Here is a 111,019-nt window from a genome sequence, read left to right as displayed (position 1 = left end):
CGATCCCGGGTGTACCAGAACTCCCAGGCAAAACACCCCGCCGCCGCCACCAGCCCCAGGTGGAACCAGCCGCCCAGTTCGAAGCGTGAGCCCGCCAGTAGCAGGCAAAGCAGCGCCAGCCCCTGCAAGGTAAGGATGATGATCCGGTCGGCATCGCCAAACAGGATCGCGGTGGATTTGACGCCGATTTTCAGATCGTCATCGCGGTCGGTCATGGCGTAGTAGGTGTCGTAGGCCACGGTCCACAGCAGGTTGGCGATATACAGCAGCCACGCAATGGCCGGCAGGCTGCCGGTCTCGGCGGTAAACGCCATGGGCATGCCCCAGGAAAACGCCGCGCCGAGCACCACTTGCGGGTAATAGGTGTAGCGCTTCATGAAGGGGTAGCTGACGGCCAGAGCCAGGCCGCCCAGGGACAGCCAGATGGTGGCGGCATTGGTCAGGAGCACCAGCAGGAAGCTGATGGCCATCAGCACCGCAAAGAACACCAGGGCCTCTTTGGAGCTGATCTTGCCGCTGGCCAACGGGCGTTGCGCGGTGCGCTTCACGTGGCCGTCGACCTTGCGGTCCGCCCAGTCATTGATCACGCAACCGGCGGCACGGGTCAGGGTCACGCCCAACACAAAAATCACGATATTGCTCAACGATGGCGAGCCCTTGCCGGCAATCCACAGTGCCCACAGGGTGGGCCACAGCAGCAGATAGATGCCGATGGGCTTGTCCATCCGCGTCAGTTGCACAAAGTCCCAGGCCCGTGGGTTCAAGCGGTTCAGGGATTGGAGCAGGCGCTGGTACATCAGCAATCCTCCGCAGATTGCTGCACGGCTTGCCACAGGCTCGGCAGGAACACTTCCGCCACCAACACGCTCAACGCGCCGCGATCAAAGCGCGAGCGCCGCGCCCACAAGCCATTGGCCTGATCGGCCTGCGGCAGCCAGGCGCGTGGGTAGTGGCAGACCTCGATGGCCTGGCGGGTGAAGGCCTGGTCACAAAACAGCAACTCGCCCAGGGAACGACTGCCCAACTCATCCATATGCAAGCCATCGCCCTGCAAGGCACTGCGCGCCGCCACGCTGCGGGCGAACACCCAGGCCTGGCCGTGACCGCGCAAATACACCTCGCGTACCCAGCCAATACTGGCCGCTGGCAGGTCGAGGGCGGCGCATTCGTCGTCTCGCAGGGGCTGCCAGCCTTCGTACAGCGGCGTAACACTGAAACCATCGTTGGACAGGTGCGTCAGGCGGCGGGTCAGCGAGCCTTCATCGAACAGCCAGTCAAGGGCAGGGGGGGCGGGCAGAGGGCGCAGAAGGCTCTGATTCAGCCATTGGCAGGCATCGGGAACGGCAATCGAATGCGGCACGGGGAGTCATTATTGGCAGTTAATGAGGCGCCGAGCTTACCATGGCAGCCTGGATTGTTGCCGGCGTGTGCCGGGACATTGGGTCGAACATGCTTGCATCTGGGCGCCCCGATCAGTACAAAACGCCCTGAGCCGCACGGCAATGCTGGATCTATCGACCGTCGGCCAGTAAGCCTGGACCCTGAGGAAGCAAGTAATGAAGAAGTGGCAATGTGTAGTCTGTGGCCTGATCTATGACGAGAAGGACGGTTGGCCGGATGACGGGATCGCCCCAGGTACCCTGTGGCAGGACGTCCCGGAAGACTGGCTGTGCCCGGACTGCGGCGTCGGCAAAATGGATTTTGAAATGATCGAAATCGGTTGATTCGCTGAATTTAAGAAACGCACTACAAGGAGAATGGAATGAGCGCACCTGTCGTGATCATCGGTACGGGCTTGGCCGGTTACAACCTGGCTCGGGAGTTTCGCAAGCTCGACAGCGAAACCCCGCTGTTGCTGATCACCGCGGATGATGGGCGTTCCTACTCCAAGCCCATGCTCTCCACCGGTTTTGGCAAAAACAAGGATGCCGATGGCCTGAGCATGGCGACCCCTGGCGCCATGGCCGAGCAACTCAAGGCCGAGGTGCGCACCCATACCCGAATCAGTGGGATCGACCCTGGGCATAAGCGCCTGTGGATCGGCGAGGAGGCGGTGGCCTACCGCGACCTGATCCTGGCCTGGGGCGCCCAGACTGTGCAGGTGCCCGTCGAGGGCGATGCCGCTGAATTGATTTTCCCGATCAACGACCTGGAAGACTACGCGCGCTTTCGCCACGCCGCTGCCGGCAAGCGCCGGGTGTTGCTATTGGGTGCGGGCCTGATCGGCTGTGAATTTGCCAACGACCTGATCCTGGGCGGCTACACCATCGACCTGGTGGCACCGTGCGAGCAAGTCATGCCGACCCTGCTGCACCCGGCGGCGGCTGCAGCGGTGCAGGCCGGGTTGGAGGGCCTGGGCGCACGCTTCCACCTGGGTCCGGTGCTTAACCGCCTGCAACGCACGGCTGACGGCCTGGAAGCCCACCTGTCCGATGGCATGGTGATTGACTGTGACCTTGTGGTTTCCGCCATCGGCCTGCGCCCCCGGGTGGACCTGGCGGCTGCGGCCGGCCTGCAAATCAGCCGTGGGATCATGGTCGACCGCCACCTCAAGACCTCCCACGCCAATATCTACGCCCTGGGCGACTGCGCCGAGGTCGATGGCCTGAACCTGTTGTACGTCATGCCCCTGATGAGCTGCGCCCGCGCCCTGGCCCAGACCCTGGCGGGCAACGCCACGGCGGTCAACTACGGGCCGATGCCGGTCACGGTGAAAACCCCGGCGTGCCCACTGGTGGTCTCACCACCGCCACGGGGCACTGAAGGCGTGTGGAGTGTCGAAGGGCAGGGCGGCGACATCAAGGCCTTGTGCCGCGATGCCAGCGGTCGCCTGCTGGGCTATGCGCTTACCGGTACGGCAGTCATGGAAAAACTGGCCCTGAATAAGGAACTTCCGCCTCTGCTGGCGTAAATGCTGGTCGTTCTGTCGGGATAAGCACCTTTTTCCCCCTAGAAAGGTCGCCGCGAGACTGGCGCAGGCACCAATGGCATGCCATCCTCACTCCCGTCTGCCGCAGAGTAGAGCCTGCGGCGCCTTGGCGCTGCTCCAGCAGAGAGCAGCACGGACATAACAACAAAAAACCGTCAAAGAGGCTTCACCTATGCGTAAACCAGAACTCGCAGCCGCCATTGCAGAAAAAGCAGACCTGACCAAAGAACAGGCCAACCGCGTCCTCAACGCCGTTCTTGAAGAAATCACTGGCGCCTTGCACCGCAAGGACAGCGTCACCCTGGTTGGTTTCGGCACCTTCCTGCAGCGCCACCGTGGCGCCCGCACCGGCAAAAACCCGCAAACCGGCGAGCCGGTGAAAATCAAGGCGAGCAACACCGTAGCGTTCAAACCGGGCAAGTCGCTTAAAGACAGCGTCAACCCGTAAGCGCGGCACCGCCTCGAAGGGAGGCGTGGAGGTATGAAAAATGGGCACGCCGACTGGGTCGGGTGCCCATTTTTGTTGGGTCGCGTTCTTGGGCCACGACGGTCGTGTGGGTGGCGCTTGGAGTGACCGAGTGGGCACCGATGCCTTGCCCTGACGTTTGAGCCAAGTTGTTGCTATAAGCGGTAAACGCCAGCCGATCTCCGGCTAACGCGGGAGGTCGGTGGCGTTCCGCGCGCAAATCGTTAAACTGCTGCGGCCACCCAATAATTACACTGAGGCCGTGTGCATGAAATTTCGTTTTCTCCTGTGGGTGCTGGGCCTGATGATGGCCAAAGCCAGCCGCAACAACCCCGCGTTCCAGCAGCAGTTGGGTGACAAAGACCTGGCATTCCAGCTGCAGACCCTCGACGGCAAGGTCGCCCGCCACTTCATCGTCAAAGACCAGCGCATCACCAGTCGCTCGGGTGTACACCCGGAGCCTGCGTTCGCCATCGCCTTCAAAGACGCCGCCTATGGCTTCGCCACGATGCAGGCGAAGAACAAGCAACTGGCGTTTATGACGGGGATTCAGGACAAGTCGATCCAGATCAAGGGCAACCCGGCCCTGGTGATGTGGTTCCAGGGCTTGACCAAGTATTTGAAGCCGAAGAAAAAGAAGGCCTGAAAGACCGAGTTGCATTCATCGCAGGCACCAGCTTTACCCCTGGCTGAACTGCGACGCCAGTTCGCGCAACAACACCTCGGCATCCAACACCTTGCTCACCACGTCCTCAGCCTTGTCGCGGCTCAGACCCAGGCGCTCCAGCAGCTCGTCCGGAATCTCGGCCTCAGGCCCGGAGCCAATCCCCCGCCCGCGCAGCAAACGCACCGCCAGGCATACCAGGTTCGGGTATTCGGCGTATTGGCCGTCATAGCTCGGGTCGTGCTGGAAGCGCAGGGCCGTGGACAGCTCTTGCGGCATATCCCAGTAACGCATCAGCCAGGCGCCGATCTGTTCGCGGCTGATGCCCAGCAAGTGCTGCTCGATATAGCTGTGGCACAGGTGCGGGTTGACCTCCAGGTGCCGGCAGATCAGCGAGAAGTGCGGTGGGAAGACGTGGGCCAGTAACAGGTAACCAAAGTTGTGCAGCAGGCCCGCCAGGTAGGTCAGGCCGGCTTCCGGACGCTGGGCGCGGGGCATGGCGCGGGTCAGGCCTTCAATCACCGCAGCGGTGTAGATCGACTGGTGCCAGTAGGGCGTGGCCTGTTGCGGATGGTCCTTGGGCAGGCTCAGGGTCTTGCCCAGCGCCAGGCCCAGGGCCAGGTTGATCACCAGGTCGAAGCCCAGCACGCGCACAATCGCATCCTCTACCGAGCGGATCTTGCCCGGCGAGGCGTAGTACGGCGATGCCGCCCAGCTCACCACTTGGGCGGCCAGGGCCGGGTCGGTCTCGACCACGCCGGTGATGTCGTCGATGGTCGCGTTCGGGTCAACCCGCAGCTTGATGATCTTCTGCGCGGTGTCGGCCAGCGGCGGAATCTCGATGGTGGCTTCCAGCCTTTGCTGGATGCGGCGGGCGGTAAACGCCTGCATGGCCTGGGAGATTTCGTCGCGGTCATCGTTAGGGCGATCGAAGTTGGGCCGGATGCTGCTCAAGGGCTCGCCGAAGTTGGCGGCGCTGGCTTTGCTCAGCATGCGCTTGAAGTCATCGCTGGCGATTTCCAGCAGCACCGTGGCTTCGCCCGAGTGCACCAGCAGGGTCGGCTCGCGCAGCAGGCATTCTTCATACAGGCATGGCGAGCTGGTCAACGGCGGCAGGCCGGGCAGCAGGCTCAGGCTGTGTTTGCCGAGCATGCGCTCCAGGCGCTCCGGTGCGACGGCGGTGAGGTTGCGCCCGGTCAGTTCGGTAAGGCGATTGAGATCCAGCAACTGGCTCTGGGGGAACAGCACCATCAGGGCGCCCACCGCGTCATCGAGCAGTACCGCTTGAACCTTTCGGGCCGGGTTAAGGCCGGGGTGTTCGGTGACTTCCGTGTAGCTGATGGCGAGTTTCGCGAGCAGGTCCCGAATGACCGAGGGTGCGGTCGGCGGGGCTGTGGCGTGGGCAACTTCTGACATGGCCGGATCCAATTTCCTACATTTGCTTGGAGTATAACCAGCTTGGTTCGGCGGGGGGGTGTCTAACTGCGGTTTGTGATGGTGTCGGCTATCGGCGGTCTGTCAGACCTGGCCGTATTGCTGGCCGTGGCGCAGCCAGCGATCCAGCAGCGGGCTGACGTGGTGCGGCCAGCGTTCCAGCAGGGCCTGGGCGGCGTCGCGCACGGCGGGCAGCAGGTCGGCGTCGCGCATCAGGTCGGCCACTTTAAATTGCAGCAGGCCGGTCTGGCGGGTGCCGAGCATTTCGCCGGGGCCGCGCAGTTCCAGGTCTTTTTCGGCGATCACGAAGCCGTCGTTGGTCTCGCGCATGATCCCCAGGCGCTGGCGGCCAATCTGCGACAGCGGCGGATGGTAGAGCAGCACACAGTGGCTGGCGGCACTGCCCCGGCCGACACGACCGCGTAGCTGGTGCAGTTGCGCCAGGCCCAGGCGCTCGGGGTTTTCGATGATCATCAGGCTGGCGTTGGGCACATCCACGCCGACTTCGATGACTGTGGTGGCGACCAGCAATTGCAGGTTGCCGGCCTTGAACTCGGCCATCACTGCAGCTTTTTCCGCAGGCTTCATGCGCCCGTGGATCAGCCCGACCTTGAGCTCGCCCAGGGCGCTGGTGAGGTCTTCGTAGGTGGTTTCGGCCGCCTGGCAGGTCAGTTCTTCGGACTCTTCGATCAGCGTGCATACCCAATACGCCTGGCGCCCCTCGGCGCAGGCGCCGCGCACGCGCTCGATGACTTCGACGCGGCGGGTGTCGGTGACCAATACGGTGTTGACCGGGGTGCGGCCGGGCGGCAGCTCGTCGAGGATCGAGGTGTCGAGGTCGGCGTAGGCACTCATGGCCAATGTGCGTGGGATCGGGGTGGCCGTCATGATCAACTGGTGCGGATTCATCCGCCCGCCCACGCCCTTTTCGCGCAGGGCCAGGCGTTGCTGCACGCCAAAGCGGTGCTGTTCGTCGATGATCACCAGGGCCAGGTTCTTGAATTTCACTTCGTCCTGGAACAGCGCGTGGGTACCCACCACCATCGGTGCGCCGGCGGCGATCTGTTCCAGGGCGGCCGTGCGGTTCTTGCCCTTGAGCTTGCCCGCCAACCACGCCACTTCCAGGCCCAGGGGTTCGAGCCAGCGCTTGAAGGTGATGAAGTGCTGCTCGGCGAGGATCTCGGTCGGTGCCATCAACGCCACCTGGTAGCCGGCCTCCAGGGCCTGCAGCGCGGCCAGGGCCGCGACCACGGTCTTGCCAGCACCGACATCGCCCTGGATCAGGCGCAGCATTGGTTCTTTCTGACTCAGGTCGTAGGCAATTTCGTTGCCTACCCGCTGCTGCGCGCCGGTCGGCGCAAAGCCGAGGTTGGCCAGGTATTGCGCGGGCAGGCGCGTGGCTTTGGGCATCGCTGGCGCACGCAGGGAGCGCATGCTTTCGCGCAGGCGCTGCTGGGACAGTTGGTGGGTCAGCAACTCTTCAAAGGCCAGGCGATGCTGGGCCCAGTGATGACCCAGGGCCAGCTCATCGACATCGGCATCGGCCGGTGGATGGTGCAGATAGCGAATCGCATCCGCCAGGGGCGCCAACTGGTAGTCACGGGCCAGCTCCTGCGGGAGCCAATCGGGCAGGCTTTGCGGGCCGAGCAGGGTCAGGGTCTGCATGCACAGCTGGCGCAGGCGCTGTTGCGTCAGGCCCTCGGTGAGCGGGTAGATGGGAGTGAGGGTGGTGTCTACCGGCGGCGGTTCGTCGCCGGTAATGGCGCGGTATTCCGGATGGTAGATTTCCAGGCCCGAGGCGCCCGGGCGCGCTTCACCGTAGCAACGCACGCGAGTGCCGCGCTTGAGGCCTTCCTTTTGCGCGTTGCTGAAATGGTAGAAGCGCAGGCTCAGGCCACCGGTGCCGTCCTGCAGGCGCACCACCAGGCTGCGGCGCTTGCCCATCACTACATCGGCACCGCTGACGGTGCCTTCGACCACCGCGTCCTGCCCGGGGCGCAGATGGCCGATGGGCACTACGCGGGTGCGGTCCTGATAGCGCAGGGGCAGGTGAAAGAGCACGTCCTGGAGGTTTTCCAGGCCGACCTTGGCCAGCTTCTCGGCCATGGCTTCACCGACACCCTTGAGTGCCGTCACCGACACCTGCGACAACTCAGTCATACAAGGCTTAGCTCGCAGCGGGCGGCTTGGCCACCGAGCACAGGCGGATCGAGTCGGCGAGGATATCAATCGCTTTCGGGCGCGGGAAACTGGCCCGCCAGGCAATCGCCACGGTGCGGAACGGCACGGGCGGGGTGAGCGGACGCACTTCGATCACGCCGGCTGCATAGTGATGGCTGTCCACGGCCGACAGCGGCAGGATCGAGATGCCCAGGCCAGACGCCACCATATGGCGGATGGTCTCCAGGGAGCTGGATTCCACCGTGGTGTGCTTGGCGCCGTCGTTGCCCTTGGTCAGGGTCGGGCAGGCTTCCAGCACCTGGTCGCGGAAGCAATGGCCTTCACCGAGCAGCAGCAGGCTCTTGTCGTTGAGCAGGCCGGCGTCGATCGTGTCTTTTTGCGTCCACGGGTGGGAGGCGGGCATCAGCACGTAGAACGGCTCGTCATAGAGTGGCAACGTCAGCACGTCGGCTTCGTTGAACGGCAGGGCGATGATGATCGCGTCCAACTCACCGTTGCGCAGTTTGTCGCGCAGTACGTGGGTGAAGTTTTCCTCGATATACAGCGGCATCTGCGGCGCAACGCGATGCAGTTGCGGGATCAGGTGTGGGAACAGGTACGGGCCGACGGTGTAGATCGCGCCGACTTTCAGCGGGGCGGTCAGCTGGTTCTTGCCGGCCTGGGCCAGCTCACGAATGCTTTGGGCCTGCTCCAGTACCTTCTGGGCCTGGGCCACAATGCCTTCGCCTACCGGAGTGAGGCGCACGGCGCTCTTGCTGCGCTCGAAAATCAGCACACCGAGTTCGTCTTCAAGCTTCTTCACACCCACCGACAGCGTCGGCTGGCTGACATGGCAACGTTCGGCGGCATGGCCGAAGTGTTGCTCTTGGGCGAGGGTCACGATGTAGCGTAATTCTGTAAGAGTCATAGCGGGCGTCCATGAGGTTGCGGGCCAAGCATACCGGCTGCAATCGATAGGCGCACGTTATCAGAACTAGATTGGGGATTGAGCGGTTTGTGCGGGGGATTTTGCTTAATGGCGTTGGCGGCTTTGTGTGGGGGTGGGCTTGTTCGCGATGGCGGTGTGTCAGTCATTGTGGATGTTGACTGTTACACCGTCATCGCGGGCAAGCCCGCTCCCACACAAGCCCGCTCCCACAGGGGTTAGCGGCGACGCTTCTCGATGTTGTAGACAAACGGCGCAACGATTTCGATGCTGCCGTTTTTCAACATGTCGGCCGGTGGCTTGGGCAGCGGCTGGGCACGACGGATCATCTCCAGAGTGGCGCGGTCCAGGTCGGCGTTGCCGGAACGGCCCACCAATTCATAAGACAGCACCTTGCCTTCGGCATCCACCACGAACCGCAAGCGGTTCAAGCCTTCCTTGCCACGGGCCTGGGCGCCTGGCGGGTACTTCTTGTATTTCGCCAGGTGACCGAGCAGCGTGCTTTCCCAGGTGGCCTTGGCCGCGACTTGCGCCGGCGAAGGGCCGGGTTGCGGTTGGGCCGACTTTTCCGAAGGCGCGTTGTTCTGAGGGCTTTCGCTCGGCGGGTCCTCGGAAGGTTTTTCCTTGGGCTGCTCGACCTTTTTCTCAGGCTTGGGCGGCTGCGGCTTGGGCTTTGGCTTGACCGGCTTGGGCACGGAAATCGTCGGCTTGGGTGCCTCGGCCAGTTTCGGCAAGGGCAACTCTTCCACCGGCGCCGGCGGTTGCGGCGGCGTCACCACCTTCGGCGGGGCCGGAGGCGGTGGTGCCGGCATCGGCGCCAGGTCGATGACCATGGCCGCCGGTGGCAACTGCACCATATGGGGTGCCGACCATTGGTACGCGAGGATGATCGCGACGGCGTGGACGCCCAGCACGACGGCGAGGCTGGTGCCATAACGCGTCAGTTTGTGGCGCGTCGTGATCATTTTTTGGCTGCCGTCTCAAGTCCGACCAGACCGACCTTGAGGTAGCCGGCCGCCCGCAGGGCATCCATCACGCTCATCAGGTCGCCGTAGTCCACGCCTTTGTCGGCTTGGAAGAAGATCGTCGTGTCTTTCTTGCCCTGGGTCCGCGCGTCGAGCACCGCACCCAGGGTTTCGGATTTGACTTCTTCTTCGCCCAGGAACAGGCGCTGGTCAGCCTTGACGCTGAGGAACACCGGTTTCTCCGGCCGCGGCGCAGGTTTCGCGCTGGAGGCGGGGAGGTCGACCTTGATGTCCACCGTGGCCAAGGGTGCTGCCACCATGAAGATGATCAGCAGCACCAGCATCACGTCGATAAACGGCGTGACGTTGATTTCGTGGTTCTCGACGAGCTCGTCGTCGCCTTGATTCAAATGCAGGCCCATGGCCGATTACCCCACTTTCACCATGTGCGGTTGCGAGCTGCGCTCGGTAGGCAGGTGATCGAGGTCACGGCTGACCAGCAACAGGACTTCTGCCGAAGCATCCGACACCTGGGCCTTGTAGCCGGCGATCGAGCGGGCGAACACGTTGTAGATCACCACCGCCGGAATCGCGGCGACCAGGCCCAGGGCGGTTGCCAGCAGGGCTTCGGCGATGCCTGGGGCAACGACGGCGAGGTTGGTGGTCTGGGTCTTGGCGATGCCGATGAAGCTGTTCATGATGCCCCACACGGTACCGAACAGACCGACGAACGGTGCGGTAGAACCGATGGTTGCCAGCACGCCGGTGCCGTTGCTCATGTTGCGACCGCAGGCCGCTACCAGGCGCTCCAGGCGGAAGCTCACGCGTTCCTTGATGCCTTCCTTTTCGCGGGTGTTGGCCGACAGGCGCATTTCTTCCAGCGCGTCGTGCACCAAGAGATGCGCCAGGGTGCCCTTGATGGCCGCGCTTTCGCTGGCTTCTTTAAGGGTGGTGGCTTTTTTCAGGTTGACGATTTCAGTGCGCAGGCGGCGTTTGGCGCCCAGCAGTTCGAAGCCTTTGGCGATCCAGATGGTCCAGGTGATGATCGAGGCGATAGCCAGGCCGACCATCACGATCTTCACGATGATGTCGGCGTTCTGGTACATGCCCCACGGCGACAGGTCGTGGGCCATGCCCAGGGTGTTGTCTTCTTCCAGGACCACGCCGGTTTCATCTTGTGGGGTAACACCTTCGGCTGCGACCGGGTCGGTGGCCGCAGGTGCGGCAGCCGGTGCGCCGGGAGCGGCGGCGTTTTGCTCAGGTGCTGGGGCTGCAGCCGGGGCTGGTGCAGCGGCGGCAGGCGGGGTGGCCGGTGCCGTGGCATCGGCGAACGCGGCGGTCGGAGCCAGCAGGACGCTGAGCAGCAACGCAGTTATCGCGCGCCAGGCGCGGGACGGGCTGTGAGGCTTGGTTGGCGAAGCGGGGAGGTTATTGCGTGTCATGCTGGCCGGACCTGAGAGGAAAAAATAAGGGATTGCCCTGCCAGGCCGCAAAAGGGCCGAGGACAAATGGGCCGTTATTATTGCAAGTAATTCTTGTTAACAGAAGTAATACAGTAACTTTATTTGTGCTTTTTCTGGCCGCTGGTCACCTGCGAGGGCTAATCTAGACCTTTGAGAACGGAGTTTTGTGATGTCTGCGCCTTCTGTGGTGATTGCCGGTTGTGGTGATGTAGGTAATCGGCTGGCGAGTCAATTGCTGGTCGCGGGATGGGAGGTGCATGGCCTGCGACGCAATGTCTCGCGCCTGCCGGAAGGGGTGATTGGCATTGCCGGCGACCTGTTCAAAAAGGACTGCCCCGACACCTGGCCGATTGGTGGCGTGGACTACCTGGTGTACTGCGCGGCTGCGACCGACCACGATGAAGCGGGCTATCGCAAAGCCTATGTCGAAGGTTTGCAGCATGTGCTGGAGTGGCTCGATGACTATGGTCAGCAGCCCAAGCACCTGCTGTTTGTGTCCAGTAGCAGCGTCTACGGCCAGCAAAATGGTGAATGGGTCGATGAAACCTCGCCCACCCATGCCGTTGGGTACTCCGGGCAGGTGATGCTGGAAGCCGAGCAAGTGGCATTGGACAGCGGTATCCCGGCCACGACTGTACGCTTGACCGGTATCTATGGTCCTGGTCGCGAGTGGTTGTTGAGCCAGGTGCGCCAAGGCTATCGCGTGGCGGTTGAGCCACCTTTATATGGCAACCGCATCCACGTCGATGATGCGGCAGGGCTGCTGGCCTTTTTGCTGCTGCATGTGGAGCAGGGCGGTACGTTGGACAAGGTCTACATTGGTGTCGACAACGCGCCTGCGCCGCTGGCCGAAGTCGTGGATTGGCTGCGCGAGTACCTTGGGGTCACCGAGTGGGCCGAAGACGCCAGCGTGCGGCGTGCGGGCAGCAAGCAGTGCAGCAATGCGCGAGCCAAGGCGCTGGGCTGGACGCCAACCTATCCAAGCTACCGCGAAGGCTACGCCGCTATCCTCAAGGGCTGACCTCTCCTGTGGGAGCCGGGCTTGCCTGCGATGCAGGCAGCTCGGTGTGTCAGTGAAACAGAGGTGATGCTATTGCAGGCAAGCCAGCTCCCACAGTGGTCTTACTGTTTTTCCAGCAGCCACTGGCGCTGCCCAGGGCTCAACTGAGGAATTTCGTCTGGCCTGGAATGATTGATCGCCTGGAAAATTTCCAGCGTGTTGCCGTTGCGCACGAAAATCCAACTATCCCCCGCGTCGCCTTTGCCCAGGTACAGGGTGTCATTGCCGGCGCCTTGAGTGGCGCAGTCCCCGCCCAGGCACAATTCGTATCGGTCATTCTTTCCCAGGCCCGACAGGTTGCCATGCGCATTGAACACTACGGTGCCGCCGGCGCCCTCGCCCTCAAGGATTTTCCACGGGCCACCCATGTAAGCTGAGTTCAGTGCCTGCCGGAATGTACTCCCCCATTGCGCACCCTCCGTGGTCGATGGGTGGGCACGCTGGAACACCTGGCCGGGCAGATCCTTGCGAGGCAGTTGGAGCAGTTGCTGATCCTTTAATTGCAGTTCGTCACGGCCATGGCCGTTGTGATCGACGGTCCATGCGCCAGGTGCTTTTGGCAGGAGTTGGCCTTCATCTACCTCAAAGGCACTGCTGGCATGAGCTTGGCCGGTGCGGGTGTCGACATTCCACTCCAGGTTCCTACCGTTGGCTTGCAGGCTGTTGAGCAGCGGCCGGCCCTGGGCGGCGGCATCGATGGCGGCCTGGTTGATCCAGATCCCGCTGATGGCGACGGGTTGCGATACGTGGGTGCAGCCGCCCAGCAAGGCCAGGCCAATGAGGAGTGGTTTGAACATGGCGTAGTCCGAGGCAAAGCATTGCAGGCTAAAGAAAAAGGAGCCCGTAGGCTCCTTTGTTTCGTATCACTGTTTTTCCAGTAGCCACTGACGCGGCCCGGGGGTGAACGAAGGCACTTCGTCGGCCTGTGATGTATTGATCGCCTGGAAAATCTCCAGTTGCTTGTCGTTGCGACTGAAGATCCACGGGTTGCCCTGGCCGCCTTGTTGCAGCCAGATGCTGTCGTAGCCACCACTCATGGAGGCGCAATCGCCTGCCAGGCACAGTGAATACTGGTCGGCACCCGGCAGGCCGGTAACCTGGCCGTTGGCCTGGAACTGTACGGTCTCGCCCAGGCCGCTGCCGCTGGTGATTTTCCAACTGCCGCCCATGTAGGCCGCGTACAGCGCCCGTTCGAAGTTGGCACCCAGCGGTGCGCCTTCAGGGGCAGGGTCCTTGGGGCGATCAAAGAGCTGTTCGGGCTCGTTGTCGTTGGCCACTTGCAGCAGCTGTTTGCCCTTGCGCTTGAGTTCGGTGGTCGAGCTGCCGTAGAAATCAACGTTCCAGGTGCCGGACTTTTCGCCGGCCAGGGTGCCTTCAGGGCGTTCAAAGCCGTTGAAGTAGCGCGCCTGGTTGGCCCGGGTGTTGACCTCCCATTCGAGGTTCGGGCCGTAGGCTTGCAGGGCTTCACGCAAAGGGCCGCCCTTGGACGCCGCATCGATGGCAACCTGGTTGATCCAGGTACCGCTCACATCCCGGGTGGCAGGACTGCTGGCGCAGCCGCCAAGAAGAAGGGCCAGCAGCGTGGAGGCAACGAGCGCTTTGCGCATTACGAAATCCTTTTAAAACGAAGTCGGCGCAACCCCGTGGGTTGCGCCGAATGTATTACTCGATGACCAGAATCGCGTCCATCTCAACCTGGGAACCCTTGGGCAGGGCGGCAACGCCAATGGCGGCGCGGGCTGGGTAGGGTTGTTCGAAGTACTTGCCCATGATCTCGTTGACCTTGGCGAAGTGGCTGAGGTCGGTGAGGAAGATGTTCAGCTTGACGATGTCCTTGAACGAACCACCTGCTGCTTCAGCTACCGATTTGAGGTTCTCGAAGACTTGTACGGTCTGGGCTTCAAAGCCTTCAACCAGTTCCATGGTCTTTGGGTCCAGTGGGATCTGGCCGGACATGTAGACGGTGTTGCCCGCCTTGATCGCCTGGGAATAAGTACCGATGGCAGCAGGTGCCTTGTCGCTGGTGATAACAGTCTTGGTCATGAATGACTCCTTGTAATGTCCGGGCTATAGGGGGGTGTTATGCGCGCATGCGAGTGATGCGGATAACCCCGGTCAGGGCACGCAGTTTCTTGATCACACGGGCCAAGTGCACGCGGTCGTGCACGCTGACCACCAGTTGGACCACGCTGATGCGACCATCGCGTTCGTCCATGCTGATTTTTTCGATATTACCGTCGGCCGCGTTGACACTGCTGGCCAGCAGGGCGATCAGGCCGCGCTGGTGCTCCAGCTCCACCCGCAGCTCGACGTTGAATTCGCCGGTCACATCCTTGGCCCATGACAGCTGGATGCATTTTTCCGGGTTGTGGCGGATTTCGCTGATATTGCGGCAGTTGTCCAGGTGCACCACCATGCCTTTGCCGGCGGACAGGTGCCCGACAATCGGGTCGCCCGGGATTGGCGTACAGCATTTGGCGTAGCTCAGCACCAGGCCTTCGGTGCCACGAATGGCCAGCGGGCCTTCGGGGCTCGGCAGTTGCTCGCCTTCGCCCAGCAGGCGACGGGCGACGACGTAGGCCATGCGGTTGCCCAGGCCGATATCTTCGAGCAGGTCTTCGATGGTTTCCTGGCGGTACTCGTGGAGGATCGCCTGCACGCGCTCGGCGGGAATCTTCTCCAGGGAGCTGTCGAAACCGTTGAGCACCTTGTTCAGCAGGCGTTCGCCCAGGCTGATGGACTCGGAGCGACGTTGCAGCTTCAGCGCGTGGCGGATATGGGTGCGAGCCTTGCCGGTGACCACGAAGTTGAGCCACGCCGGATTCGGCCGGGCCCCCGGCGCGCTGACGATTTCCACGGTGGAACCGCTTTGCAGCGGTTCCGACAGTGGGGCCAGGCGACGGTTGATCCGGCAGGCAATGCAGCTGTTACCGACGTCGGTGTGAACCGCGTAGGCAAAGTCGACCGCCGTGGAGCCCTTGGGCAGCTCCATGATCCGGCCTTTGGGCGTGAACACGTAGACCTCGTCCGGGAACAGGTCGATCTTCACGCTTTCGATAAATTCCAGGGAGTTGCCGGCACGTTGTTGCATTTCCAGCACGCCCTTGACCCACTGGCGGGCGCGGGCATGGGTGCCTTTGGGCTGCTCGTCGCCGCTGGACTTGTACAGCCAATGGGCGGCGATGCCGTTGTTGGCCATCTCTTCCATTTCCCGGGTGCGGATCTGGATCTCGATCGGCACCCCATGCATACCGAACAGCGTGGTATGCAGCGACTGATAGCCGTTGGCCTTGGGGATCGCGATGTAGTCCTTGAAGCGGCCTGGCAGGGGTTTGTACAAATTATGTACAGCGCCCAGCACGCGGTAGCAGGTATCGACCTTGTCGACGATGATCCGGAACGCATACACGTCCATGATCTCGTTGAAGGCCCGGCGCTTGCCGCGCATCTTCTTGTAGATGCCGTAGATATGCTTCTGCCGCCCGCTGACTTCGCCTTCAATCTCGTCGATTGCCAGGCAATGGCTCAGGGACTCTTCGATCTTGTTGACGATTTCCTTGCGATTGCCCCGGGCGCGCTTGACCGCCTGGTAGATACGCGCTGAGCGCATCGGGTGCATCGCCTTGAAACCAAGGTCTTCGAATTCGATACGAATGGCATGCATGCCCAGCCGGTTGGCGATGGGCGCGTAGATTTCCAGGGTTTCCTTGGCAATGCGCCGGCGTTTCTCGCCGGACAGCACTTCCAGCGTGCGCATGTTGTGCAGCCGGTCGGCCAGTTTGACCAGGATCACCCGGATATCCCGGGCCATGGCCATGGCCATTTTCTGGAAGTTTTCCGCCTGGGCCTCGGCCTTGGTCTCGAAGTTCATCTGGGTCAGCTTGCTGACCCCGTCGACCAGGTCGGCCACGGTTTCGCCAAATTGCGCGCTGAGCGCTTCCTTGGCAATGCCGGTGTCTTCGATCACGTCATGCAGCATCGCGGCCATCAGGCTTTGATGGTCCATGTGCATGTCGGCAAGAATATTGGCCACCGCAAGAGGATGGGTGACATATGCCTCGCCGCTGCGGCGGCGTTGGCCGTCGTGGGCTTGTTCGGCGTAGAAATACGCTCGGCGGACCAGGTTGACCTGGTCGGTACCGAGGTAGGTCGATAAGCGATCGGCGAGGGCGTCTATGCTCGGCAAGGTATTAACTCCTGCCGAAGGCTTTGACCCCGCGCCGTGCTACGTCGACCAGGCATAGGCTTAGACGGCCTCGTTGGACTCGTCCTCGAACGCTGCAAACAGCGGTTCGTCTTCAACGATCTCGGCGTTGGCGATGAACTCGTAGCTCATCACGCCGGCAGCGATTTCGCGCAGGGCCATCACGGTTGGCTTGTCATTTTCCCAATTGAGCAACGGCTCTTTGCCGCCAGTGGCCAATTGACGGGCACGCTTGGTAGAGAGCATGACCAGCTCAAAGCGGTTATCCACGTGTTCTAGGCAGTCTTCAACGGTTACGCGGGCCATGGTATTCCTCGGAGCGAATGCAAGATGCGCGCTGCCCGGTTGGGCGAGCGGACTCAACAGTTTAAAAAATCACCAGCGTTTAGGGAAGCGCTGATTTTCCGCAGGCCCCGGCAAACACGCTACAAGTGCCAATGTAAGGCCCTTGCAGCGGTTTTGGGAAGAGCCATTCAACCGAGCAGTTCGGCCAACAATTTGCCAAAACGCTGCTGCTGGCGTTTTTGCTGGAGCTGATTGGCACGGAAAATCGCCTTCAGGTCGTCCAGGGCGTGGGCAAAATCGTCGTTGATGATCAGGTAGTCGTAGTCCACATAGTGGCTCATTTCACTGACGGCTTCGCGCATGCGCCCAGCGATGATCTCGTCACTGTCCTGGCCGCGATTGGTCAGGCGCTGGTGCAAGGCTTCCAGGGACGGCGGCAGGATAAAGATCGAGCGCGCCTTGGGCATCAATTGGCGCACCTGTTCGGCGCCCTGCCAGTCGATTTCCAGGATCAGGTCATGGCCTTCGTCGAGGGTCTGCTGCAAATGGCTCTGGGACGTGCCATAGAGGTTGCCGAACACTTCGGCACGCTCCAGGAAGTCACCGTGTTCGATCATCTTCACGAACTCGCTGCGCTCGACGAAGTGATAGTTCACGCCGTTCACCTCACCCGGACGCATGGCGCGGGTGGTATGGGAGACCGATACGCGGATCTCCGGGTTGGCGTCGGTCAGGGCCTTGACCAGGCTGCTTTTGCCCGCGCCCGAGGGCGCGGAAATAATGTAGAGGGTGCCGGTGCTGTGGGTCATGGGAGTTGCCTTACTCAATATTCTGTACTTGTTCGCGCATTTGCTCGATCAACACTTTGAGGTTGACCGCAGCCTGGGTGCTGCGCGGATCGAAGGCTTTGGAGCCCAGTGTATTGGCTTCGCGGTTGAGTTCCTGCATCAGGAAGTCCAGGCGCCGACCAGCGGCACCGGCCGACTTGAGCACGCGGCGCACTTCCAGGATGTGGGTGCTCAGGCGGTCGAGTTCTTCGGCGACGTCGCTTTTTTGCGCGAGCAGGACCATTTCCTGCTCCAGGCGCACCGGGTCGAGGTCGGCCTTCATGTCGGCGAAGCGGTCGAGGACCTTCTGGCGCTGGGTGGCCAGCATTTGCGGGACCAACTCGCGCAGGGTCACCACGTCGGCTTCGATAGCGGTCAGGCGCTCGCTGATCAGGCGCGCCAGTTCGGCGCCTTCGCGCTCGCGCCCGGCCTTGAGCTCCTTCAGGCCTTGATTGAACAGGGCCAGGGCCTCGGCATTCAGCGCCTGCGGGTCAGTGGCGTCGGCCACCAGTACGCCGGGCCAGGCCAGGACTTCCAGCGGGTTCAGGGCTGCCGGCTGCTTGATCAGGCTGGCGATGGTCTCGGCGGCGGCGACCAGTTGCGCGGCGCGTTCGCGGTCAACCTGCAGCGGCTTGCCGGTGGTTTCCTCGGTAAAGCGCAGGGTGCATTCCAGCTTGCCACGGGAGATGCCGGCGCGCAGGGCTTCGCGCACGGCGCCTTCAAGGTCGCGAAAGGATTCGGGCAGGCGCAGGTGCGGCTCCAGGTAGCGGCTGTTGACCGAGCGCAGTTCCCAGCTCAGGGTGCCCTGGGCGCCGGCTTTTTCGACGCGGGCGAAGGCGGTCATGCTGTGCACCATGGAGGTACCTCGCGATACAGTCCCGCAAACGGGCGGGCTGGTAGGTAGATTGAAGCCGACAGGCTGCGAAGGCGCAGGATTGTAGCGCAACGGGGCGAGCGCCCCCAAATGCTGGCTGTGACAAAGGGTGGCAGGGCTTGTCCATTCGTTACCGAATTTATTAGCAGTGCCGAGAAGCGGCCTGCGGCTCTATAATGCTCGGCAGTTTTTCGTCCTTAGTACAGGTATCCCCTATGAAACGTCCAAGTGGTCGCGCTGCCGATCAGCTCCGCTCGATCCGCATCACCCGCAACTACACCAAACACGCCGAGGGATCTGTACTGGTCGAGTTTGGCGATACCAAGGTCATCTGCACCGTCAGCGTCGAGAACGGCGTGCCGCGTTTTCTCAAGGGCCAGGGCCAGGGTTGGTTGACCGCCGAATACGGCATGTTGCCGCGCGCCACTGGCGAGCGTAACCAGCGTGAAGCCAGTCGTGGCAAGCAGGGTGGTCGTACCCTGGAAATCCAGCGCCTGATCGGCCGCTCCCTGCGCGCTGCGCTGGACATGTCCAAACTGGGCGACGTGACCCTATATGTCGACTGCGACGTGATCCAGGCCGACGGCGGCACCCGCACCGCGTCCATCACTGGCGCCATGGTCGCCCTGGTCGATGCGCTGAAAGTGATCAAGAAACGCGGTGGCCTGAAAGGTGGCGACCCGCTCAAGCAGATGATTGCCGCTGTGTCGGTGGGCATGTACCAGGGCGAGCCGGTACTGGACCTGGATTACCTGGAGGATTCGGCTGCCGAGACCGACCTGAACGTGGTCATGACCAGCACCGGTGGCTTCATCGAGGTGCAGGGCACCGCCGAAGGTGCGCCATTCCAACCGGCCGACCTGAACGCCATGCTGGCCTTGGCCCAGAAAGGCATGAGCGAAATCTTCGAACTGCAGAACGCCGCACTGGCTGACTGAAACCAGCCTCAAGGAGCAACGCCATGAGTGACAACCAGCTTCCTGTGTCGGCCCAGAACAAAGAAGTGCGCCAGTGGGCGATGCTCTGTCACTTCGCGGCGTTCCTCGGCCTGGTGTTCCCCTTTGGCAGTGTGTTGGGGCCGTTGATCCTGTGGCAGGTGAAGAAGGACATGGACCCGCTGATCGATGACCAGGGCAAGGAAGCGCTGAACTTCCAGCTGACCGTGGCCATCGCCTGGCTGGTCTGCTTTGTCCTGGGGTTCGTGGTGATCGGCTTCCTGTTGATGGTGGTGCTGGTAATTGCCGCGCTGGTGTTGACCATCATCGGCGGGGTCAAGGCGAACAAAGGCATTGCCTACCGTTACCCGCTCACCTGGCGATTGATCAAATAATCATCGCCCACAAAAAAACCGACAGTGATGTCGGTTTTTTTGTGCCTGGATATTGACCTCAGATGGTCAAGGTCCAGTCGTAGTCCACGATCAACGGCGCATGTTGCGAGAAGCGCGGTTGACGCGGCAGACGTGCGCTGCGCACAAACCGGCGCAGGCCGGGGGTCAGCAACTGGTAGTCGAAACGCCAGCCCAGGTTAAGCATCTCGGCCTGTTCGTTGTCCGGCCACCAGCTGTACTGGTCGCCTTCGCGGCTGACTTCACGCAGGGCATCTACATAACCCATGTTGCCGACAATCTCGTCCATCCAGGCCCGTTCCGGCGCCAGGAAACCCGGGGATTGCTGGCTGTCGCGCCAGTTCTTGATATCCAGCTTCTGTTGCGCCACGTACAACGAGCCACAATAAATGTACTCGCGACGTTTGCGTCGCTGTTTATCCAGATAACGGGCGAAATCGTCCATTAGCTTGAACTTCTGGTTCAAGTCTTCATCGCCGTTCATCCCCGAAGGGAGCAGCAAGGTAGCAATACTGACTTTGTCGAAATCGGCTTGCAGGTAGCGCCCGTAGCGATCGGCTGTCTCGAAGCCGAGGCCGCTGATGACCGCCTTGGGTTGCAACCGTGAATACAGAGCCACGCCACCTTGGGCAGGGACTTCGGCATCACAGGCATAAAGGAAGTAGCCATCCAGTTGGAAGGCTGGGTCGTCCAGTTCAAAGGCGGAGGCGCGGGTGTCCTGCAGGCAGATGACGTCGGCATTCTGGGCTTGCAGCCAACTGAGCAAACCACGCTCGACTGCAGCCTGAATACCATTAACGTTCACACTGATGATCCGCATAAATGGCCCCAAAAATCGCGTGCGTGTATGATACACGCCGTCTACCTATTTAGCTAAATCCGTGGTATCTGAGGCTTTTTTCATGCAGGCGTATCAACGCGATTTCATTCGTTTTGCCATCGATCGCGGGGTTTTGCGCTTCGGTGAGTTCACCCTCAAGTCCGGGCGCACCAGCCCATATTTCTTCAATGCTGGCCTGTTCAACTCGGGTTCTGCCCTGGCGCAACTGGGGCGTTTCTACGCCGCCGCCATTGTTGAAAGCGGTATTTCCTTCGATGTGCTGTTTGGCCCTGCCTACAAAGGCATTCCGTTGGCCGCCGCGACCGCAGTGGCCCTGGCCGAACATCACGACCGGGATCTGCCATGGTGTTTCAATCGCAAGGAAGCCAAGGCCCACGGCGAAGGCGGCAGCCTGGTCGGCGCACCGCTGGCCGGTGATGTGCTGATCATCGACGATGTGATCACCGCCGGCACCGCGATTCGTGAAGTGATGCAGATCATTGCATCCCAGGACGGTGCCAAGGCCGCCGGCGTGCTGATCGCACTGAACCGCCAGGAGCGCGGCAACGGTGAGTTATCGGCGATCCAGGAAGTAGAGCGTGATTTTGGCATTCCAGTGGTCAGCATCGTGTCGCTGAACCAGGTATTGCAGTTCCTCGAAGACGACCCGCAGCTCAAGCAGCACCTGCCGGCAGTGCGTGCGTACCGCGAGCAGTTTGGCGTCTGACCCCTTGTAGCTGATGAGCTTGTGTAGGAGCGAGCTTGCTCGCGATGGCGATCTGTCAGTCAACATCAGTGTTGAATGGACTACCGCTATCGCGGGCGAGCCCGCTCCTACAGGGGATCTCCACGATGCTGCAGGTCGGTGCACATAAAAAAGCCCCCGTTCAACCAGGTTGAACGGGGGCTTTTTGTTTCAGCGGTCAGGGACGCTTGCGATTGCTGATCAGCGTGCCCATGCCCGTATCAGTGAAGATCTCTAGCAGCACCGCATTGGGTACCCGGCCGTCGATGATCAGCGAGCTGCCGACACCACCTTGCACGGCTTCCAGTGCGCAGCGGATCTTCGGCAGCATGCCGCCGTAGATAGTGCCGTCGGCGATCAGGTCGTCGACTTGCTGGGTGGTCAGGCCGGTCAGGACCTTGCCTTCCTTGTCCATCAGGCCGGCGATATTGGTCAGCAGCATCAGCTTCTCGGCCTTCAGCGCCTCGGCCACCTTGCCGGCTACCAGGTCAGCGTTGATGTTGTAGGACTCGCCATTGGCCCCCACGCCAATCGGCGCGATCACCGGGATGAAGTCGCCCTTGACCAGCAGGTTGAGCAAATCGGTGTTGATGCCGATCACTTCGCCCACCTGGCCGATGTCGATGATTTCCGGCTGGGTCATCTCCGGGGTCTTGCGGGTCACGGTGAGTTTCTTCGCGCGGATCAACTCGGCGTCCTTGCCGGTCAGGCCAATGGCGCTGCCGCCATGACGATTGATCAGGTTGACGATGTCTTTGTTCACCTGGCCGCCCAGGACCATCTCCACCACATCCATGGTCTGTGCATCAGTGACACGCATGCCGTCGATGAAATGACTCTCGATGGACAGGCGCTTGAGCAGGTCGCCGATCTGCGGGCCGCCGCCGTGTACCACCACCGGGTTGATCCCGACGGCTTTCATCAACACGATGTCGCGGGCAAAGCCGGTTTTCAGCTCGTCGCTTTCCATGGCATTGCCGCCGTACTTGATCACTAGCGTCTTGCCGACGTAGCGTCGAATGTAAGGCAGCGCTTCGGAAAGGACCTTGGCGGTATTGGCGGCGGCGTCGCGTTCGAGGGTCATTCAGGGCTCCGGGGCAAATAATCAGAACGGTAGTTGGAGATCAGGGGCAACACGTTTCAACTGGGCGTGGAACACGTCCTTGATGCGCTGCAACTCGGCCTCGGTATCCGCCTCGAAACGCAGGACCAGCACCGGAGTGGTGTTGGACGCGCGAACCAGGCCCCAGCCTTCGGCATAATCGACTCGCACACCATCAATGGTGGTCAGGTTGGCGCCTTCACCCCATTGCGCATCGTGCAATGCGTCAATGATGCTGAATTTGCTCTCTTCGGTCACATGGATATTGATTTCCGGCGTAGAAATATCGTTCGGGAAGGTCTCGAACAAGTCTTCAGCGCTGGATTTCTCCTTGCTGAGGATTTCCAGCAGGCGGGCGGCGCTGTAGATGCCGTCGTCAAAACCGAACCAGCGTTCCTTGAAGAACACATGGCCGCTCATTTCGCCGGCCAGCAGGGCGCCGGTTTCTTTCATTTTCTTTTTGATCAACGAATGACCGGTCTTCCACATCAGTGGGCGGCCGCCATATTCCTTGATCAACGGCGTCAGGCGCCGGGTGCACTTGACGTCGAAGATGATCTCGGCGCCTGGGTTGCGTGCAACCACGTCGCGGGCGAACAGCATCAGCAGGCGGTCGGGGAACACGATGCTGCCGGTGTTGGTCACCACGCCCACGCGGTCGCCGTCGCCATCGAAGGCCAGGCCGACATCGGCGCCCACTTCTGCGACCTTGGCGATCAGGTCCACCAGGTTTTCAGGCTTGCCAGGGTCGGGGTGATGGTTGGGGAAGTTGCCGTCGACGTCGCAGAACAGCGGGATCACTTCGCAGTTCAGGGCTTCGAGCAGTTGCGGGGCGATCACGCCGGCTGCGCCGTTGCCGCAGTCCACCACGACTTTCAGGCGGCGCTGGAGCTTGACGTCCCGGGTGATTTCGTCCGAATAGCGCTGGAGGATATCGACCTGGGTGATGCTGCCCTGGCCGCTGGTCAGGTCATTGGTCTTGAGGCGAGTGTGCAGGGCCTGGATCTGCTCGTTGGCCAGGGTGTCGCCGGCAATCACGATCTTGAAGCCGTTGTAGTCCGATGGGTTGTGGCTGCCAGTGAGCATCACGCCGGATTTGCCGGCCAGCACGTTAGCGGCGTAATACAGCGCCGGCGTTGGCACCAGGCCTACGTCACTGACATGGCAGCCGCTGTCGGCCAGGCCCTGGATCAGGCGCTCCACCAACTCGGGGCCGGACAGGCGACCGTCACGTCCCACCGAGACGTTGGGCTCGCCCTGGGCCAGGCTTTGGGAGCCGATGGCGCGGCCGATCCAGTAGGCGGTTTCGGCGGTCAGGGTTTTCGGGACGACGCCACGGATGTCGTAGGCGCGGAAAATGCTGTCGGGAAACGTCGGTGCGACTGGGGCTGCGTTGCTCATCACTGGGAAACTCCATCGATACGGGGCGGACAGGCCTGAGTGCGGCGACCGGCAGGCTCAAACTGAAGGGTAAGACGGCGTTTTAGCCCTAGAGTTCGTAGTGCGAAAGTGCCACTGGGGCATACCGGACGCTGCGCCCGGCATGCCTGAGCGTAGTCAGTGGCTGCCGGAATGCCCGAAACCGCCTGCGCCGCGCTGGGTTTCGTCGAACTCGGTCACCAGCTCGAAATGCGCCTGCACCACCGGTACCAGCACCAGTTGGGCGATACGCTCGCCGACGGCGATGTTGAAGGCGGTCTGGCCACGGTTCCAGCACGAGACCATCAGCTCACCTTGGTAGTCGGAGTCGATCAGGCCCACCAGGTTACCCAGCACTATCCCGTGTTTGTGGCCAAGGCCCGAGCGCGGCAGGATCAACGCAGCCAGGCCAGGGTCGCCGACGTAGATCGACAGGCCGGTAGGGATCAGCAGGGTCTGGCCCGGCTCAAGGACGGTGTCTTGCTTGAGCATGGCGCGCAGGTCCAGGCCGGCGGAGCCGGGTGTGGCGTAGGCCGGCAGTGGGAAGTCGGTGCCGATGCGGGGGTCGAGGATCTTGGCTTGCAAAGCGTGCATGGAAATTAAACCTGGTTCAGCCGTTGGGCGATAAAAGAGATCAGTTGGCGGGCAATCTTGCCCTTGCTGGTCTGGGCGAAAAGGGTGGCGTGCAGCTCGCGGTCAATCACGCTGCAGGCGTTTTCCTCGCTGTTGAAGCCGATGCTGGGGTTGGCAACATCATTGGCAACGATCAGGTCGAGGTTTTTGTCTTTCAGTTTGCGTGCGGCGTAGTCCAGCAGGTTTTCGGTCTCGGCGGCGAAACCGACGCTGAACGGACGATCGGCGCGGGTGGCAATGGTGGCCAGAATGTCCGGGTTGCGGACCATTTGCAGGAGCAGGCCATCGCCGCTTGTAGGGTCTTTCTTGAGTTTTTGCGGCGCAACCACTTCCGGGCGGTAGTCTGCGACCGCTGCCGAAGCGATAAACACATCACAGGGAATCGCCGCCTCACAGGCCGCGAGCATGTCGCGGGCGCTGACGACGTCGATGCGGGTGACCCGGTCCGGGGTTGGCAGATGCACCGGGCCGGTGACCAGGGTCACGCGCGCGCCTGCCTCAACCGCCGCCTCAGCCAGGGCAAAGCCCATTTTCCCTGAGCTATGGTTGGTGATGTAGCGCACCGGGTCGATGTTTTCCTGGGTCGGGCCGGCGGTAATCAACACGTGCTTGCCGGTCAGGGCCAGGTGCTGGAAACACTCGGCGGCGCACAGCGCCAGGTCCGTGGCTTCGAGCATGCGGCCCAGGCCGACGTCACCACAGGCCTGGCTGCCGGAGGCCGGGCCAAAAACCTTGAGGCCACGGCTTTGCAGCAATTGGGTGTTGGCCTGGGTGGCCGGGTCGCGCCACATGGCCTGGTTCATCGCCGGGGCGATGGCGACGGTGGCGTCGGTGGCCAGTACCAGCGTGGTCAGCAGGTCGTCGGCAATACCTTGGGCGAGGCGCGCGATGAGGTCGGCGGTGGCGGGTGCGATCAGCACCAGGTCGGCCCATTTGGCCAGTTCGATATGGCCCATGGCGGCTTCGGCAGCCGGGTCCAGCAGGTCCAGGTGTACCGGGTGGCCAGACAGTGCCTGCATGGTCAGTGGGGTAATGAACTCACTGCCGCCACGGGTCATGACCACGCGCACTTCGGCGCCCTGGTCCAGGAGCCTGCGAACCAACTCTGCACTCTTGTAGGCGGCAATGCCGCCGCCGACGCCGAGAACGATGCGTTTCCGATACAGACGCTGCATTGGTTTGCCTTTCCAGTTCAGTGATGGCGTTGCGATCCCCCCTCCCCAGGGTGAAATCGCGCGCAAAAAAGAGCGGCTAAGATAACACAGCGTCCGCCATGCAACAGCGGCGCACATGCACACGGAGGTGCCATGAGTATTCGCAATTGGCCTGCGGCGGAGCGTCCGCGGGAGAAGCTTTTGGAGTTGGGCGCGCAGAGCCTCTCGGATGCCGAGTTGCTGGCGATTTTCCTGCGTACCGGTGTCTCGGGTAAAAGCGCGGTGGACCTGGCGCGCCACCTGTTGGGGCAGTTTGGCAGCCTGCGTACGCTGCTGGAGGCGCGCCAGGCCGTATTCATCCAGCACCTGGGCCTGGGGCCGGCCAAGTTCGCCCAGTTGCAGGCGGTACTGGAAATGGGGCGGCGCCATCTGGCCGAGCATGTGCGTAACGAGTCGGTTCTGGAAAGCCCGGTAGCCGTGCGTGATTACCTCAAGGCCCTGCTGCGCCACCAGCCCCACGAGATATTTGGCTGCCTGTTTCTCGACTCCAGGCATCGGGTGCTGGGTTTCGAGGCGCTGTTCCAGGGCACCATCGACAACGCCACGGTCTACCCGCGACAAGTGGTCAAGCGCGCCCTGGACTACAACGCGGCGGCCTTGATCCTGTGCCACAACCATCCCTCCGGGAATGCCGAGCCGAGCGTTGCTGATCGAAAATTGACCAAAGTGCTGCAAAAGGCCCTGGATCTGGTGGACGTGCGGGTACTGGACCACATCATTGTCGGCGACGGTGACCCGCTGTCGATGGCTGAATATGGCTGGCTGTAACGCAACCTCTTGTAGGAGCCGGCTTGCCGGCTCCTACAAAGGCCGGGTCAGGGTTTTACGCTGACCTTGGAGAAGTCCTGGCGCCCAAACGGGCTGACCTGATACCCCTCGATACTCTTGCGTGTCAGGGCAAAGGCCGTCGGGTGGGCCAGTGGCAACCACAGTGCCTGCTGCTGGATCTGCGCCTGCGCCTGCTGGTACAGCTTGCTGCGCACGCCTTGCTCGTTGGTGGTCTTGCCGGCACTGATCAGCTTATCCAGCGCGGGGTCGCAGTAGCGGGCGAAGTTGGTGCCGGATTTGACCGCTGCGCAGGAAAACTGCGGGGTCAGGAAGTTATCCGGGTCGCCGTTGTCGCCGGCCCAGCCCATAAACAGCAGGTCGTGCTCGCCCGCCTTGGCGCGGCGGATCAGCTCGCCCCATTCGATCACGCGGATCTCGGCCTGGATGCCGACCTTGGCCAGGTCCGCCTGCAACAACTGGGCGCCCAGGCTTGGGTTGGGGTTGAGCAGGCTGCCCGAGGGCCGGGTCCAAATGGTGGTCTTGAAGCCGTCACTCAAGCCGGCACGTGCCAGCAGGGCCTTGGCCTTGGCGATGTCCTGTGGATAACCCGGCAATTCCTTGGCAAAGCTCCAGGTATTGGGCGGATAGGGGCCGGTGGCGGCTTCGGCGGTGCCTTCAAACACGGCCTTGAGGTAGCTGGCCTTGTCGAAGGCCAGGTTTATCGCCTGGCGCACTTCTGGCTTGTCCAGCGGAGGGTGCTGGCTGTTGATGGCCACAAAGGCGGTCATGAAGGCTGCGGTCTTTTCCACCTTGAGCGCCGCATCCTTTTGCGCCTCGCCGATATCCAGGGGCTTGGGTGACAAGGCGATCTGGCACTCATCCCGGCGCAGTTTCTGCAGGCGCACGTTGGCGTCCGGGGTGATCGCAAAGATCAAGTTATCCACAGCCGGTTTGCCGGCAAAGTAATCCGGGTTGGCCTTGTAGCGAATGGCCGCATCTTTCTGGAAACGCCCAAAAACGAAGGGCCCGGTGCCGATGGGTTGGCTATTGAGCTTCTCCGGGGTGCCGGCCTTGAGCAGCTTGTCGGCGTATTCGGCCGGGTAGATCGAGGCAAAGCCCATGCTCAGCGCGGCGAGGAACGTGGAGTCGGCGTGATTCAGGGTAAAACGCACGGTCAGCGGGTCGAGGGCGTCGATCTTCTTGATCAGCGCCGGCAGTTGTAGCGACTGGGCGTGAGGGAAGCCGCTCTGGGCAATCTGGTGCCAGGGGTTGGCCGGGTCGAGCATGCGCTCGAAGCTGAAGCGTACGTCTTCGGCGGTGAGGCTGCGGCTTGGGTTGAAATACGCGGTACGGTGAAATTTCACGTCCGGATGCAATTTAAAGGTGTAGGTCAGGCCGTCTGGCGAGACTTCCCAGCTGTCGGCCAGGCTCGGCACCAGCTTGCCGCTTGCAGCGTCGAAGTCCACCAGGCGGTTCATCAACACATCCGCCGAGGCGTTGGTGGTGGTCAGGGAGTTGTACTGCACCACATCGAACCCTTCGGGGCTGGCCTCGGTGCAGACGCTCAACGTGGAGGCCGCCTGGGCCAGCGGGGCGAGAAAGAGCGGGGCGAGCAGGAGTGGCAGGGCAGCGAGGCGCATGGTCGGTTTCCTTTGCAGATCGGAGGCCCATCTGCGAGTGCAGTCTGGAAAAGGCCTACCGTAGTGGCCTGATTCACAAATGACTAGCCCATTTTTGCCTGTGCATTTGCAGCAAATACTGTTTTGATGGCGCCTCAGGTCATTTTGCCCGGGGCCTTGGCCTACAAGTAGCGGCGATAAATCATTTGGTGCGACGAGCGGTTCGCCAGCACGGCGGCCCACCCTGTCAGCGCTTGAGAGCTGTTCGGGCGAGATTTACAGCGGGAAAAACACACCGGCTGTTGTTGCACTGGGGTCTTTCTGGTATAAAGCAGCGCTCTTTTCTAGGGGCCCGGTTCCTTCACTGTAGGTGTAGCCGGTAAGACCCTTAAAGAAACGCGGCGCCTGGCGCCAAATGACTGAGAGATTAAGCGGCCAACCCATGCCGGGTTGGGCATGTGGTTTTAGAGGGCTGAGGCATGTCGAGAGTCTGTCAAGTTACCGGTAAGGGTCCGGTGACTGGGAATAACATTTCCCACGCAAACAACAAAACCCGTCGTCGTTTCCTGCCAAACCTGCAGCATCACCGCTTCTGGGTTGAAGAAGAGAAACGTTTTGTCCGTCTGCGCGTATCTGCCAAAGGCATGCGTATCATCGACAAGCGTGGCATCACTGTCGTGCTCGCTGAACTGCGCCGCGACGGCAAAATCTAAGGAGCTAAATCATGCGTGAATTGATTCGAATGATCTCTAGCGCCGGTACTGGTCACTTCTACACTACCGACAAGAACAAGCGTACTACCCCGGACAAGCTCGAAAAGAAAATGTTCGACCCGCGCGTTCGCAAGCACGTGATCTACAAAGAAGGCAAAATCAAGTAATTGGTTTTCTTTCTTGTGAAAAAAACCCGTATCTCACGATGCGGGTTTTTTTTGCCTTTTGAAAAGTCGCGCTCGACCGATCAGGCCTTTTCTTCGAACACCACGTAGATCTTGCGGCACGGCTCCAGCACTTCCCAGGTGCCACTGAACCCGGCCGGGATCACGAAGCGGTCACCGGCGCGCAAGGTCTTGGCGTTGCCCTCGGCATCGCGTAGCACCGAAACCCCCTGCACGATCTCGCAGTACTCGTGTTCGGTGTAGTTCACCTTCCATTGCCCGACTTCACCTTCCCAGACCCCGGCGTTCATCTGGCCGCACGGGCTGTTGTAGTGGTTGTAGAGCGTCTGCTCGGGGTCGCCCTTGAGGATTTTTTCTGTGGCGGGGCGGTAGCGTTCGGCGGCGGTGTTCGCCTGGCTGAAATCGACGACATCCTGAATGTTCATGCACGTATCCCATCTAGGCCTGGGGTTGGAGAGCCAAAGTCTATGTTTATTAAAATGAACATCGCAAGGGCGTTTGCCGCGGTTATGTCAAATATATTGAAACATCCCTTGCGGCTGGTTTAGGGTGGCGGGTGCCTCGGACCGAATAGCTGGCTGGCCGGGCAAGCATTTGGAAGGGAGCGGTTATAACGCCGGGCCCTTATATTTAATAAGAGGAGGACACTCGCATGACCACCCTGACCCGTGCCGACTGGGAACAACGCGCCAAGGACCTGAAGATCGAAGGCCGCGCCTACATCAATGGCGAATACACCGCCGCGGTTTCCGGCGACACGTTCGAATGCCTCAGCCCGGTCGATGGCCGCCTGCTGACCACGGTTGCCAGCTGTGACGTCGCCGACGCCCAGCGCGCCGTGGAAAACGCCCGCGCCACCTTCAACTCCGGTGCCTGGTCACGCCTGGCCCCGGCCAAGCGCAAAGCCACCATGATCCGTTTCGCCGCGCTGCTCAAGGCCAATGCCGAAGAGCTGGCCCTGCTCGAAACCCTGGACATGGGCAAGCCCATCGGCGACTCCCTGGGCATCGACATCCCTGGCGCGGCGCAAGCCCTGAGCTGGAGCGGCGAGGCCATCGACAAGATTTACGATGAAGTGGCCGCCACCCCCCATGACCAACTGGGCCTGGTGACCCGCGAGCCCGTCGGCGTAGTGGCGGCCATCGTGCCGTGGAACTTCCCGCTGATGATGGCCTGCTGGAAGCTGGGGCCGGCTCTGTCCACCGGTAACTCGGTCGTGCTCAAGCCCTCGGAAAAATCCCCGCTGACTGCCATCCGCATCGCCGCCCTGGCCGTTGAAGCCGGTATCCCCAAAGGCGTGCTCAACGTGCTGCCGGGTTATGGCCACACTGTCGGCAAGGCCCTGGCGCTGCATATGGACGTCGACACTTTGGTGTTCACCGGTTCGACCAAGATCGCCAAGCAACTGATGATCTACTCCGGCGAATCGAACATGAAACGCGTCTGGCTGGAAGCCGGCGGCAAGAGCCCGAACATCGTGTTTGCCGATGCCCCGGACCTGCAAGCCGCCGCCGAATCCGCTGCGGGCGCCATCGCCTTCAACCAGGGCGAAGTCTGCACGGCCGGCTCGCGCCTGCTGGTGGAGCGTTCGATCAAGGACAAATTCCTGCCAATGGTGATCGAGGCCCTCAAGGGCTGGAAGCCGGGCAACCCGCTGGACCCGGCGACTAATGTCGGTGCGCTGGTGGATACCCAACAGATGAACACCGTGCTGTCGTACATCGAGGCCGGGCACGCCGATGGCGCCAAGCTGGTGGCCGGTGGCAAGCGCACCCTGCAGGAGACCGGTGGTACTTATGTCGAGCCGACGATTTTCGACGGCGTGACCAACGCCATGAAAATTGCCCAGGAAGAGATCTTTGGCCCGGTGCTGTCGGTGCTGACTTTCGACAGTGCTGAAGAAGCGGTGGCGATTGCCAACGACACGCCGTATGGCCTGGCCGCTGCAGTCTGGACTTCGGATATCTCCAAGGCTCACCTGACCGCCAAGGCCCTGCGCGCCGGTAGCGTGTGGGTCAACCAGTACGATGGCGGCGACATGACTGCGCCGTTTGGTGGGTTCAAGCAGTCGGGCAACGGTCGCGACAAGTCGCTGCACGCGTTCGACAAGTACACCGAGCTGAAGGCGACCTGGATCAAGCTGTAAGTCCGGACTCCGGGCCCAAGCTGCAGTAGACCCAAATGTGGGAGCGGGCTTGCCCGCGATAGCGGTATATCAGTCACTCATGAGTTGGCTGGTACTCCCTCATCGCGGGCCAGCCCGCTCCCACAGTATTTTGCGTGATCTGGAAATAACCCACAGGAGCGTGGCAATGCGTTGGGCGACTTACTTCGCCGTCCTGGCGTCGGTACTCAGCGTCGGCCTCGCCCTGGGCGTGAGCATGCCGTTGGTGTCCCTGCGCCTGGAAAGCTGGGGCTATGGCAACTTTGCCATCGGCATCATGGCGGCCATGCCGGCATTCGGTGTGTTGTTGGGCGCCAAGGTGTCCAGTCGCCTGGCCTCCTGGTTGGGCACGGCGAACCTGATGCGCCTGTGCCTGTGGGCCGGGGCGATTTCCATCGGTTTACTGGCGGTACTGCCCAGCTATCCGGTGTGGCTGGTGCTGCGGTTGATGATCGGGGTGATCCTGACCATCGTGTTTATCCTCGGCGAGAGCTGGATCAACCAGTTGGTGGTGGAGCAGTGGCGTGGCCGGCTGGTGGCGCTGTATGGCTGTACCTACGCCTTGAGCCAGCTGTCGGGGCCGTTGTTGCTCGGTGTGCTGGGCACCGAGCATGACTATGGTTTCTGGGTTGGTGTCGGCCTGTTGATCGTTGCGCCGGTCCTGCTCCTGGGGCGCAGCGGGGCGCCGACGGCAGAAGCCTTCAGCGTGACCTTTGGCGACTTGTGGGGTTTTTGCCGTGGCTTGCCGGCGATTGCCTGGGCGGTGGCGCTGTTTGCCGCGTTCGAAGCGATGATTCTGACGCTATTACCGGTGTATTGCCTGCAACAGGGCTTTACCGCCGAGGTGGCGCTGGCGATGGTCAGCACCGTGGTCGTCGGCGATGCCCTGCTGCAATTGCCGATTGGCGCCCTGGCCGATTACCTGCCAAGGCGCACCCTGTTTCTGGGCTGCGCGGTGCTGTTGCTGCTGTCGAGCCTGGCGATTGCGCCGTTGCTCGATACCTGGCTGATCTGGCCGATCTGGGTGCTGTTCGGTGCCAGTGCCGGGGGCTTGTTTACCTTGTCGTTAATCCTGATCGGCGAACGCTACCGTGATGATGCGCTGGTGCGGGCCAATGCCCATATCGCGCAGTTGTGGGGTATTGGTTGCCTGATCGGCCCACTGGTAGCGGGGGCTGGCAGCCAGTGGATCAGCGGGCATGCGTTGCCGTTGTTGATGGCGGCGGGGGCCTTGGGGCTGGTGATTCTGTTGTTGCGCCAAGGAGCGTTTGGCGTTGAGCAGCCAGCCTAGGTAAACCTGTAGGAGCCGGCTTGCCGGCGATAGCAACTTAGCTGACCCGCCGCTATCGCCGGCAAGCCGGCTCTTACAGGGGTTAGAGCATGCGCTCCAGGCCCACGGTGGTAGCGAACCAGGCATTGAGCCGGCGCCACCAGCTACCCGGCTCGCGGGTCAGGGTGTGCAACTGGCCGTTATCTTCCGTCACCCAGACCACCTGGCCCTGCTGCAGTTTCGCCTCATAACTCAAGGCGGGCGCCATCCCTTGCAGGGCCAGGTTGCGCACGTGTTCGGCCAGCTCAGGACTGTCCACCAGCACCCCGACCTCGGTGTTCCACAGCACCGAGCGCGGATCGAAATTGAATGAGCCGATAAACGACTTCTGCCGATCAAAGATCATCGCCTTGCTGTGCAGGCTGGAGTCCGAGCCATGCAGCGCGCGGCTACCCAGCAGGTGCGGGCCACTGCCGCCGCCGTCGCCCGGTTGGCGGCGCAGTTCGTACAACTTCACCCCGTGTTCCAGCAGCGCCTTGCGATAGGGCGCATAGCCGCCATGCACCGCCGGCACGTCGGTGGCTTCCAGGGCGTTGGTCAGCAGGCGTACGTCCACACCCGCGTCTGCGCGCCCGGTGAGGTACACCAGGCCCGGCTGACCGGGGACGAAGTAGGCCGAAATCATCATCAGTTCACTGTGCACGCCTTCCAGTTCTGGCCCCAGTTGAGTGGTGAGCAGCAGTTGCGGGTCGGGATCGGCCTTGGCCAGGACCTTGCTCGGTGCATCCCACAGTGCCTGGTTCCAGGCCCAGATCAGTTCTCGGCGCCAGATGTCCATGCGGGGCCGGGTCTGGTAGGTGCGCAGACGGTTGTACAGGGCATGGTTTTGCTGGCGCGACTCGGCCAGGGACTTCTCCAGGAGCCCGCGCGCGGTGGCCAGGTCGCGGGAGGAGGGGGCGCTGGAGATAAAGTCGGCGATGGGTTTGCTCAGTGCACTGTTCCAGTACTGGTCAAAGCTGTGGCCCAGTTGTTCGGCCACAGGCCCGACGCTGAGCATGTCGATATCGGTGAAGTTCAGGTTGGGCTCGGCATCGAAATACTCATCCCCCAGGTTGCGCCCGCCGACTATCGCCACGCTGTTGTCCGCCAGCCACAGCTTGTTGTGCATGCGCCGGTGTTGCAGCGATAGGTTGAACAGCCGACCCATGGCCCGCGTCACGCCGGTGCTGCGCCCCAGGTGCAAGGGGTTGAACAGGCGAATCTGGATCTGCGGGTGCGCGGCCAGGGTGGCGATGATCTGGTCCAGACCGTCGCTGGTGGTGTCGTCCAGGAGGATGCGCACCCGCACGCCCCGGTCGGCCGTGGTGAGCAACTCGTCCACCAGCATGCGCGTGCTGATGCCGTCATGGACAATGTAGTACTGCAGGTCGAGGCTGGTCTGGGCATTGCGGATCAGTTCGGCGCGGGCCATGAACGCTTCGCTGCTGTTGGGCAGCAGGCGGAACCCGGAGCGGCCCTGATAGGGCGCGGCCTGGGCCTGGATCGAGCGGCCGAAGGCGGACTGCGTGGCCGGCAGCGCTTCGCTGGGTACGCGGGGTACGTTGAGGGTGGCGCAACCGCCCAGGCCCAAGAACCCCAGCAAAAGAAGCGCTAACAGCCGTTGGCTCATCAAGGAGGCAGGTTCCGAATCAGGGCGGTGGTGGGCATATGACGGTGATTGCTGGCAAAAGGTCAGTCCACCCGCTGTTCGGCTTCGGCGAGCATCTTGATCGCCGTGGCCCCGACCTTGCGCACCGCCTCTTCAATCTGGGGTGTTGGCTTGGCAGCGTAGTTCATCCGCAGGCAGTTCCGATATTTGCCCGAGGCAGAAAAGATGCTGCCCACGGCAATCTGTACGCCTTGCTCGACCAGGGCGCGGTTGAGCCTGAGGGTGTCGAAGCCCTCGGGCAGTTCCACCCACAGCATAAAGCTGCCCTGGGGCCGGCTGGCGCGGGTGCCGGCGGGGAAATAGCGGCTGACCCAATCGAGCATCAGGTCGCGATTGCGCTGGTATTGGCTGCGCATCCGCCGTAAATGCGGCTCGAAGTGCCCGTTTTTGAGGAACTCGGCAATGGCGATCTGCGGTTGGGTGGCGGTGGAGCCGGTGCTGATGTACTTCATGTGCAGCACCCGCTCCAGATAGCGGCCAGGGGCTACCCAGCCGATCCGCAGGCCGGGGGCCAGGGTTTTGGAGAAGGAACTGCAGAGTAGGACGCGGCCATCTTCGTCGAAGGATTTGATGGTGCGTGGTCGCGGGTAGCTGTAGGCCAGTTCGCCATACACATCGTCTTCGATGATTGCCACGTCAAAGCGCTGGGCCAGGGTCAGCAGCGCCCGTTTGCGGGCCTCGGGCATGATGTAGCCCAGGGGGTTGTTGCAGTTGGGGGTCAACTGGATGACTTTGATCGGCCATTGTTCCAGGGCCATTTCCAGGGCTTCGAGGCTGATGCCGGTGAGCGGGTCGGTGGGGATTTCCAGGGCTTTCATGCCCAGGCCCTTGAGGGTCTGCATGGCGCCATGAAAGCTTGGCGAGTCGACGGCGACGATATCGCCAGGCTCGCAAATCGCACGGATGCTGGAGGACAGCGCCTCATGGCAGCCGGTGGTGATCACGATGTCCTGGGCGTCGAGCTGGCAGCCGGAATCCAATGACAGACGGGCGATTTGCTCGCGCAGTTCCATACAGCCGTAGATATTGTCGTAGTACAGGCCTGGCAGGTCCTGGCGCCGGCTCACCCGGGCCAGGCTGCGCAGCAGCGGCTTGATGGTCGGCGACAGTACATCCGGCATGCCTCGGCCCATCTGTATGACATCTTTGCGCGGCACCGCGCGGACCAGTTCCAGCACCTGGTCCCACTGGGAAATCTCCACCGGGCGCTGGGCCGGCCGACCCACGGCGGGCAACGCCGGCAGCTCGCGCCCGACAGGCACGAAGTAGCCGGATTTTGGCTTGGGTGTCGCCAGGCCGTTGTCTTCCAGCAGCCGGTAAGCCTGCTGCACGGTGCTCAGGCTGACCCCGTGTTCCACGCTCAGGGCGCGCACCGAGGGCAGGCGGTCGCCGGGGCGATAGAAGCCCTGTTCGATACGGGTGCCCAGCAGTTCGGCGAGGTTGACGTAGAGGGTCATGGCGGTCGCTCCCAAGGGACCAGTACAGATGCATGGAAAATACAGGATTCAGCCCATGGTTGGCAGTATCTGTATGGATTTAATAAAGGATCATTGAATCTGTAATGGTTTTACCGTGCCGTCCATTCTAGTCACTCATGGCAACAGGCAAATGAGGGGCAAGACAATGAGTGGCTTGAGCGATGTGCGGCTGGCATTACACAGTCAGGAACTGGAAGCAGGGCAGGAACGTGGGCTGGCCGGGCTGGCGCCTGGCAATCCGAGCCGTTGGGAACTGTTCTGGCGCCGGCGCCACACGCGCAAGGCCTTGCTGGACCTGACCTCGGAGCAACTGCGCGACATCGGCCTGAGCACTGAACAAGCGCGCCGGGAAGGCTTGAAGCCGTTCTGGCGCGGCTGAGTCAGAGCAGTTCTTTCAAGCGGTGCCAGAGCATGCCCAGGGCCAGCAGCGGTGAGCGCAAGTGCTTGCCGCCAGGGAAGGTGATGTGTGGCACCTGGGCAAACAGATCGAAGCGCCCACTGTGCTGGCCGCTGATGGCTTCGGCCAACAGTTTGCCGGCCAGGTGGGTGGCGTTCAGGCCATGGCCGGCGTAGGCCTGGGCAAAGTACACATTGGGCTGGTCAGCCAGCCGGCCAATCTGCGGCAGGCGGTTGGCGCCGATGCCGATCATGCCGCCCCATTGATAGTCGATCTTCGCCTCGGCCAATTGCGGGAAGACCTTGAGCATCTTCGGCCGCATATAGGCGCCGATGTCCTGGGGATCGCGTCCGGAGTAGTGGCAAGCACCGCCGAACAGCAGGCGCCGGTCGGCCGACAAGCGGAAGTAGTCCACCGTGACCCGCTGATCACACACCGCCATGTTTTGCGGCAGTAACTCGGCGGCCTGGGTTGGGCTCAAGGGTTGGGTGGCAATGATGTAGCTGCCAGCGGGCAGCACCTTGCCGCTCAGGTGCGGGTTGAGGCCATTGAGATAGGCATTGCAGCCCAGCACCAGGGTCTTGGCGCGCACGCTGCCCTGGGCGGTGTGGACTTTGACTTCCGGGCCGTAGTCGATGCGCAGGGCTTCGGACTGCTCGAACAGCCTGACCCCCAGTTGCTGCGCGGCGGCGGCTTCACCGAGGGCCAGGTTCAGCGGGTGCAGGTGGCCGGAGCCCATGTCGATCATGCCGCCCACGTAACGGTCGGAGCCGATCACGCTGCGCATCTCCCCGGCTTGCAGCAGGCGCAGTTCATGGCGATAACCAAGCCCGTGCAGTTCTTCGGCGTCGGCGGCCAGGCCTTGCAGGTCGCGGGGCTTGTTGGCCAGGTCGCAGTAGCCCCAGGCCAGGTCGCAATCGATCTGAAAGCGCTCGACCCGCTGGCGCACGATTTCCACGGCTTCCAGGCCCATCAGCTTCATCTGCCGCACACCTTCGGTGCCGACTACATTGGCAAACTGATCCAGGCCATGACCGACGCCACGAATCAACTGCCCGCCGTTGCGCCCGCTGGCGCCCCAGGCGATCTTGCGCGCCTCCAGCAGCGCCACGCTAAAGCCGCGCTCGGCCAGCTCCAGCGCGGTGTTCAGCCCGGAAAACCCGCCGCCCACCACGCACACATCGGCGACGACTTCGCCTGCCAGCACCGGATAATCGGGCTGCGGCAGGCTGCTGGCGGCGTAGTAGGAAGTGGTGTGCCGGGCGCTGGCGGTCATGGGGAGCATCCGTGTTTGGAAAATTTGACGCAGGATACAGCGGTCGGGTGAAGCTGTCTCACTCGGGGCTTTTAGGGCAAAATCCACGCCTATTCGCCGTTCGGTATGGGTTTCGATGAGTTGCAACAGCCAGAAAGTCAACGCGCTGCGCCGGCAGATTCCCTCGTTCGAGTGTGTGCCGGGTTGCCATGATTGCTGTGGGCCGGTGACTACATCCACCGAGGAAATGTCGCGCCTGCCGCGCAAGACGGCGGCCGAGCAGGAAGCGGCCATGGATGAGCTCAATTGCGTACACCTGGGCCCCGACGGCTGCACGGTGTACGACGAACGCCCGCTGATCTGCCGGCTGTTTGGTACTACCCCCAGCCTGCCATGCCCCAACAACCGTGGCCCGGTGGAGTTGATTCACCCGCGGGTGGAGAAGCAGATCCACGAGTACATGGCGACCACCCGGCAGGTCCTGGTCTGACTGCTCCCCTTGTAGGAGCCGGCTTGCCGGCGATGGCGTCGTTCAATTGAATGCATGACTCCAGGGCCTCATCGCCGGCAAGCCGGCTCCTACACGGTAGGGGCGTCAATCCGGGATCGGCAGGTTCAGGCTCTCCTTCACCTCTTCCATCACGATATAGCTCTTGGATTCGCGCACATGGGGCAGCTTGAGCAGGATGTCGCCCAGCAGTTTGCGGTACGAAGCCATCTCGGAGATCCGCGCCTTCACCAGATAGTCGAAATCCCCTGAGACCAGGTGACACTCCAGCACATGGGGCAGTTTCAGCACGGCACGTCGGAATTCTTCGAAGGTATCGCCGGATTTGTAGTCGAGGCTGATCTCGACAAACACCAGCAGGCTACCCTTCAAGTGCTGCGGATTGAGGCGGGCGTTGTAGCCCATGATGATCCCCTCGCGCTCCAGGCGCCGGACCCGTTCGGTGCAAGGCGTGGTCGACAGCCCGACCTTCTCCCCCAGCTCGGTAAACGAAATCCGCCCGTCGGCCTGCAGGATGCGCAGGATGTTGCGGTCGATCTTGTCCAGCTCCCGCTTGGTCTGGGTATTGGTCCGCATAGGGGATGCTCCTCCGTGAAAAGGGTTTTTGCCGAGAATTGTCGCCAAATATAGGCACTTATATAGTGAAATGCACTGGCCATTGCTTTTTATACTGCCCACATCTTTGTGCTGAACAACAAACGTCAGCGGTCAAGCCGTGATGAGGATATAAAAATGCGCGTTTTGGTCTTGGGTAGCGGTGTCATTGGTGTGGCCAGTGCCTACTATTTGGCGCGTGCCGGTTTTGAGGTGGTCGTGGTCGACCGTCAGCCGGCCGTTGCAATGGAGACCAGCTTCGCCAACGCCGGCCAGGTCTCGCCCGGTTATGCGTCGCCATGGGCCGCGCCGGGCGTGCCGCTCAAGGCCATCAAGTGGTTGCTGCAGCGCCATGCGCCGCTGGCGATCAAGGCCACCGCCGATATCGACCAATACCTGTGGATGGCGCAGATGCTGCGCAACTGCACGGCCAACCGTTATGCGGTGAACAAAGAGCGCATGGTGCGCCTGTCCGAGTACAGCCGCGACTGCCTCGACGAACTGCGCGCCGAAACCGGTATCGCCTACGAAGGCCGTAGCCTGGGTACTACGCAATTGTTCCGCACCCAGGCGCAACTCGATGGCGCGGCCAAGGATATCGCCGTGCTGAAAGAGTCCGGGGTTCCGTTCGAGCTGCTTGACCGCGCCGGCATTGCCCGCGTCGAGCCGGCCCTGGCCAGCGTCACGGATATCCTGGCCGGTGCCCTGCGCCTGCCCAATGACCAGACCGGCGACTGCCAGATGTTCACCACCCGCCTGGCCGATATGTGCAAGCAGTTGGGTGTGGAGTTCCGCTTTGAACAGGACATTCAGCGCCTGGACCACGCCGGCGACCGCATCAACGGTGTGTGGATCGACGGCAAGCTGGAAACCGCCGACCGCTACGTGCTGGCCCTGGGCAGTTACTCGCCGCAGTTGCTCAAGCCGCTGGGGATCAAGGCGCCGGTGTATCCGCTCAAGGGTTACTCCCTGACCGTGCCGATCACCAACCCGGCGATGGCCCCGACCTCGACCATTCTCGACGAGACCTACAAGGTCGCGATCACCCGTTTCGACAACCGTATCCGCGTCGGTGGCATGGCTGAAATAGCCGGTTTTGACCTGTCGCTGAACCCGCGCCGGCGCGAAACCCTGGAGATGATCGTCAACGACCTTTATCCTCAGGGCGGTGATTTGAGCGAAGCCACCTTCTGGACCGGCCTGCGTCCGACTACCCCGGACGGTACGCCGATCGTCGGCGCCACGCCCTTCAAGAACCTGTTCTTGAATACCGGCCACGGCACCCTCGGCTGGACCATGGCCTGTGGCTCTGGTCGCCTGCTGGCGGACCTGATGGCCAAGAAAACCCCGCAGATCAGTGCCGCAGGCCTTGATATTTCCCGTTACGGCAACCCTCAGGAGTCCACAAAACATGTCAATCCAGCGCCAGCTCACCAATGAGCGCATGAGCCAGATCGTTGTCCACAGCGGTACCGTGTATCTGGCAGGACAAGTCGGCGACGACATGAGTGCCGGGATTGAACAGCAGACCCGAGAAACCCTGGCCAATATCGAGCGATTGCTGGATCTGGCCGGTACCGACAAAACCAAGTTGCTGTCGGTGACGATCTATCTCAAAGACATCGACGCCGACTTTGCCGGCATGAACGCGGTTTGGGACAAGTGGCTGCCAAAAGGCGTGGCCCCGGCCCGTGCCACGGTCGAGTCGAAGCTGTGTGAGCCAGAAATCCTGGTGGAGCTGTCCGTCGTGGCTGCTCTGCCATAAACGATCCCTCTTCCGGTGCCGGCGCTATTGGCCGGTACCGGTTTTTTCTTCCCACCGCCGCCTAGAAGCCTGCCGCCATGCGTCCTGCCCGTGCCCTGATCGACCTACAAGCCCTGCGCCATAACTACCAATTGGCCCGCGAACTGACCGGGGCCAAGGCCCTCGCCGTGATCAAGGCCGATGCCTATGGCCATGGTGCCGTGCGTGTGGCCCTGGCCCTGGAAGACCAGGCCGACGGTTTTGCCGTGGCCTGCATCGAGGAAGCGCTGGAGCTGCGCGCCGCTGCAATTGGTGGGCCGGTGTTGTTGCTCGAAGGATTCTTCGAGGCCGACGAGCTGCCGCTGATCATCGAGCATGACTTGTGGTGCGTGGTGCATTCGCTGTGGCAACTGGAGGCAATTGAACAGGCGCGCCTGAGCAAGCCGCTGACGGTGTGGTTGAAGCTGGATTCGGGCATGCACCGGGTTGGGCTGCATCCCAAGGACTATCACGATGCGTACCAGCGCCTGCTGGCCAGCGGCAAAGTCGCAAAGATTGTGCTGATGAGCCACTTCGCCCGTGCCGATGAGCTGGACTGCGCCAGCAGCGATGAGCAGGTCGCGGTGTTCGAGGCGGCGCGCCAGGGCCTGGCGGCCCAGGTCAGCCTGCGCAATTCGCCGTCGGTGATGGGCTGGCCGAGCGTTTCCAGTGATTGGGTACGACCGGGCATCATGCTTTACGGTGCGACGCCCTTTGGCGAAGACCAGGCAGTTGCCGCGCGTTTGCAGCCGGTGATGACCCTGGAGTCGAAAGTCATCTGCGTACGCGAGCTGCCTGCGGGCGAGCCAGTGGGTTATGGCGCGCGCTTCGTGACGCCCAAGCCGATGCGTATCGGCGTGGTTGCCATGGGCTATGCCGACGGTTATCCACGGCACGCGCCGACCGGCACGCCGGTGCTGGTCGCCGGCCAGCGCAGCCAGCTGCTGGGGCGGGTGTCGATGGACATGCTGTGCATCGACCTGACCGACATGCCCCAGGCCGGCCTGGGCTCGACCGTGGAGTTGTGGGGCAAAAACATCCTCGCCAGCGATGTGGCGAGCGCCGCCGATACCATTCCCTACCAGATTTTTTGCAACCTGCGCCGCGTGCCACGGCTCTATTCCGGCACATAGCCGCAGGCCGCCGATCACGTCCACCAGGATTCAGACCAAAGTGTTGTAAATACTGAACGCTGTCGCCATGATAACGCTCAATTACAACAAAGCCTGAATCCTAGGAGGCTCCTGCATTGGACGTCGGCGAACGACTGCAATCCATCCGTAAACTGAAAGGTCTTTCCCAGCGTGAACTCGCCAAGCGTGCGGGCGTCACCAACAGCACCATTTCGATGATCGAGAAAAACAGTGTCAGCCCCTCCATCAGCTCCTTGCGCAAGGTGCTGGGCGGCATTCCCATGTCCATGGTCGAGTTCTTTTCCGAGGAGATCCTCCAGGAAAAACCGACGCAGATCGTCTATAAAGCCAATGAGCTGATCGACATCTCCGATGGCGCGGTCACTATGAAACTGGTGGGCCGGGCGCATCCCAGCCGGGCGATTGCGTTTCTCAACGAAATCTACCCACCAGGCGCCGATACCGGCGAGGAAATGCTGACCCATGATGGTGAGGAAACCGGGATCTTGTTGGAAGGTCGTCTGGAGTTGGTCGTGGGCGTCGAAACTTTTGTGCTCGAAGCCGGCGATAGCTACTACTTTGAAAGCACCAAGCCGCACCGTTTTCGTAATCCGTTCGATGTGCCGGCGCGACTAATCAGCGCAGCCACGCCCGCGAACTTTTAACAGAAGAGGCGCCCTGCCTACCTTGCAGAGGTGCCCATCGTTGTATTTCGCCCTACTGAATCTCCCCTTGGATAATAGGGTTGTTTCAGTGAGGCGGCCTAACCGTTATACTTTCGCCGCCTGCGAAACCGTGGCCGCAGGCGTGAATAGCCACCATGAGGGTGAACGCGTGAACCTAATTATGAAAATGCTGGCCGTACCAGCAACCGTACTGGCCCTTTGGGCTGCCAGCGCTCAAGCTGCGACCAATGATGATATTGCCAAGCGCCTGGCGCCTGTCGGACAGGTGTGTGTCCAGGGGCAAGAGTGCAAGGGGATGGAAGTCGCTGTGACAGCAGGCGGCGGCGGTGCGAAAACGCCGGACGAAGTCATTGCCAAACACTGTAATGCTTGCCACGGCACGGGCCTGTTGGGTGCACCGAAAATCGGTGACACCGCAGCCTGGAAAGAACGCGCCGACCACCAGGGCGGCCTCGACGGCATCCTGGCCAAAGCCATCACCGGCATTAACGCCATGCCGCCTAAAGGCACCTGCTCCGATTGCTCGGATGACGACCTCAAGGCTGCGATCGAGAAGATGTCTGGTTTGAAATAAACCGATCTTCGCCAAAAAGCCGCTGACCAGCGGCTTTTTTGTGGGCGCAATTTGGCGGCCAAGGCTGTTCATTGCAGCAAAGACCCGGCAAGCTCGGTCCAACCCCTAATCACGGAATGTTCAGGAGGGTCGGATGGTGCAGTTGTGTTCAATCGAACAAGCAGTCGATGACGTACTGGAGCGCTTGCCTGCGCATATCCACATGGGTATGCCGCTGGGCCTGGGCAAGCCGAATCTGTTTGCCAACGCCTTGTACCGGCGCATTGCCAAGCTGCCCGAGCGGGCGCTGACCATCTACACGGCCCTCAGCCTGGGCCGCCCACCGTTGGGCGATGGCTTGCAGAAGCGTTTCCTGGAGCCGTTTATCGAGCGGGTGTTTGGCGATTATCCCGAGCTGGACTTCCTCGCCGCCCTGCGCAAGGACAGCCTGCCGGCCAATATCCACGTGCAGCAGTTCTTTATGCAGCCCGGCAGTCTGTTGCATAGCACCTCGGCCCAGCAGGATTACGTCAGCAGCAACTACAGCCATGCCGCCCGCGATATCAACGCCGCCGGCCTGAACCTGGTCGCGCAGTTGGTGGCCAGCAGCAGCGAACACCCGGATCGCCTGAGCCTGAGCTGCAACCCCGATATCACCCTCGACCTGTTGCCGATGATCGCCAAGCGCCGTGCGGTCGGGGAGAACATCCTGGTAGTCGGCCAGGTGCATGAAGATTTGCCCTACATGCCCGGTGATGCCGAGCTGGGCATGGATCAGTTCGACTTCCTGATCGACGAAAAAGACCGCACCACGCTGTTCTCCACGCCAAACATGCCCGTGGGTTTGCAGGACCACTTCATCGGTTTGCACGCCAGCACCCTGGTGCGCGACGGCGGTACGTTGCAGATCGGCATCGGTTCGATGGGCGACGCCCTGACCGCTGCGCTGCTGGCGCGCCAGGCCGATAACGAAGGCTACCGGCAGTTGCTCACAGACCTTGATGTGTACCAGTGGGCACCGCTGATCAGCCGTGAGGGCGGGGTCGAGCCGTTTGCCCGGGGCCTTTACGGCTGCAGCGAAATGTTCGTCAACGGCTTGCTGGTGCTGGCCGACGCCGGGATTGTGCGGCGCAGGGTGTACCCGGATGTGGCGACGCAGCAGCAGGCTAACGCTGGCCTGCTGGACGATGCGGCGCAGCCGGATGGCGTGTCGATCCACGGTGGTTTCTTCCTCGGGCCACGCAGTTTTTACCAGCGCTTGCAGGAAATGACTCACGCCAAGCGCCTTGAATTCAACATGACCCGCATCAGCTACATCAACGAGCTGTACGGGCAGGAAGAGCTCAAGCGCTTGCAGCGCCTGGATGCGCGGTTTATCAACAGCGCGATCATGGTCACGTTGCTGGGCGCCGGTGTTGCCGACCAACTGGAAGACGGCCGCGTGCTCAGCGGGGTGGGCGGGCAATACAACTTTGTCGCCCAGGGCCATGCGCTGGAGGGCGCGCGCTCGATCCTGATCCTGCGCAGCTGGCGCGAGTCGGGTGGCGATGTCAGCTCCAATATTGTCTGGGAGTATGGCCACTGCACGATTCCCCGGCACCTGCGCGACATTGTGATCACCGAATACGGCATCGCCGACCTGCGCGGCCAGACCGACGCCAAGGTGATCGAGGCGCTGCTCAATATCACCGACTCGCGGTTCCAGGCCGACCTGATCGAGCAGGCGCAAAAAGCCGGCAAGTTGCCCAAGGACTTCCAGCTCGACCCGCGCTTTGCCGACAACACGCCCGAGCGCTTGGAGGCCGTGCAGACGCGGCATCCAAGGCTGTTCCCGGAGTACCCGCTGGGCAGTGACTTCACCGATGAAGAGCGCGATTTGTTGCGCGCGTTGAACTGGCTCAAGAGCAAATTCAAGCTGACGGAGATTCTGGAACTGGGCAAGGCGGCGCTGGATGCACCGGAGCCTGAGGCGTTTGCCGAGCATCTGGTGCGCATGCGCCTGGAAAAGCCGGAGGGGTTTAAAGAGGATTTGTATCAGCGTCTATTGCTTGCTGGCCTACAGGCCACCGCACGCTGACAGGTAACACAAGGCAAATGTGGGAGCTGGCTTGCCTGCGATGAGGGCCTGACAGTCGACATCTCTGTCGCCTGACACTGCGCTATCGCAGGCAAGCCAGCTCCCACATTTTTAACTGTGCTCGCTCACCTTCAGTCGATGAAGGTCACGACACCGCCAGCCAGGGACTTGACCCGCGCCAGCGACTCAACCCGGTAACCCTGGGCATCCAGCTCGGCACGCCCGCCCTGGAACGACTTCTCGATCACGATCCCCAGGCCTGCCACGGTGGCGCCAGCCTGCTTGATGATCGAAATCAGTGCCTGGGACGCCTTGCCGTTGGCCAGGAAGTCATCGATCACCAGCACGCGGTCGCTGCTGGTCAGGTGGCGCGGGGAAATCGCCACAGTGCTTTCGACTTTCTTGGTGAAGGAATACACCGTCGCCGACAGCAGGTTTTCCGTCAGGGTCAGGGACTGCTGCTTACGGGCGAAGATCACCGGCACGCCCAGGTTCAGGCCGGTCATGATCGCCGGCGCGATGCCAGAGGCTTCGATGGTGACGATCTTGGTGATCCCCGAATCCTTGAACAGCGCGGCGAATTCGTCGCCGATCAGCTTCATCAGCGCCGGGTCGATCTGATGGTTCAGAAAGGCGTCGACCTTGAGTACCTGGTCGGAAAGCACGATGCCTTCTTCGCGAATTTTCTTGTGCAGTGCTTCCACAAAAGCTTCCTCTGGTGGCGCAAGGGGCGCCGAAAGTAGATTAAAAAGTAGTCGATTCTAGCGCTTTAGCATCGCGCGTATATCCGCCAGGGCGGTGTTGCCGCGTACCGCCTTGACTTCAGTTGGGGTGTCGTCGTTGCCTTCCCAGGCCAGGTCGTCCGGTGGCAGCTCATCGAGGAACCGGCTCGGGGCGCAGTCGATGATCTCGCCGTACTGCTTGCGCTTGGCCGCAAAGGTGAAGGCCAGGGTCTGACGCGCGCGGGTAATACCCACGTAGGCCAGGCGCCGTTCTTCTTCGATGGTGTCGGCTTCGATGCTGGAACGGTGTGGGAGGATTTCCTCTTCCATGCCCATGATGAACACGTAGGGGAATTCCAGGCCCTTGGACGCATGCAAGGTCATCATCTGCACACCTTCGGCGCCATCCTCTTCTTCCTGCTGGCGCTCGAGCATGTCGCGCAGCACCAGCTTGCCGATGGCGTCCTCGACGGTCATTTCACCGTCTTCGTCTTTTTCCAGGGTGTTCTTCAACGCCTCGATCAGGAACCAGACGTTGCCCATGCGGTAGTCCGCCGCCTTGTCGCTGGAACTGTTGGTGCGCAGCCAGTTTTCATAGTCGATATCCATGACCATGCTGCGCAGGGCGCTGATCGGGTCTTCGCCGGCGCATTGCTCGCGCACCTTGTCCATAAAGCGCTTGAAGCGCGACAGGCGATCGGTGAAGCGCGTGTCCAGGTGCTCGCCCAGGCCGATTTCATCGGTGGCGGCGTACATCGAGATCTTGCGTTCGGTGGCGTAGTTACCGAGCTTTTCCAGGGTGGTGGAGCCGATTTCCCGGCGTGGCACGTTGATCACGCGCAGGAAGGCGTTGTCGTCGTCCGGGTTCACGATCAGCCGGAAGTAGGCCATCAGATCCTTTACTTCCTGGCGTCCGAAAAAGCTGTTGCCGCCTGACAATCGATACGGAATCTGGTGGTGCTGCAACTTCAGCTCGATCAGCTTGGCCTGGTAGTTGCCGCGATACAGGATGGCGAAGTCGCTGTAGGGGCGGTCGGTGCGCAGGTGCAAGGTCAGCAGTTCGACGGCCACGCGCTCGGCTTCGGCGTCTTCGTTGCGGCAGCGGATCACGCGTATCTCGTCGCCGTGGCCCATCTCGCTCCACAGTTGTTTTTCAAACTCGTGGGGGTTGTTGGAGATCAGCACGTTGGCGCAACGCAGGATGCGACTGGTGGAGCGGTAGTTCTGCTCCAGCATCACCACTTTCAGGGACGGGTAGTCGTCCTTGAGCAGCATCAGGTTTTCCGGGCGCGCTCCGCGCCAGGCGTAGATCGACTGGTCATCGTCGCCGACCACGGTGAACTGGTTGCGCGTGCCGATCAGCAGCTTCACCAGCAGGTATTGGCTGGCGTTGGTGTCCTGGTATTCGTCCACCAGCAGGTAGCGCACCTTGTTCTGCCACTTTTCCAGGATGTCCTTGTGTTCCTGGAACAGTTTCACCGGCAGCAGGATCAGGTCGTCGAAGTCCACCGCGTTGAACGCCTTGAGCGTGCGCTGGTAGTGGGTATAGACAATGGCGGCGGTCTGTTCCTTGGGGTTGCGCGCGTTTTCCAGGGCTTCGGCGGGCAGGATCAGGTCGTTTTTCCACGAGCCGATCATGTTCTTGATCTCGTCTACGCCGTCGTCGCCGGCATATTCCTTCTGCATGATGTCGGTCATCAGGGACTTGACGTCGGTCTCGTCGAAGATCGAGAAGCCCGGCTTGTAGCCCAGCCGCACATGCTCCTTGCGGATGATGTTCAGCCCCAGGTTGTGGAAGGTACACACGGTGAGGCCACGGCCTTCGCCACCCTTGAGCAGGGTGCCGACGCGCTCTTTCATTTCCCGCGCCGCCTTGTTGGTAAAGGTCATGGCGACGATGTACTGGGCACGGATGCCACAGTTCTGGATCAAGTGCGCGATCTTGCGGGTGATCACGCTGGTCTTGCCGGAGCCAGCACCGGCGAGCACCAATAGAGGGCCGCCGACGTAGTTCACGGCTTCTTGCTGCCGGGGATTGAGTCGGGACATACAGGGTTTTGGGAGTCTTTGAGCGAAAAGGGCGGGCATTTTAACAGGCTGGCAAGATTCTGCCGCCTCTGAACGACAGTGTGACGTACCACTCGATCTAAATTTGCCGGTTTTGTTACTTTGCCGCAGGATGTGCGGGGTTTTTGGGTCTATTGTTCGATCTAGAGCCGCACAGCACGTATTTGATAACCAATATCATTGGTCATTATCAGGCTGCACGTCATAATGCCCGCCGCCAACGAAATTTTGCAAAGTCTAGGGAGCTAGCTTGTCTACGCCTGTCGAACCCTTGCGTTTGCTGCTACTGGCCGATGAGCCTGCGTGGGCAGCGTTGTTGCGCGAGTGCCTGACGCCGATGGGCGATGGGGCTGTGCTGATCAGTGCGCCAAACTGGGAGTCGGTGAGCAGCCTGTTCGACGACGACCGCACGGCTGTATTGCTGACCACCCCCAGCCTGCAACCCGGCCCTGGCCGCTGTAGCCTGCCCACCGTGTTGCTGCTGGAGCAGGAACCGCTGGTTGCGCCATTGGGCGCCAGCGACTGGTTGATCCGTGGTGCGTTTGACGTGGATACGCTGCGCCGCTGCCTGCGCCACGTGCGCGAGCGCGGCGTGCTGGAAAATACCCTGCAACGCCTGGCCGAACAGGATCCGCTGACCGGCATCGCCAACCGTCAGGGCTTCCAGACCTTGCTGGCCGCGCGCCTTGCCGAAAACGACGGGCGTGGCCTGGCCCTCGGCCACCTGGACCTGGACAACTTCCGCCACGCCAACGATGCCCTCGGCCACCAGGCGGGCGACCGGCTGATCCTGCAAGTGGTCTCGCGGCTCAAGAGCCAACTGGAAGTCGGCGACCAACTGGCACGCCTGGGCAGTGACGAATTCGCCTTGCTGATCGACACCCGCCGTGCGCCGCAGCGCGCCGAGTGGATGGCCGAGCGCATTACCGAGGCCATGGCGGAACCTTATTGGGTCGATGGCGAGAGCCTGCTGATCGGTTGCAGCCTGGGTGTGGCCCATGCCCGCGCCAAGGCCGGCGCCGACCCGTTGATGTGGCACGCGCATATCGCCATGCAGCAGGCCAAGAGCACCCAGGGCTGCACCTTTCATATCTTCAATGAACGCATCAACCGCAACGCCCGCAGCCTCGCGGACCTGGAAAGCGAACTGCGCCGGGCGCTGCGCCGTGACGAATTGGAACTGCATTACCAGCCGCGTCTGGACCTGGACGATGGGCATATCGTCGGCCTCGAAGCCCTGGTGCGCTGGCGCCATGGTGAGCGCGGGTTGTTGCCGCCTAGCGAGTTCGTGCCGCTGGCCGAGCAGAGTGGCCTGATCGTGCCGTTGGGCTACTGGGTGATTTCCCGGGCCCTGCGCGATATGCAGGACCTGCGCGAACGCGGCCTGCCGCCGCTGCACATGGCGGTCAACCTGTCGTTCCGTCAGTTCCAGGACAGCCAGTTGCTGTCGACCTTGAGCCGCTTGATTGCCGAGCGCGGGGTGGAGGCGCAGTGGCTGGAGTTCGAGCTGACCGAAACCGCCGTGATGCGCCGCAGCGACCTGGTCAAGCAGACCATGGATGCCCTGGGCCGCCTGGGGGTGCGTTTCTCCCTGGATGACTTTGGTACCGGTTTCTCGTCCTTCGTACACCTCAACAGCCTGCCGATTGCCTTGCTCAAGATCGACAAGAGCTTTGTCGGCGGCATGGAAGAACGCGAGGAAAACCGCAAGCTGGTGCATGCCATGATCAACCTGGCCCACAACCTCAACCTGGAAGTGGTGGCCGAAGGCGTGGAAACCCCCGAGCAACTGGCGTTGTTGCGCTTGTTTGGGTGCGACCAGGCCCAGGGTTACCTGATCAGCAAGCCGTTGCCGCTGGCGGAATTGGTGGAATACCTGACGTTTGGCAGCAGCCAGCAGGCGTTGTTGGGTGAAGTGATCTAGGCCGGTGCGGTCAAACCAATCATTGTAGGAGCTGGCTTGCCAGCGATAGCAGTCTGTCGGTCAACGATACTGTGACTGATACATCGCCATCGCTGGCAAGCCAGCTCCTACAGTGAACGCGTACCTTCTTCAGTTTGTCTGGGCAATCATCCGCCTCATCTTTCTTTCAAACGCCCACGTCAGGGTAATCGCCGCGCAGGCCAGCCCCAGCGCCAACCCCCACCACACCCCGGTCGGCCCCCACCCCAGGGTAAACGCCATCAGCCAGGCCGCCGGTGCGCCAATCAACCAGTAACAGCCCAGGCCGACGAGGAAGGTCGTCTTGGCATCCTTCAGCCCGCGGATGCAGCCCATGGCGATAGTCTGCACACCGTCGAACAACTCGAACCACGCCGCCACGGCCAACAGGCTCACCGCCAGGCTGATCACCTGGGCGAAGGCCGGGTCGTCATGGTCGAGGAACAGGCCGATCAGCGGGTCTGAAAACAGCCAGAACACCATGGCAAACCCCAGCATCACCGTCGCGCCGAAGGCGATACCCACGCGCCCGGCGAGCCGTGCGCCGAGCAGGTGTCCGCCGCCGTAATGCAAGCCGATGCGCATGGTGACCGCATAGGACATGCCCGCCGGGACCATGAACGCCACCGAGACGATTTGCAGGGCAATCTGGTGGGCCGCCAACTGCGTACTGCCCATGGTGCCCATGCACAGCGCCGCGAAGGCGAACAAGCCGACTTCCACTGCATAGGTGCCGCCAATCGGCAGGCCCAGGCGCCACAGCTCGCGCAAGTAATGCAGGTTGGGCTGCAACAGGCCCTTGCCCAATGGGTAGGCGGCGTAGGCGCGGTTGTATTTGATGTACCACAACAGCGCCAGGGCCATGCAGTTGGCGACAATCGCCGTGACCAGGCCGATGCCCATCAGGCCCAGTTTGGGCAGGCCGAACATGCCTTCGATCAATGCATGGTTGAGCAGGTAGTTGATCACCGTGCCGCACAGGCTGATCACCATCACCGGGGTGGCTTTGCCGATGGCGCTGGTGAAGCCGCGCAGGGCCATGAATGTCAGGTAGCCGGGCAGGGCAAACGGCAGGATCATCAGGAACTGGCCGGCCGACTGCACGTTGGTCTCGGTCTGGCCGAACATCAGCAGCACCGGCTTGAGGTTCCACAGCAGCAGGCCCGCCACCAAGGCCATCAGCCAGGCCAGCCACAGGCCGGCCTGGGTCAGGCGGGTAGCGCCTTCGATATCACCGGCGCCCTGGCGAATGGCGACCAGGGTGCCCACGGCGGCTATCACGCCGATGCAAAAGATCGACACAAACGAATAGCTCGCCGCGCCGAGCCCACCGCCGGCCAGGGCTTCGGGGCTCAGGCGGGCCATCATCAGGGTGTCGGTCAGCACCATCAGCATGTGCGCCAGCTGTGAGGCAATCAACGGCCCTGACAGCCGCAGAATGGCCCAGAGTTCGGTACGCGCCGGATGCTGCATGATCATCACGCTCAATATTTGCACAAAGGGTAGAAGGGTTGATTCTCGGCGCTCTCAGCGCTTTGCACAAAGGGATAAATGCGATCATTGGCATGATTAAAACTCATGCCAGGATGATTCTGGTAGGGTTTGCGGATCGTGCCGTCGGAGTTTTCCTCATGTCTCGTCGCCTTCCTCCGCTGTATGCCTTGCGTGCATTTGAAGCCGCCTCACGGCACAACTCCTTCACCCGTGCCGCCGAAGAACTGTCCATCACCCAAAGTGCAGTCAGCCGGCATATCCGCACCCTGGAGGAGCATTTCGCCTGTCGCCTGTTCCAGCGCAGCGGGCGCACCTTGCAGCTCACCGAATCGGCGCGCTTGCTGCTGCCGGGCGTGCGCGAGGGCTTCGCCGCCCTGGAGCGCGCCTGCCATACCTTGAATGCCGAAGATGACATCCTGCGCATGAAGGCCCCGTCGACCCTGACCATGCGCTGGTTGCTGGCACGCCTGAGTCGGTTCCGGCACTTGCAGCCGGGCAACGAGGTGCAGTTGACCAGTGCGTGGATGAGCATCGATGAGGTGGATTTCAACCAGGAGCCGTTCGACTGCGCGGTCCTACTGAGCGATGGGCACTTTCCCACAGATTGGGAGGCCAGTTACCTGTTCCCCGAACTGCTGATCCCGGTGGGCGCGCCGAACCTGCTCAGCGATGGCCCCTGGGATGTGGAGCGCCTGGCCGGCGCTGAACTGCTGCACCCCACGCCGGACCGGCGTGATTGGCGCCGTTGGTTGCAACGCACCGGCCTGGCCTCTCGTGTCGCCATCAAGGGCGGGCAGGTGTTCGATACGCTGGAGTTGGGCATGATTGCCGCCGCCCGGGGCTATGGCGTGTCCATGGGGGATTTGCTGATGGTTGCCGAAGATGTGGCGCAGGGGCGCTTGAGCCTGCCCTGGCCTACTGCGGTGGCCAGCGGCGAAAGTTACTACCTGGTCTGGCCCAAGACCCGCCCCGGCGGCGAGCGCCTGCGCAGGCTCTCGGACTTCCTGCAAAGTGAGGTCCGGGCCATGACACTGCCGCCAGTGGAGCAGCTCGACTGAATCGATGCAGCGCGCGCAAACAATGCGTTTGAGTGATACCCCTGTAATTTGCTCAAGTATTGATCCGGGCCGCCGAAGTAGGTGTGTCGGAGCCGCCATTAGTTGCGGCTCAGCGTGCCCCCCAATCCAAGAAATTCGCCGATTAGCGCTATGAGATCAGGACGATCCGGGCCTCGGCCAGGAGCTGTCATGTCTCAACCCCGCGCCCGCATCGCTTCGCAGCTGGGCATTGCCTTGGCGGTCATATTGGCTGTCGTGATCAGCGCCAGCACCCTATTTGCCCTGCGCTCCCTGGATTCGGCCAACCTGCAAACCCGCGAAGAACACCTGGCCAGCGAAGCGCGCTTGCTCGCCGACCAACTCAATACCTTCCACAGCACCCTGCGCGAGAGCACCGAGCGTTTGAGCGGGTTGTTTGAGCAGCGTTTTGCCGCCGGGTTGCGCGTGCATCCCGAGCAGAAAGTGAACGTGGCCGGGGTACAGACCCCGAGCCTGTACCTGGGCGACCAGGTGTTGAACAACAACTTCGACGAGGTTGATGAGTTCAAGCAGATGTCCGGTGGCGTGGCTACGGTGTTCGTGCGCAGTGGCGAAGACTTTATCCGCATCAGCACCTCCCTGACCAAACAGGACGGCAACCGCGCCATCGGCACCGTGCTGGATCGCCAGGGCCCGGCCTACCAGCGCCTGCTTGCCGGGCAGAGCTACATTGGCCGTGCGGTGCTGTTCGAGCGCTCCTACATGACCCAATACAGCCCGGTGCGCGATGCCAGCGGCCAGGTGATTGCGGTGTTGTTTATCGGTTTTGACTACACCGATGCGCAGAACGCCCAGTTCGCCAACCTCAAGCGTTTTCGCATTGGCCAGACCGGCTCGCTGGCGCTGCTGGATGAGCAAAAGCACTGGCTGGTGCCGCCCGCTGGTGTGCAGGCCCCGGAGCAGGCGGTTGCGCCGATCCTGGAGCTGGCGCAAAAGCCCGGCCAGGGGCGTTTCTGGAGTGACCAGGGCGAGGACTTCTACAGCGTTGCGGTGCCGTTTGACGGCGGCCCGTGGTCGGTGGTGGCGAGCATGCCCAAGGCCGAGATCCGCGCGGTGACCTGGGCCGTGGGTATCCGCCTGGTAATCGGCAGCGTGCTGGCGATGCTGTTGGCCGTGGGCGCGGCGGTCTGGCTGCTGCGCAGCAAACTCCAGCCCCTGGGTGACCTGGTGCGCCAGGCCGAAGCCCTGGGCGCCGGTGATTTGAGTGCGCGGCTGAATGTGTCCAGCCATGACGAGATCGGTCAACTGGCGCGCAGTTTCAACCAGATGGGTGAAGCCCTGTCGACCATGGTCTCCCACATCCGCGAGGCGGCCGAAGAGGTCAACAGCCGCGCCCAGGCGCTGTCGGGCCTGTCGGGCGGGGCCTATGAGGGCATGGAGCAGCAGTCCGGCGAGATCACCAGCATGGCCGGCGCAGTGGAAGAGTTCAGCGCCACCTCGTTGAACATTGCCGACAACATGGGCAATACCGAGCGCCTGGCCCAGGAAAATGCCCAGCAGACCCGCATCGGTCGCAACTCGATGCAGGAGGCGTCGTCGTCCCTGGAACATATCGCCACGGCACTCAACAGCACGGCCACGGTGATCAATACCCTGGGCCAACGCTCCCATGAAATCGGCGGCATCGTCGGTGTGATCACCTCGATTGCCGATCAGACCAACCTGCTGGCGCTCAACGCCGCCATCGAGGCGGCGCGGGCCGGGGAGCAGGGGCGTGGGTTTGCCGTGGTCGCCGATGAAGTGCGCAACCTGGCCTCACGCACCCGCCAGGCCACCGATGAAATTTCCGGAATGATCCAGAGCATCCAGCAGGAAACCGGCAACGCCATCAGCACCATGGAGCAGGGCAATGTGCTGATGCAGGAAGGCCTGTCGCGCAACGCCGACGTGGCCTCGGCCCTGGCGCGCATCGACGAACAAAGCCGTTCGGCGGGGCAGCAGTTCGCCGCGATTACCACCGCGACCCAGGAGCAAAGCAGCACCGCGACCTTGCTCAGCAGCAACCTGCAGAGCATTGCCCTGGCCAACAGTGAGCAGCGGGAAGTGGTGTCGAACCTGGCAGTTACCGCCAAGGAACTGGAGACCTTGGCGGCCGGCCTGCGCCATGAGGTGGATCGGTTTCGTTGAGGCTTAGTGGTCGCCGAGCCCTGGGTCCACGCGCTTGCCAATGTCCTTGAGCCGCGCCAGTTGGTCGACCATCCCTGGTGCTTCGTCGAGACTGCTGACGAAGGTCCACAGGTACGTCATCACCGCATAGACATGACCGGCCTTGACCGCTGGCGACAAGGCCAGTTGGCTGATCGCTACGATGAACAGTAGCGCTGCCAGCGTGCCGAGAAACAGGTAGGCAGCGGCTTCGCGGTCCGACAGCCAGATACGCAGGCGTGACAGCAACTGGTAATGGCGTCGCAACGTCTGGGCGCCCACCTTTTCCACCAGGCCAATTTCTTTCTCCAGGCGGTTATTCAACCGTTCGTGCAACTGCTCGTTACGGCGGGCAAATCGCGGTAGCAGGATGATGCAAAGCAGCAATGCCGCAAAGCAGGCCAGGCCCACCCAAGGTTCAATCACCAGCAGCATCGCAGCTGCGCCAACGATGGAGACCAAGGCCGTTGCGATCACCGGCACATGTTTTTCGAAAAAATCGACAAAGTCCCGCGCCAGCACCACCCGTGCGGCTGCCTTGGACGTGCTGTGGTTCTGCAGACGCTGATTGAGAATCACAGGTACGGCAAGATCGGCGTAGATCCGCGTGAAGGTGCGGGTATCCAACGCCCGGCGTGCGGCGCCGACCACCCAGAACGCCATCACCACGGCCGCATAGAACAGCGCACTGCCGGCATCGCCGCGCAGGATCGAGTCCACGGCGAAACCGGCAAACAGGGGATAGGCCAGCAGCAACGCGTTCTCCAGCGCAACCAACGACAGCGTGCAGAACAGCTTGCCGGGATAAGCCTTGGCGATTGCCTTGAGGGTTTGGCTGGCCGATTGCTGGCCGAGTTTCTTGCTTTCTTCGATCAGGATGTGTGGCGTTGTGGATGGCATGGGTGCACCAAAGGAGTAATAGGCGCTACTATTGAGCGACTGCTCAAGTATCTTTGAGCGATCGCTCAAAAAGCAAGCGCCGCTTATCTGGTGGCGCCCGTAAGGAATTGCCCATGTCGCGTATCGACCGTAAAGACCAGATCATCGCCGCTGCCTTGGAGCTGTTTCGCAGCAAGGGCTTTGCCGATGTATCCACCCGTGACTTGGCCGAACATGCCGGGCTGTCGCGCAGCCATGTCTATCACTACTTCAGCGACTGGAATGAATTGCGCCGCGAAGCCTTTGTGCGCTTTGCGAATGAGCAATTGGATGAAGTGCGCGAGCCCTTGGCCGATGCGCCACCACTGGAGGCGCTCGTAGGATTCTTGAGCGACTGCCTGCCCAGCACCGCCGATGCAGGCTGGGCGCTCTGGCTGGACGCCTGGGACGAGGCCATGCATGACGCGCAAATGGCCCAGGCTTACCTGGTGATCAATGCCCAATGGCAAGGCATGCTTGCCGAGGTGATCGAGCGGGGTGTCGCTGCCGGGGTCTTTCGCTGCAAGTCGCCCCAACGCGCTGCACGGCAGCTCTTCGCCCTGGCGATGGGCTACGCCGATGACCTGATGCTCAAGCCTTCCGCCGAGTCGTCAGAAGCGGTACTGGGTGAGGTGCTGGAAGTGGCGAGGCTGCTGCTGGATTTTTCCTGAACGCTGCTAGCCAACTGATGCCGGCCGGTACTGCAATGCCTCCGCCAAGTGATGGCGAGCGATGCCTTCCACTTGCTCAAGGTCTGCCAGGGTACGCGCGACCTTGAGCAGTCGGTGGGCTGCGCGCAGCGATAACGTCAGCCGCTCGCAAGCGCTCTCCAGCCAGCTTTCATCGGCGTTTACCAGTGCGCAGTGCTCGCGTAATCCCGCCAGGTCGAGGAAGGCATTCGCGCAACCCTGGCGCCCTTGCTGGCGCTCCCGGGCCTCGGCCACTTGGGCGGATGCCTTCGCCGTGTCATCACCGACCTTTTGGGAGGGGTTCAGCACGGTGGTTTCACGTGCCACGGTCAGGTGCAAATCAATCCGGTCCAGCAACGGCCCGGAGAGTTTGTTGCGGTAGCGCTGGATCTGCTCCGGCGTACACCGGCAACGTCCACTGGGCTCACCCATGTAACCGCAAGGGCAGGGGTTCATCGCCGCCACCAGTTGAAAGCGTGCCGGGAAGCTGACGCGGTCGCGTGCCCGGGAAATCACGATATGTCCCGATTCCAGCGGTTCGCGCAGCACCTCCAGCACCTTGCGATCAAATTCCGGCAGTTCATCGAGAAACAACACCCCGTGATGGGCCAGGGTGATTTCCCCAGGCTGCGGTTTCGAGCCGCCGCCCACCAGCGCCGGCCCGGACGCGGAATGGTGCGGCTGGCGAAAGGGCCGATGAGGCCAGTGGCTCAACGGCGCCAGGCTGACCACTGATTGGATCGCCGCCACTTCCAGCGCCTCCTGTTCGCTCAAGGGCGGTAGCAGGCCGGGCAGGCGGCTGGCAAGCAAAGTCTTGCCGGTGCCGGGTGGCCCGCTGAACAGCAAGTTGTGGGCACCCGCTGCCGCAATCAGCAGTGCGCGCTTGGCGGCCAGTTGGCCCTGCACCTCGCTCAGGTCCGGGTAAGGTTTGTTCAGGTACAGCAATCCGTCGGACGTGGAAGGCTCGATCGGCACCAGCCCATTCAGGTGCGCCACCACTTGCAGCAGATGATCCACCGCAATCACCTTCAACCCGCCGGCCAGGCACGCCTCCTCGGCATTGGCCCTGGGCACGATCACGCTGCGCCCGGCCTTGCGTGCGGCCAACGCGGCTGGCAACACACCTTTGACGGCGCGCACTTCGCCAGACAGGGCCAGTTCGCCGAGGCACTCCACGCCATCCAACGCCTGTGTCGGCACCTGCACGCTGGCCGCGAGAATCCCCAGGGCAATCGCCAGATCAAAACGCCCGCCGTCCTTGGGCAGGTCGGCGGGCGCCAGGTTAAGGGTGATCCGGCGCGCGGGGTATTGCAGCGCACTGTTGAGAATGGCGCTGCGCACGCGGTCTTTGCTTTCCTTGACCGCTGTCTCCGGCAAGCCCACCAGGGTCAGGGACGGCAAGCCATTGGCCATATGCACTTCGACAGTGACGGCGGGGGCTTCGACGCCGATCTGGGCGCGGCTGTGGACGATGGCGAGGGACATGTTCGTTCCTTGAAGGGAGGGCCGCTTTGCGGTTTTTCAAGGGTAGACGAGAGAGGGGGAGGCGCCTTGCGCAGGTTTTACTGAACGTATCCGGGCGTTGAAATTGCAGGAGCCGGCTTGGTGTGTCAGGTAGACAGCCATCGCCGGCAAGCCGGCTCCTACAGGGGGCAGGGTGGTTATTCCTGGGGTGGATTCAACCGCGCTTCCAACTCTGCCACCTTCGCCTCCAGGCTCTCCAGGCGTGCTCGGGTGCGGGCCAGGACTACCATCTGGCTGTCGAATTCTTCCCGGCTGACCAGGTCCAGTTTGCTGAACCCGCTTTGCAGCAGTGCCTTGAACTGGCTTTCGATTTCATTGCGAGGCAGCGGGGTCTCGCCGCTGAACAGGCGAGAGGCGTGGCCGCTCAGGGCGTCGAGGAGGTCTTTGGGCGCGAGCATGGGAAACATTCCGGAAAACAGTTGGCCGGCAGTGTATCACGCAGCGCCTATAGTCTTTTCCCAGTGCTCTGCGCACGCTTTTCGCGCATTGGCCCGAATGTGGATGCACTGTTTTTGTGCGTATGTGGGCTGCTACACCGGCCCACTGCTCGGTGTGAGCGGGCAACGGATTGATTTCAGTGATTTTTACGGAGCTGGCAAGGTTTCTGCTTAGACGATCATGACCCATGCACTGATGCAGTCGCTGTGACGAATGCAGTGCGCTGACGGACCAGGGTACATGTTTCGTCACCAACGGTTAGCTGGCGTCGCCAAGGCAATTGCCGAGGCGACGATGCGTTACAAAGCCAGGCACTGCGCTTAGACTTGAGACGGGTTTGTTTTCCTGGGGCAAGTCCACCAATTCGGGAGAGAGTTTTCATGAAGCTAGTCACTGCCATCATCAAGCCGTTCAAGTTGGACGATGTACGCGAGTCACTGTCCGAGATCGGCGTGCAGGGCATTACCGTCACTGAGGTCAAAGGCTTCGGTCGGCAGAAGGGTCATACCGAGCTGTATCGCGGCGCGGAATACGTAGTCGATTTCCTGCCGAAGGTGAAGATTGATGTCGCCATTGACGACAACGATCTTGATCGGGTTATCGAGGCGATAACCAAGGCGGCCAACACCGGCAAGATCGGCGACGGCAAGATCTTCGTGGTCAATCTGGAACAGGCTATTCGCATCCGTACCGGCGAAACCGATACCGACGCAATCTAAGCCGCCAAACCCCAACGCCCCAGGAGAAAACAATATGACTCTGCGTAAATTCGCAGGGCTAGGAGCCCTGTTGTCCATCGTAATGCCCAGCCTGGCCATGGCGGCAGACGAAGTGGCGGCTCCAGTCCTCAATTCCGGCGACACTGCCTGGATGCTGACAGCCACCGCACTGGTGCTGTTCATGACCATCCCTGGCCTGGCGCTGTTCTACGGCGGCATGGTCCGCTCCAAAAACATTCTTTCTGTGATGATGCAGTGCTTCGCCATTACCGGTCTGATCAGCATTCTGTGGGTCGTCTACGGCTACAGCATTGCGTTCGACACCACCGGCATGGAGCAGGGCGTCGTCAACTTCAACTCGTTCTTCGGCGGCATGGGCAAGGCGTTCCTGGCGGGTGTCACACCGTCCAGCATCACTGGGCCTGCGGCGCTGTTCCCGGAAGCGGTGTTCATCACCTTCCAGATGACCTTCGCGATCATCACCCCGGCGCTGATCGTCGGTGCGTTCGCTGAACGCATGAAGTTTTCCGCCATGCTGCTGTTCATGGCCATCTGGTTCACCCTGGTCTATGCGCCGATCGCGCACATGGTCTGGAGCGGAAACGGCGGCCTGATGTGGGACTGGGGCGTGCTGGACTTCGCTGGTGGCACCGTGGTGCACATCAACGCCGGTGTGGCTGGCCTGGTGGCGTGCATCGTGCTCGGCAAGCGTAAAGGCTACCCGACCACGCCGATGGCCCCGCATAACCTGGGCTACACCCTGATCGGCGCGGCGATGCTGTGGATCGGTTGGTTCGGCTTCAACGCCGGCTCTGCTGCTGCGGCCAACGGCACGGCGGGCATGGCGATGCTGGTGACCCAGATCGCTACCGCGGCTGCGGCACTGGGCTGGATGTTCGCCGAGTGGATTACCCACGGCAAACCAAGCGCCCTGGGCATCGCCTCGGGTGTGGTCGCCGGCCTGGTGGCCGTTACTCCGGCCGCCGGTACCGTGGGCCCAATGGGCGCCCTGGTGATCGGCCTGGCGTCTGGCGTGATCTGCTTCTTCTGCGCCACCAGCCTCAAGCGCAAGCTGGGCTACGATGACTCCCTGGATGCCTTCGGCGTGCACGGTGTTGGCGGGATTGTCGGGGCGATCCTCACCGGTGTATTCGCGGCGCCGATCCTGGGTGGCTTCGGCACGGTGACCGATATTGCCGCACAGGTCTGGATCCAGGCCAAGGGCGTAGGCTTTACCGTGATCTACACCGGTATCGTGACCTTTGTGATTCTCAAGGTGCTGGACTTGACCATCGGCCTGCGTGTGACCGAAGAGGAAGAGGCCGTTGGCCTGGACCTGGCGGAACACAACGAACGTGGCTACAACTTGTAAGAACCTATGAAAAAAACATGCCCGGCTTGCCGGGCATTTTTTTGTCTGGTATTTGCCTGTGGTGAAAGCGTGTGAGAATTTTTGTGTCGAGTTTGTGATCGGATCCACACGGTACTTTTCAGTGTGCGAATGTCTTACAGGCATGTAGGCGTATTCGGCACTTTGTTTTTTCCCAGAGCGCGCTAGAATGCGCGCCGATGGGCGCAGAACTGTATACATCGGCAGACCCTGATTACCCTGCGGGCCAAGCCCCGGGTCATTTCAAGGGCAGCCTTTCGGCTCGCCAACTGAGTTTGCCGGTCACGGCCGGCCATTTGGCAATGGGCACATGGCAAGGCGTTTATCTGGGCGAGCAGCGTGATCATGGCGGTGCTCGTAACGTCCTCGGCACCTTGCACGGTGACGGGGCATAAGCCACTGGTTATCCGGTGGACGTTGATTTTTTTCCGGCAGCCTTCGACAGATGGTGAAGCTGGGCTATAACTAATCTGCTTTTCGCAAGTCATGAGGTAGAACATGAGCGACGATGATCTGGAAAACGACGACCTCGAAGTAGGTGACGACGAAACCGAAGAAGGTCTTGAGGCGGCTGCCGAAGACGTAGCTGACGACGACGGCGGCGATGACGCGCCGGCCCCGACCGCCAAGGGCAAGGCCAAGGCTGCTGTGTCGGTTGATGAGTTGCCGAGCGTTGAAGCCAAGAACAAAGAGCGCGATGCGCTGGCCCGCGCGATGGAAGAATTCCTCGCCAAGGGCGGCAAAGTGCAGGAAGTCGAGGCCAACGTGGTGGCAGACCCACCGAAGAAGCCGGACAACAAGTACGGCAGTCGGCCTATCTGAGGCCGGTTACTTGCTTGCTGAAAAAGCCCGCCGTCGCTGCGGGCTTTTTCATGCCTGAGACAAATGGCCAGTGCCGCAAACCCATGTGGGAGCTGGCTTGTCGGGTCGCGTTATTTCCAGCTGTGGAGCAGCGAAGGCAGCTCGCTCAAGCTGCGAATCTGCGCATCCGGCAATTTCTCGCCTTCCCAAACCTTGCCCGCCGGGTTGAACCACACCGCCCGTAACCCCGCCTGCTGCGCCCCGGCGATGTCATCGCCCGGATGGTCGCCAATATGTACCGCCGCACTGGCATCTACCCCACCTCGCTGCAACGCTTCCTGAAACAAGCGCGCATCCGGCTTGGCGATGCCGATATCTTCGGCCCTCAGGGCAAAGTGGAAGTAATCCGCCAGGCCCACGCGCTGGACATCGGCATTGCCATTGGTGATCACCCCCAGCAGGAAGTGCTGGCGCAGGGCTTGCAGCATCGGCTCAGCTTCCGGGAAGACCGTGAGCTGGTGCCGCGCATGAATAAACGCTTCAAAACACACATCGGCCATTTCCGTGGCCTGCGGCTGTGGATAACCGGCCTCTTCAAAGGCGTGCATCAGCACCCGGTGGCGCAGGATGCTGATCCGGTGCTTGAGTTCGGGATGACGTTGCAGTACGTGCTGGCGCAGGCTGGCGAAATGCTCCAGGGGCAGGTCGCCGACCTTGGACGCATGGGTCGCCAGCCAGTGGCGCATCGACGCTTCGGCGCTGATGATGACGGGGACGTTGTCCCACAGGGTATCGTCCAGATCGAAGGTGATTAGCTTGATGCTCATGAGTCGCCGCCTTTAACGCGTTTGGCCCGTGGATGGGCGCTGTCGTACACCGTCGCCAGGTGCTGGAAGTCCAGGTGGGTGTAGATCTGGGTGGTCTTGATATCCGAGTGGCCGAGCAGTTCCTGCACGGCGCGCAAGTCTTGTGATGACTCCAGCAGGTGACTGGCAAAGGAGTGGCGCAGCATGTGCGGATGCAGGTTCTGCCCCAGTTCCCGCTCGCCGGCGGCCTTGACCCGCAGCTGAATGGCCCGTGGCCCGAGGCGTCGGCCTTGCTGGCTGACAAACACCGCATCGTCCGGCGGGTTGGCCAGGGCTCGTAGGGGCAGCCATACCAGCAGGGCGTCGCGGGCTTTTTTGCCAATGGGCAGCACGCGGGTCTTGCTGCCTTTGCCGTGCACTTGCACCAGGCCATCGGCCAGGTCCAACTGCTCGAGGTTGAGGCTGGTCAGCTCCGACAGCCGCAGGCCCGAGGAATAGAACAGCTCCAGGATCGCCTGGTCGCGGTGCGCCAGGAAGTCATCCTCGACCGCGCCATCGAGCAATTGCAGGGTGCGGTCGGCATCCAGGGTTTTGGGCAGGCGGCGCTCACCCTTGGGCGGTGCCAGGCCGTTGGCCGGGTCGTGATCGCACAGGCCTTCGCGGTTGAGGTAGTGATACAGGCCACGCACCGCTGACAGCAGGCGCGCCAGGCTGCGGGAGGATTGGCCTTGCTGGTGCAGGCGCGCAACCAGGCTGCGCAGGCCCTGGATATCGAGGGCCTTCCAACTGCCGATCTGTTGTTTCTGGCAGAACGCCAGGACCTTGTTCAAGTCCCGCCGGTAGGCTTCCAGCGTATGGGGAGACACCTGGCGCTCGCTGCGCAGGTGAGCGCAGTAGGCGTCCAGTTGTCGTTCCATGGCTAGCGCACCGCGCGCAGGGCGCTGGTGAAGCGTGGCAGGCTGCGGCTCAACACTTCGGCAATGTAGGTCAAGAACAGCGTGCCCACGGTGCTTTTGTAGTGCTGCGGATCACGGCTGGCGATGGCCAGGACACCGTGCAAGCCTTGATGGCTGAGGGCGACCACGGCAGTCGAGCCGATCTGCACGCGCTGGTCTTCGCCAAACAGGAAGTCCAGCTCATGCTCGCGCAGGGTGCCGCTGATGGTCTTGCCTTCCGACAACAGGCCGCCGATGGCGGTCTGTGCGTCGCTGCCCTTGACCCAGCGCCCGACCGGCATCGGGTTGTCACTGAACAGGATCAGGCTGACAAACGGCACCTGGAAGTCCTGGCGCAGGCTGTCTTCGACGGCAATGGTCAGGTCTTCCAGGCTGGCGGCATCCAGCAGCGCCAGGATCAGGCGGCGGGTCTTGTCGAACAGGCGGTCGTTGTCGCGGGCCACGTCCATCAACTGTGAGAGCCGATGGCGCATTTCGATATTGCGCTCGCGCAGGATCTTCATCTGCCGCTCCACCAGCGACACGGTATCGCCGCGCTGGTGAGGGATGCGCAGGGCCGGCAGCAGCTCGTCGTGTTCGACGAAGAAGTCCGGGTTAGCCTCCAGGTAAGCGGCGACGGCCGCTGCCTCCAGGCTTTCGCAAGGGGATCCTTCGGGCTGCTTGGCGGGTGCCTGGGGCTTATCGGTCATTAGCGAGTCGCTCTCATAGACGGACCTGTCCTTCGTATACACGGGATGCCGGGCCGGTCATCTTCACCGGTTGGCCTGGGCCTGCCCATTCGATGGACAGGCGTCCACCAGGCAGGTCGATCAACAGTGGCGAATCCATCCAGCCCTGGCTGATCGCCGCCACGGCGGCGGCGCAAGCACCGGTGCCACAAGCCTGGGTTTCCCCGGCGCCGCGTTCCCAGACCCGCAACTGCGCGCGGGAGCGGTCGATGACCTGCAGGAAGCCGACGTTGACCCGTGCCGGAAAACGCGGGTGATGTTCGATCTTCGGGCCCAACTCATGCACTGGCGCATTGTTGATGTCGTTGACCCGCAGCACTGCATGGGGGTTGCCCATGGACACGGCGGCCACCTCGACCACGGTACCGTCGACATCCAGCGGATAGCTCAACGCCTGGGCATCAGCCACGAACGGAATATCGGCCGGTACCAGGCGCGGGGCGCCCATGTCGACGCTGATCTGGCCGTCGCTGCGGATATCCAGCTCGATAATGCCGCTTTTGGTCTCGACGCGAATCTGCCGTTTGGCGGTCAGGCGCTTGTCCAGCACGAACCGCGCGAAGCAGCGCGCACCGTTGCCGCATTGCTCCACTTCGGAACCGTCGGAGTTGAAGATCCGGTAACGGAAATCCACCTCCGGGTTGCTCGGCGCTTCGACGAGCAGCAGTTGGTCGAAGCCGATGCCGGTATGGCGGTCGCCCCACAGTTTGGCGTGCTTGGGCAGGATATGCGCGTGCTGGCTGACCAGGTCAAGGACCATGAAGTCATTGCCCAGCCCGTGCATCTTGGTAAAACGCAGCAGCATGGCTTACTCCGGCAGCAGGCTTTCGCCAGCAAACAACTCGGCTACCGTCTCGCGGCGACGCACTTCAAACGCTTGATCACCGTCCACCAACACTTCGGCGGTACGCCCGCGGGTGTTGTAGTTGGAACTCATGACAAACCCATAGGCACCGGCCGAATGCACGGCCAGCAGATCGCCTTCTGCCAGGGCCAGTTCACGGTCCTTGGCCAGGAAGTCACTGGTCTCGCAAATCGGGCCGACGATGTCATAGGTGCGCGGCGCGCTGTCGCGCGGGCGCACGGCGCTGACATCCATCCAGGCCTGGTACAGGGCCGGGCGGATCAGGTCGTTCATCGCCGCATCGACGATGGCGAAATCCTTGTGTTCGGTGTGCTTGAGGTACTCGACCTGGGTCAGCAGTACGCCTGCATTGGCAACGATGTAGCGGCCCGGCTCGAATATCAGCTTCAGGTCGCGGCCTTCGGTGCGCTCGCGTACGGCCTTGACGTAGTCGGCCACCAGCGGCGGCTCTTCGTCGCGATAACGCACGCCCACGCCACCGCCCAGATCAATGTGGTGCAGGTAGATGCCGCACTTGCCGAGGCGATCGATCAGCGCCAGCAGGCGGTCGAGGGCATCGAGGAACGGTGGCAGGCTGGTCAGTTGCGAGCCGATGTGGCAGTCCACGCCCAGCACTTCCAGGTTCGGCAGTTGGGCGGCGCGGATGTACACGTCTTCGGCGTCGGCAATGGCGATGCCGAACTTGTTCTCTTTGAGACCGGTGGAAATGTACGGGTGCGTGCCGGCATCCACGTCCGGGTTGACGCGCAGGGAAATCGGCGCACGCACGCCCATCTCGGCGGCCACCACTTGCAGGCGCTCCAGCTCGTCGGTGGACTCGACGTTGAAGCAATGCACGCCGATTTCCAGGGCGCGGCGCATGTCTTCGCGGGTCTTGCCGACACCGGAGAACACGATTTTGTCAGCCTTGCCGCCCGCGGCCAGTACACGCTCCAGCTCGCCACGGGACACGATGTCAAAACCAGCGCCCAGGCGCGCCAGGACATTGAGTACACCCAGGTTGGAGTTGGCTTTTACTGCATAGCACACCAGGCTTGGCGTACCCTCCAGTGCATCGGCAAAGGTGCGGTATTGCGCTTCGATATGCGCTCGCGAGTACACATAGGTCGGGGTACCGAAGCGTTCGGCAATCGCGGACAGCGCCACGTCTTCCGCGAACAGCTCGCCGTCCCGGTAGTTAAAAGCGTCCATGAAATTCCCTTAGTAGGTGTCGTGCTTGTGCGCTTTGGATTGCGACGTTTGCGCCTGTTCATTCGGGTCTTTGCTGTCATCGGGCAGGTACAGCGGGCCTTTTTGACCACAGGCACTGACGAGGCAAGCGACCGCGACGAGCGCAGCAAGGGAAGAGATCAGGCGCTTCATGGCTAAATCCTTGAATATGCATTAATTGCGCCCGAGTATACCGACCACCCGCCAGCTTGCCTATGCGCCGGGACACCCGTCCGGCGGGGCTTTGCCGAGTATGTCGTGATGTGGCCTACATCCCGTCGGGATAATTCGCACGGCTGGTGGGAATGAAATCGGTATCCTTTGCAATCATCATGGCGCCTCCGTATCGTGCGGCGCTTGAGCGTGAGTAGACACTTTTTGAGGTTCCCACCATGAGTTTGACCGAAGCCCGCTTTCACGACCTGGTCGATGCGACCCAGCAAGCGCTGGAGGATATTTTCGACGAGAGTGGCCTGGACGTGGATCTGGAAAATTCTGCAGGCGTGTTGACCGTCAAGTTCGAGAACGGCAGCCAATTGATCTTCAGCCGCCAGGAGCCGCTGCGCCAGCTGTGGCTGGCCGCGCGTTCCGGAGGGTTTCACTTCGACTACGACGAAGAAGAAAAGCGCTGGTCGAACGACACCAGTGACGAGCTGTTGAGCGAAATGCTTGCACGCATCACCCTGGAACAAGCCGGCGTCGAGCTGGACTTCGACGAGATCTGATCGTGACCCAGCCCGCGCCCGCCCGCCCGCCCAAGCCGCTGTTCAGCAATGTCAGCCCGGCTGTGCCGTCACCTTGTATCAGTTTGTGTCGGCTGGATGAGCAAAAAGTCTGCCTTGGCTGCTTCCGGCATGTGGAAGACATCCGGGAATGGCGCTCCGCCGACGATCAGCGGCGCCGCGTGATCGTCGCCCAGGCCGAGCAACGCAAGGCTGGCGCCTGACCTTCAGGCCGGCCCATCTTGTTTATTTGGTGTGCTGTGGTAGTGTCCGGGTATACCTCAACTCATCGAGGTCCGTGAGAACCCCGCCGTTTATTGGCGGGGTTTTGCTTTTTTGTGCAGAAAAAAAGGAGTCTGCCGCAATCATGACTGCACCTTCCATCATCCTCACCCGTCTCGATGTGCAACGTCTTGAGCAACTGATCGACCGTATGGACGACAAACTGCCAGGCGTCATCGCCCTGCAAGCCGAACTTGACCGCGCCGAAGAGGTGGTTGGCCACGATGAAGTGCCTGCCGGTGTCGTGACCATGAACTCCAGCGTGCATTGCCGTGAGCAAAGCAGCGGCAAGGACTATCACCTGACCCTGGTCTACCCCAAGGACGCGAATGCCGACGAAGGCAAGATCTCGATCCTGGCCCCGGTGGGTAGTGCGTTGCTGGGCCTGCAAGTCGGCCAGCATATCGATTGGCCTGCTCCGGGCGGCAAGACCCTCAAGCTTGAGCTGCTGAGTGTCGAAGGCCAGCCGAAGGACGGCGGCGCATTCGCGCTCTAAACCTCATTCAAGGCCTGGTTGAGCGCCTGCTCCAACTCGGCTTTGTAGCGCAGGTACAGATTGCTTGGGCTTTGAACATCACCGAGTAGGCCGGATAGGTCCAAATCGGTGATGTAGCAACGATAGCGCTCGGTTTCCCGGCGTTGCCCGACGATCTCTTGGGCGACCACAGCAAACAGCTGGTCGCCAAACTCCAGTTCGCAAAACTCCCGCTGATTGCAGTACAGGGTAATCCCCACCTGGCCTGGCGCACCCTTGCCGATAATCGCCTGCACGTCGTAGAACGGTTTGTTGGCCGGAGTCTGCGGCGCAGGCCGTGGCTCGACCCGACGGGTACGGCCGCCTGCCGATGGCAGCAGTTGGTAATACAGCGTCTGCACCGCCCCCAGTGGCTGCTGCGGGTCCAGCGGTGACAGCGCGTCCCGTCGATAAATGATCGATTGCAGGAAGCGCTGCAAAGGCGCGAGCAAGCTCTGCTCATCATGAAACGGCAGGCGCTGTTGCCAGAGGGCGTTGAACTCGTCGAGTACGTACAGCTCGGCGAAGCCGTCGTTGATGCGGTAGAACACCTGCACACAATCGGCCTGGCCCATGGGCAGCAGTGCTGCCAGGTCGTGGTCTTCCAGGGCCATGGCATCCAGGTGCAACGGGCTGTAGCTGGCCAGCTCCTCGCTGAGGTAGTCCACCAGCGCCTGCTGGCTGGGCAATGACACGTGATTGGCTTGCCCCGGTGCCAGCTCCATGACGTGATAGTGCTGTTGTACCTGGATCAGATAGCGGTGGTTGAGCTGGCTGAGCATCAGGTTTTGCGCGGTATCGAAAATCTCTTCGACCCGCTGGGCAATGAACTGCGCACGGTTGTGACAGAAACAACGCACCCGCAGCCGCGGCAATCGGTCATGCGGTAACTGATTCAGGTAATCGCGCAGGCAATCGAGCAGGGCGTGGGGCCCCTCGTAGCGGCTGACCATCACCTCGTTCCAGCTGTTGAGCGTCACCTGGTCCAGGGTCAGCACCAGGTTTTCCCTGACGCCGGCGTAACTCAGGGAGTCGGTGCGCTCGGTGGTCATCAGGATATTCAAGTCACGGTGATGCTTGAGGGGGTCGACGCCGACGTTGATCAGCAACAGCACCTCCTCGGGTATCGCCGTACGCAGCAGGCGTTCTTCATCGACCGTGGCCAGGGGCAGGGCGACAGTCTGTTGCAGGCTGCCCAGCAGGTTGAACAGCTCGAATTCGCTCAAGTCGCTGGTGCCGGGGTGCAGGGCCAGGCGTGTGCTGCTGTCGATCACGCCGTTGCGATGGCACCAGGTGAGCATCTCCAGCAGGTCGCGGCTGCGTTTGATCGGCGCAAAGTGCTCCCATTCCAGGGCGGTCAGGCTGCCGTTGTACAGGCCCCAATGAAACTGACCCGGCTCCTTGCGATTGGGCGAATGAACCAGGGTGAGGGTGTCTTCGGCCAGGTCCGGAGCAATCCCTGGGTTGATGAACTCGACCTTGCCGGCCTTGCGTTCGAAGGCCGCGTACAGGCGCCGGCCCAGCACATTGAGGTCGCGCTTGTTGATCAGGCTCACGGTCTGTTCGGTGCGTGCGAACTGGGTCAGGAAGCGATAACTGTAATTGAGCTCATTGACCAGGGCCCGGCGCTCGGACGCGACCTGGCGCACTTTCCATTGACTGCGGCTGTCGAGCAGGGCCAGTTGCCGCTGGTCCCAGCCCCATTCATTGGCCAGGCGCTCCAGCAGTGCGCGCTGCCAACCGATGGTGCGCTGGCCGGTGGTGAGCTTGCGGTTGACCTTCAGGTACAGGCTGCGCCGCACCAGTTCCAGGCGTTCGGGTTCGTTGCGGCTGCGCAGGTATTCCTCGATGCGGCGGTAGACCACGATATACGGGTCCAGCTCATCCAGATCCAACTGGTTGGCGAACACTGCGCGTTTGAAACGCAGGCTCAGGCACTGCACCTTGGGGTGTTCGCTGGCATACACCTCGGTCAGCAACAGCTTGAGCACCGACTTATAGGGTGACTCGATGCCCTTGAACAGCTGCCACAGGCCGGCGCCGATGAATTCCCCAGGTGGAATATGGGCCAGGTGCCCGAGGTCGAGGGTTTCGTCGGCGCGGATAAAACGTTTGGAAATCAGCGTGTGGGTAAATTCGGCGTAGCGCGCTTCTTCGTAGACCGGTACCAGCCACCAGATCGGCGTGCGCCCGGCCAGCCAGATGGCGGTGCGGTAGAACTCGTCGAGCAACAGATAGTGCTGGCTGGTGCCACAGTCATCCGAACTGAGCTGGGTATCGCGACCGCCCTGTGCAAAGCGGCTCGGTTCGATCAGGAAAAAATGCGCTTCGGCGCCCATGCCCAGGGCCCAGGCTTCCAGCAGTTGGCATTTTTTGCGCAGCTCGCCCAGCTCGGCCTCGCTCAGGTCGGCGGCGTGGCACACCCACACGTCCATATCGCTCTGGTCAGCCTGGGCCAACGTGCCGAGGCTGCCCATCAGGAACAGGCCGTGGATCGGGGTGGGCGGGTTGCCATGGCGTGGTTTGTAGGAAAACGAGCGGGTCAGGCGCTGGGCTTCGGCCAGGACCTGGGCATCCGGTTCAAAATTCGCCAAGCCGGCCGGCGTACTGCCCGAGACATAGCCCGGCAGCAGCGGGTGATTGACGTGGAAAAACAGCGGCAGCAGCGCCAGCACGCTTTGCTGGCGCGGCGTCAGGCCTTCGACGGCGCGGGCCATGCGGCCGGCATTGAGGGTCAGGAAACGCGAGCGCAGTTGGGCCAGTACCTTGCGGTCAATGCCTTCATCCAAGTCAGGGCGGATTTCATGGGTACTGGTCATGTCGAACTCAACGGCTCGCAGGGCCCGGCGTGGGCAGCCGTGTAGGAGTTTACAGACAGAATCGTAGGAGGTTTAAGGGGAATTTGTTTTTGACGTCAGAATTTTATCGTGCACACGGGAATGCCCGCGGAATCCGTGAACAGAGGATCCCGTGGGCGATACGGTGGATCAGGCGGCTTCTTTGGTGGTAGCGGTAGTCAGAATTGTCAGCAGTGTTTGCGCTTGTTCTGCCGCGTCGCGGCCCAGGCTGGTCAGGTAGCCGCCATCTGGCTGGTCGATCAGTTTTTTCTCGAACAGGCGTTTGGCAGCAGCAATGGCAGTGGGAGCGGCGGTCTGATGGACTTTCAGGCCTTCCTGGATATTGCCCAGGTTAAAAAGTGCAAGGATTTCCAGTTCGGCAACCAACTCAGGGGTATACGACATAAGGACTCCAGACGTTCTAGGAATTGTCAGACGCTAGCAGCCCCTAAGGTGAACGTACTTGGGCGAACTGTCCAGTGCGATATGGGCACAGGGGAGGCAAGCCGCACTCCTGTAGGAGCCAGCTTGCCGGCGATGGCGGTTCCAGGGGCCTACTGGTTTTCCGGCGGCAGCTCTGGCAGTGCGCGCAGGGCGGTTTCATACCAGTCGGTGTTGAACGGCCGGTCTTCTTCCAGCATCGCGTCGATTTCCACGGCCAGCACATGGGCCATCAGGTTCAGGATGTCTTCGCGCTCGTAACCCACCAGGGTCAGCTTGTTGAACGTGGCCTTGGCCGCGGGCGGGTTGTCGCTTTCGATCTGGTTTTCGATCGCTTGGGTCAGTGTGGATTCGGCGAACTCTTCGTCGTCGTTGTCGATATCGGTTGGCTCGCTCATGGCTGCCTCCTGTCAGGAAAGGGCGCCAGTCTACCTCCATTCAGCCAGGTGATGCTGCTGGTCAGGCGGCGCATCACGTTCTATAACCTACCCAGCCAACCCCCTGCACGGCCTGGAGGCTTTGTGATGCTCAAGCTCTACGGATTTTCGGTCAGTAACTACTACAACATGGTCAAGCTGGCGCTCCTGGAAAAAGGCCTGCCCTTCGAGGAAGTGGCTTTTTATGCCGGGCAAACCCCTGAAGCCCTGGTGGTGAGCCCGCGCGGCAAGGTGCCGGTGCTGAAGGTCGAGAGAGGTTTTATCAACGAAACCAGCGTGATTCTCGAATACCTCGAACAGACCCAGTCGGGCCCGGCCCTGCTGCCAGGCGATGCATTCCAGCGCGCCCAAGTGTTGGCGCTGTGCAGGGAAATCGAGTTGTACATCGAACTGCCGGCCCGCGCTTGTTATGGCGAGGCGTTCTTTGGCATGACGGTACCGCAGGCGATCAAGGACAAGGCCAAGGCCGAGTTGCTGTTGGGGATTGCATCACTGGGCCGGCACGGCAAGTTCGCGCCGTATGTGGCGGGGGAGAGTTTTACGCTTGCCGATCTGTATTTTATGTACAGCGTGGACTTGGCGTGTGCGGTCGGTGGGAAGCTGTTTGGCCTGGATCTGCTGGCTGAGTTGCCGAAGGCCAAGGCCTTGCTGAAGAAGCTGCAAGACCTGCCCAACGCCCAGCGAGTGGCGGCGGACAAGGAGGCGGCGATGCCAGCCTTCATGGCGATGGTCGCGGCGAAGAAGTCATAAATGTGGGAGCGGGCTTGTGTGGGAGCTGGGCTTGCCCGCGATGCAGGCACCTCGGTGTGTCAGTGACACTAAGGTGATGTTATCGCAGGCAAGCCAGCTCCCACATTTTGACCGAGTTAAATTGAAGGCTCTGGTCAAAGGTGGGAGCTGGCTTGCCTGCGATGCTTTTAGCGGCTGGCGAGCAGGGCCTGGCCGCGCACCACGGCTGCCTTGACCTGGGCCGGAGCCGTGCCGCCGATATGGTTACGGGCATTGACCGAGCCTTCCAGGGTCAGCACCGCGAACACATCCTGCTCGATCTGGTCGCTGAACTGACGTAGCTCTTGCAGGCTCATTTCCGCCAGGTCCTTGCCGGTGTCCACGCCGTACTTCACGGCATGCCCGACGATTTCATGGCAGTCACGGAACGGCAGGCCACGGCGCACCAGGTAGTCCGCCAGGTCAGTGGCGGTGGAGAAACCGCGCAGCGCCGCTTCACGCATGATCGCGTGCTTGGGCTTGATCGCCGGGATCATGTCGGCAAATGCGCGCAGCGAGTCGCGCAGGGTGTCGGCGGCGTCGAACAGCGGTTCCTTGTCTTCCTGGTTGTCTTTGTTGTAGGCCAGGGGCTGGCCCTTCATCAGGGTCAACAGGCCCATCAGTGCGCCGAATACACGGCCACTTTTACCGCGCACCAGCTCCGGCACGTCGGGGTTTTTCTTTTGCGGCATGATCGAACTGCCGGTGCAGAAGCGGTCCGGCAGGTCGATGAACTGGAACTGTGCACTGGTCCACAACACCAGTTCTTCGGAGAAACGCGACAAGTGCATCATCGCGATGCTGGCTGCTGCACAGAACTCGATGGCGAAGTCGCGATCCGATACGCCGTCCAGGGAGTTGCCGCCCACGGCGTCGAAACCCAGCAGTTGCGCGGTGTACTCGCGGTCGATCGGGTAGGTGGTGCCGGCCAGGGCCGCGCTGCCCAGAGGCATGCGGTTGGCGCGCTTGCGGCAGTCGACCAGGCGCTCGTAGTCGCGGCTGAGCATTTCGAACCAGGCCAGCAGGTGGTGGCCAAAGGTCACGGGTTGTGCGGTCTGCAGGTGGGTGAAGCCGGGCATGATGGTGTCCGATTCACGCTCGGCCTGCTCCAGCAGACCTTTTTGCAGGCGGGTGATTTCGGCCAGGATCAGGTCGATTTCATCGCGCAGCCACAGGCGGATATCGGTGGCCACCTGGTCGTTGCGGCTGCGCCCGGTGTGCAGCTTCTTGCCAGTCACGCCGATGCGGTCGGTAAGACGCGCCTCGATATTCATGTGCACGTCTTCAAGGTCCACGCGCCAGTCGAAGGTGCCAGCCTCGATTTCGCCACGGATGGTGGTCAGGCCATCGATGATGCTGTCGCGCTCGGCATCGGTCAGCACGCCGACCTTGGCCAGCATGGTGGCGTGGGCGATCGAGCCCATGATGTCGTGGCGATAGAGGCGCTGGTCGAAATTGACGGAGGCGGTGAAGCGCGCGACGAAGGCGTCGACGGGCTCACTGAAGCGGCCGCCCCAGGACTGGTTGGTCTTGTCGGTGCTCATGGATTCGCTCGTGATCTGCTTAAAAGAGGGCATGAAAGTGTGCCGCCGATAATAACAGGGTTGTCCGTGGAGGCGTTGATACGCCGCGTCGGCATTTTTATTTGTTTGATGGGTGGCAAAGTGCCTTGCCGTTGGCCGCGTCCGGGATGAGACTGGAGGCGGGAGTGAACGCGGGGGTTTAAACCGGTCGGTTCCTGAGGTAAACAAAGGGTGTTTATTGAGACGATATTTGACGATTGAGCAATGTCGCCTTCGTGAGCGTCTACAGTTGCACTGACAGGGGTGCAGTGCACCAATGCCAGGCGATGAGGTCGAACTCCAGGCTAACCTTAAAGTAGAGGGGGTGTTCATATTGAGTATCAGCAAACCCTATGACGATGCCCTGCGGTATCGGGTTTTGGGCGGTATTGAACAGGTCCGGGTAAATATTGGTGTCGCTCTCGGGGCACTTTTTGCCGCTCACGCTAGTCTTAGCGTGGATCGCCGTGACGGAAGTCACCGCACCTGTCTACGCTATCCTTGTGCGAGACTCACGCAGGAATCCAGCGCAATATGAATGTCCTGATCGTTGATGACGAACCCCAAGCCCGCGAGCGACTGAGCCGTATGGTCAGTGAACTCGAGGGATACACTGCCCTTGAACCGAGCGCGTCCAGTGGCGACGAGGCATTGACCTTGATCGACAGCCTGAAGCCGGACGTGGTGCTCCTCGATATCCGCATGCCGGGCCTTGATGGCCTGCAGGTCGCCGCCCGCTTGAGCGAGCGCGAGTCGCCGCCGGCGCTGGTGTTATGCGCCAGCGACGAGGAGTTTTCTGCCGAGGCCCTGGAGGCCAGCGGTGTCAGCTTCCTGGCCAAGCCGGTATCAGCCGATGCCCTGCTCAAGGCCTTGAAGAAAGCCGAGCGGCCCAATCGCGTGCAACTTGCCGCCCTGACCCAGCCCGCGGCGCAAAGTGGCAACGGCCCCCGCAGCCATATCAGTGCCAGGACTCGCAAGGGCATCGAGCTGATTCCCGTGGACCAGGTGATTTATTTCATTGCCGATCACAAGTACGTGACCTTGCGTCACGAGCACGGTGAAGTGCTGCTCGATGAGCCGCTCAAGGCCCTGGAAGACGAATTTGGCGAGCGTTTCGTGCGTATCCACCGCAACGCGCTGGTGGCCCGCGAACGCATCGAGCGTCTGCAGCGCACGCCCCTGGGCCATTTCCAGCTGTTCCTCAAAGGGCTCAACGGCGACGCATTGATCGTCAGCCGGCGCCACGTCGCAGGCGTGCGCAAGATGATGCAGCAGCTTTAGCCCGAAGGCTGTAGCGACCTGCATGCCCCAATTGCGGTGCGCTGCGGCCAGGGAGGCCCCGCACTTGCTGATTCAAATCAAGGCGGTTCTGCCTGAGCTGTTATTATCTGCCGTATCTATTCAGTACGGATTGATCCATGTCCTCTCGCGAAATCCGCATCGCCACCCGTAAAAGCGCCCTGGCCTTGTGGCAGGCCGAATACGTCAAAGCCCGCCTTGAGCAAGCCCATCCTGGCCTCACGGTGACCCTGGTGCCCATGGTCAGTCGCGGCGACAAGCTGCTCGACTCGCCGCTGTCGAAAATCGGTGGCAAGGGCCTGTTCGTCAAGGAGCTGGAAACCGCTCTGCTGGAGAACGAAGCCGACATCGCCGTGCACTCGATGAAAGACGTGCCGATGGACTTTCCCGAAGGCCTGGGCCTGTATTGCATCTGCGAGCGTGAAGACCCGCGCGATGCCTTCGTGTCCAACACCTACGCCTCCCTCGATGAATTGCCGCAGGGCAGCATCGTCGGCACCTCCAGCCTGCGTCGCCAGGCCCAGTTGCTGACCCGTCGCCCGGACCTGCAGATCCGCTTCCTGCGGGGCAACGTCAATACCCGCCTGGCCAAGCTGGATGCCGGCGAGTACGACGCGATCATCCTGGCGGCGGCTGGCCTGATTCGCCTGGGCTTTGAAGACCGCATCACCTCGGCCATCAGTGTCGAGGACAGCCTGCCGGCCGGTGGCCAGGGAGCAGTCGGTATCGAATGCCGCACCGCAGACCGGGAAATCCAGGCGCTGCTCAAGCCTCTGGATCACCACGACACTGAGGTTCGTGTCACCGCCGAACGCGCCCTGAACAAACACCTCAACGGTGGCTGCCAGGTGCCGATTGCCTGCTACGCGGTACTTGAGGGTGAGAACCTGTGGCTGCGCGGCCTGGTGGGCGACCCTGACGGTGGTTTGCTGCTCACCGCGCAAATCCGCGGGCCACAAGCCGAAGCCGCGAGCCTGGGCGTGCAGGTAGCCGAAGAACTCCTGGCAAAAGGCGCCGGCGCCATTCTGCAAAAAGTCTATGGCGAGGCCGGTCCGCAGTGACCGGCTGGCGTGTGCTGCTGACGCGGCCTGCCGAGGATTCGGCAGCCTTGGCGGCCTCGTTGTCCGAAGCCGGTATCTTCAGCAGCAGCCTGCCGTTGCTGGAAACCCAACCCTTGCCCATCACTGCTGAACACCGGGCGGTTTTTCAGGGCCTGGATCGCTATTGTGCGGTGATCGTCGTGAGCAAGCCGGCCGCACGCCGGGCGTTGCACTTGCTTGATCAATACGCGCCAGCAGTGCCGGCCTTGCCGTGGTTCAGCGTTGGTGCGGCAACGGCCCAGGTCCTGGCTGAGCATGGCCTTAACGTGAGCTACCCCGAGCTTGGGGATGACAGTGAGGCCTTGCTTGCATTGCCCAGGTTGCGCGAGGCTGTCGCTGTTGACCATGCGCGGGTATTGATCCTGCGCGGGCAGGGTGGGCGAGAGCTGCTGGCTGAGCGTTTGCGCGGCCAAGGTGCTAGTGTCGATTATCTGGAGTTGTATCGTCGGTTTCTGCCGGCCTACGACCCGGATGTGCTCGCCCAACGCATTGCAGTGGAACGCTTGAACGGCCTGGTGGTCAGCAGTGGGCAGGGTTTTTTGCATCTGCAAGGCCTCGCCGGTGCCCATTGGCCACGCGTGGCCCAGTTGCCGTTGTTCGTGCCCAGCCCACGAGTCGCCGAAATGGCGCGGGCGGCGGGCGCGGAAAAAGTTGTGGATTGCCGTGGTGCCAGTGCCGCGGCTTTGCTAGTGGCGTTACGGAGCCAGCCCGTTCCCACTCTCTAATAACGCAAAGGATGGACACGTGAGCGAAACAGCCTTGCCTAAAGATGAAGCTCAGCCCGCGCTCGATGCGCCTGTTGAGACCCCGATCACTGCGCCTCGCCGTGGCAATGGCCTGGCGATCCTCGCTCTGCTGCTTGGTGCCGCCGGTGTTGCGGCTGGCGGCTGGGGGCTCTGGCAGGTCCGGGCCTTGCAAGCGAGCAGCCAGCAACAGTTGGGGCAGGTGCGCACCCTGGATGAACAATCCCAGGGCATCGCGCAGGCGCAACAGCAGTTGGCCGCACGTCTGGCACAATTGCCCGGTGCTGATGAGCTGGAGGAACGCCGCCGGTTGGTCGCGCAATTACAGGGCGACCAGCAGCGCCTGAACCAGCGTCTGGAAACCGTGCTGGGTGCCAGCCGCAAGGACTGGCGCCTGGCCGAGGCCGAGCATCTGCTGCGCCTGGCCAGCCTGCGTTTGTCAGCGTTGCAGGACATCAACAGTGCCCAGGCGTTGGTGCAGGGCGCCGATGAGATCCTGCGCGAGCAGAGCGATCCGGGTTCGTACGCCGCCCGTGAGCAATTGGCCAAGAGCCTGGCGGCGTTGCGCAGTGTCGAGCAGCCGGATCGTACCGGGCTGTACCTGCAGCTGGCGGCGCTGCGTGACCAGGTGGTGCAACTGGCGGCCGTGTCCCCGGAATATCAGCTGCAAGAAAGCCCGCAAGGCCTTGCGACTACCGACACTGACAATCGCTGGAGCCAATGGTGGGAGCAGATTTCCCGCTACTTCCGTATCGACTTCAATCCCGACGATAACATCCGCCCGTTGCTGGCAGGCCAAGGCCTGAACCAGGTGCGCCTGGCCCTGAGCCTGGCGCTGGAGCAGGCGCAATGGGCCGCACTCAATGGCGAGCCGGCGGTATACGCCCGAGCGCTGGGCGAGGCGCGCAGCGTGTTGCAGGGCAACTTCAACCAGGACAATCCGCAAAGCCAGGCCATGCTGGCGCGTATCACCGAGCTTGAGCCCAAGGCCGTCTCGGTGGTGACCCCGGACCTCGCCGCGAGTTTGTCTGCGGTGCAGGCTTACCTTGAACGCCGCCACCTGTCTGCCGATGAAGCCAAGGCTTCAGCCGGTAAGCCGGCGACCCAGGAGTAAAGCCGATGAAGCGTTTTTATGTGATCCTGGTGCTGGCGATTGCTCTCGCCCTGGCGCTGGCTGTGGGCATCTCGAAACACACCGGCTATGTGCTGATCAGCTACCCCCATGTGCTGCATTATGAGTCCGGCCTGTGGTCGACCCTGGTGGCGGTGTTTGTCGTCGGCCTGGCGATCTATCTGCTGCGGGTACTGCTGGGCCTGGTGACGACTTCCGGTGGCGTGGTCAACCCGTGGTCGCGGCGCAATCGCAGTCGACGGGTGCAAGTCGCTATTGAACAAGGGCAGATGGACCTGGCGGAAGGCCGCTGGGCCAGTGCCGAGCGGCACCTGCACCGCGCGGCGGAAGCCGAACGCCAGCCATTGCTGTATTACCTTGGCGCTGCCCGGGCGGCCAACGAGCAGGGCCGTTATGAAGAGTCCGACAGCCTGCTGGAGCGCGCCCTGGAGCGTCAGCCCCAGGCCGAGCTCGCCATCGCCTTGAGCCACGCGCAGTTGCAGATGGACCGTGGCGACACGGATGCGGCCCTCGTGACGCTGCAGGCCATGCATGAGCGCCATCCGCACAACGCCCAGGTCTTGCGCCAGCTCCAGCGCTTGCACCAGCAGCGCGGTGACTGGTCCTCGGTGATCCGGCTGTTACCGGAGCTGCGCAAGGACAAAGTGCTGCCCGCCCCCGAGCTGGCGGATCTGGAGCGCCGGGCCTGGGGTGAAAACCTGAGCCTGGCGGTACAGCGTGAAGAACAGGGCGAGGCGGGTCTGCAATCTCTTGAACGGGCCTGGCAACAATTGACCTCGGCCCAGCGCCAGGAGCCCCAGTTGGTGTTGGCCTATGCCGAGCAATTGCGCCAATTGGGCGCCGATGCCAAGGCCGAAGAGGCGTTGCGTGTTGCGCTCAAGCGTGGTTACGACAGTCACTTGATCAGGTTGTATGGCCTGCTGCGCGGTAGCGACTCGGCACGCCAGCTGAAATTCGCCGAAGGTTGGCTCAAGGACCATCCGGGGGACGCCAGCCTGTTGCTGACGCTGGGCCGGCTCTGCCTGCAAAACAGTCTTTGGGGCAAGGCGCGGGACTATCTGGAAAGCAGCCTGCAAGTGCAACGTAACCCCGAGGCCTGCGCCGAATTGGCGCGATTGCTGGCGCAGTTGGGTGACACCGAGCGCAGTAATCAACTGTTCCAGGAAGGCCTGGGGTTGTTGGATAGTCGCCTGCTGGCTTCGCCGCTACCGGTGCCTGCACGGGTTTAACGTAGGATGTTTTGAAGGGTTGGCTCGGAAGCATCTGGTAACCAGCCCTTCAAAATCCCTGGGTTTTCTCGATTTCAGGGGCTTGAGGTGGTTTCCCACACCGGGCCACGTAAAGTCGCCTGCCCTCTGACGGGATATCCCTGCTATCTCGCGGAAGCGTCTGCTCCAGCGCGTATTGAAAGGGGTAAGGTCTTTCCTCTACCGTAACTACCTATCTCTTGCGTTGCGGATAAACAATGTCTTTGGCCCCCTCACGCTCCTTGTTCTTCCTGGCGTTCATGGCCGGTGTGCTGACGTTGGGCGCGTCTTTTTATCTGGAATACGGGGCTCTGCTGCGACCTTGTTTCCTGTGCCTGATCCAGCGCAGCCTGCTGGCGGTGTTCACCTTGATTACCCTGATAGCAACGCTCCATGGCCCCAGGCGCGTGGGCATTTACCTGTACTGGGCGGCGAGCATGGGTTGTGCGCTGCTCGGCGCAGTGACAGCGGTGCGCCAGGTGCTGTTGCAGAACATCCCGCCTGACCAGATGCCCAACTGCTGGCCGAGCCTGGAATACATGATCGAAAACCTGTCGCTGGGGCAAGCCTTGCAACTGGCATTCAAGGGCACCGTCGATTGTGTGGAAATCAACTGGACGCTGTTCGACTTGAGCATCCCGGAGTGGAGCCTGCTGTTCTTCGTGGCCATGCTCATCCTGGGGGCAACGCAGTTTTCGCGTTTGTTGCCCGGCCCGGGTTTGCGGTTCGTGAAGCACTGATTGGGTGTGTTGGCTCGTAGGATGGGATTAAACACTTGTATGAACTTTCTGGTCTGCGTACCTTGAAGCCATAGTCACGCGGGCATAATCTGGCCCGCACGCGTTATTGAAACAGTTTGTTCGATGCGGCGTTGTCCGCTTGCCGCTTATCCTCGACGTATTGCGCGGGCAAAAGCGGCACCGCCCATAAGGGAAGAGATCATCATGTTGGAAAGTTGTCAGAATGCTCAGGAACGCTGGGGTGGTGTGCATAAGCTGATCGACAGCTGGTTGAAAGCACGTCACGAATTGGTTCGGGCCTTTGATGCTCTTGGTGAGAAACCCGAGGCTCTGGCTGAGAACCGCAAGCCTCTGCAGGAGTTCTGTGGTGTCTTGGTGGACTACGTCTCGGCAGGGCACTTCGGGGTGTATGAGCAACTGACCAAGGAGGCCGAGGCCTTTGACGACCAGCGTGGCCTGGACTTGGCCAAGACCATTTACCCGCGCATCGACGTCATCACCGAAAAGCTCCTGGCTTTTAACGACCTCTGCGACAAGGGTGAGTGCGTTGCCGCAAAATTCAAAGAGCTGGGCGGCTTGCTCCATGAGCGTTTCGAGCTGGAAGACTGCCTGATCGAAGTGCTGCACAACGCCCACAAGGAAGAGCCTGCAACCCAGGCTTGAGCCTTCGCGGCGAGACAAGAAAACGGTGCGCATGGCGCACCGTTTTTCGTTGGGGTCAGGCTCCGGTTGCGAGCAACTCAATCTCGAAAACCAGTGGCGTGTAAGGTGCTATCAACTCACCTGCGCCGTCTGCGCCATAGGCTTGTGCCGATGGAATCACCAGGCGCCACTTCGCGCCCACCGGCATCTGCTGCAACGCGCTTTGCCAGCCGTTGATCACACTGTCCAGGCGAAACCATTGGGGCTGGGCACTCTGGTCGAAAATTGTGCCATCGGGCAATCGCCCCACATACGTCACTTGAACCCGATCATGGGCGCCCGGCTTTTTCCCGCTGCCGGGGGTAAGTTCCGTGAGCAAGATACCGTCGGCCAATTCACGCACGCCGGTCCGGGCTTTTTCCGTGGTCATGAATTGTTGTTCGGCGGCGAGGGCCTTTTCGCTTTGCGGCACTTGGGTCTCGTGGCTGGCCTGCGCTTCGTGCTGGGCGAGAATCTGTGCGATGCGTGCCTCATCCAGTGCCAGGGGCTTGCCTTGATAGGCTTGTTTGAGACCGTCGAGCAAGGCCTGGATCTGCAGGTCGGGGACTTCCTGGCGCAGACGCTCACCCAGGCTGGCGCCCAGGCTGTAGGCCAGGTCGTGGCTGTCTTTGGACGCCGCCGGTTCAGTTGCATTGGCCACTGAAATCGACAAACCCAGGATGAAAAAAAGGTAACGCGACATGGGTATTCTCCAGCCGAAAGTACGGTGGATTATGCCAGTGTGAGGGGGTAAAGAATGGAGTCGTTTTTCGTTATATCGATAAGAATTTTTGTGCGGTGCAACGCAACGCATTCGATACTGTCAACATGCCCTAGCGGCGGTAAGAGCAGAGGGCTAGTATGAGCCGCACCCACGTCAGCCAGGAGGTAAACCATGTCGGCCAAACAGAAGCCTGTTAATACCCCGTTGCACTTGCTCCAACAACTCTCGGGCAGCCTGCTCGAACATTTGGAAAGTGCTTGCTCCCAAGCCTTGGCTGATGCAGAAAAATTGCTCGCCAAGCTGGAAAAGCAACGCGGCAAGGCGCAAGAAAAACTGCATAAATCCCGTACCAAACTGCAAGACGCCGCAACCGCCGGCAAAGCCAAGGCGCAAACCAAAGCCAAGGGCGCCGTGAAAGAACTTGAGGACTTGCTCGATGCCCTCAAGGATCGTCAATCCGAAACCCGCACCTACATCCTTCAACTCAAGCGCGATGCCCAAGAGAGCCTGAAATTGGCGCAGGGTGTTGGTCGTGTGAAAGAAGCGGTGGCCAAAGTGCTGAGCACTCGTACACCGGCCAAGGCCGTTGCGGCCAAGGCGCCGGCCAAAGTTGCGGTCAAGCCTGCTGCTAAAAAAGCGCCTGCGAAACCAGCTGCCAAGCCAGTTGCCAAAACCGCTGCTGCGAAACCAGCCGCTAAACCAGCTGCCAAAACCGCTGCTGCGAAACCAGCCGCTAAACCAGCTGCCAAAACCGCTGCTGCGAAACCAGCCGCTAAACCAGCTGCCAAAACTGCTGCTGCGAAACCAGCCGCTAAGCCAGCTGCCAAAACTGCTGCTGCGAAACCAGCCGCCAAGCCAGCTGCCAAAACCGCTGCTGCGAAACCAGCCGCCAAGCCAACTGCCAAACCTGCTGCTGCGAAACCAGCCGCTAAGCCAGTTGCCAAAACTGCTGCTGCAAAGCCTGCCGCTAAACCAACTGCCAAAACTGCTGCTGCGAAACCAGCCGCCAAGCCAGCTGCCAAAACTGCTGCTGCAAAGCCGGCCGCTAAGCCAGCTACTAAAACTGCTGCCGCAAAACCAGCCGCCAAGCCAGCTGCCAAACCTGCTGCCGCAAAACCAGCCGCTAAGCCAGCTGCCAAACCTGCTGCTGCCAAGCCTGCTGCTGCAAAGCCAGCCGCCAAACCAGCTCCAGCAGCCGCCCAGCCTGCTACCCCTGCCGCTCCAGCCGCTACCACCGCACCGGCCAGCAACACGCCTGCCCCGGCAGCACCCGTCACCACCCCAACCAGCGCTTCCTAAGTGCCGGTGGCCGCGGCGCGCAGCTGATGCAGCGCGTCGTGGTCGAGGTTGGCGGCTTCGGTCACCAGTCCTTCAAGCCATGTTTGATCCGTGGCTCGTTCCCCTGTTGGCCAACCCTTCGCCAGTGCCTCCAGGCGTAACAGCAACTGCCGTTCGGCTTCCAGCTCCAGGGCCTTGACCCGCTCGCGCAAAGCTCCCAGTTCCACATCCTGCTGCGCCATAGCGCGCCATTGCGTGCGCACCATGCGCAAGGGCTGTACGACATCTGCCTGCCAGGGGTCGGCAATTTCCCGTAGTGCCAGCACACGCGCAGGTTCGGGTGCGACGCCACGCTGTTCCAGCCACAGCCCGCACAACAACAGACACACATCCGCCCCTTGTTCCTGCAAGCGCAGGCAGGCATCTTCAGCGCCCGCACGGGCGTAGGTCGAGAGGGCAAAGCTCCACAGGTCAGCGCACATGTTCACACCCAAGCCAGCGGTCAACGAAGCTGGTAGACTCCGCCGCCATTATGATCCGACTTCAAAGCCTAACATTACAGCGTGGCCCGCAACGTCTTCTTGAAGACGCCGAGCTGACCCTGCACGCCGGTCACAAAGCCGGCCTGATCGGTGCCAATGGCGCCGGCAAATCCACGTTGTTTGCCCTGTTGCTCGGTGAGCTGACCCCGGATTCCGGGGATTGCCTGCTGCCGGCCGACTGGCGTATCGCCCATATGCGCCAGGAGATCGACACCCTGGACCGCATCGCGATCGACTACGTGCTCGATGGCGACCTGCGCCTGCGCCAGGTGCAACACGACCTGGCCGAGGCCGAGAAAGCCCAGGACGGTGCCGCCCAGGCCCGCCTGCACTCGGAACTCGACAGCGCCGACGGCTACACCGCGGACGCCCGCGCGCGCAAAATGCTCGCCGGCCTTGGGTTCACCAACGAACAGATGGATCGCCCGGTCGCCGACTTTTCCGGTGGCTGGCGCATGCGCCTGAACCTGGCCCAGGCGCTGATGTGCCCCTCGGACCTGTTGCTGCTCGATGAGCCGACCAACCACTTGGATCTCGATGCGATCCTGTGGCTGGAGGATTTCCTCAAGAGCTACCCCGGCACCTTGTTGCTGATTTCCCACGACCGGGATTTCCTCGACGCCGTGGTCGACAACATCGCCCATGTCGAGCAAAAGAAAATCACCCTCTATCGCGGCGGCTACACCGCGTTCGAGCGGGCCCGTGCCGAACGCCTGGCCCAGCAGCAACAGGCTTTCGAGAAGCAGCAGGCGCAGCGTGCGCACATGGAAAGCTACATCGCCCGGTTCAAGGCCCAGGCCACCAAGGCCCGCCAGGCCCAGAGCCGGATCAAGGCCCTGGAGCGCATGGAAGAACTGTCGGCGGCCCACGTCGATTCGCCGTTCGACTTTGTGTTCCGCGAGTCGCTGAAAATCTCCAGCCCCTTGCTCGATCTCTCGGATGCACGCCTGGGTTATGGCGACAAAACCATCCTGGAGAAGGTCAAGCTGCAGCTCACCCCGGGTGCGCGCATCGGTTTGCTCGGCCCCAACGGCGCGGGCAAATCGACGCTGATCAAGAACCTGTCAGGCGAGCTGCAACCCCTGGCCGGGCGCCTGACCCGTGGCGAGAACCTGGTGGTGGGCTACTTCGCCCAGCATCAACTGGACTCCCTCGACTCCAAGGCCAGCCCGCTGTTGCACTTGCAGCGCCTGGCGCCAACGGAGCGCGAACAGACCCTGCGTGACTTCCTCGGTGGCTTCGACTTCCGTGGCGCACGCATCGATGAGCCGGTGCTGAATTTCTCCGGCGGCGAAAAAGCCCGCCTGGCCCTGGCCCTGATCGCCTGGGACCGGCCAAACCTGCTGCTGCTCGACGAACCGACCAACCACCTGGACCTGGAAATGCGCCTGGCGCTGACCATGGCCTTGCAGGAGTTCAGCGGGGCTGTACTGGTGGTGTCTCACGACCGCCACTTACTCAAGAGCACCACCGACAATTTCCTGCTGGTGGCCGATGGCAAGGTGGAAGAGTTCGACGGCGACCTGGACGACTACGCCCGTTGGCTGACTGACTATCGCCTGCGTAACGCGCCGGTCAGCAACACCCCGGTCAACCCGGACAAGACCGACAAGAAAGCCCAGCGCCAGGCCGCCGCTGCCCTGCGCCAGCAGTTGGCGCCGCACAAACGCGAAGCCGACAAGCTCGAAGCCGAGTTGGGCAAGGTCCACGAGCGCCTGGCCAAGATCGAAGCCAGCCTCGGCGACAGCGCGGTGTACGAAGCGGCCCGCAAGGATGAACTGCGCGACTTGCTGGCCGAACAGGCCAAGCTCAAGGTGCGTGAAGGGCAATTGGAGGAAACCTGGATGGAAGCCCTCGAATTGCTCGAAGGCCTGCAAGCGGAGCTGGAGGCGCTGTCCTGATGGAAGCCTTGCAACTGCCGCTGCCAGCGCAATGGATCGAACCGGTGTGGGTCGGCGTGCAAATCCTGCTGATCCTGCTGGCCGGCTACCTGGCCCAGCGCTTCGTCGCCAAGGGCCTGACGCGGCTGGGCGAGCGCTACCCGTTCCCGCCACAACTGCTGATGCCCCTGCGTGGTGGCCTGCGCTGGCTGATCATGGGCAGTGCACTGATCTTCGTCCTCGAACGCCTGGGCGTGTCGGCCACCGTGCTGTGGACTGCGCTGTCGGGTTTTGTGGCCGTGGCGGCGGTGGCGTTCTTTGCCATGTGGTCGGTGCTGTCCAACCTGCTCTGCGCGATCCTGATTTTTACCGTCGGCCCGTTTCGCCTGGGCGATGTGGTCGAGCTGGTGGACACCGTCGACAAGCCTGGCGTCAAAGGCCGGGTGATCGCGATCAACCTGCTTTACACCACGCTGATCGAAGTGGCCGAGGCGGGCACCGACAGCGCGGTGGTGCAAGTGCCCAACAGCCTGTTCTTCCAGCGTTCGGTACGCCGCTGGCGCGGTAGTGATATCAGCCCCTTGCCTTAAAATTCTCTAGCCAGCCCTCGGCCCTCGGAGTTAGCTTAGTGCTCACAACGAATTTGCTACGAGGTGTGTAATGGCGCTCGACACATGGCTGGCCTTTTTCCTGGCCAGCTGGATCATCAGTCTCTCCCCCGGCGCGGGCGCCATCGCCTCCATGTCCAGCGGCCTGCAATACGGTTTCCTGCGCGGTTACTGGAACGCCATCGGCCTGCAATTGGGCCTGGCGATGCAGATTGCCGTGGTGGCGGGCGGCCTGGGCGCCATTCTTGCGGCGTCTTCTACCGCGTTCTATGCGATCAAGTGGTTTGGCGTGGCGTACCTGGTGTACCTGGCCGTCAAGCAATGGCGCGCCTTGCCCATGGACATGAGCGATGACGCGGCCGTACGCCCGATCGGCAAGCCGATGGCGATGATGTTCCGTGGTTTCTTGGTCAATGCCAGCAACCCCAAGGCCCTGGTCTTCATGCTGGCGGTGCTGCCGCAGTTTGTGAACCCGCAGGCACCGCTGCTGATCCAGTACCTGATCCTCGGCGCGACCATGATCGGCGTGGATATGATCGTGATGGCCGGCTACACCGGGCTGGCGTCGAAGGTACTGCGCCTGTTGCGCACGCCCAAGCAGCAAAAACGCGTGAACCGTACGTTTGCCGGGCTGTTCGTGGGCGCGGCGGGTTTCCTCGCCAGCCTGCATCGCGCAACGGCCTGACTGAATAAACCCAATCAAAACTGTAGGAGCCGGCTTGCCGGCGATAGCGGTGTATCAGCCAGCATATATTGCACTGACCCATCGCTATCGCCGGCAAGCCGGCTCCTACATTGGTTTTGGGTTCAGCGCAGGATTTTCGGCGCTTCGTCCCTTGGCAGGTTATTGCGCAACGCAGGCTGGCCGGGCTCTTGATAGCCGCCGCCCAACTGCTCTTGTAGCTGGCGTGCCACGTCCTCACCCAGGGTTTTCGACACTTCCTTCACCACCCGTGGCCGGCTCAGGCTCACGCGCACGTCGCGACTGCTCACCAACTTGGTGTCCTGGCCTTCACCCATGGCGGTAAATGCCGAGGTGATCTCGTAGGTACGGGTGTTGATCAGGCTGAAGTCCGCCACGACCGCCAGCCCCAGTACCGCTGAATAACTGTTGGTGCGATCCAGGGCGTTGATGTCCTGGGTGAAGTCGATATCCGACAAGGTGCCAAACAACACATAGTCGGCGCCCTTGAAGTGGCCGGCCTTGATCCGCTTGATCACGTCGTACACATCGCCCTTGGCCTCGCTGGTGTAGGGCGTGCCCTGGACCAGTTGGAACTGGCGCGACTTGAGAATCTCGCCCTTGATATCGCCGCTGAATTTGCGCAGCTCGCTCTGTTCGATGTAGCTGTTGCGGCTCTCGAACTCGGTGTAGCTGGACGCACCGCTGGCGTTGTACGGGCTGGCCTGGAAGTTATTGCTGGCCGCGACGGCGTGGATGTATTGCTCCACCCGCGCCTCGTAGGCCAGGTCCGTGACCGCGATTTTCGGCGCCGCCCAGGCGCCAAAGCTGCACAGCAGGGCGATGATGCCGATCCATGGGCCCATGGCTTAGCGCTCCGTGGTCTTGCGGATTTCTTTTTCGTCCATCCATTCCGCCAGGCCGCTTTCGACGTCGACCAGTTGCAGGCTGAACTTGTAGAACACGTCCTTGTAGTCGGCGCTGCGCTTGACGATGGAGCTGATGGAACCTTCCAGGCGGTACTTGGCGGCGACCATGTTGCCGGTCTTGCTGACCGTGGACTTCTTGTACAGGCCGCTCTGGTTTTGCAGCTTGAGCTGGTCGACCTGGCTTTGCATATCGGTGTTGTCGCTGGCGAAGCGGGCGGTGCCGGTCTTCATCAACTGGGTCTTGATCGAGGTGGTGATCTCGCGGGTATCGATGTACTCGCTGGTCTTGTTCTTCACGTCATACACCTGCACCACCGGGCGGCCCTGGAGGATGCCGGACTGCGCCAGGGAGCGGGTCATGCTTTCAGCGATCATCTGCAGGTCGGTGGAGCCGAACTCGTTGGTCACCAGTTCCACGGCCTTGGTGTCGCCATAGCTGATGTTTTTGCCGCCGATGACCGGCGAGGTGTTGGCGCAGCCGCTGGCCAGGACGGCGATCACGGCGAGGAACGAAAAGCGTGCAAACATGGGAAGGTCTCTCGAAAACTGAATAGGGGCCAGGCTCAAGGCGTCTTGACTTCAAGGCGGAAGTCGGCGGCCTGGGGCAGGTTGGCGATGGCCGGCAGGAAGGTGGCCTGGTTGGCGTAGAGGTTCAGCACTTTCCAGGTTTCTTCGTCGCCCACCGGGAAGCCATCGGCGCCCAGCCAGGCGAAGCGGTAGTACATCATCTGATTGCTGCTGGTGATGTTGCTCAGTTGCACTTTGGCTGTCAGGAAGCCGTTTTCGCGGGCCACCCGAATGGCGCCGACGGCGATGCCCTTGAACTTGCCCATCACCACGACTTTGCTCGCGGCGCTGCCAGGTGCCGGCGGCGGGGTGGCGCAGCCGGCGAGGAAGATCAGCGCCAGGGCGCCGAGGATGAAATGACGCATAGCGTGCTCCTTAAGGTTGTTTGAGGCTGGCGACGGCCTGGGCCGGGTTGCTCGCGACCACATGGGCCGCCAGGCTGCTGGCGAAGACCTGGTTGCCGACCACCCGCAAGGTGATCACCTGGTGGCGTTGTTCGGCCTTGACCGTCACCAGGCTGCCGCCCAGGGCATTGGGCAGGCTCACCTGGTGCTCGCCACGCTTGAGGCGCAGGCGCGTGACCTGGGTGACGTCCGGCAGGGTGCGCCAGGTGCGGGTGTCGGCGCCCTCGGTGACGGCGGAGGCGATGCCCAGCACCAGGCCGGCCATTGGGTTGGTCTGGTTGAGGTTTTTTTGCGTCACGCCACGGCTGATGGCACGCACGGTCGTGCGCAGGATGATCCCCGGCATGTCGTCGCGCAGGGCGCGGCGTGACATCGCGGTCGTGCTGTTGAGGGCCGTGAGGTTCTGCTGCCGGCCATCGACGCCGATTTGCGCAAAGGTGGCCGTCGAAGTGTCTGGCTTGATCACCGGGAACGACAGCGGTGTGATCACCCAATGCCCGTCGATAGGAATCGGCAACGGCAGGCGGATCGAGTCGCGGGCCGGCGCCAGGCCGCTCTGGACCACGATCAGCACGTCGCTTTCGTCAGCCGCCACGGCAGAGGCGTCCAGATCGAGCAGGGCCTGTTCCAGCAGCGGTGTGTTGGGGCGCAGTTCGGCGGCCTTGCGATAGCCCGGCGCGGCCAGGTCTTTTTCACCCAGGGCTTCGTAGACGAAACCGGCCAGGTAATGGCTGAACGCGCTCTGGTAGCTGTTCTTCAGGCCCACCACGTCCGGCGCGTCGAGGCTTTCCACCGGGTAGCCACGCAAGTCCTTGAATTGGGTGGCTACGCCCTGGCGCTCGGCTTCGTTTTCGCGCTTGAGGTATTCCCTGTCCCGCAGCTCGGCGATCACCGCTTCGCGTTCGTGGGTTTTCTTGATTTCGGTGCGGGCGCCGTCGAAGTCGTTGACGGCCAGCAGGTTCAGCGCCATTTGGGTGGTGAGCATGACCTTTTCATAGTCATACCCTTCGTAGCGCCGCACCTTGTCATTGACCAGGAAACTGCCGAACTGCGCCAGATAGCGCTCGGTGTCGAACTTGACCGACTCCTCCCACTTGTACACCACCACGTCTGCGCGGTGCCAGGCCGCCTGGCTGCCGGCCAGGTCGCCCTTGGCGCGCAGCAACTCGCCTTTTTCGAAGTAGTAGAGAAGGTCTTTGTCTTCGCTGCTGTTGTTCTTTTCCAGCAGGGTCAGCGCGGCATCCACGTTGCCGCTGGCCAACTGCTGATTGGTGGCTTGCAGTTCAGTGTCGTAACTGCGGAACATCGAACAGCCCGACAGCAGCGTGACTGCCGCGAGGGCAAGGGAGGTAAAAGCGCGAGATGCCATTGAGGTGCTGCTTCCCTGAGCGTAATCGGCCGAAGGGGCTGGTCGGGTCGAAAAACCAATCGCAGGAAGCTTTTTCCTACCTATTCCTCATAAAAAGAGGAGCCTAAATGCCGATTCGCGATAACGAAGGCGGCGCATTATAGGCCTCGTTACTGGCAAAACAATGGCTTTTCAGCGGCATTGTTTAAGGTTTGTGCCACTACCCAGGGCACAGATTTCAGCCGCCAATCACTAACGCCTTGAGTCAAACCCATTAACATTCGACAATATGTTACTTCTTGTTTCCATCTGAGATTCATTCATGACTGCCCCCTCCCGTTTTCTCGCCTGGCTGTTGTTGCCAGCGTTGGTGTCGTGCAGCTTCAATCTGCTGGCTGCCACCGCAGAAGGTGCGCCCCAGGCCCTGCATTTGCTGGACTACATTGGCGCCGACTATCCGCCGACGGTGCAGGCGGGCAAGGTGGTCGATGAGTCTGAATACCGTGAACAGGTGGAGTTTCTCGGCGTGTTGCAGGGGCTGGTGGCAGAACTGCCGGACAAGCCCGAGCGTGAGGCGCTGGTCAAAGGCGTCGATGAGCTGCTGGCCGCCGTTACCAGCCATCAGGACGGTAACGCGGTAGCACGCCAGGCCCGGCAACTGGGGGCGCAGTTGGCGGTAGCCTATGAAGTCAGCCAGGCGCCGGCCATTACCCCGGACCCGACACGTGGCGCGCCGCTGTACGCCCAGCATTGTTCGGTGTGCCACGGTGACGCCGGGGCGGGCGATGGCCCGGCCGGTGTCGGCATGACCCCGCCGCCGGCCAACCTGCGCGATGCGCAGCGCCTGGACCGCCTGAGCCTGTATGGCATCTACAACACCCTGGGCCTGGGCGTCGAAGGCACCGACATGCCGTCGTTCGCCGACCAGCTGGATGACCGTCAGCGCTGGGACCTGGCGACCTACATCGCCGGCTTCACCGCCGACCCGGCCGCTGCAAAAAGCGAAAAATCCTTCAACCTGGCCGACCTGGCGCGCCAGACCCCGGAAGAGGTGCTGGCCGCCGAAGGGCCGGACGCCGTCCGGGTGTTCCGCGCCCAGCGCGCGCAGCCGCCGCAGGTCCAGCGTGGTCCGGCGCAGTTGCTGGAGTACACCGCGGCGACCCTGGACAAGAGCCTTGCGGCGTTCCGCAGTGGTGAGCACGAGCAGGCCTACGACCTGTCGGTAGCGGCGTATCTGGAAGGCTTCGAGCTGGTGGAAAGCTCACTGGATAACGTCGATGCCAACGTGCGCAAGGACACCGAGAAAGCCCTGATGGCGTATCGGCAGTCGTTGCAGGACGGATTGCCAATCGAGCAGGTCCAGCAGCGCCTGGATGTGGCCAAGGGCAAACTCACTGAAGCGGCCGGCCTGTTGGGCGGCGACGGCCTGAGCTGGTCGTTGAGCTATATCTCGGGCTTGCTGATCCTGCTGCGTGAAGGGCTGGAAGCGATCCTGGTGCTGGCGGCGATCCTGGCCTTTTTGCGTAACACCGGCCAGCAGTCGGCGGTGCGCAGCGTCAACGTCGGTTGGGCGCTGGCGTTGGTCGCTGGCGCGGCGACCTGGGCCCTGGCGGCGTATGTGATTGACGTCAGCGGCGCCCAGCGTGAATTGCTCGAAGGCTGCACGGCGCTGTTTGCCAGTGTGATGGTGTTGTGGCTGGGGGTATGGATGCACGATCGGCGCCACGCGGCCGCCTGGCAGGACTACATCAAGAGCAGCCTGGTCGGCGGTGGCGGGCGTTTTGGGTTTGCGATCCTGGCGTTCTTCTCGGTGTACCGCGAACTGTTCGAGGTGATCCTGTTCTACGAAACCCTGTGGCTGCAGGCCGGTCCTGCCGGGCATAACGCGGTATTGGCCGGTGGTGCCACGGCGCTGGTGCTGCTGATGGGCCTGGCGTGGATCATCCTGCGCGGTTCGGCGAAGTTGCCGTTGGCGCTGTTCTTCGGCATCAACGCGGCGTTGCTGTGTGCGCTGTCGGTGGTGTTCGCCGGGCATGGCGTCAAGGCATTGCAGGAAGCCGGCATTTTCGGTACCCGGCCGGTGGCGTTCTTTGACTTCGACTGGCTGGGCATCCATGCCGATGCGTACTCGTTGAGTGCCCAGGCCGTGGCGATCATTGCGATTGTGGTGCTGTACAGCCGCAGCCGCTTGGCCGAGAAGCGCCGGGTGGCGGCTTCCTGAAGGTACTTGCGGTCAAATTGTGGGAGCTGGCCAGCTCCCACCTGTTTGATCGGCTTCGCTCGTTCAGTCGTTCTCGTGGGTCAGTTCCAATACCCGGTCCACCAGCTTGTTGATCCCCGATGCCACTTCGCTGATGTTCTTGCCCAGCATATAGGCCGGCGTGCTCACCAGCTTGCGCGCCTTGTCTTCGACGATTTCGTCTACCGCGCATTCCTGGTGGGTCGCACCCATCTTGTCCAGGGCGGCGGCGGTGTCGGCGTCGTTGCCGATGGTGCAGGTCACGCCTGGGCCGTAGATTTTTGCCGCCAGGGCCGGCGAAATGCAGATCAACCCCACCGGCTTGCCCGCTTCGGCAAAGGCTTCGGCCAGTGCCAGTACGTCCGGGTTGACGCTGCAACCGGCGCCTTCGACGGCAAAGTTCGACAGGTTCTTCGCCGCGCCAAAACCGCCGGGCACGATCAGCGCATCGAATTCTTCCACGCGGGCCTCGCGAATGTCCTTCACCTCGCCCCGGGCGATGCGCGCCGACTCCACCAGGACATTGCGCGACTCAGGCATTTCTTCGCCGGTGAGGTGGTTGATCACATGCAACTGCGCGATGTCCGGGGCAAAGCACTGGACATCGGCGCCGCGCTGATCCAGGCGCAGCAGCGTGATAACACTTTCATGGATTTCAGCGCCGTCGTACACGCCACAGCCGGAAAGGATCACTGCAATCTTTTTGCTCATGGGCATTTCTCCTGATTTATGGCGTTAAATGTCTACTTATTTGTCGCGCATTGCCAATGGGACAACCGGCCACTGCACTAATCTTGGTGTAACAATAATTGACCGGACTGGCCCATGGACTTCGTCCCTTACGCGGTACCGTTTTTCATTGCCCTGATTGTGGTCGAACTGTTGGCTGACCGTTGGCGCGGCGAGCGCAACTACCGGGTGGCCGACGCCATCAACAGCCTGAGCACCGGTGTATTGTCCACCACCACTGGGCTGTTGACCAAAGGCGTCGGGCTGCTGACCTATGCCTTCGCCCTCAAGCATTTGGCGCTGTTCGAGATGCCGGCCCAGAGCGTCTGGACCTGGGTGTTCGCCTTTGTCTTCTACGACTTCTGCTACTACTGGCTGCATCGCTGCGGCCACGAGCGCAATATCCTGTGGGCGGCGCACTCGGTGCATCACCAAAGCGAGGACTACAACCTCACCACCGCCTTGCGCCAGACCAGCACCGGCTTTTTGCTGAGCTGGGTCTTCTATCTGCCGCTGGCTGTCGTCGGCGTGCCGCTGCTGGTGTTTATCAGCGTGGCGTCGCTCAACCTGCTGTACCAGTTCTGGGTGCATACCCGCCATGTGCCCAAGCTCGGCTGGTTCGAATGGTTCTTCGTCACACCGTCCAATCATCGGGCCCACCATGCACAGAACGCTCTCTACATGGATCGCAACTACGGCGGGGTGTTCATTATTTGGGACCGTTTGTTTGGCTCGTTCCAGGAAGAAGACGAAAACGAGCCGGTGGTCTTTGGCGTGACCACGCCTCTGGCCAGCTGGAATCCGCTGTGGGCCAACCTGCAGTTTTATGCACAGCTGTGGAGTGACGCCCGGCGTACCGAAAATGGGTGGGACAAACTGCGTATCTGGTTCATGCGCACCGGCTGGCGCCCGGCGGACGTCCAGGCCAGGTACCCGCTGGCCAAGCCGGACCTGAGCCAGTTCCGGAAATTCGAGGTGCCCCTGGACACGCGCCAGCAGATTTACATCGCCCTGCAATTTGCCGCGTATGTGGGTTTTGGCAGCTATTTGATGAATGTCGGCGAAGGCATGCCGACCGCTGCGCTTGTGTTGGGCTGGAGTGTGATGGCACTGGGCTTGTTTACCCTGGGCGTGGCCCTGGAGAATCGCCCGTGGGCCTTGAAGGCCGAGCTGCTGCGGTTGGGGCTGAACGTGCCGTTGGTGTGGCTGGCGCCGCTGGTCGGGTTGTGGCCCGCCAGCGTGCTGGGCTGGCTGGGGTTGGCCAGCTACAGCCTGCTCAGTGTCATCGGCCTTTACTGTTGCCGGGGCCGGCTTACTCGATTGGCGTCGTAGGCTCGGGCTTTTTCGGCTCGGCCAGTTGCTCCTGCTCCAGCCGGGCTTTTTCGGCCGCGCAGTTTTCCCGGGTCAGGCGGGCGTTGCGGATGCGCCGGCGCAGCCACAAGCCCAGGCCGAGCACCAGCAAGGCGCCGAGTACCCACAGCTCGTACTTCTTGACGCTGCCCAGCATGCCCTCGAGCACGGCGCCGAAGTGATAGGCCGCAGCACCCAGCGCTGCCGCCCAGATCGCCGCGCCGATGCCGTTGAGCAACAGGTAGCGCCCCGGCGGGTAGCCGGACAGGCCAATGGCCACGGGCATGACCGTACGCAAGCCGTAGACGAAGCGGAAACTCAGTACCCAGATATCCGGGTGCCGGCGGATATGCTCCAGCGCCCGATCGCCCAGCAGTTGCCAGCGTGGCTTGCGCGCCAACAATTTGCGCCCGTGCTTGCGGCCCATGAAGTACCAGAGCTGGTCGCCGGCGTAGCTGCCGAAGAACGCGACCACCACCACCACGTTGATATCCATGTATCCGCGGAACGCAAGGAAGCCTGCGAGAACCAGGATGGTCTCACCTTCAAAGAACGTCCCCAGGAAGAGGGCAAAGTAGCCAAAGTCATTCAGAAATTGTTGGAGCATTGTCTGGGTGCTGGCGAAATGAACGCGCAGCCTACGCCTTCGTGAACATTCATGAAAGTATCGAGATGTGTCACGAAGTGAACATTTCCTACGTAAAGCATGAATGCGGCTACAGGTCGCATGCCAGTTGGATGAGTAAGCACAACTGTCATTCCTTCGTCATAATGGCCGCTTATAACTGTCACGCTCGCCCGTCAAGCCGGGCTCAGGAGTCTGCCGTGAGCTTTACCCCCGCCCAACGCCTGTTTCCCGCTACCCGCCTGCGCCGCAACCGTCGTGATGATTTTTCTCGCCGCCTGGTCCGTGAAAACGTACTGACGGTGGATGATCTGATCCTGCCGGTGTTTGTGCTGGACGGCGAAAATCGCCGGGAAGCGGTGGCGTCGATGCCGGGTGTCGAGCGCTTGACCATTGATCTGCTGCTCGAAGAGGCGGCGCAGTGGGTTGAACTGGGGATCCCGGCGCTGGCGCTGTTCCCGGTCACGCCGGCCGGGCTCAAGTCCCTGGACGCCGCCGAGGCCTGGAACCCTGAAGGCATTGCCCAGCGCGCAACCCGCGCCCTGCGCGAGCGTTTCCCCGAGCTTGGGGTGATCACCGACGTGGCGCTGGACCCGTTCACCACCCACGGGCAGGATGGCATCTTGGATGAAGAGGGTTATGTACAGAACGACATCACCGTCGACGCACTGGTCAAGCAGGCGCTGTCCCATGCCCAAGCGGGCGCCCAGGTGGTGGCCCCCTCGGACATGATGGACGGTCGGATCCAGGCGATCCGCGAGGCGCTGGAGCTGGCCGGGCATGTCAACGTGCGGATCATGGCCTATTCGGCCAAGTACGCCAGCGCCTACTACGGCCCGTTCCGCGATGCGGTCGGCTCGGCATTGAACCTGGGCAAGGCCAACAAGGCCTCGTACCAGATGGACCCGGCCAACAGCCACGAAGCCTTGCACGAAGTGGCGGCGGACCTGGCCGAAGGCGCCGATATGGTGATGGTCAAGCCTGGCATGCCGTACCTGGACATCCTTTATCGGGTCAAGGAGGAATTCAAGGTGCCAACCTTTGTCTATCAGGTCAGTGGTGAATACGCCATGCACATGGCCGCGATTCAAAATGGCTGGTTGGGTGAAGGCGTGATCCTTGAGTCCCTTACCGCCTTTAAACGTGCGGGTGCTGATGGCATCCTGACTTACTTTGCCGCCCGTGCCGCCCAATTGCTTAGAGAGCAACAATAGCCCTCACAGGAACACTCGATGAATACCGAAGGACTCACAGAAGTTGCCGTAAAAGATGCGCACCCGGTGGTTGAACAGGTGGCCGAAACCCCGCCGGAGCTTGCGCCCGAGCAGCCTGCCGTGACCGCGGAGCCGGTGGTGGCGGCACCGCCTATCGTGATTCCGAACCTGGACGACAGCAGCCTGTACATCCATCGCGAGCTGTCGCAACTGCAATTCAATATCCGCGTGCTGGAACAGGCGCTGGATGAGTCCTACCCGCTGCTCGAGCGTTTGAAGTTCCTGCTGATCTTTTCCAGCAACCTGGACGAGTTCTTCGAGATCCGTGTCGCCGGCCTCAAGAAGCAGATCACCTTTGCCCGCGAGCAAGCCGGCGCCGATGGCCTGCAGCCGCACCAGGCCCTGGCCCGTATCAGCGAGCTGGTGCACGGCCATGTGGATCGCCAATACGCCATCCTCAACGACATCCTCTTGCCGGAGCTGGAAAAGCACCAGGTGCGCTTCATCCGCCGCCGCAACTGGACCGTCAAGCTCAAGACCTGGGTTCGTCGCTATTTCCGTGACGAGATCGCGCCGATCATCACCCCGATTGGCCTGGACCCGACGCACCCGTTCCCGCTGCTGGTGAACAAGAGCCTGAACTTTATTGTCGAGCTCGAAGGGATCGATGCCTTTGGCCGTGATTCGGGCCTGGCGATCATTCCTGCACCGCGCCTGTTGCCAAGGATCATCAAGGTACCGGAAGAGGTCGGGGGGGCTGGCGATAACTATGTATTCCTTTCGTCGATGATCCACGCCCACGCCGATGACCTGTTCCAGGGCATGAAGGTCAAGGGTTGCTACCAGTTCCGCCTGACCCGTAACGCTGACCTGGCGGTCGATACCGAAGACGTCGAAGACCTGGCCCGCGCCCTGCGCGGCGAGCTGTTCTCGCGGCGCTACGGCGACGCGGTCCGCCTGGAAGTGGCGGACACCTGCCCCAAGCACCTGTCGGACTACCTGCTCAAGCAGTTCAACCTGGCCGAGACCGAGCTGTACCAGGTCAATGGCCCGGTGAACCTGACGCGCCTGTTCAGCATCACCGGCCTGGACAGCCACCCGGAACTGCAATACACGCCGTTCACCCCGCAGATTCCGAAGCTGCTGCAAAACAGCGAAAACATCTTCAGTGTGGTCAGCAAGCAGGACATCTTGCTGCTGCACCCCTTCGAGTCGTTCACCCCGGTGGTCGACCTGTTGCGCCAGGCCGCCAAGGATCCTCATGTCCTGGCCGTGCGCCAGACCCTGTACCGCAGCGGCGCCAACTCGGAAATCGTCGATGCACTGGTCGACGCCGCGCGTAACGGCAAGGAAGTCACGGCGGTGATCGAACTGCGTGCGCGGTTCGACGAAGAATCCAACCTGCAACTGGCCAGCCGCCTGCAAGCGGCCGGCGCGGTGGTGATCTATGGAGTGGTCGGCTTCAAGACCCATGCCAAGATGATGCTGATCCTGCGCCGCGAGGCCGGTGAAATCGTGCGTTACGCGCACCTTGGTACCGGCAACTATCACGCGGGCAACGCCAAGCTCTACACCGACTACAGCCTGCTGACGTCCGACGACGCGCTGTGCGAAGACGTCGGCAAACTGTTCAGCCAGTTGATCGGAATGGGCAAGACGCTGCGCATGAAAAAGCTGCTGCATGCGCCGTTCACCCTGAAAAAGGGCATGCTCGACATGATTGCCCGCGAGACCCAGTTCGCCCTCGACGGCAAGCCGGCGCATATCATCGCCAAGTTCAACTCGCTGACCGATCCGAAGATCATTCGCGCGCTGTACAAGGCCAGCCAGTCCGGCGTGCGGATCGACCTGGTGGTGCGGGGCATGTGCTGCCTGCGTCCGGGCATCGCGGGCGTGTCCCACAATATCCACGTGCGTTCGATCATTGGGCGCTTCCTGGAGCACACGCGGGTGTTCTACTTCCTCAACGGCGGCGAGGAGCAGATGTTCCTCTCCAGCGCCGACTGGATGGAGCGCAACCTCGACAAGCGGGTGGAGACTTGCTTCCCGGTGGAAGGCAAGAAGCTGATCATGCGGGTCAAGAAAGAGCTTGAGAGTTATCTGACCGACAACACCCACAGCTGGAGCCTACAGTCGGACGGGCGCTATGTGCGCAACACGCCGACCGGCAACCAGAACCCGCGCAGTGCCCAGGCAACCTTGCTGGAGCGCTTGGGCAGCCCGGTGCTGACGGTCCGCTGATATCGGCCAGGCCTACACCCCCCACTGAGAAATCGGACAGCACCGTCAGATTTCCCAGGTTGGGGAGCCCAGGCTCCCGCTCCTAGACTGACCTCGGGCTATCAGGCGATAGCCTGTATAGCGCAGTTGAGGAGTTTTCGATGATCGGATCGGGCGTAGGAATCGGGCTTGAAGCCTCGGGTTTTTTTGAGGTGCTGGCCGCACCGCCGAAGGGCTACCGCAGTGCGCAGGCCATGTCGTCCGACATGGCTCGGGCGGCAGTCACTTCAGAGTCGCTGGTGCGCGATTCATTGCAAGGTATCGCCAACATCGACCAGGGTTTGCAGGGTGGCAATGCGTTCCTGCAGGTCAACCCCGATGCACGTGAACAGGCGCGGGCGCGCGATCAGGAGCGTGCCGGCGGTACCGTGCGCGGTTTTTTGCACGGCGTGCCGATTGCCCTGAAAGATGTCTTTGAAACCAGCGGTAAAATGCACACCAGTGCGGGTTCCCGTGCGCTGGTTGGTTCACCGGCGACCAAAAACGCCAAGGTTGTGGACAACCTGCTCAAGGCTGGCGCCGTGATCGTGGGCAAGACCAATATGAGCGAGCTGTCCAACTTCCGCTCCAGCGTGGCGGTCGATGGCTGGAGCTCCCGTGGCGGGCAGACCCTCAATCCCCATCGGCTGGGAGGGCAGGTGGCAGGGTCCAGTTCGGGTTCGGCGGTGGCGGTCGCCCAGGGCCTGGTACCGTTGGCACTGGGCATCGAGACCAACGGCTCGATCATTGCCCCGGCGGCCTACAACGGCGTGGTTGGTTTGAAAACCTCGGTCGGGCTGGTGAGCACCGAGGGCGTCATCACCAGTTCCAGGCTGGACTCGGTGGGCACGTTTACCCGCAGCGTGCGGGATGCTGGCGAAGCGCTCAATGCCATGACCGAAACCACCGGCTACACCGCCGGCCTGACGGCCAATGCCTTGCAGGGTAAGCGTATCGGCTACACCCCGCTGCCTGAGCTGTCGCCGCAGGCCGCCCAGAATCCGGCCCTGCGCGCAGACAGAAAGCACTACGAGGACGCGCTCGCATTGCTCGCGTCCAAGGGTGCAGTCATGGTGCCCATAGGCAGGCTGGACGCGAATGTATCGAATGAGACGTACGATCAATACAGCGACGCGCTGTTTGCTGGGATCAAGCAACGCCTGGAAGGCTACTTGGCCGGCCGGGAAGGGTTGCCCGTGAAGTCGCTGGCTGAGCTGATTGCGTTCAACGAGCGTGACAGGAAAACCGGGGAGCCGGACCAGGCGTTGCTGGAGCACATCAACAGCCTGGACGTGACGCATGAGCAGCGCGAGCAACTGTGGGCGGCCGTCCTGCCGACTTTCAAGGACACCCTCGATAAGCCGTTGAGCGAGCACAGGCTCGATGCCATCGTGTCGAACTTCCGCTCCGACAGTTACTACTTTGCCGCCGCAGCCGGTTACCCCGGCATCTCGGTGCCCTCGGGCATGGATGAGGAGGGTATGCCGACCGCGCTGCACTTTTGCGGCACGGGCAACAGTGAAGCCACGCTGCTCTCGGTTGCACACGGTTATGAACAGGCCTCGCAGGCCATCCGCGAGCCGGCGTTCCGGCCTGGCGTACCGCTGTCGTCCGAGAGGGTCTAGGTGTCAGTGCACGTTCAAGCTGAACCCCACCCGCGTCAGCCACTCGGCTTCCTGGGCGAAATCCGCCTGGGTCAGTTGGTTCTCGTCCAGCCAGTTTTTGGGGAACACCACATCCAGGCTGTCGCCATTGGCGCGCAGGGTGACTTGCGGCATCTGTTGGGTGCCTCGAATGTGATGGAACAGGATCGCAAAGCGCAGTAGGGCGCATAGGCGAATCAGCTTGATGCCCTCGGCGCCGAACTCGGCGAACTTGTCCTTGGGGATATTGCGGCGATGGCCGCGCACCAGCAGCGCCAGCATCTGCTGGTCCTCCCGGGAAAACCCCGCCAGGTCGGAGTGCTCGATCAGGTACGCGCCGTGCTTGTGGTAATGGTAGTGGGCGATGTCCAGGCCCACCTCATGGACCTTGGCCGCCCAGCCCAGCAGTTCACGCCAGACCCCGTCTTCCAGGTCCCAATCCTCGGCGACCTGGTCAAAGGCATGCAGCGCCTTGCGCTCGACCCGTGCCGCCTGTTCCAGGTCAACGTGGTAACGCTCCATCAGCGAGCCCAGGGTGCGCTCACGCACGTCTTCGTGATGATGGCGGCCCAACAGGTCGTAGAGCACACCTTCACGCAGGGCACCATCGCAATGGTCCATACGCTGCAACTCGAGGGCGTCGAAGATGGCTTCCAGGATCGCCAGGCCGGCAGGGAAGATGGCGCGGCGGTCGGGCTTGATGCCATCGAAGTCGATCTTCTCGGCATCGCCGAGCTTGAACAGCTTGCGCTTGAGCCAGGCCAGGCCTTCGGCATTCACTTCGCCAGTGCCATGGCCGCCGGCCTTCAGGGCCAGGCCGATGGCGCGGATGGTGCCGGATGAGCCGATGGCTTCATCCCAGGTCAGGCGGTGCAGGGCGTGCTCGATGCTCATGATCTCCAGCCGCGCCGCCGTGTACGCCTGGGCGTAGCGGGCCGGGGTGATCTTGCCGTCCTTGAAATAGCGCTGGGTGTAGCTGACGCAACCCATTTGCAGGCTTTCGCGCAGCAGCGGCTCGAAGCGTTGGCCGATGATGAACTCGGTGCTGCCGCCGCCAATGTCGGCCACCAGGCGCTTGCCGGGGGTATCGGCCAACGTGTGGGAAACGCCGAGGTAGATCAGGCGCGCTTCTTCACGGCCGGAGATGACTTCCACCGGGTGCCCGAGGATCTCCTCGGCGCGGCGGATGAATTCGCCACGGTTACGCGCTTCGCGCAAGGCGTTGGTGCCGACGATACGCACGGCGCCCTGGGGCATGCCGTTGATCAGTTGGGCAAAGCGCTTGAGGCAATCGAGCCCGCGCTGCATGGATTCTTCGTTGAGCTTGCGCTCATCGTCGATCCCGGCCGCCAATTGTACCTTTTCGCCGAGCCGCTCAAGGATGCGGATCTCACCGTTCTGGGCCTTGGCCACGACCATGTGAAAGCTGTTGGAGCCCAGGTCGATGGCGGCGATCAGGGACAGATTCTTGGCTTGGGATTGCGGCATGGGTAGGGGATCTCGGTCGATAACCTTGCCATCGTGCCACGATCAAACGCTGGCGCCAACGCGTAGTGCTCGGTGATTTGTCTTACCCCTGCTCTCGATCAAGTTTTGTAGGAAATGTAGGGCAAATTCCCGGGCGGCCTATGACATCTCCCTAGTGGTATGTAGGGGGTTATAAAGTTTTTCAAAAGTTGAAGTGCTTATGCGGTTTCCTACATGGCGGCGTTAATTATGCTGATCTTTAGTTTGCTCTGGACTACTTCTGTAGTTGTTAAAAGGGACGGTTGTATTTAACAGGTCTCACAGGGTTTAAGGTGTTGTCTTATATTTATTAGGTGGTGGTCAGGGTGAAACTGTCCTTCGGCAATGATGCCGTGGTGTTATTTATTTATGGCTTTGTGTTTCATCAAGGAACTAAAAGTGGGCGGTAAACTGCCTGGATTAAATAAATAACGCCTGACACTTTCTAACGACAGGTTGATCATGAAAAAAGCATTGGGTTTGACGATGGGCATTATCTGCCTGGCAGCCAGTATCGCTGCCCAGGCAACAAACGTAGCGCAACTGGTGGTGCGGGGGACGATCACTCCCACCTCCTGCAACCTGAGCCTGGGTGGTGGTGGGATCATCGACTACGGGACCATCCGCTCCGGCGAGTTGTCCCAGACCGCCTTCAACCCTCGCGAGGAGCGAACCACCTCGGTGTCCGTCAACTGCGGCAGCACCCCGGCCAAGTTCGCCCTGGCCCTGACCGACCTACAGGCTAGCAGCAAGGTCACCGGGATCCTCGGTGCCGGCTATACCGAGGCGCAGAACTTCGGCTTGGGGGCCGTATCGAACCGGCGTACCGGCGGTTACTCGGTCACCCTGCGCGACCTGAGGTCGTCAGGGGTGGTGTTGAACCCGATCATGCGGTCGGGCACCGGCGCCTGGCAGGTCAGTGATGGCAAAGTCGCGCAATCCCCCAGCCAGTATTCGTGGCGCAATGGCGCGACCATTACTCCGGCAGCCGTTGCCCAACTGACCGGTGTGATTGCGGTCAAGGCGGTCATCAACAAGGCGCAGGACCTGGACCTCACCCGGGATGTCACGCTGGATGGGCGGGCTACTTTAGTACTTAGTTACATCTAAGCACTTATAAAAACAGCCGATATTGCAACGGAAGTTTTCTTGGTACTTCCGGAACTTGTCGGCTGCTTTTGCGTGGGCACTTGTTTGTTATTTGTTTGGGTCGTTGCGGAGAAAACACTGTGAGTTGTTTTTTGAAAGCAAGTGTGACGCTGTTGAGTTGTTCAGCTTTACTGTTTTGCGCAAGTGGCATGGCCTTCGCCGATGGCATGCAGCCCGAGACAACGGTGGTTGTGCTCTATGAAGAAGACGGTGAAGCGACGATCAATCTCAAGAACACCGATCCGGGTCCCGCGTTACTTCACTCGGTGATTGAAAACATCCCGGAAGATCAAGAGCCGCTGCTGGTTGTCACGCCGCCGATTAGCCGGGTCGAAGCAGGTGAAACCCAGTTGGTGCGTTTTATCAGCACCGCCGCTGCGCCGCTCAAGACCCAGCGCTTGAAACGCGTGTCCTTTGAAGGCATCCCCCAGGCCCGCAGCCCCGGCGGGGCGACCATTGGCATCACGCTGCGCCAGAACCTGCCGCTGATCCTGCATCCCAAGGGGCTGGCCAGGCACCAGGCACCCTGGGAACTGCTGAAGTGGAAGCGCCAGGGCAGTGGCCTGGTCGTGTACAACGACAGTGCGTATGTGGTGCGGTTGGCGCTGGAGTTGCAACTGCTGCCGGGCAAACAGCTGGCGACCCTGCCGCGCAGCTACATCCTGCCGGGTGAGACCCTGGCGGTCGCGACCCAGGGCGCCCTTTCCGCCGTCAGCTCGGTGGTCCTGCAGCCGGCGACTGTCTACGGGTTCAGCGTCGACACTTACCAAGCCAATGTGGCCGATCATGGGAATTGACCGGGCGGTGGGCAAGATGACGGGTGGTGCCCGTTGTTCGGGGCTGTTCATGGGCCTGGCCAGCCTTTTCGGGGGGCATGGGGAGGTGGTGGCCATCGAGCTGGGGACGGGGTTTGACCTGGCGGCCCTGACCACCCATGGCATTGATCCAAAAGTCTCGGAATACTTTCGCAGTGCCGCGCGTTTTCGCGAGGGTGTCCAGGTGGTCGGGCTGCGGGTCAATGGCGCCGCATTGGGGTTGGTCGACGCTCGTTTCGACTACCAGGGCCAACTGTGCTTTACCCGAGGGCTGCTGGACAAGGCCGGTTTGCGGGTGCCATCGGTGATCTTGCAGGCCGGTGTCACGGCCGATCAGGCATGCCATGACTTTATTGGTGAGTATCCGGCAACGATAGTGCGGCTGCGCCCCGGCAGTGACGAAGTATCCCTGGTGGTGCCCACGCAATCGTTGCGCGAGGCGCAGTGGGAGGCGGGCAGCTTCAGCCAGGGCGGTACGGCCGCCATGCTCAACTACGATGTGCTGGGGTTCGACAGCCATGCACGTGATGGCTCCAGCCGGTTTGTCTCGGCCTATACCGAGGCGGGGTTCAACCTGGGCAACTGGGTTGTGCGCAGTCGGCAGTTCTACATTTCCGATAATGGCAGGGGCAGCAGCGAGCATGTGTATGCCTACGCCCAGCGCGATTTCGCGGCCCTGCAATCGACCTTCCAGGCAGGCCAGATTTCCAGCCGCAGCCCGGTGTTTGGTGGGCTCCAGCTTTCGGGCTTCCAATTCTTTCCCGATGGTGTGGCGCGCCTTGGGAGCGCCAACGGTGTAGTGGTCGAAGGCCTGGCCCATAGCCAGGCGAGGGTTGAGGTGCGCCAGTCCGGGGTACTGATTTATTCGACCCTGGTGCCTGAAGGCCCCTTCAGCCTGACCGGTCTGCCGCTGCTCAATGGCACCAGTGACCTGGACGTGAGTGTCATCGGGACCCGGGGTGGCAAGCGCAGTTTCGTGGTGCCGGCGGCGTCGTTCGGAGCCCAGGTGCCTGTGGCGCCTGGCTTCGACTTTGCCCTGGGCAAGGTGCGCGAAACGCTCGTCAGTGGCCGGGAGCAACCGGTGGTGGCGATGGGCAGCGGTACCTGGGGCCTGGGCGCAGGCACGGCCCTGGGGTTCGGCGTGCTGGGGACAGATGAATATCATGCGGCCGGTGGTACGTTGAGCCGGGTGTTTTTCCAGCGGGTTTCGCTGACGGCAAGGCACAACATGTCGCGTGACCAGGTCCGTGGCGTGGGCGGCACGCGCAATGCCGTGTCGCTGGGCAGCCCGTTGGGCGCCGGGGTTGAAGTGAACCTGAGTGCTACCACCCAGAGCCGAGGTTATCGGGATGTCCTGGAGGCAGGCGCCGTCTCGAACAAGGACTTTCTGGATGCGCGTTTCCAGCGCCAGTACACCGCCGGGCTGAGTTGGGCCGAGCCGCTGTTTGGCGCGCTATCTCTCAGCTATTCGCGCAGCACCCAGTTTGACGGGCAGGGTGCCGAACACGTATTCGCGTCGTGGAACAGGCGTTTCAGTGAGGTTGATGTCGCGTTGATCGCCGACTCGCAAACCGGCCCGTCGCGCCGCCGAAAACGCCGTTATGCCGCCAATGAGGAGCTTCCCTCGCAAGGGATGTCCCTGCGCCTGCAGGTCAGCCTGCCCTTTGGCGAGAGCCGTCGCCTGACCTCCTACGCCAGTCGGCGCAATGGCCGCTCCGATATCGGCACATCCTTGTCGGAACGGGTCAATGAGTATGTGGACTATGAGGTTGGAGCCGAGCGCGATCTGACGGACCGCCAGCAATCGGTGCACGGGCGGGTCGATGTCATGCCGCGCTACACCCGCATAGGTGCGGGAGTGAACCGCGACGCCTCGGGAACCAGCTACACCGGGCAATTGCAGGGCGCCGTGGTGGCCCATGGGCAAGGGCTGACTTTTTCGCCCTACCCGGTACAGGACACGTTCGGCCTGCTGTCGGTGGGGAATATCTCGGGCGCCAAGGTCGAGACGCCCCAGGGCCCGGTCTGGACCGACTATCGCGGCCAAGCGGTCATTCCTGGGCTACCGGCGTACAGCAACAGCCACCTCCAAGTGCAGACCCAGTCGCTGCCCAAGCGCGTCGACCTCAAGAACGGCACCCAAACCCTGGCGGCTGCACGCGGCTCGTTCAATACCGTGGAATTCCAGGTGGTCAGTGCCCGCCGTGTTCTATTGACTGCCCGTGATCAGCATGGGCGCACGTTACCCCAGGGAGCTGCTGTGTTTGGCACCGACAAGGCCTTTGTGACCAGCGTGGTGGGCGAAGGCCTGATCTTCCTGAATGACAGCCAGCCCCAGCAAACCCTGAGTGTCCAATTGCCGGATTCGACCAAACCCTGCCTGTTGCAACTGAACCTTGAGCCAGAGCCCTCCAATGACAAACTTTATGAAACCGCCTCGGCCACCTGCCAAGGGTTGTAAATCGGTGAGCAGGTTTTATCAGCGCCTGTTGTTCGTTATCGCAATATTGGCCAGTGAAGCCAGTGTCGCCAATTGCCAGTTGGTTTTAAGCCAGCCTCGCGTCGACTTTGGCATATTGCGCCACGCGCAGTGGCTCGATGGCCCCGCCAGTTCACCGTCATTGGGCAAGCGTACGGTGGTGCTGAACGTGGTGTGCATCGATCCCGTGCCCATGGCGATCCGGTTTGGCGGGTTGCCTGCGGGAGGGCGGGGGTTTCGGTTTGGTGACGAGGGCGTCGTTACCTTGAGTATCCGGCACTCCCAGCTGGATGGCCGCCCCGTGGACCTGGCCGTCGACGGCTCGACCGGCGATCAGCTTGTGCCCGGGCAGGTGCTGATCGCCCGGGCCGCAGGCGTACCGGTGACAGGCCGGCGATTATCGGCGCAGTTGGAGGTCGACCCGTATCTGCCGGTCGATGCGTTCTCTGTGCGCCGTGAAACCACATTGGAAGGGCAGGTCCAGGTCGAGTGGGTGCCGCACGGGGCTGGCATCAGCCCGGCTGCTCCACAGAACCAATAAAGTTGGCTAGCTCAGCGGTGCGCGGTTGGGCAAACAGAACCTTCGGGTCGCCAACCTCATGTACCTTGCCCTGGTGCATGAACACCAATTTATCGCCGACTTCCCGGGCAAAACGCATCTCGTGGGTGACCATGATCAAGGTCATGCCATCCTTAGCCAGTTGGCGCACCACTGTGAGCACTTCATTGACCAATTCCGGGTCCAGCGCCGAGGTGATCTCATCGCACAGCAACACTTTGGGCGACATCGCCAGTGCCCGTGCGATGGCCACCCGCTGTTGCTGGCCGCCGGACAGACGATCCGGGAAGGCATCGAATTTTTCCCCCAGCCCGACGCGCTCCAGCATCTGTCGCGCCAGGTCCGCGGCCTTGGCCTTGGTGACTTTTTGCACGACCTGGGGCGCGAGCATGACGTTTTCGCCCACGGTCAAATGGGGGAACAGGTTGAATTGCTGGAACACCATGCCGACCTTCTGCCGCAGGCTGCGCAGGTCGGCGCGGGCCGCGTCGAGGTATTCGCCGTCGACTTCAATCACCCCGTCGTTGATCGACTCCAGGCCATTGAGGGTGCGCAGCAAGGTGGATTTTCCCGAGCCACTGCGGCCGATGATCGCCACCACCTGGCCTTCCTCGACCGTCAAATCGATGCCCTTGAGCACATGGTGATCGCCGTAATACTTGTGCAGCGCGGATATTCTAAGCAGAGGCATGCAGTCTCCTTTCCAGGTAGCGGGCACTGAGGGACAAGGGGTAGCAGAGCAGGAAGTAACCGAGTGCCACCAGGCTGTAGACCATGAAGGGCTCGAAGGTGGCGTTGGCGAGCATGCTGCCGGTCTTGGTCAATTCGGTGAAGCCGATGATCGACGTCACCGCCGTGCCCTTGACCACCTGCACCGAGAAACCCACTGTCGGCGCCACGGCAATTCGCAGGGCCTGGGGCAAAATCACGTAGCGCAGTTGCTCATAAGGGTTGAGGGCCAAGCTGGCGGAAGCTTCCCACTGGCCATGGGCGATAGCGTCGACACAGCCGCGCCAGATCTCGGCCAGGTAGGCGCTGGTAAACAGGGTCAAGGCAATCGCGGCGGCCAGCCACGGTGAGATATCGATCCCCAGCAAGGCAATGCCGAAGAACACCAGGAACAACTGCATCAGCAGCGGCGTGCCCTGGAACAGTTCGATATAGGTGCGGGCAATATTGCGCGGCAGTGCCTTTTTGCTGATGCGCAGGGCCATCACCAGCAAGCCGATCAGCCCGCCGCCGATAAACGCCACCAGCGACAACAGCAGCGTCCACTGCAGGCCGGTCAGCAGGTTGCGCACGATGTCCCAGAACGAAAAATCACTCATCGGCTGTTCCTCATCACATAGCGGCGGCCGATCCAGTTGAGCAACTGGCGGATCATCAACGCCATGCACAGGTACACCAGGGTGGTCAGCGCATAGGTTTCAAACGCACGGAAATTGCGGGACTGGATAAAGTTGGCGGCAAAGCTCAACTCTTGCGTGGCGATCTGTGAGCACACCGCCGAACCGAGCATCACGATGATGATCTGGCTGCTCAGCGCCGGCCACACCTTGCCCAGCGCCGGCAGCAACACCACATGGCGGAACGCTTCAAGGCGCGTCATTGCCAGCGCCGCTGCGGCCTCCAGTTGCCCACGGGGAATCGCCTGGATCCCGGCGCGAATGATCTCCGTGGAATAAGCCCCCAGGTTGATCACCATCGCCAGCACCGCTGCCTGCCATTCGGAAATCTGCAGGCCCAGGGACGGCAAACCGAAGAAGATGAAGAACAACTGCACCAGGAATGGCGTATTGCGGATCAACTCGACATACACCCCGAAGAGCCAGCAGAACGGCTGGATTTTCCATGCCCGCACCACGGCGCCGACAATCCCCAGCGCCACCCCAAGGATGGCGCCGATAGCGGTCAGCTCCAGGGTGAACAGCGCACCGCGCAACAACAGGTCGGTATTGGCCAGCACCGGCACAAAGTCGAATTGATAGGCCATGGATCAGCTCCGCCTCACAGGTCTGCCGGCAACGGTTCTTTGAGCCACTGCATCGCGTTTTTTTCCAGGCTGCCGTCAGCCTTGGCGGCGACCAGGATCTGGTTGACCTTCTCCAGCAGCGCCGGCTCGTTTTTGTTCACGCCGACATACACCGGCGAATCCTTGAGTTTGACTTTCAACGCCGGCACCCGCTTGGGGTTGCGCGCGCTGATCGCCACCATCACCACGTTGCCACTGGCGATCAGGTCTACCTGGCCGGCGAGGTAGGCGGCGATGGTCGAGTTGTTGTCCTCAAAGCGCTTGATCGTGGCTTCCTTGGGCGCGACGGCGGTCAACTCGATATCTTCGATGGCGCCGCGGGTTACGCTGATGGTCTTGCCCTTGAGGTCGTCGAGGCTCGCGATGGCCGCGTCAGGTGGGCCAAATACCGCGAGATAGAACGGCGCGTAGGCTTTGGAGAAGTCGATGACCTTCTCGCGCTCCGGGTTCTTGCCCAGGCTGGAAATCACCAGGTCCACTTTGCCAGTGGTGAGGAACGGGATGCGATTAGTGCTGTTGACCGGGGTCAGCTCCAGCTTGACCTTGAGTTGCTCGGCCAACAGTTTGGCGGTGTCGATATCCAGGCCGCGCGGCTTCATGTCGGGGCCGACCGAGCCGAACGGCGGGAAATCCTGGGGCACCGCGACCTTGAGGGTGCCACGGGCGACGATATCGTCCAGGCCATTGGCCTGGGCTGGCGCCTGGCTGAGCATCAGGCTGGCAAACAAGGCAGTGAGCAGGGCGCTGCAACGCTTGGTCATGGCAACTCTCCGAAAAGGGTGAAGGGATTTTCTGAGTTTGCCCAGTGCACAGCCCATGCCATGACGCCCTGAAACGGTTGCAAGGCAGGATTTAATGGGCTTGCAGCGGTCTTACTGGTCTGAACAGTCAGCCGCTGTTTCGCACTCTTTTCGAGCGCCGGCAAAACCGCACGAGCCCCTTTGGGGCGTGGCTTGCGGGCTGCCGAGAATAGATTTACAACTAGTCTTACTGTTGACTAAAACCTCGGGTTTTTATGAATTCCATCGCCCAAGCCGTACCGGAAGCGGCCTTGCAAGCCATCCGCAAACTGATCAAGCAACAGGGCTTCGGTCCAGGTGATGCATTGCCTTCCCAGCGGGACCTGGCGCTGCAACTGGGGGTCAGTCGTGCCTCGTTGCGTGAGGCCTTGTCATCGCTCAGCGCCCTGGGGTTGGTCAGCGTGCAACCGGGCAAGGGCGTGTTCGTGCAGGCACCACCGGCGGGTGATATGGGCGGTGTGGCCTGGCCGTTTACGGCACAGGCTAGCCCGTTGGATATCTTCCAGTTGCGTTACGCCCTGGAGGGTTTTGCTGCGGGGCTGGCGGCCATGACGTTGACCACCGAGGAACTGGATGGGCTCGAAGACAATGTCCAGGCCATGCGCCGGGAGCTCAAGGCCGGTGATTTCGAGGCCGCCGCACGGCTGGACTTCGCTTTCCACCAGCGCATCCTGTTGGCCAGTGGCAATCAGGCGATGGTGAGCATCCTCAGCGCCAGCGCCGAGGTGTTCCTGGAAAGCCAGAAACTACCGTTCATCCGACCGGAGCGGGCGATGGAAACCTGGCAGGAGCACCGCAAGATCCTCCGTGCCCTGGCCCGGCGCAGCAGCGCGGCGGCGCACAAATCCATGCAGGAGCACGTGCGTAACGCGGCGCTGCGTACGGGGATCGCCTTTATCACCCCGGTAGCCTCCTGACCCGGCCATATCCAAAATGATGGCGTCCCATAGCAAGAGTCAATCAGCGGCGGCTTCCTGAACGAAGGAAGGGCGGCTATGATGGGCAACGTTTTTTTTGCTTACAACCCGGAGACATCCATGAGCAGCGATCTTATCAAGCACGTCACCGACGCGACCTTTGATGCCGAAGTCCTTCAGGCCCAAGGCCCGGTGCTGGTTGACTACTGGGCTGAGTGGTGCGGCCCTTGCAAAATGATCGCCCCGGTCCTGGACGATATCGCAGCTACCTACGAAGGCAAGCTGACCATCGCCAAGCTGAACATCGACGACAACCAGGAAACCCCGGCCAAGCATGGCGTACGTGGTATCCCGACCCTGATGTTGTTCAAGAACGGCAACGTCGAGGCCACCAAGGTCGGCGCGCTGTCGAAGTCGCAACTGCAAGCTTTCCTCGACGCCAACATCTAAGCGTCGTCAAAAAGCCCCGCAAATTGCGGGGCTTTTTCGTGAAACAGGGCTAGACGCTCCCAAACTCAGGTGGTACATTCGGCCCCGCACTGGTTTCTCCACTGCCCCCTGCAAGCCGTCGCCGACGCATTCCTTTCGATTAGTACGCGATCCTGTCGCCTTCTCTGCGGCGCGGCCTCATTAAGCCAAAAGCTTAATTCCCCCCCTCTATAAATGATTACGTCATTCCTATATGAATCTGACTGAACTCAAGCAAAAGCCGATTACCGACCTGCTCCAACTGGCCGAAGAAATGGGCATAGAAAATATGGCCCGTTCGCGCAAGCAGGACGTGATTTTCTCCCTGCTGAAAAAGCACGCGAAAAGCGGCGAGGAAATCTCCGGTGATGGCGTGCTGGAGATTCTCCAGGACGGCTTCGGCTTCCTCCGCTCTGCAGACGCCTCCTATCTCGCCGGCCCAGACGATATCTACGTCTCGCCGAGCCAGATCCGTCGCTTCAACTTGCGCACCGGTGACACCATCGTTGGCAAGATCCGTCCTCCAAAGGAAGGCGAGCGTTACTTCGCCCTGCTCAAGGTCGACACGATCAACTTCGATCGTCCCGAGAACGCGAAGAACAAGATTCTCTTCGAGAACCTGACGCCGCTGTTCCCGACCGTGCGCATGAAGATGGAAGCCGGCAACGGTTCCACTGAAGACTTGACCGGTCGTGTGATCGACCTGTGCGCCCCGATCGGCAAGGGCCAGCGTGGCCTGATCGTCGCACCGCCGAAAGCCGGTAAGACCATCATGCTGCAGAACATTGCAGCGAACATCGCGCGTAACAACCCTGAAGTTCACCTGATCGTGCTGCTGATCGATGAGCGTCCGGAAGAAGTGACCGAAATGCAGCGCACCGTGCGCGGCGAAGTGGTTGCCTCGACGTTCGATGAGCCGCCAACCCGCCACGTGCAGGTTGCCGAAATGGTGATCGAGAAGGCCAAGCGCCTGGTCGAACACAAGAAGGACGTGGTGATCCTGCTCGACTCCATCACCCGTCTGGCCCGTGCCTACAACACCGTGATCCCGAGCTCCGGCAAAGTGCTCACCGGTGGTGTCGATGCCCACGCCCTGGAGAAGCCGAAACGTTTCTTCGGCGCCGCGCGTAACATCGAAGAAGGCGGCTCGCTGACCATTATCGCCACCGCGCTGGTTGAAACCGGCTCGAAGATGGACGAAGTGATCTACGAAGAGTTCAAGGGTACCGGCAACATGGAGCTGCCATTGGACCGTCGCATCGCTGAAAAACGCGTGTTCCCGGCCATCAACATCAACCGCTCCGGCACCCGCCGCGAAGAGTTGCTGACGGCCGACGACGAACTGCAGCGCATGTGGATCCTGCGCAAGCTGCTGCACCCGATGGACGAAGTTGCCGCCATCGAGTTCCTGATCGACAAGCTGAAAACCACCAAGACCAACGACGAGTTCTTCCTGTCGATGAAGCGTAAGTAATACGACGTTTCAGGTCCGAAAGAATGGCGCCCCCAGGGGCGCCATTTTTTTTCGTGCGTTTTTTAAGCATGTTCCAAACGCAAATACGCCGCGATAAGCTGCCAGCCGCCCTCAGAGCAGGTAGGATGTACGCCTATTTTACGGGTGGCATGGTTAATGAAATTCAAGGATCTTCGGGATTTCGTGCAGCAACTTGAGCAGCGCGGAGAGTTGAAACGTATTCAGGTGCCGGTTTCCCCGGTCCTGGAAATGACTGAGATTTGCGACCGCACCCTGCGTAACAAGGGCCCGGCGCTGCTGTTCGAGAACCCCACAGGCTTTGATATCCCGGTGCT

General features: G+C 61.7%; 110 protein-coding genes and 2 pseudogenes (2 of these 112 running past the window's edge). 57 read left to right on the top strand and 55 right to left on the bottom strand.

Features of this window, described 5'->3' with window-relative positions; genetic code table 11:
* Together ubiA and HBO05_RS19590 are read right to left on the bottom strand one after the other, a co-directional pair.
* Positions 1-797, bottom strand: the 5' portion of a protein-coding gene (gene ubiA / locus HBO05_RS19595; RefSeq protein WP_169955426.1) for a 4-hydroxybenzoate octaprenyltransferase. It extends 94 nt beyond the left edge of the window; the window shows 797 of its 891 coding nt (coding positions 1-797); its start codon is at positions 795-797; the stop codon falls past the left edge of the window.
* Positions 797-1,360: a chorismate lyase gene (locus tag HBO05_RS19590; RefSeq protein ID WP_169955425.1), complete on the bottom strand. Its 564-nt coding sequence runs from the start codon at positions 1,358-1,360 to the stop codon at positions 797-799. Before HBO05_RS19590 ends, ubiA begins: the two co-directional genes overlap by 1 nt.
* 196 nt (positions 1,361-1,556) lie before the next feature.
* On the opposite strand from HBO05_RS19590, the gene HBO05_RS19585 reads away from it, so the two are divergent.
* The 4 genes from HBO05_RS19585 to HBO05_RS19570 all read left to right on the top strand — a co-directional run bounded on the left by HBO05_RS19585 (position 1,557) and on the right by HBO05_RS19570 (position 4,041).
* Entirely contained in the window at positions 1,557-1,724 is a 168-nt protein-coding gene (locus HBO05_RS19585; RefSeq protein ID WP_003213373.1) for a rubredoxin, read from the top strand.
* Between the two features lie 38 nt (positions 1,725-1,762).
* Positions 1,763-2,911 (top strand): FAD-dependent oxidoreductase, encoded by a 1,149-nt coding sequence (locus tag HBO05_RS19580; protein WP_172313767.1) that lies wholly within the window; start codon positions 1,763-1,765, stop codon positions 2,909-2,911.
* Between the two features lie 190 nt (positions 2,912-3,101).
* Positions 3,102-3,377, top strand: a complete 276-nt coding sequence (locus HBO05_RS19575) for an HU family DNA-binding protein (RefSeq protein ID WP_003213368.1) — start codon at positions 3,102-3,104, stop codon at positions 3,375-3,377.
* 286 nt (positions 3,378-3,663) lie between these two features.
* Positions 3,664-4,041, top strand: coding sequence for a hypothetical protein (locus HBO05_RS19570; RefSeq protein WP_029289848.1), 378 nt, complete (start codon positions 3,664-3,666; stop codon positions 4,039-4,041).
* Positions 4,042-4,074: 33 nt separating this feature from the next.
* On the opposite strand, the gene HBO05_RS19565 is transcribed toward HBO05_RS19570, so the two are convergent.
* The 6 genes from HBO05_RS19565 to exbB all read right to left on the bottom strand — a co-directional run bounded on the left by HBO05_RS19565 (position 4,075) and on the right by exbB (position 11,006).
* The gene (locus HBO05_RS19565) at positions 4,075-5,475 is read right to left on the bottom strand and encodes an aminoacyl-tRNA deacylase and HDOD domain-containing protein (protein ID WP_170058893.1); all 1,401 of its coding nucleotides are present in this window, start codon (positions 5,473-5,475) and stop codon (positions 4,075-4,077) included.
* Between the two features lie 102 nt (positions 5,476-5,577).
* Positions 5,578-7,653 carry an ATP-dependent DNA helicase RecG gene (gene recG / locus HBO05_RS19560; RefSeq protein WP_057961010.1) on the bottom strand — a complete coding sequence of 692 codons (2,076 nt, stop codon included), beginning with the start codon at positions 7,651-7,653 and terminating at the stop codon, positions 5,578-5,580.
* 7 nt (positions 7,654-7,660) lie between these two features.
* Entirely contained in the window at positions 7,661-8,581 is a 921-nt protein-coding gene (locus tag HBO05_RS19555; protein ID WP_169955422.1) for a hydrogen peroxide-inducible genes activator, read from the bottom strand.
* Positions 8,582-8,817: 236 nt separating this feature from the next.
* Entirely contained in the window at positions 8,818-9,564 is a 747-nt protein-coding gene (locus HBO05_RS19550; RefSeq protein ID WP_169955421.1) for an energy transducer TonB, read from the bottom strand.
* The gene (exbD, locus tag HBO05_RS19545) at positions 9,561-9,986 is read right to left on the bottom strand and encodes a TonB system transport protein ExbD (protein WP_029289838.1); all 426 of its coding nucleotides are present in this window, start codon (positions 9,984-9,986) and stop codon (positions 9,561-9,563) included. The genes HBO05_RS19550 and exbD overlap by 4 nt, the downstream gene beginning before the upstream one ends.
* 6 nt (positions 9,987-9,992) lie before the next feature.
* Positions 9,993-11,006: a tonB-system energizer ExbB gene (gene exbB / locus HBO05_RS19540; RefSeq protein WP_172313765.1), complete on the bottom strand. Its 1,014-nt coding sequence runs from the start codon at positions 11,004-11,006 to the stop codon at positions 9,993-9,995.
* Positions 11,007-11,196: 190 nt separating this feature from the next.
* Here exbB and HBO05_RS19535 point away from each other — a divergent pair, with 190 nt between their 5' ends.
* Entirely contained in the window at positions 11,197-12,048 is an 852-nt protein-coding gene (locus tag HBO05_RS19535; RefSeq protein WP_172313763.1) for an NAD-dependent epimerase/dehydratase family protein, read from the top strand.
* 101 nt (positions 12,049-12,149) lie between these two features.
* Here the strand turns inward: HBO05_RS19535 and HBO05_RS19530 are convergent, their stop codons facing one another.
* The 7 genes from HBO05_RS19530 to HBO05_RS19500 form a co-directional block, all read right to left on the bottom strand.
* Positions 12,150-12,884, bottom strand: coding sequence for a hypothetical protein (locus HBO05_RS19530; RefSeq protein ID WP_172313761.1), 735 nt, complete (start codon positions 12,882-12,884; stop codon positions 12,150-12,152).
* 66 nt (positions 12,885-12,950) lie between these two features.
* Positions 12,951-13,694 (bottom strand): hypothetical protein, encoded by a 744-nt coding sequence (locus tag HBO05_RS19525; protein ID WP_169955417.1) that lies wholly within the window; start codon positions 13,692-13,694, stop codon positions 12,951-12,953.
* A gap of 55 nt (positions 13,695-13,749) precedes the next feature.
* The gene (locus HBO05_RS19520; protein ID WP_025130815.1) at positions 13,750-14,130 is read right to left on the bottom strand and encodes a RidA family protein; all 381 of its coding nucleotides are present in this window, start codon (positions 14,128-14,130) and stop codon (positions 13,750-13,752) included.
* Between the two features lie 37 nt (positions 14,131-14,167).
* The gene (gene spoT, locus HBO05_RS19515; RefSeq protein ID WP_032856810.1) at positions 14,168-16,273 is read right to left on the bottom strand and encodes a bifunctional GTP diphosphokinase/guanosine-3',5'-bis pyrophosphate 3'-pyrophosphohydrolase; all 2,106 of its coding nucleotides are present in this window, start codon (positions 16,271-16,273) and stop codon (positions 14,168-14,170) included.
* Positions 16,274-16,333: 60 nt separating this feature from the next.
* Positions 16,334-16,597 carry a DNA-directed RNA polymerase subunit omega gene (gene rpoZ, locus HBO05_RS19510; protein WP_169955416.1) on the bottom strand — a complete coding sequence of 88 codons (264 nt, stop codon included), beginning with the start codon at positions 16,595-16,597 and terminating at the stop codon, positions 16,334-16,336.
* Positions 16,598-16,764: 167 nt separating this feature from the next.
* Positions 16,765-17,385, bottom strand: a complete 621-nt coding sequence (gene gmk / locus HBO05_RS19505) for a guanylate kinase (protein WP_169955415.1) — start codon at positions 17,383-17,385, stop codon at positions 16,765-16,767.
* Positions 17,386-17,395: 10 nt separating this feature from the next.
* Entirely contained in the window at positions 17,396-18,259 is an 864-nt protein-coding gene (locus HBO05_RS19500) for a YicC/YloC family endoribonuclease (protein ID WP_169955414.1), read from the bottom strand.
* Positions 18,260-18,492: 233 nt separating this feature from the next.
* Here HBO05_RS19500 and rph point away from each other — a divergent pair, with 233 nt between their 5' ends.
* The gene (rph, locus tag HBO05_RS19495; RefSeq protein ID WP_057961002.1) at positions 18,493-19,215 is read left to right on the top strand and encodes a ribonuclease PH; all 723 of its coding nucleotides are present in this window, start codon (positions 18,493-18,495) and stop codon (positions 19,213-19,215) included.
* Positions 19,216-19,238: 23 nt separating this feature from the next.
* Positions 19,239-19,607: a DUF4870 domain-containing protein gene (locus tag HBO05_RS19490; RefSeq protein WP_169955413.1), complete on the top strand. Its 369-nt coding sequence runs from the start codon at positions 19,239-19,241 to the stop codon at positions 19,605-19,607.
* A gap of 58 nt (positions 19,608-19,665) precedes the next feature.
* On the opposite strand, the gene HBO05_RS19485 is transcribed toward HBO05_RS19490, so the two are convergent.
* Complete coding sequence (locus tag HBO05_RS19485) at positions 19,666-20,445, bottom strand: exodeoxyribonuclease III (protein WP_029289816.1); 780 nt, start codon at positions 20,443-20,445, stop codon at positions 19,666-19,668.
* 82 nt (positions 20,446-20,527) lie between these two features.
* Here HBO05_RS19485 and pyrE point away from each other — a divergent pair, with 82 nt between their 5' ends.
* Positions 20,528-21,172 carry an orotate phosphoribosyltransferase gene (gene pyrE, locus HBO05_RS19480; RefSeq protein ID WP_169955412.1) on the top strand — a complete coding sequence of 215 codons (645 nt, stop codon included), beginning with the start codon at positions 20,528-20,530 and terminating at the stop codon, positions 21,170-21,172.
* A gap of 196 nt (positions 21,173-21,368) precedes the next feature.
* On the opposite strand, the gene argB is transcribed toward pyrE, so the two are convergent.
* From argB to coaBC, 4 genes and pseudogenes are all read right to left on the bottom strand, one after another.
* Entirely contained in the window at positions 21,369-22,274 is a 906-nt protein-coding gene (gene argB / locus HBO05_RS19475) for an acetylglutamate kinase (protein WP_076963434.1), read from the bottom strand.
* Positions 22,275-22,295: 21 nt separating this feature from the next.
* Positions 22,296-23,699: pseudogene (locus tag HBO05_RS19470) on the bottom strand (phosphomannomutase/phosphoglucomutase); the annotation flags it as partial.
* A 150-nt stretch (positions 23,700-23,849) separates the two neighbouring features.
* Complete coding sequence (gene dut, locus HBO05_RS19465; protein WP_169955410.1) at positions 23,850-24,305, bottom strand: dUTP diphosphatase; 456 nt, start codon at positions 24,303-24,305, stop codon at positions 23,850-23,852.
* 5 nt (positions 24,306-24,310) lie between these two features.
* Positions 24,311-25,519, bottom strand: coding sequence for a bifunctional phosphopantothenoylcysteine decarboxylase/phosphopantothenate--cysteine ligase CoaBC (gene coaBC, locus HBO05_RS19460; protein ID WP_172313759.1), 1,209 nt, complete (start codon positions 25,517-25,519; stop codon positions 24,311-24,313).
* A gap of 132 nt (positions 25,520-25,651) precedes the next feature.
* Here coaBC and radC point away from each other — a divergent pair, with 132 nt between their 5' ends.
* On the top strand, positions 25,652-26,326 hold the full coding sequence (gene radC / locus HBO05_RS19455) for a DNA repair protein RadC (protein WP_169955409.1): 675 nt from the start codon (positions 25,652-25,654) through the stop codon (positions 26,324-26,326).
* 47 nt (positions 26,327-26,373) lie between these two features.
* Here radC and HBO05_RS19450 read toward each other — a convergent pair whose 3' ends face one another.
* Complete coding sequence (locus HBO05_RS19450; RefSeq protein WP_172313757.1) at positions 26,374-27,966, bottom strand: ABC transporter substrate-binding protein; 1,593 nt, start codon at positions 27,964-27,966, stop codon at positions 26,374-26,376.
* A 458-nt stretch (positions 27,967-28,424) separates the two neighbouring features.
* On the opposite strand from HBO05_RS19450, the gene rpmB reads away from it, so the two are divergent.
* Positions 28,425-28,658 (top strand): 50S ribosomal protein L28, encoded by a 234-nt coding sequence (gene rpmB, locus HBO05_RS19445; RefSeq protein ID WP_007920377.1) that lies wholly within the window; start codon positions 28,425-28,427, stop codon positions 28,656-28,658.
* Between the two features lie 11 nt (positions 28,659-28,669).
* A complete protein-coding gene (gene rpmG / locus HBO05_RS19440; protein ID WP_003176906.1) occupies positions 28,670-28,825 on the top strand; it encodes a 50S ribosomal protein L33 in 156 nt (51 codons plus the stop codon).
* An 80-nt stretch (positions 28,826-28,905) separates the two neighbouring features.
* On the opposite strand, the gene HBO05_RS19435 is transcribed toward rpmG, so the two are convergent.
* Positions 28,906-29,268 (bottom strand): cupin domain-containing protein, encoded by a 363-nt coding sequence (locus tag HBO05_RS19435; protein WP_169955407.1) that lies wholly within the window; start codon positions 29,266-29,268, stop codon positions 28,906-28,908.
* Positions 29,269-29,495: 227 nt separating this feature from the next.
* Here HBO05_RS19435 and HBO05_RS19430 point away from each other — a divergent pair, with 227 nt between their 5' ends.
* Entirely contained in the window at positions 29,496-30,989 is a 1,494-nt protein-coding gene (locus HBO05_RS19430) for an aldehyde dehydrogenase (protein ID WP_057440504.1), read from the top strand.
* A gap of 166 nt (positions 30,990-31,155) precedes the next feature.
* Entirely contained in the window at positions 31,156-32,298 is a 1,143-nt protein-coding gene (locus tag HBO05_RS19425) for an MFS transporter (protein ID WP_169955406.1), read from the top strand.
* A gap of 82 nt (positions 32,299-32,380) precedes the next feature.
* Here HBO05_RS19425 and HBO05_RS19420 read toward each other — a convergent pair whose 3' ends face one another.
* Positions 32,381-33,946: a phospholipase D family protein gene (locus HBO05_RS19420; protein WP_172313755.1), complete on the bottom strand. Its 1,566-nt coding sequence runs from the start codon at positions 33,944-33,946 to the stop codon at positions 32,381-32,383.
* 62 nt (positions 33,947-34,008) lie between these two features.
* Entirely contained in the window at positions 34,009-35,442 is a 1,434-nt protein-coding gene (locus HBO05_RS19415) for a PLP-dependent aminotransferase family protein (RefSeq protein WP_172313753.1), read from the bottom strand.
* Positions 35,443-35,608: 166 nt separating this feature from the next.
* On the opposite strand from HBO05_RS19415, the gene HBO05_RS19410 reads away from it, so the two are divergent.
* Positions 35,609-35,842, top strand: coding sequence for a DUF1127 domain-containing protein (locus HBO05_RS19410; RefSeq protein WP_172313751.1), 234 nt, complete (start codon positions 35,609-35,611; stop codon positions 35,840-35,842).
* 1 nt (position 35,843) lies between these two features.
* Here the strand turns inward: HBO05_RS19410 and HBO05_RS19405 are convergent, their stop codons facing one another.
* Complete coding sequence (locus tag HBO05_RS19405; RefSeq protein ID WP_172313749.1) at positions 35,844-37,136, bottom strand: FAD-binding oxidoreductase; 1,293 nt, start codon at positions 37,134-37,136, stop codon at positions 35,844-35,846.
* A gap of 115 nt (positions 37,137-37,251) precedes the next feature.
* On the opposite strand from HBO05_RS19405, the gene HBO05_RS19400 reads away from it, so the two are divergent.
* Positions 37,252-37,605 (top strand): YkgJ family cysteine cluster protein, encoded by a 354-nt coding sequence (locus tag HBO05_RS19400; RefSeq protein ID WP_169955401.1) that lies wholly within the window; start codon positions 37,252-37,254, stop codon positions 37,603-37,605.
* A gap of 105 nt (positions 37,606-37,710) precedes the next feature.
* On the opposite strand, the gene HBO05_RS19395 is transcribed toward HBO05_RS19400, so the two are convergent.
* The gene (locus tag HBO05_RS19395; protein WP_003206849.1) at positions 37,711-38,199 is read right to left on the bottom strand and encodes an Lrp/AsnC ligand binding domain-containing protein; all 489 of its coding nucleotides are present in this window, start codon (positions 38,197-38,199) and stop codon (positions 37,711-37,713) included.
* 156 nt (positions 38,200-38,355) lie between these two features.
* Between HBO05_RS19395 and dadA the strand changes: the two genes are divergently transcribed.
* The 6 genes from dadA to HBO05_RS19365 all read left to right on the top strand — a co-directional run bounded on the left by dadA (position 38,356) and on the right by HBO05_RS19365 (position 44,449).
* A complete protein-coding gene (gene dadA, locus HBO05_RS19390; RefSeq protein WP_029289774.1) occupies positions 38,356-39,657 on the top strand; it encodes a D-amino acid dehydrogenase in 1,302 nt (433 codons plus the stop codon).
* Positions 39,629-39,982: a RidA family protein gene (locus HBO05_RS19385; RefSeq protein ID WP_032856829.1), complete on the top strand. Its 354-nt coding sequence runs from the start codon at positions 39,629-39,631 to the stop codon at positions 39,980-39,982. The genes dadA and HBO05_RS19385 overlap by 29 nt, the downstream gene beginning before the upstream one ends.
* 77 nt (positions 39,983-40,059) lie before the next feature.
* A complete protein-coding gene (gene alr / locus HBO05_RS19380) occupies positions 40,060-41,133 on the top strand; it encodes an alanine racemase (RefSeq protein WP_170042072.1) in 1,074 nt (357 codons plus the stop codon).
* A gap of 116 nt (positions 41,134-41,249) precedes the next feature.
* On the top strand, positions 41,250-41,798 hold the full coding sequence (locus HBO05_RS19375) for a cupin domain-containing protein (RefSeq protein ID WP_029289768.1): 549 nt from the start codon (positions 41,250-41,252) through the stop codon (positions 41,796-41,798).
* A 181-nt stretch (positions 41,799-41,979) separates the two neighbouring features.
* Positions 41,980-42,393 (top strand): c-type cytochrome, encoded by a 414-nt coding sequence (locus HBO05_RS19370; RefSeq protein ID WP_169955452.1) that lies wholly within the window; start codon positions 41,980-41,982, stop codon positions 42,391-42,393.
* Between the two features lie 133 nt (positions 42,394-42,526).
* On the top strand, positions 42,527-44,449 hold the full coding sequence (locus HBO05_RS19365; RefSeq protein WP_172313747.1) for an acetyl-CoA hydrolase/transferase family protein: 1,923 nt from the start codon (positions 42,527-42,529) through the stop codon (positions 44,447-44,449).
* 131 nt (positions 44,450-44,580) lie between these two features.
* On the opposite strand, the gene HBO05_RS19360 is transcribed toward HBO05_RS19365, so the two are convergent.
* Positions 44,581-45,153: a xanthine phosphoribosyltransferase gene (locus HBO05_RS19360; RefSeq protein WP_029289761.1), complete on the bottom strand. Its 573-nt coding sequence runs from the start codon at positions 45,151-45,153 to the stop codon at positions 44,581-44,583.
* 57 nt (positions 45,154-45,210) lie between these two features.
* Positions 45,211-47,220, bottom strand: coding sequence for a DNA helicase Rep (rep, locus tag HBO05_RS19355; protein ID WP_169955398.1), 2,010 nt, complete (start codon positions 47,218-47,220; stop codon positions 45,211-45,213).
* A gap of 268 nt (positions 47,221-47,488) precedes the next feature.
* On the opposite strand from rep, the gene HBO05_RS19350 reads away from it, so the two are divergent.
* Positions 47,489-49,162, top strand: a complete 1,674-nt coding sequence (locus HBO05_RS19350; protein ID WP_170042074.1) for a bifunctional diguanylate cyclase/phosphodiesterase — start codon at positions 47,489-47,491, stop codon at positions 49,160-49,162.
* Between the two features lie 129 nt (positions 49,163-49,291).
* Here the strand turns inward: HBO05_RS19350 and HBO05_RS19345 are convergent, their stop codons facing one another.
* A complete protein-coding gene (locus HBO05_RS19345) occupies positions 49,292-50,659 on the bottom strand; it encodes a NorM family multidrug efflux MATE transporter (protein WP_172313745.1) in 1,368 nt (455 codons plus the stop codon).
* Between the two features lie 152 nt (positions 50,660-50,811).
* Between HBO05_RS19345 and HBO05_RS19340 the strand changes: the two genes are divergently transcribed.
* Complete coding sequence (locus HBO05_RS19340) at positions 50,812-51,732, top strand: LysR substrate-binding domain-containing protein (RefSeq protein ID WP_169955395.1); 921 nt, start codon at positions 50,812-50,814, stop codon at positions 51,730-51,732.
* Positions 51,733-51,921: 189 nt separating this feature from the next.
* Complete coding sequence (locus HBO05_RS19335) at positions 51,922-53,898, top strand: methyl-accepting chemotaxis protein (protein WP_172313743.1); 1,977 nt, start codon at positions 51,922-51,924, stop codon at positions 53,896-53,898.
* Positions 53,899-53,901: 3 nt separating this feature from the next.
* Here the strand turns inward: HBO05_RS19335 and HBO05_RS19330 are convergent, their stop codons facing one another.
* Positions 53,902-54,816: an ABC transporter six-transmembrane domain-containing protein gene (locus HBO05_RS19330; protein ID WP_172313741.1), complete on the bottom strand. Its 915-nt coding sequence runs from the start codon at positions 54,814-54,816 to the stop codon at positions 53,902-53,904.
* A gap of 113 nt (positions 54,817-54,929) precedes the next feature.
* On the opposite strand from HBO05_RS19330, the gene HBO05_RS19325 reads away from it, so the two are divergent.
* Positions 54,930-55,505 carry a TetR family transcriptional regulator C-terminal domain-containing protein gene (locus HBO05_RS19325; protein WP_170057540.1) on the top strand — a complete coding sequence of 192 codons (576 nt, stop codon included), beginning with the start codon at positions 54,930-54,932 and terminating at the stop codon, positions 55,503-55,505.
* A gap of 6 nt (positions 55,506-55,511) precedes the next feature.
* Here HBO05_RS19325 and HBO05_RS19320 read toward each other — a convergent pair whose 3' ends face one another.
* Both HBO05_RS19320 and HBO05_RS19315 read right to left on the bottom strand, forming a co-directional pair.
* Positions 55,512-57,008: a YifB family Mg chelatase-like AAA ATPase gene (locus HBO05_RS19320; RefSeq protein WP_172313739.1), complete on the bottom strand. Its 1,497-nt coding sequence runs from the start codon at positions 57,006-57,008 to the stop codon at positions 55,512-55,514.
* A gap of 176 nt (positions 57,009-57,184) precedes the next feature.
* A complete protein-coding gene (locus tag HBO05_RS19315) occupies positions 57,185-57,445 on the bottom strand; it encodes an accessory factor UbiK family protein (RefSeq protein WP_057444205.1) in 261 nt (86 codons plus the stop codon).
* A 420-nt stretch (positions 57,446-57,865) separates the two neighbouring features.
* On the opposite strand from HBO05_RS19315, the gene glnK reads away from it, so the two are divergent.
* The 4 genes and pseudogenes from glnK to sutA all read left to right on the top strand — a co-directional run bounded on the left by glnK (position 57,866) and on the right by sutA (position 60,416).
* Positions 57,866-58,204, top strand: a complete 339-nt coding sequence (gene glnK, locus HBO05_RS19310; protein WP_172313737.1) for a P-II family nitrogen regulator — start codon at positions 57,866-57,868, stop codon at positions 58,202-58,204.
* 34 nt (positions 58,205-58,238) lie between these two features.
* Complete coding sequence (locus tag HBO05_RS19305; protein ID WP_029289659.1) at positions 58,239-59,576, top strand: ammonium transporter; 1,338 nt, start codon at positions 58,239-58,241, stop codon at positions 59,574-59,576.
* A 251-nt stretch (positions 59,577-59,827) separates the two neighbouring features.
* A pseudogene (locus HBO05_RS19300) lies at positions 59,828-59,989 on the top strand (YjbQ family protein); the annotation flags it as partial.
* A 103-nt stretch (positions 59,990-60,092) separates the two neighbouring features.
* Positions 60,093-60,416 (top strand): transcriptional regulator SutA, encoded by a 324-nt coding sequence (gene sutA / locus HBO05_RS19295; protein WP_169955390.1) that lies wholly within the window; start codon positions 60,093-60,095, stop codon positions 60,414-60,416.
* 110 nt (positions 60,417-60,526) lie between these two features.
* Here the strand turns inward: sutA and HBO05_RS19290 are convergent, their stop codons facing one another.
* The 6 genes from HBO05_RS19290 to HBO05_RS19265 are packed head-to-tail and all read right to left on the bottom strand — an operon-like array spanning position 60,527 to position 65,112.
* The gene (locus HBO05_RS19290; protein WP_172313735.1) at positions 60,527-61,222 is read right to left on the bottom strand and encodes an HAD-IA family hydrolase; all 696 of its coding nucleotides are present in this window, start codon (positions 61,220-61,222) and stop codon (positions 60,527-60,529) included.
* The gene (xerC, locus tag HBO05_RS19285) at positions 61,219-62,118 is read right to left on the bottom strand and encodes a tyrosine recombinase XerC (RefSeq protein WP_170042082.1); all 900 of its coding nucleotides are present in this window, start codon (positions 62,116-62,118) and stop codon (positions 61,219-61,221) included. The genes HBO05_RS19290 and xerC overlap by 4 nt, the downstream gene beginning before the upstream one ends.
* Positions 62,119-62,120: 2 nt before the next feature.
* On the bottom strand, positions 62,121-62,846 hold the full coding sequence (locus HBO05_RS19280) for a DUF484 family protein (protein WP_169955387.1): 726 nt from the start codon (positions 62,844-62,846) through the stop codon (positions 62,121-62,123).
* A gap of 13 nt (positions 62,847-62,859) precedes the next feature.
* On the bottom strand, positions 62,860-63,690 hold the full coding sequence (gene dapF / locus HBO05_RS19275) for a diaminopimelate epimerase (RefSeq protein WP_169955386.1): 831 nt from the start codon (positions 63,688-63,690) through the stop codon (positions 62,860-62,862).
* A gap of 3 nt (positions 63,691-63,693) precedes the next feature.
* A complete protein-coding gene (gene lysA / locus HBO05_RS19270; protein ID WP_172313733.1) occupies positions 63,694-64,941 on the bottom strand; it encodes a diaminopimelate decarboxylase in 1,248 nt (415 codons plus the stop codon).
* Between the two features lie 9 nt (positions 64,942-64,950).
* The gene (locus HBO05_RS19265) at positions 64,951-65,112 is read right to left on the bottom strand and encodes a lipoprotein (RefSeq protein WP_038444426.1); all 162 of its coding nucleotides are present in this window, start codon (positions 65,110-65,112) and stop codon (positions 64,951-64,953) included.
* A 239-nt stretch (positions 65,113-65,351) separates the two neighbouring features.
* On the opposite strand from HBO05_RS19265, the gene cyaY reads away from it, so the two are divergent.
* The 3 genes from cyaY (at position 65,352) to rnk (ending at position 66,459) form a co-directional block, all read left to right on the top strand.
* The gene (gene cyaY / locus HBO05_RS19260; protein WP_038444425.1) at positions 65,352-65,684 is read left to right on the top strand and encodes an iron donor protein CyaY; all 333 of its coding nucleotides are present in this window, start codon (positions 65,352-65,354) and stop codon (positions 65,682-65,684) included.
* Positions 65,685-65,686: 2 nt separating this feature from the next.
* Positions 65,687-65,905, top strand: coding sequence for a DUF1289 domain-containing protein (locus HBO05_RS19255; RefSeq protein ID WP_092232081.1), 219 nt, complete (start codon positions 65,687-65,689; stop codon positions 65,903-65,905).
* A 143-nt stretch (positions 65,906-66,048) separates the two neighbouring features.
* Positions 66,049-66,459, top strand: coding sequence for a nucleoside diphosphate kinase regulator (gene rnk, locus HBO05_RS19250; RefSeq protein WP_169955383.1), 411 nt, complete (start codon positions 66,049-66,051; stop codon positions 66,457-66,459).
* On the opposite strand, the gene HBO05_RS19245 is transcribed toward rnk, so the two are convergent.
* The 3 genes from HBO05_RS19245 to HBO05_RS19235 form a co-directional block, all read right to left on the bottom strand.
* Complete coding sequence (locus HBO05_RS19245; RefSeq protein WP_169955382.1) at positions 66,456-69,296, bottom strand: class I adenylate cyclase; 2,841 nt, start codon at positions 69,294-69,296, stop codon at positions 66,456-66,458. The two genes, rnk and HBO05_RS19245, sit on opposite strands and share 4 nt — an antisense overlap.
* A 168-nt stretch (positions 69,297-69,464) precedes the next feature.
* The gene (locus HBO05_RS19240) at positions 69,465-69,719 is read right to left on the bottom strand and encodes a TIGR02647 family protein (protein WP_169955381.1); all 255 of its coding nucleotides are present in this window, start codon (positions 69,717-69,719) and stop codon (positions 69,465-69,467) included.
* 149 nt (positions 69,720-69,868) lie between these two features.
* The gene (locus HBO05_RS19235; RefSeq protein WP_057440482.1) at positions 69,869-70,153 is read right to left on the bottom strand and encodes a hypothetical protein; all 285 of its coding nucleotides are present in this window, start codon (positions 70,151-70,153) and stop codon (positions 69,869-69,871) included.
* Between the two features lie 126 nt (positions 70,154-70,279).
* Here HBO05_RS19235 and HBO05_RS19230 point away from each other — a divergent pair, with 126 nt between their 5' ends.
* A complete protein-coding gene (locus HBO05_RS19230) occupies positions 70,280-70,942 on the top strand; it encodes a glutathione S-transferase (RefSeq protein WP_170042084.1) in 663 nt (220 codons plus the stop codon).
* Positions 70,943-71,109: 167 nt separating this feature from the next.
* Here HBO05_RS19230 and argH read toward each other — a convergent pair whose 3' ends face one another.
* Complete coding sequence (gene argH, locus HBO05_RS19225) at positions 71,110-72,504, bottom strand: argininosuccinate lyase (protein WP_169955380.1); 1,395 nt, start codon at positions 72,502-72,504, stop codon at positions 71,110-71,112.
* A 552-nt stretch (positions 72,505-73,056) separates the two neighbouring features.
* Here argH and HBO05_RS19220 point away from each other — a divergent pair.
* The 7 genes from HBO05_RS19220 (at position 73,057) to HBO05_RS19190 (ending at position 79,446) form a co-directional block, all read left to right on the top strand.
* Positions 73,057-73,803 (top strand): LytTR family DNA-binding domain-containing protein, encoded by a 747-nt coding sequence (locus HBO05_RS19220; protein ID WP_169955379.1) that lies wholly within the window; start codon positions 73,057-73,059, stop codon positions 73,801-73,803.
* Positions 73,804-73,940: 137 nt separating this feature from the next.
* Positions 73,941-74,882 carry a hydroxymethylbilane synthase gene (gene hemC, locus HBO05_RS19215; protein WP_170057545.1) on the top strand — a complete coding sequence of 314 codons (942 nt, stop codon included), beginning with the start codon at positions 73,941-73,943 and terminating at the stop codon, positions 74,880-74,882.
* Positions 74,879-75,646 carry a uroporphyrinogen-III synthase gene (locus HBO05_RS19210; RefSeq protein ID WP_170057546.1) on the top strand — a complete coding sequence of 256 codons (768 nt, stop codon included), beginning with the start codon at positions 74,879-74,881 and terminating at the stop codon, positions 75,644-75,646. The genes hemC and HBO05_RS19210 overlap by 4 nt, the downstream gene beginning before the upstream one ends.
* Positions 75,647-75,665: 19 nt before the next feature.
* Complete coding sequence (locus HBO05_RS19205; protein WP_169955376.1) at positions 75,666-76,778, top strand: uroporphyrinogen-III C-methyltransferase; 1,113 nt, start codon at positions 75,666-75,668, stop codon at positions 76,776-76,778.
* Positions 76,779-76,783: 5 nt separating this feature from the next.
* Complete coding sequence (locus HBO05_RS19200; protein WP_172313731.1) at positions 76,784-78,025, top strand: heme biosynthesis protein HemY; 1,242 nt, start codon at positions 76,784-76,786, stop codon at positions 78,023-78,025.
* A gap of 236 nt (positions 78,026-78,261) precedes the next feature.
* Positions 78,262-78,783, top strand: a complete 522-nt coding sequence (locus HBO05_RS19195; RefSeq protein WP_169955374.1) for a disulfide bond formation protein B — start codon at positions 78,262-78,264, stop codon at positions 78,781-78,783.
* Positions 78,784-78,987: 204 nt separating this feature from the next.
* Positions 78,988-79,446, top strand: a complete 459-nt coding sequence (locus HBO05_RS19190; protein ID WP_070994033.1) for an Rsd/AlgQ family anti-sigma factor — start codon at positions 78,988-78,990, stop codon at positions 79,444-79,446.
* Between the two features lie 55 nt (positions 79,447-79,501).
* On the opposite strand, the gene HBO05_RS19185 is transcribed toward HBO05_RS19190, so the two are convergent.
* Positions 79,502-80,167, bottom strand: a complete 666-nt coding sequence (locus tag HBO05_RS19185) for an FKBP-type peptidyl-prolyl cis-trans isomerase (RefSeq protein ID WP_170042087.1) — start codon at positions 80,165-80,167, stop codon at positions 79,502-79,504.
* Between the two features lie 192 nt (positions 80,168-80,359).
* Here HBO05_RS19185 and HBO05_RS19180 point away from each other — a divergent pair, with 192 nt between their 5' ends.
* Complete coding sequence (locus HBO05_RS19180) at positions 80,360-81,487, top strand: AlgP family protein (RefSeq protein ID WP_172313729.1); 1,128 nt, start codon at positions 80,360-80,362, stop codon at positions 81,485-81,487.
* Here HBO05_RS19180 and HBO05_RS19175 read toward each other — a convergent pair.
* Positions 81,484-81,948 (bottom strand): TIGR02444 family protein, encoded by a 465-nt coding sequence (locus tag HBO05_RS19175; protein WP_172313727.1) that lies wholly within the window; start codon positions 81,946-81,948, stop codon positions 81,484-81,486. The two genes, HBO05_RS19180 and HBO05_RS19175, sit on opposite strands and share 4 nt — an antisense overlap.
* 50 nt (positions 81,949-81,998) lie before the next feature.
* Between HBO05_RS19175 and HBO05_RS19170 the strand changes: the two genes are divergently transcribed.
* The 3 genes from HBO05_RS19170 (at position 81,999) to HBO05_RS19160 (ending at position 85,181) form a co-directional block, all read left to right on the top strand.
* Entirely contained in the window at positions 81,999-83,909 is a 1,911-nt protein-coding gene (locus tag HBO05_RS19170; protein ID WP_169955042.1) for an ATP-binding cassette domain-containing protein, read from the top strand.
* Positions 83,909-84,478: a mechanosensitive ion channel family protein gene (locus tag HBO05_RS19165; protein ID WP_057440468.1), complete on the top strand. Its 570-nt coding sequence runs from the start codon at positions 83,909-83,911 to the stop codon at positions 84,476-84,478. Before HBO05_RS19170 ends, HBO05_RS19165 begins: the two co-directional genes overlap by 1 nt.
* Before the next feature lie 70 nt (positions 84,479-84,548).
* Entirely contained in the window at positions 84,549-85,181 is a 633-nt protein-coding gene (locus HBO05_RS19160) for a LysE family transporter (protein ID WP_169955041.1), read from the top strand.
* Between the two features lie 122 nt (positions 85,182-85,303).
* On the opposite strand, the gene HBO05_RS19155 is transcribed toward HBO05_RS19160, so the two are convergent.
* From HBO05_RS19155 to HBO05_RS19140, 4 genes are read right to left on the bottom strand one after another with little or no spacing between them, the layout of a single operon-like run.
* Entirely contained in the window at positions 85,304-86,044 is a 741-nt protein-coding gene (locus tag HBO05_RS19155; RefSeq protein ID WP_170057551.1) for a penicillin-binding protein activator LpoB, read from the bottom strand.
* Positions 86,045-86,047: 3 nt separating this feature from the next.
* The gene (gene lpoB, locus HBO05_RS19150) at positions 86,048-86,635 is read right to left on the bottom strand and encodes a penicillin-binding protein activator LpoB (protein ID WP_169955039.1); all 588 of its coding nucleotides are present in this window, start codon (positions 86,633-86,635) and stop codon (positions 86,048-86,050) included.
* A 35-nt stretch (positions 86,636-86,670) separates the two neighbouring features.
* Positions 86,671-87,039 (bottom strand): YcfL family protein, encoded by a 369-nt coding sequence (locus HBO05_RS19145; RefSeq protein WP_169955038.1) that lies wholly within the window; start codon positions 87,037-87,039, stop codon positions 86,671-86,673.
* 10 nt (positions 87,040-87,049) lie between these two features.
* Entirely contained in the window at positions 87,050-88,447 is a 1,398-nt protein-coding gene (locus HBO05_RS19140; protein WP_170057552.1) for a hypothetical protein, read from the bottom strand.
* 301 nt (positions 88,448-88,748) lie between these two features.
* Here HBO05_RS19140 and HBO05_RS19135 point away from each other — a divergent pair, with 301 nt between their 5' ends.
* A complete protein-coding gene (locus tag HBO05_RS19135) occupies positions 88,749-90,647 on the top strand; it encodes an FTR1 family protein (protein ID WP_169955036.1) in 1,899 nt (632 codons plus the stop codon).
* Between the two features lie 63 nt (positions 90,648-90,710).
* On the opposite strand, the gene elbB is transcribed toward HBO05_RS19135, so the two are convergent.
* Positions 90,711-91,376, bottom strand: coding sequence for an isoprenoid biosynthesis glyoxalase ElbB (elbB, locus tag HBO05_RS19130; protein WP_170042095.1), 666 nt, complete (start codon positions 91,374-91,376; stop codon positions 90,711-90,713).
* Positions 91,377-91,490: 114 nt separating this feature from the next.
* On the opposite strand from elbB, the gene HBO05_RS19125 reads away from it, so the two are divergent.
* Complete coding sequence (locus HBO05_RS19125) at positions 91,491-92,726, top strand: sterol desaturase family protein (protein WP_172313725.1); 1,236 nt, start codon at positions 91,491-91,493, stop codon at positions 92,724-92,726.
* Here HBO05_RS19125 and HBO05_RS19120 read toward each other — a convergent pair.
* Positions 92,707-93,351 (bottom strand): DedA family protein, encoded by a 645-nt coding sequence (locus tag HBO05_RS19120; protein ID WP_169955033.1) that lies wholly within the window; start codon positions 93,349-93,351, stop codon positions 92,707-92,709. The two genes, HBO05_RS19125 and HBO05_RS19120, sit on opposite strands and share 20 nt — an antisense overlap.
* Before the next feature lie 218 nt (positions 93,352-93,569).
* On the opposite strand from HBO05_RS19120, the gene hemB reads away from it, so the two are divergent.
* From hemB to HBO05_RS19105, 3 genes are all read left to right on the top strand, one after another.
* A complete protein-coding gene (hemB, locus tag HBO05_RS19115) occupies positions 93,570-94,583 on the top strand; it encodes a porphobilinogen synthase (RefSeq protein ID WP_169955032.1) in 1,014 nt (337 codons plus the stop codon).
* An 18-nt stretch (positions 94,584-94,601) separates the two neighbouring features.
* The gene (gene ppk1 / locus HBO05_RS19110; protein WP_169955031.1) at positions 94,602-96,824 is read left to right on the top strand and encodes a polyphosphate kinase 1; all 2,223 of its coding nucleotides are present in this window, start codon (positions 94,602-94,604) and stop codon (positions 96,822-96,824) included.
* Between the two features lie 140 nt (positions 96,825-96,964).
* A complete protein-coding gene (locus HBO05_RS19105; RefSeq protein WP_262381045.1) occupies positions 96,965-98,467 on the top strand; it encodes an amidase family protein in 1,503 nt (500 codons plus the stop codon).
* A gap of 3 nt (positions 98,468-98,470) precedes the next feature.
* On the opposite strand, the gene ppx is transcribed toward HBO05_RS19105, so the two are convergent.
* Entirely contained in the window at positions 98,471-99,973 is a 1,503-nt protein-coding gene (gene ppx, locus HBO05_RS19100) for an exopolyphosphatase (RefSeq protein WP_170042097.1), read from the bottom strand.
* 480 nt (positions 99,974-100,453) lie between these two features.
* Here ppx and HBO05_RS19095 point away from each other — a divergent pair, with 480 nt between their 5' ends.
* The 4 genes from HBO05_RS19095 to HBO05_RS19080 all read left to right on the top strand — a co-directional run bounded on the left by HBO05_RS19095 (position 100,454) and on the right by HBO05_RS19080 (position 104,975).
* On the top strand, positions 100,454-101,101 hold the full coding sequence (locus HBO05_RS19095) for a DUF1120 domain-containing protein (RefSeq protein ID WP_170042098.1): 648 nt from the start codon (positions 100,454-100,456) through the stop codon (positions 101,099-101,101).
* A gap of 143 nt (positions 101,102-101,244) precedes the next feature.
* Positions 101,245-101,937: a fimbria/pilus chaperone family protein gene (locus HBO05_RS19090; protein WP_172313723.1), complete on the top strand. Its 693-nt coding sequence runs from the start codon at positions 101,245-101,247 to the stop codon at positions 101,935-101,937.
* Positions 101,938-101,986: 49 nt separating this feature from the next.
* Entirely contained in the window at positions 101,987-104,416 is a 2,430-nt protein-coding gene (locus HBO05_RS19085) for a fimbria/pilus outer membrane usher protein (protein ID WP_172313895.1), read from the top strand.
* A 4-nt stretch (positions 104,417-104,420) separates the two neighbouring features.
* A complete protein-coding gene (locus tag HBO05_RS19080) occupies positions 104,421-104,975 on the top strand; it encodes a hypothetical protein (RefSeq protein ID WP_178123952.1) in 555 nt (184 codons plus the stop codon).
* On the opposite strand, the gene HBO05_RS19075 is transcribed toward HBO05_RS19080, so the two are convergent.
* Genes HBO05_RS19075 through HBO05_RS19060 form a run of 4 tightly spaced genes read right to left on the bottom strand, consistent with a single transcriptional unit; the run spans position 104,947 to position 107,786 of the window.
* Positions 104,947-105,684 (bottom strand): amino acid ABC transporter ATP-binding protein, encoded by a 738-nt coding sequence (locus tag HBO05_RS19075; protein WP_169955027.1) that lies wholly within the window; start codon positions 105,682-105,684, stop codon positions 104,947-104,949. The genes HBO05_RS19080 and HBO05_RS19075 overlap by 29 nt on opposite strands.
* On the bottom strand, positions 105,671-106,321 hold the full coding sequence (locus HBO05_RS19070; RefSeq protein ID WP_172313721.1) for an amino acid ABC transporter permease: 651 nt from the start codon (positions 106,319-106,321) through the stop codon (positions 105,671-105,673). Before HBO05_RS19070 ends, HBO05_RS19075 begins: the two co-directional genes overlap by 14 nt.
* Complete coding sequence (locus tag HBO05_RS19065) at positions 106,318-106,986, bottom strand: amino acid ABC transporter permease (protein ID WP_170042101.1); 669 nt, start codon at positions 106,984-106,986, stop codon at positions 106,318-106,320. Before HBO05_RS19065 ends, HBO05_RS19070 begins: the two co-directional genes overlap by 4 nt.
* A 14-nt stretch (positions 106,987-107,000) precedes the next feature.
* Positions 107,001-107,786 (bottom strand): transporter substrate-binding domain-containing protein, encoded by a 786-nt coding sequence (locus HBO05_RS19060; RefSeq protein ID WP_169955024.1) that lies wholly within the window; start codon positions 107,784-107,786, stop codon positions 107,001-107,003.
* Positions 107,787-108,040: 254 nt separating this feature from the next.
* Here HBO05_RS19060 and HBO05_RS19055 point away from each other — a divergent pair, with 254 nt between their 5' ends.
* From HBO05_RS19055 to ubiD, 4 genes are all read left to right on the top strand, one after another.
* Positions 108,041-108,742 carry an FCD domain-containing protein gene (locus HBO05_RS19055; RefSeq protein ID WP_169955023.1) on the top strand — a complete coding sequence of 234 codons (702 nt, stop codon included), beginning with the start codon at positions 108,041-108,043 and terminating at the stop codon, positions 108,740-108,742.
* A 120-nt stretch (positions 108,743-108,862) separates the two neighbouring features.
* A complete protein-coding gene (gene trxA / locus HBO05_RS19050) occupies positions 108,863-109,192 on the top strand; it encodes a thioredoxin TrxA (protein WP_169955022.1) in 330 nt (109 codons plus the stop codon).
* Positions 109,193-109,424: 232 nt separating this feature from the next.
* Positions 109,425-110,684: a transcription termination factor Rho gene (gene rho / locus HBO05_RS19045; protein ID WP_003176825.1), complete on the top strand. Its 1,260-nt coding sequence runs from the start codon at positions 109,425-109,427 to the stop codon at positions 110,682-110,684.
* A 156-nt stretch (positions 110,685-110,840) separates the two neighbouring features.
* Positions 110,841-111,019, top strand: partial view of a 4-hydroxy-3-polyprenylbenzoate decarboxylase gene (ubiD, locus tag HBO05_RS19040; protein WP_038444369.1) — the beginning only. 1,288 nt of this gene lie beyond the right edge of the window; 179 of the gene's 1,467 nt are visible here — the first part of the coding sequence; the start codon lies at positions 110,841-110,843; the stop codon falls past the right edge of the window.

This window comes from Pseudomonas sp. WS 5079, assembly GCF_012985465.1.
In the GTDB taxonomy this organism is placed as follows: Bacteria; Pseudomonadota; Gammaproteobacteria; order Pseudomonadales; family Pseudomonadaceae; genus Aquipseudomonas.
Note: the sequence above shows the minus strand (reverse complement) of the source record. Positions and strands in the feature narration are given on the sequence as shown.

Bases quoted from the DNA above. Each gene is read 5' to 3' on its own strand.
- HBO05_RS19585 (WP_003213373.1), top strand. From the start codon at position 1,557: ATGAAGAAGTGGCAATGTGTAGTCTGTGGCCTGATCTATGACGAGAAG.
- HBO05_RS19580 (WP_172313767.1), top strand. From the start codon at position 1,763: ATGAGCGCACCTGTCGTGATCATCGGTACGGGCTTGGCCGGTTACAAC.
- HBO05_RS19575 (WP_003213368.1), top strand. From the start codon at position 3,102: ATGCGTAAACCAGAACTCGCAGCCGCCATTGCAGAAAAAGCAGACCTG.
- HBO05_RS19570 (WP_029289848.1), top strand. From the start codon at position 3,664: ATGAAATTTCGTTTTCTCCTGTGGGTGCTGGGCCTGATGATGGCCAAA.
- HBO05_RS19565 (WP_170058893.1), bottom strand. From the start codon at position 5,475: ATGTCAGAAGTTGCCCACGCCACAGCCCCGCCGACCGCACCCTCGGTC.
- recG (WP_057961010.1), bottom strand. From the start codon at position 7,653: ATGACTGAGTTGTCGCAGGTGTCGGTGACGGCACTCAAGGGTGTCGGT.
- HBO05_RS19555 (WP_169955422.1), bottom strand. From the start codon at position 8,581: ATGACTCTTACAGAATTACGCTACATCGTGACCCTCGCCCAAGAGCAA.
- HBO05_RS19550 (WP_169955421.1), bottom strand. From the start codon at position 9,564: ATGATCACGACGCGCCACAAACTGACGCGTTATGGCACCAGCCTCGCC.
- exbD (WP_029289838.1), bottom strand. From the start codon at position 9,986: ATGGGCCTGCATTTGAATCAAGGCGACGACGAGCTCGTCGAGAACCAC.
- exbB (WP_172313765.1), bottom strand. From the start codon at position 11,006: ATGACACGCAATAACCTCCCCGCTTCGCCAACCAAGCCTCACAGCCCG.
- HBO05_RS19535 (WP_172313763.1), top strand. From the start codon at position 11,197: ATGTCTGCGCCTTCTGTGGTGATTGCCGGTTGTGGTGATGTAGGTAAT.
- HBO05_RS19530 (WP_172313761.1), bottom strand. From the start codon at position 12,884: ATGTTCAAACCACTCCTCATTGGCCTGGCCTTGCTGGGCGGCTGCACC.
- HBO05_RS19525 (WP_169955417.1), bottom strand. From the start codon at position 13,694: ATGCGCAAAGCGCTCGTTGCCTCCACGCTGCTGGCCCTTCTTCTTGGC.
- HBO05_RS19520 (WP_025130815.1), bottom strand. From the start codon at position 14,130: ATGACCAAGACTGTTATCACCAGCGACAAGGCACCTGCTGCCATCGGT.
- rpoZ (WP_169955416.1), bottom strand. From the start codon at position 16,597: ATGGCCCGCGTAACCGTTGAAGACTGCCTAGAACACGTGGATAACCGC.
- gmk (WP_169955415.1), bottom strand. From the start codon at position 17,385: ATGACCCACAGCACCGGCACCCTCTACATTATTTCCGCGCCCTCGGGC.
- HBO05_RS19500 (WP_169955414.1), bottom strand. From the start codon at position 18,259: ATGGTGCACAGCATGACCGCCTTCGCCCGCGTCGAAAAAGCCGGCGCC.
- rph (WP_057961002.1), top strand. From the start codon at position 18,493: ATGAAACGTCCAAGTGGTCGCGCTGCCGATCAGCTCCGCTCGATCCGC.
- HBO05_RS19490 (WP_169955413.1), top strand. From the start codon at position 19,239: ATGAGTGACAACCAGCTTCCTGTGTCGGCCCAGAACAAAGAAGTGCGC.
- HBO05_RS19485 (WP_029289816.1), bottom strand. From the start codon at position 20,445: ATGCGGATCATCAGTGTGAACGTTAATGGTATTCAGGCTGCAGTCGAG.
- pyrE (WP_169955412.1), top strand. From the start codon at position 20,528: ATGCAGGCGTATCAACGCGATTTCATTCGTTTTGCCATCGATCGCGGG.
- argB (WP_076963434.1), bottom strand. From the start codon at position 22,274: ATGACCCTCGAACGCGACGCCGCCGCCAATACCGCCAAGGTCCTTTCC.
- dut (WP_169955410.1), bottom strand. From the start codon at position 24,305: ATGCACGCTTTGCAAGCCAAGATCCTCGACCCCCGCATCGGCACCGAC.
- coaBC (WP_172313759.1), bottom strand. From the start codon at position 25,519: ATGCAGCGTCTGTATCGGAAACGCATCGTTCTCGGCGTCGGCGGCGGC.
- radC (WP_169955409.1), top strand. From the start codon at position 25,652: ATGAGTATTCGCAATTGGCCTGCGGCGGAGCGTCCGCGGGAGAAGCTT.
- HBO05_RS19450 (WP_172313757.1), bottom strand. From the start codon at position 27,966: ATGCGCCTCGCTGCCCTGCCACTCCTGCTCGCCCCGCTCTTTCTCGCC.
- rpmB (WP_007920377.1), top strand. From the start codon at position 28,425: ATGTCGAGAGTCTGTCAAGTTACCGGTAAGGGTCCGGTGACTGGGAAT.
- rpmG (WP_003176906.1), top strand. From the start codon at position 28,670: ATGCGTGAATTGATTCGAATGATCTCTAGCGCCGGTACTGGTCACTTC.
- HBO05_RS19435 (WP_169955407.1), bottom strand. From the start codon at position 29,268: ATGAACATTCAGGATGTCGTCGATTTCAGCCAGGCGAACACCGCCGCC.
- HBO05_RS19430 (WP_057440504.1), top strand. From the start codon at position 29,496: ATGACCACCCTGACCCGTGCCGACTGGGAACAACGCGCCAAGGACCTG.
- HBO05_RS19425 (WP_169955406.1), top strand. From the start codon at position 31,156: ATGCGTTGGGCGACTTACTTCGCCGTCCTGGCGTCGGTACTCAGCGTC.
- HBO05_RS19420 (WP_172313755.1), bottom strand. From the start codon at position 33,946: ATGAGCCAACGGCTGTTAGCGCTTCTTTTGCTGGGGTTCTTGGGCCTG.
- HBO05_RS19415 (WP_172313753.1), bottom strand. From the start codon at position 35,442: ATGACCCTCTACGTCAACCTCGCCGAACTGCTGGGCACCCGTATCGAA.
- HBO05_RS19410 (WP_172313751.1), top strand. From the start codon at position 35,609: ATGAGTGGCTTGAGCGATGTGCGGCTGGCATTACACAGTCAGGAACTG.
- HBO05_RS19405 (WP_172313749.1), bottom strand. From the start codon at position 37,136: ATGACCGCCAGCGCCCGGCACACCACTTCCTACTACGCCGCCAGCAGC.
- HBO05_RS19400 (WP_169955401.1), top strand. From the start codon at position 37,252: ATGAGTTGCAACAGCCAGAAAGTCAACGCGCTGCGCCGGCAGATTCCC.
- HBO05_RS19395 (WP_003206849.1), bottom strand. From the start codon at position 38,199: ATGCGGACCAATACCCAGACCAAGCGGGAGCTGGACAAGATCGACCGC.
- dadA (WP_029289774.1), top strand. From the start codon at position 38,356: ATGCGCGTTTTGGTCTTGGGTAGCGGTGTCATTGGTGTGGCCAGTGCC.
- HBO05_RS19385 (WP_032856829.1), top strand. From the start codon at position 39,629: ATGTCAATCCAGCGCCAGCTCACCAATGAGCGCATGAGCCAGATCGTT.
- alr (WP_170042072.1), top strand. From the start codon at position 40,060: ATGCGTCCTGCCCGTGCCCTGATCGACCTACAAGCCCTGCGCCATAAC.
- HBO05_RS19370 (WP_169955452.1), top strand. From the start codon at position 41,980: ATGAAAATGCTGGCCGTACCAGCAACCGTACTGGCCCTTTGGGCTGCC.
- HBO05_RS19365 (WP_172313747.1), top strand. From the start codon at position 42,527: ATGGTGCAGTTGTGTTCAATCGAACAAGCAGTCGATGACGTACTGGAG.
- rep (WP_169955398.1), bottom strand. From the start codon at position 47,220: ATGTCCCGACTCAATCCCCGGCAGCAAGAAGCCGTGAACTACGTCGGC.
- HBO05_RS19345 (WP_172313745.1), bottom strand. From the start codon at position 50,659: ATGATCATGCAGCATCCGGCGCGTACCGAACTCTGGGCCATTCTGCGG.
- HBO05_RS19340 (WP_169955395.1), top strand. From the start codon at position 50,812: ATGTCTCGTCGCCTTCCTCCGCTGTATGCCTTGCGTGCATTTGAAGCC.
- HBO05_RS19335 (WP_172313743.1), top strand. From the start codon at position 51,922: ATGTCTCAACCCCGCGCCCGCATCGCTTCGCAGCTGGGCATTGCCTTG.
- HBO05_RS19330 (WP_172313741.1), bottom strand. From the start codon at position 54,816: ATGCCATCCACAACGCCACACATCCTGATCGAAGAAAGCAAGAAACTC.
- HBO05_RS19325 (WP_170057540.1), top strand. From the start codon at position 54,930: ATGTCGCGTATCGACCGTAAAGACCAGATCATCGCCGCTGCCTTGGAG.
- HBO05_RS19320 (WP_172313739.1), bottom strand. From the start codon at position 57,008: ATGTCCCTCGCCATCGTCCACAGCCGCGCCCAGATCGGCGTCGAAGCC.
- HBO05_RS19315 (WP_057444205.1), bottom strand. From the start codon at position 57,445: ATGCTCGCGCCCAAAGACCTCCTCGACGCCCTGAGCGGCCACGCCTCT.
- glnK (WP_172313737.1), top strand. From the start codon at position 57,866: ATGAAGCTAGTCACTGCCATCATCAAGCCGTTCAAGTTGGACGATGTA.
- HBO05_RS19305 (WP_029289659.1), top strand. From the start codon at position 58,239: ATGACTCTGCGTAAATTCGCAGGGCTAGGAGCCCTGTTGTCCATCGTA.
- sutA (WP_169955390.1), top strand. From the start codon at position 60,093: ATGAGCGACGATGATCTGGAAAACGACGACCTCGAAGTAGGTGACGAC.
- HBO05_RS19290 (WP_172313735.1), bottom strand. From the start codon at position 61,222: ATGAGCATCAAGCTAATCACCTTCGATCTGGACGATACCCTGTGGGAC.
- xerC (WP_170042082.1), bottom strand. From the start codon at position 62,118: ATGGAACGACAACTGGACGCCTACTGCGCTCACCTGCGCAGCGAGCGC.
- HBO05_RS19280 (WP_169955387.1), bottom strand. From the start codon at position 62,846: ATGACCGATAAGCCCCAGGCACCCGCCAAGCAGCCCGAAGGATCCCCT.
- dapF (WP_169955386.1), bottom strand. From the start codon at position 63,690: ATGCTGCTGCGTTTTACCAAGATGCACGGGCTGGGCAATGACTTCATG.
- lysA (WP_172313733.1), bottom strand. From the start codon at position 64,941: ATGGACGCTTTTAACTACCGGGACGGCGAGCTGTTCGCGGAAGACGTG.
- HBO05_RS19265 (WP_038444426.1), bottom strand. From the start codon at position 65,112: ATGAAGCGCCTGATCTCTTCCCTTGCTGCGCTCGTCGCGGTCGCTTGC.
- cyaY (WP_038444425.1), top strand. From the start codon at position 65,352: ATGAGTTTGACCGAAGCCCGCTTTCACGACCTGGTCGATGCGACCCAG.
- rnk (WP_169955383.1), top strand. From the start codon at position 66,049: ATGACTGCACCTTCCATCATCCTCACCCGTCTCGATGTGCAACGTCTT.
- HBO05_RS19245 (WP_169955382.1), bottom strand. From the start codon at position 69,296: ATGACCAGTACCCATGAAATCCGCCCTGACTTGGATGAAGGCATTGAC.
- HBO05_RS19240 (WP_169955381.1), bottom strand. From the start codon at position 69,719: ATGTCGTATACCCCTGAGTTGGTTGCCGAACTGGAAATCCTTGCACTT.
- HBO05_RS19235 (WP_057440482.1), bottom strand. From the start codon at position 70,153: ATGAGCGAGCCAACCGATATCGACAACGACGACGAAGAGTTCGCCGAA.
- HBO05_RS19230 (WP_170042084.1), top strand. From the start codon at position 70,280: ATGCTCAAGCTCTACGGATTTTCGGTCAGTAACTACTACAACATGGTC.
- argH (WP_169955380.1), bottom strand. From the start codon at position 72,504: ATGAGCACCGACAAGACCAACCAGTCCTGGGGCGGCCGCTTCAGTGAG.
- HBO05_RS19220 (WP_169955379.1), top strand. From the start codon at position 73,057: ATGAATGTCCTGATCGTTGATGACGAACCCCAAGCCCGCGAGCGACTG.
- hemC (WP_170057545.1), top strand. From the start codon at position 73,941: ATGTCCTCTCGCGAAATCCGCATCGCCACCCGTAAAAGCGCCCTGGCC.
- HBO05_RS19200 (WP_172313731.1), top strand. From the start codon at position 76,784: ATGAAGCGTTTTTATGTGATCCTGGTGCTGGCGATTGCTCTCGCCCTG.
- HBO05_RS19195 (WP_169955374.1), top strand. From the start codon at position 78,262: ATGTCTTTGGCCCCCTCACGCTCCTTGTTCTTCCTGGCGTTCATGGCC.
- HBO05_RS19190 (WP_070994033.1), top strand. From the start codon at position 78,988: ATGTTGGAAAGTTGTCAGAATGCTCAGGAACGCTGGGGTGGTGTGCAT.
- HBO05_RS19185 (WP_170042087.1), bottom strand. From the start codon at position 80,167: ATGTCGCGTTACCTTTTTTTCATCCTGGGTTTGTCGATTTCAGTGGCC.
- HBO05_RS19180 (WP_172313729.1), top strand. From the start codon at position 80,360: ATGTCGGCCAAACAGAAGCCTGTTAATACCCCGTTGCACTTGCTCCAA.
- HBO05_RS19175 (WP_172313727.1), bottom strand. From the start codon at position 81,948: ATGTGCGCTGACCTGTGGAGCTTTGCCCTCTCGACCTACGCCCGTGCG.
- HBO05_RS19170 (WP_169955042.1), top strand. From the start codon at position 81,999: ATGATCCGACTTCAAAGCCTAACATTACAGCGTGGCCCGCAACGTCTT.
- HBO05_RS19165 (WP_057440468.1), top strand. From the start codon at position 83,909: ATGGAAGCCTTGCAACTGCCGCTGCCAGCGCAATGGATCGAACCGGTG.
- HBO05_RS19160 (WP_169955041.1), top strand. From the start codon at position 84,549: ATGGCGCTCGACACATGGCTGGCCTTTTTCCTGGCCAGCTGGATCATC.
- HBO05_RS19155 (WP_170057551.1), bottom strand. From the start codon at position 86,044: ATGGGCCCATGGATCGGCATCATCGCCCTGCTGTGCAGCTTTGGCGCC.
- lpoB (WP_169955039.1), bottom strand. From the start codon at position 86,635: ATGTTTGCACGCTTTTCGTTCCTCGCCGTGATCGCCGTCCTGGCCAGC.
- HBO05_RS19145 (WP_169955038.1), bottom strand. From the start codon at position 87,039: ATGCGTCATTTCATCCTCGGCGCCCTGGCGCTGATCTTCCTCGCCGGC.
- HBO05_RS19140 (WP_170057552.1), bottom strand. From the start codon at position 88,447: ATGGCATCTCGCGCTTTTACCTCCCTTGCCCTCGCGGCAGTCACGCTG.
- HBO05_RS19135 (WP_169955036.1), top strand. From the start codon at position 88,749: ATGACTGCCCCCTCCCGTTTTCTCGCCTGGCTGTTGTTGCCAGCGTTG.
- elbB (WP_170042095.1), bottom strand. From the start codon at position 91,376: ATGAGCAAAAAGATTGCAGTGATCCTTTCCGGCTGTGGCGTGTACGAC.
- HBO05_RS19125 (WP_172313725.1), top strand. From the start codon at position 91,491: ATGGACTTCGTCCCTTACGCGGTACCGTTTTTCATTGCCCTGATTGTG.
- HBO05_RS19120 (WP_169955033.1), bottom strand. From the start codon at position 93,351: ATGCTCCAACAATTTCTGAATGACTTTGGCTACTTTGCCCTCTTCCTG.
- ppk1 (WP_169955031.1), top strand. From the start codon at position 94,602: ATGAATACCGAAGGACTCACAGAAGTTGCCGTAAAAGATGCGCACCCG.
- HBO05_RS19105 (WP_262381045.1), top strand. From the start codon at position 96,965: ATGATCGGATCGGGCGTAGGAATCGGGCTTGAAGCCTCGGGTTTTTTT.
- ppx (WP_170042097.1), bottom strand. From the start codon at position 99,973: ATGCCGCAATCCCAAGCCAAGAATCTGTCCCTGATCGCCGCCATCGAC.
- HBO05_RS19095 (WP_170042098.1), top strand. From the start codon at position 100,454: ATGAAAAAAGCATTGGGTTTGACGATGGGCATTATCTGCCTGGCAGCC.
- HBO05_RS19085 (WP_172313895.1), top strand. From the start codon at position 101,987: ATGGGCCTGGCCAGCCTTTTCGGGGGGCATGGGGAGGTGGTGGCCATC.
- HBO05_RS19075 (WP_169955027.1), bottom strand. From the start codon at position 105,684: ATGCCTCTGCTTAGAATATCCGCGCTGCACAAGTATTACGGCGATCAC.
- HBO05_RS19070 (WP_172313721.1), bottom strand. From the start codon at position 106,321: ATGAGTGATTTTTCGTTCTGGGACATCGTGCGCAACCTGCTGACCGGC.
- HBO05_RS19065 (WP_170042101.1), bottom strand. From the start codon at position 106,986: ATGGCCTATCAATTCGACTTTGTGCCGGTGCTGGCCAATACCGACCTG.
- HBO05_RS19060 (WP_169955024.1), bottom strand. From the start codon at position 107,786: ATGACCAAGCGTTGCAGCGCCCTGCTCACTGCCTTGTTTGCCAGCCTG.
- HBO05_RS19055 (WP_169955023.1), top strand. From the start codon at position 108,041: ATGAATTCCATCGCCCAAGCCGTACCGGAAGCGGCCTTGCAAGCCATC.
- trxA (WP_169955022.1), top strand. From the start codon at position 108,863: ATGAGCAGCGATCTTATCAAGCACGTCACCGACGCGACCTTTGATGCC.
- rho (WP_003176825.1), top strand. From the start codon at position 109,425: ATGAATCTGACTGAACTCAAGCAAAAGCCGATTACCGACCTGCTCCAA.